Origin of the sequence: Candidatus Centipeda massiliensis, from assembly GCF_900290285.1 — a bacterium.
Lineage (GTDB): Bacteria > Bacillota > Negativicutes > Selenomonadales > Selenomonadaceae > Centipeda > Centipeda massiliensis.
Window position 1 is genome coordinate 1 of sequence record NZ_LT985755.1, and the last position, 115,343, is coordinate 115,343.

Consider the following 115,343-nt stretch of genomic DNA (forward strand, 5'->3'; position numbering starts at 1 on the left):
AATTTGTTCAACAAACGGTGGGCTTCCTCCGATGGTGAAGCGTCGACAGTTCTATGACTCCATTGCCGCGACTGCTTAAGCATTCGTTTCCTTGTGAGAAATTTGTCAACTGTTCTTGACAATATCAACATAGCTTTGGCTATGCGTCCGGTTTGCTGCCTCAATCGGACGAAAAAATCTGCGCCAATCTGAGGATCTATTTTATCAGTGATTCCTTAGAGAACATCCTGCTTCTTCGTAAGTGCAGAGATGAGGCGTGTCTCCTCCGCCATCAACACCTCTGCCGCACCCAGCTGCATTTCCGCCTGCTCGTACGAGGTTCCGCCGTATGAGTTTCGACACGCGACGCAGGTCTCGGGACGGATTGCCTCGTACACGTCTTCCGCAAAGAGCGCGGAGAGTTTCTGATAGTCCGCCAGCGGCAAATCGGAAAGCCATAGCCCGCGCTCGATACAGAGTGCGACCGCCTGTCCCGAGACGCTGTGTGCCTGACGGAACGGCATCCCCTTGCGCACCAGATAATCTGCGAGATCGGTCGCGTTCGAGAAGTCCGCTTCGACGGCGTGACGCATCACATCCGCACGAACCTTCATTCCACGAATGAGCTGTGCGTAGACGGCAAGGCTGAATTTCACCGTGTCAATGGTGTCAAACAGCCCCTCCTTATCCTCCTGTAAGTCCTTGTTGTAGGCAAGCGGGAGCCCTTTGACCGCCGTAAGCATTGCCATAAGATGACCGACCACGCGCCCCGTCTTGCCGCGCACGAGTTCGGAGACATCGGGATTTTTCTTCTGCGGCATCATGGACGACCCCGTGCAGTGCGCGTCGTCCAGTTCGACAAATGAGAATTCACGCGAGCACCAGAGTATGATTTCCTCCGAGAGCCGCGAGAGATGAACCATGAGAATGGACGCCGCTGAAAGGAATTCGAGAATATAGTCACGGTCACTGACCGCATCCAAACTGTTCGTATAGATGCGCTCAAAGTTCAGCCGCTTTGCGACAAATGCACGGTCAATCGGCAGTGTCGTACCCGCAAGTGCACCTGCGCCGAGCGGCATGATATCCGTCCGCGCATAGACCCCCTGAAAGCGCTCAAAATCACGCGATAGCATACCGAAGTACGCCATGAGATGATGGGCAAAAAGGATGGGCTGGGCACGCTGCAGATGCGTATATCCAGGCATAATGACCTTTTTGTGTGTGGCTGCGGATTCGACAAGTGCCGCCTGAAGTTCCCTGATACGATCCAGCACATCCACAACGGCATGCCGTACATATATATGCGTATCGAGTGCGACCTGATCGTTGCGGCTTCGTGCCGTATGGAGGCGGCTGCCCGCCTCGCCGATCGCCTCAGTGAGACGCTTCTCGATATTCATGTGAATATCTTCAAGTTCGACGCTGAACGTAAATTCTCCGCGCTCGATCTGCGCGAGGATGTCACGCAGCCCCTTCTCAATCGCCGCGCGATCCTCCTCCGAGAGAATCCCCACCTTCGCCAACATTTCGGCGTGTGCGAGCGATCCCGCAATATCCTCGCGGTACATTCGGCGGTCAAATCCAATGGACGCCTGAAACTCGTTGATCATCTCATCCGTCGTCTTGGAGAAGCGTCCCCCCCAGAGCTTCTCGCTCATTACTTCTGCCCCTCCTGCATGAGTGCACGCACCTTGAGCGGCAGTCCGAAGAGGTTGATAAAGCCCGTCGCATCCGCCTGGTTATAGACATCGTCATGCTCGAACGTGACGAATTCCTGACTGTAGAGGGAATACGGCGACGTTGCACCGGCAGAGATGATATTGCCCTTGTAGAGTTTGAGGCGCACCTCCCCCGTCACGGTCTCCTGCGTACTGTCCACGAACGCAGCAAGCGCCTCGCGCAGCTGGCAGAACCACATACCATCGTAGACGAGCTCGCCGTAGCGGATGGCAAGCCCCTCCTTGTAGTGATAGGTTGCGCGGTCAAGGCAGAGATACTCAAGCTCGCGATGTGCATAGTAGAGGATCGAACCGCCCGGGTTCTCATACACACCACGCGACTTCATGCCGACGAGACGGTTCTCGCAGATATCGACGATGCCGACACCGTTGCGCGCGCCGACCTCGTTCAGCTTTGTCAAGAGTTCGACTGCACCGAGTTTCTCGCCGTTGACAGCAACGGGAATGCCCTTCTCGAACGAGATGGAAACGTATTCCGGCGTATCCGGCGCATCCTCGGGTGCGCACGAGATGAGAAACATGGAGTTCTTCGGCTCGTTCGCGGGATCCTCAAGATCAGAACCCTCGTGGGAGAGGTGCCAGATGTTGCGATCCATGCTGTACGTCTTGTTCTCCGTCGCAACGGGGATGCCGTGCTTCTTTGCGTATGCGATCTCAGCCGTGCGGGAATCGAGATCCCACTCGCGCCACGGGGCGATGATCTGAAGGTTTGGCGCGAGTGCCTTCACCGTCAGTTCAAAGCGCACCTGATCGTTGCCCTTGCCCGTCGCGCCGTGTGCGATGGCATCCGCGCCCTCACGCTTGGCAATATCGACAAGGGCCTTTGCAATCACGGGACGTGCAAACGATGTGCCAAGCAGATACTTGCCCTCGTAGACGGCTCCCGCCTTGAGTGTCGGCCAGACATACTCCTCAAGGAACTCCTGCGTCAAATCGACAATATACACCTTCGATGCGCCGGAGGCAAGTGCCTTGTCATGCACGGGATCGAGTTCCTCCCCCTGCCCGACATCGGCACAGACAGCGATGACCTCGCAGTTGTCATAGTGCTCCTTCAGCCACGGGATGATGACCGACGTATCGAGACCGCCGGAATATGCCAGAACTACTTTTTTGATCTGCTTTGCCATGTTTGAAACATCTCCTTAGAAATATAAATCAGTCACCCATAACGAGTGTCATGATTGCCTTTTGGACGTGGAGGCGGTTCTCCGCCTCGTCGAAGATCACATCGGAAAACTCCTCAAAGACATCCTCCGTAATCTCCTCTCCCCGATAGGCAGGCAGACAGTGCATAACGATGCAGCGCGCATCGCCTGACTCGGCAACGAGTTCCCAATTCACCTGATAGGGACGGAAGACCGCCGTGCGTGTGTCGTGCTCCGCCTCCTGCCCCATGCTCGCCCACGTGTCCGTGACGATGACATCTGCGCCCGCAACCGCTTCCATCGGATTGTGCGTGATTGTGATCGTTGCTCCCGTTGCCGCTGCATCCGCCTTTGCGTTTGCAACAACCTCGGCATTTGGCTCGTAGCCCTCGGGAGTTGCCGCCGCGAAGTGCATTCCGACCTTTGCTGCCGCATACATGAGCGAGTGCGTCATATTGTTGCCGTCGCCGACGTATGCCATCTTGAGCCCCGCGAGATTCTTGCCCTTGTACTCACGAATCGTAAGCAGATCGGTCAGTGCCTGACATGGATGCAGGAGGTCGCTGAGCGCATTGATGACGGGGATATCCGCATAGCGCGCCAGCTCCTCAATGCGATCATGTCCGTAGGTACGGATCATGATGCCGTCGAGATAGCGCGAGAGCACGCGCGCCGTATCCTTGATCGGCTCGCCGCGCCCAAGCTGCAGGTCGCGGCTGCTGAGAAAGAGTGCCTGCCCGCCGAGCTGGTACATACCGACCTCAAAGGACACGCGCGTCCGCGTCGAGGACTTCTCAAAGATCATGCCGAGCGTCTTCCCCGCAAGCAGGGGGTGCGGAATGCCCGCCTTCTGTTTCGCCTTCAGATCAGCGGCAAGCGTCAGAATTTCCTCCACATCCCCCGCACTGAGTTCATGGATGGAGAGTAAGTCCATGCCCTTTTTCATCATAGTCCCCCTTGGTCATATATGTCAAGGACACAATCGTCCAATACGCAGACAAGTTCATCCACTTCATTCTTCGTAAAAATTAGCGGTGGGATAAAGCGCAGGACATTCCCCGCCGTACAGTTGATGATGACGCCCTGCTCCAGCATTCGCCGGGCGATTGCCGCCGCGACCTCGTTCTTCTGCATCTCCATGCCGAGAATCAGCCCCGTGCCGCGCACGTCGACGATATACGCCGGGTATTTTGTCCGAAAATCCTCCAACTTCTGTTTGAAGTGCGTGCCAACTGCTTTGACACGGCTCAAAAACGCGTCATCCGCAATCACATCCAGCACGACATTTGCCGCCGCACACGCGAGCGGGTTCCCACCGAACGTTGATCCATGATCGCCCGCATGAAATGCCGCAGCAACCTTCTCCGTGACGATAAATGCACCGATGGGAACGCCGCCCGCAAGCCCCTTTGCAAGCGTCACAATATCCGGCGTGACACCATACATTTCGTATGCGTAGAAAGTCCCCGTACGCCCCATCCCCGTCTGGATCTCATCAAAGATCAGGAGAGCATCGTACTGATCGCAGAGTGCCCGCACCTGCTGCAAATATCCATCCGCAGGCGTACGGACACCGCCCTCGCCCTGAATCGGCTCAAGCATCACGGCTGCCGTATTCTCGTTCATCCGCGCTTCGAGTGCCGCAATATCGTTGTACGGCACATAGTCAAAGCCCTGCGGCAGCGGCTCGAAGCCCTTGTGAAACTTCTCCTGCCCCGTTGCCGTCAGCGTGGCGAGCGTGCGTCCGTGAAAGCTGCCAAGTGCCGTGATGATCTGCGATTTTTCGGAGCGGATCGTATGCGCGTACTTGCGCGCAGCCTTGATTGCCCCCTCGTTTGCCTCAGCCCCCGAGTTCCCGAAGAAGACCTTGCCTCCTCCCGTCAGCTCGGACAGCTTTGCCGCCGCATCCGCCTGCGGCTCGGTGTAGTAGAGATTTGAAACGTGGATGAGCCGTCTTGCCTGATCGGCAATTGCATTCACAAGCGGCGCATAGTTATGCCCGAGCACATTCACAGCAATGCCGCCGAGTGCATCGAGATATTTTCGCCCATTCAAATCCCATACATACGAGCCGTCCCCGTGGTCGAGGACAATCGGATAACGCGAGAAAACAGGCAGATAATTCTCTGTGTCTCTTGCGATAATCTCACTTTCGTTCTTCATCATCGCTCCTGTCTACGGAAGCACCATTGTTCCGATACCGCGTGAGGTAAATATCTCCAAGATGATCGAATGTGCGAGACGCCCATCGATGATGTGAGCCTTGTTCGCACCCGCCTCAAGTGCGCGGAGACACGCCTCCACCTTTGGAATCATGCCGCCCTCAATCACGCCGCTGCGGATATACTCCTTTGCCTCGCTCATGCGCAGCTGGGAGATCAGGCTGTCCTTATCCGAAAAATCCTTGTAAACCCCTTCGACATCCGTAAGGAGCAGCATTTTCTCCGCCCGCAGTGCTCCCGCAATCTCGGCGGCAACATAATCCGCATTGATATTATAGCTCTCCGCATCCGCCCCCATACCGATGGGAGCGACAACGGGGACATAGCCCTGATCGAGGAGATCTGCGATAATGCCCGTGTCGATCTCCGTGACCTCGCCGACATAGCCAATGTCAACCTGACGAGCTTCATCATTTTCATACATGGTGGCGAGCTTCTTCCGCGCCTTGATCAGCCCCGCGTCCTTGCCGCTGAGTCCGACCGCGCGCACGCCGCGCAGATTGAGAAGCCCCACAATCTCAGAGTTCAGCTTGCCATCCAAGACCATCTCGGCAATCTCCACCGTTTCCTCATCCGTTACGCGAAGCCCTGAAACGAATGTAGATTCCTTGCCGACCTTTTTGAGAAAGCCCGTGATCTCAGGTCCCCCTCCATGCACGAGAATCGGGCGAATTCCAACGAACTTCATCAGTGCCACATCGCGCATGACATTTTCCTTGAGTTCGTCGTTAATCATGGCATTACCGCCGTATTTAATGACGACGGTCTTCCCGTAGAACTCCTGAATGTAGGGAAGTGCGTCTACGAGAATCTCCGCCTTGTCCTGATCGGAGTACATCGAATCCCTCCTTTCAGGTATGATACTCACCGTTGATCTTTACGTATTCGTAGGAGAAGTCACAGGTCCAGACCTTTGCCTCGGAATCTCCGTCTTTCAAATCGACCTCGACAACGATATCATGCGCCGTCATCACCGCACGCAGAGCATCTTCGTCATAGGACACCCCCACACCATCTGCATAGACGGGAATACCGCCAAACTGCACCGTCGTATGGTTCGGATCCATCGGTACGCCTGCATAGCCGACCGCACAGATCACGCGCCCCCAGTTCGGATCTTCACCGAAGAACGCCGTCTTGACGAGTGGACTGTTCGCAACACTCATTCCGACCGTCTTCGCATCGGTAAATGATTTTGCGCCCTTCACATGAACGGTGATGAACTTCGTTGCACCCTCACCGTCTGCCGCAATCTTCTCCGAAATCCCCTGACAGAGCGCGAGAAGCGTTTCCTTGAATGCTTCATAGTCGGCGTTCTTCTCCGTGATCTTCGGATTTCCTGCAGCGCCGTTGGCCAGTACGATCGCCATATCATTCGTACTCATATCACCGTCAATCGAAATCATATTGAGGCTGTGCTCTATGACCTCGGAAAGCGCCTCCTGCAGGAGCATGCCGTCGATATCCGCATCCGTCGTGATGAAGCAGAGCACCGTCGCCATATCGGGCCGTATCATACCGGAACCTTTGGCAATGATGCCGAAGCGGACTTCCTTGCCGCCGATCATGACCGAGGTCGCCCCCGCCTTTGAATAGGTATCCGTCGTGATGATCGCGTTGCCCGCATCCACACTTCCATCCACGGAAAGATTCTTCACTGCTGCATGGATTCCCTGCTCCACCTTATCCATCGGCAGGAGCTGACCGATGATGCCCGTCGAGCCGACAATGACATCCTGTGCGGAGCAGCCGAGCGCATCCGCTGCAATCCGCTGCATGGCTGCGGCATCCGCTTCGCCCTGCGCGCCCGTGCAGGCATTCGCACAGCCGGCATTTGCAACGATGGCATGTGCCGTATGCGTCGCAACGACTTCCTTGGAGACATGCACAGGCGCTGCCACGACAGCATTCTTCGTAAATGTTCCCGCAACGACGGCTTTCTTCTCCGTATAGATTACGGCTACATCGAGATTTCCGCTCTTTTTGATGCCCGCCTTGACACCGGCAGCCTGAAATCCTTTCGGGAACGTAACCCCTGCTTTTGCATTTGCTTCACTAAACATGATGTTCCTCCATTTTCTCACGGATACATGGGCACGAGATCAAGTCCCATGCGCTCACTCAACCCGAATGCAATATTCATATTTTGAATCGCCTGTCCTGCCGCTCCTTTGACGAGATTGTCAATCGCGGAGAAGACGATGACGCGGTGCGTGCGCGGGTCGATGTGCCATGCAATATCACAGTAGTTTGTACCGCGCACATACTTCGTTGCCGGATATGCACCGCGCCCACCCAGACGGATAAAGAACTCCCCCGCATACAGCTCCTCGAACGCAGCATCAACCTGCTCGGGAGCAACGTCTTCACGCAGATCTGCGTAGCAAGTCGCCAGAATGCCGCGTGAGATCGGTGCGAGGTGCGGCGTAAAGTTGATGGTGACAGGCGTACCTCCCATGTCACAAAGAGCCTGTTCGATCTCCGGTGTATGTCGGTGCGCTACTGCACCATACGCCGTAAAGCTGTCATAGAACTCGGGATAATGCGTACTCTCCTTCGGAGAACGTCCCGCTCCCGATACGCCGGACACCGCATCGACCAGAATGCTGTCCACTCGCACAAGATGCGTTTTCACAAGCGGCGCGAGGGCTAAAATACTTGCCGTTGTGTAGCAGCCCGCATTTCCTATGATACGCGCCTGTTTCACCTGTGCACGATAAAGCTCCGCAAGCCCGTAAGCGCGATCTGCATTCGGATCCGTATGCTTCACATGATACCATTCCTCATAGATGGCTGTATCTGTAAACCGATAGTCCGCCCCTAAATCAATGATGCGTACGGGAAGATCCGAAACCGTCTGTGCAATCTTCATTGCGTGACCATGCGGAAGTGCGATAAAGATGACATCGCTGTCCTCGGCAATATGGCGAACATTTTCCATGGATTCGAGTTTACTGTCATAAATATTTATCAAATGTGGATAAAGCGAAGATATGCTCTTTCCCGTATGACGCTCCGAGGTCATATATGTAATCTCGACCTGCGGATGTCCATGCAGCAAGCGAATCAGCTCTTCTCCCGCATAGCCGGACGCTCCGATAATACTTGCCTTCATTTCATCCCCTCCATTTCATCTCCGAAAAGATTTTATAAATATACACCTATATTGCATATTTTTCAAGCATTTTCTCAAAAAATTTACCGATTTCACAGCCATTTTTGAGATGAACTATGAAATCGGCAAAAATCATCGTTTGGAAGCTGGGCGCTCCCTCCGGCGCAGAACGCGCGCCCCCTTCGTATCGAAGCGCAAATGCAGCGGACGTGCCTCAACCTCATGTGCGCGGAACGCCGCCTGCATGGCAGCAGCCACATCCTCCGTACACTTTCGATGCTCCGGAACAAAGGCGATGAGGCATGGTCCCGCACCGCTGAGCGCAGCACCATAAGCCCCTGCCTTCTTTGCTGCGGCAAACACATCGAACATCCCCGGAATCAGCGGGGCGCGATAGTTTTGATGGAGCGCATCTGCAAAGGCATTTTCAAGATGCTGCTCCGAACCGCGCGCAAGCGCAGCAACCATCATCGCTGCATGACTGATGTTGTATACGGCATCCTTCATCGGCACCTCGACGGGCAGCACCTCTCTGGCAGACTTTGTCGAGAGGTAGAAGTCCGGTACCATGACGACGAAGCGCATAAAAATACGCGGCAAAAACGAAAAACATTCCACATGACCGTTTGTCACCGTATTCACCGTAAATCCACCGTAGATCGCAGGTGCAACGTTATCTGGGTGCCCCTCAATATCCGTCGCAAGCTGCAGGAGATCATCGCGGCTGAACGGATTGTCCAGAAGGGCATTTGCCGCCGTCAGTCCCGCAACAATCGCCGTCGCACTGCTGCCAAGCCCGCGCGAAAGCGGAATTCGATTACTCATGCGGATCTTTGCGCCTCGAAATTCATCCGTGCGCTCCGCACGCTGCAAAAGGTACTGAATGGATTTCCACACAATGTTGCGCTCATCCGATGGAATGTACGCCGCCCCCTCGCCGCGCGCAGAGATATGAAGCCCCGGCTCATGCGTAAGGACGAGTGTCATCTCATTGTAGAGTGTACAGGCAATCCCGAGGGCATCAAAACCGGGACCGAGATTCGCGCTGGTCGCAGGAACCCGAACCCGTACCGATCGCTCATTCATAGCCAATCCTCCTGCCCGTCTGCAACGCGGATCAGGCTGCGCACCTCGCGTACGACAGGCAGTGCACGCAGAGCCTCCGCGGCAGCGGAGGCGGCCGCATGCGTCACGACATGGGTCACAGCGACGATCTCCGCATCGCCCTCCTCCGTCCAACGCGCCTGAATCACAGACTTGAGACTGACCTCTGCCCGTCCGAACGTCATGGCAATCTCACCGAGTACGCCCGGCTCATCTGCAACAACAAGGCGCAGATAGTAGGAGGATCTTGTCTTTTCCACAGGGCAGAGCTTCTTCTTTTCCCCGATCCGGTACTTCATCCTGCCCGTCGTGCCGGACACAATGTCGCGTGCGATCTCGATGATATCCGCGACCACCGCAGATGCCGTCGGCAGAGAGCCCGCACCGCGTCCGTAGAACATCGCGTCACCGATCACATTGCCGCGCACAAAAATCGCATTGAACACACCGTTCACTGAGGCAAGTGGATGCGTTTTCGGGAGAAATACGGGATGAACACGGACATCAATGCCCTCCTCCGTATTACGTCCGACTGCAAGGAGTTTGATGACATAGCCGAGATTCAGACCGTATTCGATGTCATCCTCCGTAATGTGCGAGATGCCTTCGACGGAAACATCTTCGAATCCGATTACCGTATCGAAGGCAATTGATGCAAGAATCGCCGCCTTGCGTGCTGCATCGAGACCATCCACATCTGCCGATGGGTTTGCTTCCGCGTAGCCCTTTTCCTGCGCACGGCGCAGAACGGCATCGTAGCTAACGTGTTTCTCTGTCATCTTCGTCAGCATATAGTTCGTCGTTCCGTTGACAACTCCCATGATCTCCGAAATGCTGTTCGCCGTCAAGCATTCCTTCAGCGGCTTGATGATGGGAATACCGCCGCCCACACTTGCCTCATAGAGGAAATCAACATTGTTTTGATCCGCAGCGGCATAGAGTTCGGCGAGATGTTCCGCAATCACATCTTTATTCGCTGTAACAACGTGCTTGCCCGCCGCCATCGCACGCAGCATATAGTCCTTTGCGGGGGAAATCCCGCCCATCACCTCGACGACAACGGAGATTTCTTCGTCATTCAGAATTTCATCGAAATTATCCGTTAAGGCAATCCCCTCGGCTTCTGGACGATGCTTTTTCGCATCACGCACAAGAATCTTCTTGATCTCAATATGTGCCCCGCTGCGCCCCGTGATTGTATGCGCATTCATCGCAAGCGTACGTACAACGCCCGAGCCGACCGTTCCCGCCCCGAGAAGTGCTATCTGAATCGTATTCACCGAATTTTATCCCCCATTTCAAGCCTGCCCGATCACTTCAAGTTTCTGCACGCCATCGACCACATCCACCCTCTCAAGGAGAGTCTGCAGGTCATTGTGCAGGTTTGCCGTCTCAAGCGAGATGTGCACTGATATTGTCAAGAACAGTTGACAAATTTCTCACAAGGAAACGAATGCTTAAGCAGTCGCGGCAATGGAGTCATAGAACTGTCGACGCTTCACCATCGGAGGAAGCCCACCGTTTGTTGAACAAATTAGGCGGTNNCTGATATTGTCAAGAACAGTTGACAAATTTCTCACAAGGAAACGAATGCTTAAGCAGTCGCGGCAATGGAGTCATAGAACTGTCGACGCTTCACCATCGGAGGAAGCCCACCGTTTGTTGAACAAATTCGGCGGTTGTTCCAATAGCTCATGAAGTATCGCCAAACCAGAACCTTCAACTCTTCCGTTGTCATTTTCTTTGTGTCATAGCGTCCATAGAGAAGCTCCGATTTCATGCGTGCCCACATGCTCTCACAACGCGCGTTATCATGACAGCGTCCACCGGCACTGTTCATACTTTGACGGATTCCATAGTGTTGGATTGCCTCCCGATACAGCTGACTCGTGTACTGGCTGCCGCGATCCGAGTGCAGGATTGCTCCCCTGAGCATCGGGTAGGAAATCATGGCGTTATCAAGCATCTGCACACACAGAGAAGCCCTCATATTCGTATCCACAGAAAGTCCGAGCACGCCGGCGTCATAGCAGTCAAAGAGTGCTGAAATATAGAGTTTTCCGTCACACGCTGGAATCTCTGTCAGGTCAGTGACACACTTGGAAAGCGGTGTGTCGGCATGAAAATCACGGTGCAGGAGATCCTCCGACATCTGTGCCTGCCGATCTACTTTTGTGATACCGTTCGGCTTATGATTGGGACGATGACTCAAGCCGATCTCTTCCATAATGCGGTAAACGGTGCGTTCACTCGGAACATGGATGCCTTCTGGCTGCTTGATCTTGAGTGCCTGATACATGCGGATTCTTCCGTAGGTATCGTTGCATTCATCCTCTGCATGGATCTGCATCATGGCATCGGCAAGCTCCTGATATTTCCATGGGCGGTCTTTGCTTACCAGATACTGATAAAATCCCTGTCTTGTGACATGGAGCAGTCTGCAATAAAAACTGATATTCCCTTTGTGTGTGCCGTCTGCTGTCTTGAACGCAATAAACTTCATACGTTCGTTTTTGTTGACTTCAGACGGCTCGCGGCGAAAAAAGCGCTTGCTTCTTCCAGAAAGTCATTCTCTTTCTTCAAACGTCGAATTTCCTTATCCTGCGCCTTGAGCTGGGCGCGAAGCTGCACGAGCTCCTCGTGCAAGCTCAGGGCACTCTGCGGTGTTTGCGTGCCACACCCAAGATCCAAATATCCAAGACGTTGTGCGCGTGTCCATGTATACATCGTATTCTTGGAAATTCCTAGCTCTTTGGCGGCTTTCGCTTGACCGATTTCCTGCGCCAGCTTGATTGCCTGCACCTTAAATTCGTCATCGTATTGCCTGTTTGCTGCCATTTTGACCTCTCCTTCTCCTCTTTGACCTTATCTAAAATCCTTGCGAAGAAGTTGTCAACTTTATTTATACAACATCACACCGTTGCCGCCCCGCGCGCGGGAAGCCCCTGATTGATCGTCATGACGTTGCCGCCCTCCTCGGCAATGACCTTGAGAACTGCCTGCAAGGTGCCGCTCCGATGGCTGATCAAAAGTGCAAGCGTAACAATCTTATCGCGCGTCGCCTCAAAGAACGAATACACGTAATCCTTATACTTGTAATATGCACTGCGGCTGAGATTCGCCTTGGCAACCGCCTCATTGACGGTACGGACTTCGCCGCGGTTGATCATTTCCTTGGCAAGAATCGTCTTCTTGATCGCTTTCGGAAGAATCTCCTCCCGCACGAGATAGACACCCGTCATGTCAATTTTCATAGATTATTCCCCCGATGGATAGAAAGATTGTTATAATAGACGGTCAAATTATACCATAGATGAAGGCACGCGCCAAATGAAAGCTAGATTTTATTCTCCGTCCCATTCATCAGACGCTTGATATTCTCGCGATGGCGAACAATGACAAGGACAGCGGCGATCGCAGTAAACAGGAGATACTCCATCGGGTAGCCAAAGAGTGCTGCAAGAATGGGGGCAAGTCCCCCCGCCACCACAGAGCCGAGTGAAACATAGCGTGTCACATACACAATCGTAAACCAAAGGACAAAGAGCATGAAGGTCACGTCACCCATCAGCATACTCAGAACACCAAGCGATGTGGCAACCCCTTTTCCACCGTGAAAACGGAGAAAAAGCGAAAAACTGTGCCCAATGATGGCTAGGAGCCCACCGACAACAGCAGCAAGCGGAGTGCCGACAAGGGAAAGCCCGAGCATGACACCCGCCTGCCCTTTGAGACTGTCCGCAATAAAGACAGCAATGCCGGCACCCTTCCCGAGCGTACGCCACGCATTTGTCGCGCCGATGTTATGACTCCCGTGCTCCCGCAGATCCGTGTGCCAAAAGAGTTTTCCAAGAATCAGCCCACTCGGGATGGAACCGATCAAATAGGCTGCAGCCGCCGTGATAATATATTCCACGCTCATTCCTCCTCCTTGCGCGCACGCACGACAAGACGAAGCGGCGTCCCTTCGAAGCCAAAGCTTTCGCGCAGACGGTTCTCGATGAAGCGCAGATAGGAGAAGTGCATGAGCTCCGGATCATTGACAAAGATGATAAACGTCGGCGGTACGATTCCCACCTGTGTAACAAAGAGAATCTTGAGCTGTTTGCCCTTCTTTGTCGGCGGTGGATTGACCGAGACCGCGTCACGGATCAGCTCGTTGAGTACGCTCGTCTTGATGCGCATGGACTGCTGTTCCGCGACATATTTGACCAGCTCCGTTACACGCTCGACGCGTTGCCCCGTAAGTGCAGACGTATAGAGTACAGGCGCGTATTGGAGAAAGCCAAGTTTATCCCGCAGCTCATCCGTGAACCGCAGCGTCGACTTATCGTTCTTTTCGGGAAAAATATCCCATTTGTTGACGACAATGATAACACCCTTGCCGGATTCGTGGACGTAGCCCGCGATCTTCGTATCCTGTTCCAGAATGCCTTCTGCGGCATTGATGACCATGAGGACGACGCCCGCACGGTCGATGGCACGCAGCGAACGCATGACACTGTAACGCTCAACAGGAAGGGTAATCTTCCCTTTACGGCGCATCCCCGCCGTATCGATGAGGAGATATTTCGCGCCGTCCCGCGTGAAGTGTGTATCAATCGCATCCCGGGTCGTTCCAGGTACATCGCTGACAATGACACGCTCCTCCCCCAGAAGACGATTTACGAGCGAGGATTTTCCGACATTCGGACGCCCGACAACGGCAATCGCAATCTCATCGGACTCGATGCCATCCCCCAGATCCTCCGGAAATGCCGCCACAACCGCATCCAGCAGATCACCGAGATTCATCGCATTCGAAGCGGAAATCGGGATCGGATCTCCGAGGCCGAGTGCATAGAAATCATAGATCAGTGCCTCGCGCTCAAAGCTGTCGATCTTGTTAACGGCAAGAACCACAGGCTTTTTCGTGCGCCGCAGAATACGTCCCACCTCCTCATCGGAGGTGGTCAGCCCCGCGCGCCCATCGACAAGGAAGAGAATGACATCCGCTTCCTCCATCGCAAGTTCAGCCTGACTGCGCATGGAGCGAAGGATATGATCACTCTCGTCGAACTCAATCCCCCCCGTGTCAATGATGGTAAACTCATGGTTCAGCCACTCCGCATCCATATAGATGCGGTCACGTGTCACACCTGGCATATCATCGACAATGGAAACGCGCTTCTTGCCAATCTGATTGAACAGCGTCGACTTTCCGACATTGGGTCGCCCGACGACTGCTACGATGGGCTTGCTCATCGCTTCTCTCCTCTCCTTCTACCTGTTCAGTGCTGCGACAGACTGCGTATAGCCCGCATTGCTCTGCCATGTATATCCGCCGTTTGGGCGTTCACGGTGGTACCCGCTCCACGCAGCGAGTGCCTCCCGATAGTCGCGCCCCGTTGCTACCGGCTCAATCCGGATGGTGGGAAACGATGTCCGCATATCTTCAAGAGAGACATCATCCAAAAATACATCCTCCCCCTCACGCAGTGCAGAGGCAGGAATCAGCACGCCCTCTACGGGGGCATCAAGCGTACGCAGCGCCTCGGTTATATCATGCCCCGTAAGAAGCCCCGAAACATTGACGGTTTCTCCAAAATGCTCATTGACAACGGGCAGCACATGGATCCGCCGACCATCGGGATCAATCTCACGTGCGAGCTGCTCCATCACGGGGGCAACAGCCGTCCCACTGACAACAGCAAGCTGCGTATCGTCGTTTTCGTCCTCGATGGAATCACCAACCGACATCCAATCCTCGATAAAATTGCGCGTTAGTCCGATCCCATTGTCCAACTGAGGGAATCCATCGTACATCTCTGCGGGCGGAACTTCACGTCCCGCAAGGAAGTAAAACTCATCAGCCAAATAGATGAAGGTGCGTCCTTCCTCCGCACGGATCTGCTGCTGCCACGCTTCCACCTGATCGATCACACGCATGGCACCCGCACGGTCAAACTGCACAAGAGGAAAGGGATCCGTACGGTGTTTTGTAAGCCCTACAGGGACAATCGCGAGCGAGAGTGCATGGGGACGCCGCGCCGTAACATCACGGATCGTGCGCTCAAGCTCCTCGCCGTCGTTCAGGCCGTAGCAGAGGACAACCTGCGTATGGTAGTCTGCACCTGCGTTTTCAAGCTTTTCCAGCTGTCCAAGAATGTCCGCAGCCCCCTTATAGCGCAAAATCTCAGCACGAAGTGCAGGATTTGTGCACTGGACAGAAACATAGAGCGGCGAAAGATGAAAGCGCGCGATGCGCGAGAAGTCCGCTGCGCCCATATTCGTGAGCGTCACAAAATTGCCATAGAGAAAGGAAAGGCGGTAGTCATCATCCTTGATGGAAAGGCTGTGGCGCATATCCGGCGCAATCATATCGACAAAGCAGAAATAGCAGTGGTTGGCGCACGAACGAATCCCGTCAAAGACGGCATGCTCGAACTCCACGCCAAAGTCCTCGTCATAGTCCTTGTCGAATGCAATGAGTTCCTGCTCGCCGTTCGCATGTTCCACAAGGAGTTCGATCTCCTCATCCGCCATTGCAAAGCTGAAATCGATGATGTCGCGCAGAGGCATATCGTTGACCCGGAGAATCTTATCCCCCGGCACAAGCTCCAGTTCTTCGGCAATACTGCCCTCCAAGACACGCAGAATAATGCCCGGATACGTTTTTGTCATAGCCCCTCCTTCCTCAAGGAATCGTCAAGATAAGCGATTATAACATATTCCCACAGCGCTTACAATGATGAGGAGGCACAAGATGCGCTTGCGCCACACAGCGGAATACATCTTTACAAAACATAGTATTTCATGTAAACTGAAAATAAAGGAATCGCTGATAAAATGAAGTCCGTCAGATTGGCGTAGATTTTTTCGTCCGAACAAGGAGGCAAACCGGACGCATAGCAAGGGCTATGTGGAGGATTTGTCGACGAAGTGCGGGCAAAAAAGATACGCTAAGATGGCGTGGCTGAATTTATCAGTGCTTCCTAAATTTGGGAATCTGTTGCTTTTAAGGAAATGCAGCAATACTGAGCACATGGGAAACGAGGGGAAAAATGCTACGACTACCTGTCTCAAAATTACAGGACGGCATGGTGCTGGGACAGAGTTTGTTCAACACAGCAGGAGGAAGTTATCTCGTCAAGGGGCAGCCGGTTACGATTGATTACATTCGCCGCATGCACCAGCTCGGTATCCAGTCGGTTACAGTGACCTCCATGGATCCAAACCACAAGCTTCCTCCGCCGCCGGATGTAATTGAAGAGAAGACACGCGTCAATGCGATCGGTGCCGTGTATAATACATTTCAGTCCATTGAGGAAAATGGAACGCTGGATATACCTGCACTGCAAAAGGTGACCGACTCTATCGTCTTTGATCTTTTTGATCATCACGAGAATCTCGTCCAACTGACGGATATTCGTACGCACGACGCCTATACATTTGCACACAGTGTCAATGTTGCCGTACTCTCCGCCATGATGGGCATGCTCTGTCATCTGTCCAAGGAGGATCTCTCGCTCATCACCCTTGGAGGACTGCTGCACGATCTTGGGAAAATCGACGTACACACGGACATCCTCAACAAAAATCGCAGCCTGAGCAACAGCGAATTCGACATTATGAAGAAACATCCGGCGGATGGAGCACGGCGGATCTTGAAGATCCCAGGCCTGCCAAAGGCAAGCATTCTTGCAGCGATCGCGGGACAGCATCATGAGCACATTGATGGAACAGGGTATCCGCGCGGGCTCAAGGGCAATGAGATGCACCGCTTTGCAAAGATTGCAGCGATTGCCGATGTCTATGATGCGCTGACGAGTGAACGCCCCTACAAGAAGGCGTATATGCCAAACATCGCCTACAATATTATGCACAACATCAATAAGGGGCAATTCGATCCCGATCTTCTAAAGCTATTCTTCAACAACGTTTCACTCTATCCGGAGGGAGCGGTGCTCAAGACCACATTTGGCTTTGCCGTCGTCAAGGAAAGCAAATTTGGACGCACGACAACGCCCATTATCATCCTATTTGCCGATGTAAACGGAAAACTGCTGAATGAACGCACTGAGATCGATCTCTCCGAGGAAAAAAACGGTGCAGCATCCATACAGGTAGTACCAACGGGCAACGATCTCTACCACTTCATCCATGAACTCGGTGTAGATCCCTCCTACTATCTACAGGAAGCACGCGAAAAAGAAAAAGCAGCAGAAAAGGAAAAGGCTGCTGCAGACAATCCAGCAGCGCGGCGCAAGCGCAGGTGAACAGACCGCTCTGCATAAAAAAACCGGACAGACTGTCCGGTTTTTTTATTGTATCGCCAATATTTTTTCTGCCATTTCTTCGACCGACATACAGTCTCCCACCGGATACCCGGCAGCCTCCAATTTTTTTCCAAGCGTGAGCAAATGCGGTGCTGCGAGGGCGGCCTGCATGAGAAGATCATCTCGCTGAAAGAGTATGCGCGGCGCCCCCTCACCAATAACGTGTCCATTCGCTAGGATGACCAAGTGTTCCGCCACGCGCAGGATATCCTCCATGCTGTGCGAGACAAGAATAATGCTGACGTTTCGCTCCTGATGCAGCATCGTGAGCATGGAGAGCAGTGCCTCTCGTCCGCGCGGGTCAAGTCCTGCCGCCGGTTCATCGAGTACGAGATAGCGCGGTGCAAGAGCAAGGACACCGGCAATAGCAACCCGCCTGCGCTCCCCACCTGAAAGTGCAAAGGGGGATCGACTGCGATAGGTATGCGGCAGATGAACAAGTTCCATCGCCTCCCGCACACGGGTCTCGACCTCGGAATCCGTTCGCCCCTGATTGCGTGGACCAAAGGCAATATCCTCATAAACCGTTTCTTCAAAGAGCTGATGTTCGGGATATTGAAAGACCATTCCAACGCGGAAGCGCGCCGCCCGTGCCGCCTCTTTTTCCTTCCTGTTTTTGCCATGAAGGCTGACCCCATCCACGAGAACCCGTCCAGCTGTCGGCGTGAGAAGACCGCCGATCAGCTGCATGAGCGTCGATTTGCCCGCCCCCGTCTCGCCTGCAATCGCCGTAAAGGCTCCCTCTGCAATCGTCAACGAAACATCGTGCAGCGCCGTGTGTGAGAGAGGCGTATTCTCCATGTATGTGTAAGAAAGAGATTCTATCTGGATAGACACTGCAGCAGCTCCTCATCTGTCAAAATATCCTGTGGGAGATCGCGGCCGCGACTGCGGAGACGCTCCGCAAGATCGGCGGCAAGCGGTACATCCAGCCCCAGTGCACGTACGCGTTCCGGTTGGGCGAAGATCTCATGTGGCGTGCCGTCCATGACAATTTTCCCTGCGTCCATCAGCACGATACGGTCTGCTGCAATCGCCTCTTCCATGAAATGTGTGATATAGACAATCGTCATGCCCTGATCCTCATGCAGCATTTTGACAGCACTCAGAACATCCGCTCTGCCGCGCGGATCGAGCATTGCTGTCGGCTCGTCAAGGACAAGACAACGCGTCTGCATGGCAATCGCACCCGCAATGGCAATGCGTTGTTTTTGCCCTCCCGAGAGAAGATGGGGCGCTGCCTGTGCATACGATTTCATACCGACAAGTGCGAGTGCATCCTGCACGCGTTTGCGGATCTCCGCAGGCGGCACACCGAGATTTTCCGGCCCAAAGGCAACATCATCTGCCACAACCGCCGCGATGATCTGATTGTCTGGATTTTGGAACACCATGCTAACATCCTGCCGAATGTCGAATTGTCGCGCCTCATCCCTCGTATCCCACCCGTGCACAAGACAAGTGCCCTCCGTCGGGAGCAGGAGGGCATTCAAGTGGCGTGCGAGAGTCGATTTCCCCGAGCCATTCGCACCAAGTATCGCCACGAACTCCCCTGCGGCGATGGAGAGACTGACACCACACAGAGCCTCGTGCCCCTCTCCTTCCCCAGTCTGATAGACATGTGTGACGTTTTCGAGTGCAAAGAAAATATCCGCCTGTTTCATTTCAATCATCTCACTAACTTTTCACGCGTGCCTTGAGCTGCACACGGAATGTCGTCCCCTTGCCCGTTTCACTCTCCACCGAAATCGTTCCTCCATGTGCTTCTACAAACTCACGTGCAATGGCAAGCCCCAGCCCATTCCCACCCATGCGGCGAGAACGCACCTTGTCCACACGGTAAAAGCGATCAAAAATACGCTCCTGATGTTCCGGTGCAATGCCAATGCCGGTATCAGAAACAGAGAGCTGTACGGCTCCCTTGTCCTCTTGAATGCGAACGGTGACCTTCCCCTTGTCCTGTGTGTATTTGACGGCATTATCGACCAGGATGAGGATCAACTGGCGTATTTTTTGCTCGTCGGCGTAGATCTCTGCACGCTTTGGCAGATCTTCTGCGATGACAATTCCCTTTTTTTCTGCAAAGGGTCGCATGATACGCACCGTCTGCTGTGCAGCAGCAACGAGATCCATACGTACGGGTTTCAGCTGGTTTGCCTTTCCATCGGTACGCGCCACGGTAAGAAGGTCGCTGACGAGCTTTGTCATCTTCTTTACCTCATCGCGCACATCCTCGATGACCTGTTTCAAAAAGGGAGACGTAATCGACGGGTCACTGCGCAGGAGATCGGCGGAGGCGAGAACAACGGCAAGCGGAGTGCGCAGCTCATGGGAAGCATCTGCGGCAAACTGACGCTGCTTTTCATAAGCCTCGCGCACGGGCTTCATCGCACCGCCGGAGAGTACATAGCCGACAGCGGCGGCAAAGATAAGCGCCATCCCTCCAAGAATAGCAAGCGCCCATGTCGCCTTTTCCATGCCGTTATACATTGCGGTGACATCCTTGCCGACGTAGACGGTCTGCGTCGGCAGCGGAGGACTGAAAACCGGCTGCGCGGTCATCATCACCTTCGTCGGCATACCACGCTCATTCGTCTTCGTAAAGACGCGCACCTCTCCATCGGGGGCATCCCAGCCCCCCACAAGATCGAGCACAAAGGACTCGATGCGGAAAGATGCGCGTGAAAAACTGACGAGGCGCCCCTGCGCGTCAAAGACATAGTAAAAAAGGCGATCATTCGTACTGCGGTACAACTGGTTCTCATCCACATCCATTCCTGCATGGAGAATTGCATAAACCTGCGACTCTGCCACACTGTCCGCCGTATCCAGTAGTTCACGTGCCTGCTCCGATGTAATCGCCCACTCCATCGTCTTGTGCATGGCAAACAGGAGGACAATGACAAGTCCTCCCATCACAAGCGCATAACGAAGCATGAGGCGCAGACGACTGCGCCCAAATACATTTTGCTCGTTCAACGCGATGTCTCCAGTTTGTATCCGACGCCGCGTATTGTCTTAATGGCATCGCCCTCCCCTGCTGCATCCAGCTTCTTGCGCAGCATCTTCATATAGGAGTCAATATTGTTGGAGCTGACCTCCGCTTCAAGCCCCCATATACGATCGAGGATGATATCACGCGGTACAACGATGCCGATGTTCTGCGCAAGGAGATCAAAAAGCTGGAACTCGCGCGGGGAGAGCTGGATCATTTTGCCATTCTTCTCAAGGATATTTGCCGTTCGGTTCAGCTTGAACCCACCGATTTCGTCCACCTCATGTTGAATGCGCTGCGTTGCCCGCCGGCCAAGTGCGCGCAGACGCGCAAGCAGTTCCGAGAACTCAAACGGTTTGATGAGATAATCGTCCGCCCCCGCATCGAGCCCCGTGACACGATCCTCCACCGAGTCCCGCGCCGTCAGCATGAGGATCGCGCGGTCATAGCCATTGCGGCGTAGACGCGCACATGCTTCGACTCCCGTCTCCCCCGGCATCATCCAGTCGAGTATCAGAATATCGTATTCCGTATATGTGGCATACTCGTAGATATCACTGCCGTCCGTGACCCATTCAACCGTGATGTCATTCTGTTCCAACATATATTGGATGAGTTTTCCAAGGCGCAGATCATCTTCTGCCAGAAGCACGCGCATACTACCATCTCCCACAGATTGTATCCGATCTTTTCTGGAGAAGTATACAAAAACGAGGTGAAAGATAGCTGAAAGCTGGTCGAATCCCCTACGGACATCTCCCCTCTGCATGGAGTTTTCTGCAGAGCATCAGCGCATGGTGTGATGCTCTGCGGCGATCATCCCATAGAAAACAGCAGTGCCAAGACCATAGCAGGACAGCATAACAATCCCCATAGGAAGTGCCGTATGATCCCCCGCAATTCCGACCACGGGCATCATGCACGCGCCGAGCAGCATGGAGAAGCAGCCAATGAGTGCGGATGCGCTGCCCGCATTCTTGCCCTGCCGCGAGAGCGCGAGCGAAAAACTCGCCGCCCCCATGACCGAGAGCGGGACAATCGTAAGAAAGAGTACAACGAGAATCACGGCAAGTGGAGCAGAGAGGCAGAAGCCAGCCAGAAGCAGGATGCTCCCGAACAGCGGTACAAGTACGGCGTATTTCAGCATGACGACATCGGGCACGCGCCCTGCAAGTCGCGCCGGCAGGACGCCTGCGAGCAGCAGTCCTGCTCCGATGACGGCAAAAATCATGCTGTAAACCTGTGGTGAAACGGCATAGACATTTTGAAAGACAAACGACGAGCCGGACAGATAGGAGAAAAAAGCGCCGAACACAAAACACTGCAGGAGGCAGTGCCCGAGGAAGTACCGATCCCGCAGGAGCATCGGGAATATCTTCAGCGAATCCGTCATATTGGCGCTGCGCGCCTCCTGTGGAAGCGTCTCCTGATAGATGAGTGCTGCCCCTGCGAGAAAGACACCGACGAGTGTCAGTAGGACAAAGGTCGCACGCCAACTCGCAAAGAGCAGAATCTGTCCGCCGATGACGGGCGCAATGATCGGTGCAAATCCATTCACCATCATAAGCACGGCAAAGAAGCGCGTCAGCTCCGCCCCCTCGCAGACATCACGCGCAATCGCACGCGCAATGACGATGCCGCTCGCTCCTGCAAAGCCCGCACAGAAGCGAAAGAAGAGGAAGAGATAGATGTCCTCCGCGAGGACGCAGCCAAGGGTCGCTCCGATAAAGACCAGCATGCCGACAAAGAGCGGTCTGCGCCGACCGACAAGATCACTCAAAGGGCCCGCGAGAATCTGCCCAAGTGCCATGCCGAGCGTCGTCATCGTCAGCGTCAGCTGCACGAGTGAGGTCGATACACCGAAATCCGCCTGTACCTCAGGAAGAGCCGGCAGATACATATCCGTCGAGAGCGGTGCAATCGCCGTCATGACACCGAGAAAAATTGTCAGCCACAGGCGGCTGCGTGGATCTGTCGCCATAAGATTCCCCCTTATCTCTCAGGTGTATTGCAGCACGCCGTTTCAGACGGTGAAATGTCTTTTTTCGTCCGCGCCATCAGCCATGCTTTTACCGTCTCCCAAATTGCCGTTGCAATGACAATCCCTGCCGCAATCGAAACGGCATAGAGGAAGGTCTTGATCCCCTGCGTTCCAAATTTTTCCCAGTCGGCTGCAACGGCGTAGAACATCGTACGGTAGAGCGATCCACCGGGCACCATCGCAATGACACCGATGATGAGAAAGATCGTCGCAGGGCATTTATAAAAACGTGCCAGAATCTCCGCTGCAATCGTGGCAAATACCGCTCCTGCAAAATACCCCGCGAACTCGTTCCAGTCAAGTGCCAGAAACAGAATGGTAAATCCCCATGCGACCATACAGACCACCGCCCCCATGACAGCATCCTTAAAGTGCCCGTGCCAGAGTAGATGGAAGCAAAATCCACCGACAAACGAGGTCAGGAGATAGACAAAGGTCGATGTCTGAAAGGCGATCAGCGTCCCCGTTGCACTGAACGCAAAGCCCGTCGCAATCAGCAGGCTCAGGATAAACGCCTCTGCGCTCTTGATGAGTCCCGATATGGTCTCCTGACTGAACATATCACGGATGGAGTTCATCAGTGCAAGCCCCGGAATCACGGGCATGATATTCCCCATATTGATCGCGGCAGGGTGAATATCCATTCCCGCCCACATAAACGAATTGGCAAGGATACCGCCGACGAAGCTGAGAAGGACGAGCGCAAAATATGGATTCAGCTTCGTCTGTCCAAGAAGGTACTGCAAAAGCCTCAGGAATACACCCACAACCCCCGCACAGACTGCATCCTCCAACCGCCCGCCAAAGAATGCGGAGAAGCTTGCAGCGATCAATGCCCAGTAGAACAGAGAAGCCTTGAGCGAAATTGTCTCCATCGTATCAATCGCATGAATGCGCGCCTTGATTTCATCGGACGGAATGGGATTGGCACAGATCTCGCGGGAGAGTTGATTGAGTGCCTTGAGCCGCTGAAAGTCAAAGTTCTGCCCCGGCACGCGCCGCATCTGCGTGATGACCCCGATATCGTTTCCGCGCAGCGTTACGATAATGCTGGTCGTAATAACCATTACATCCACATGGCGGACTCCATAGGCGCGGCATATAAAGGTGATCGTGCGCTCCACACGGGTCACCTCAGCACCGGTCACAAGCATACGCTGCCCAATATCAATAGCGCGTTCAAGAATGTTGTTGATGTTGATTCTTGCTGTTTCATTTACCATAATGAACATAGTTATAGCAAACTATGCGGTCTTTGTCCACGCCTTTTCCAAAGAAAAAGAGCAAAGCCCGATCATTGGACTCTGCTCTCCCTATTTTCGGAAGCACTGATGAATTCAGCGCCGCCATCTTGACGCATCTTTTTCGCCCGTACTTCGCCCTCGATCCTCCACATAGCTATTGCTATGCGTCCGGTTTGCCTCCTTGTTCGGATCAAAAATCTACGCCAATCTGGCAGACTTCATTTTATCAGTGATTCCTTTCTTATTTATTCGACGGTAACGGACTTCGCAAGATTGCGCGGCTTGTCCACATCGCAGCCGCGCGTGATCGCGGCATAGTAGGCAAGCAGCTGAAGCGGAATGACGGAGAGGATCGGCATGATGAACTCATCCGACGCCGGCACGTGCATGACGTGATCGACATATTTCTCAAGCTCCGTATCTCCCGCTGCCGCAATACCGATGACAACGGCATCGCGTGCCTTAACCTCCTTGATATTGGAGAGTGTCTTCTCGTAGACATTGCGCTGCGTTGCAAGCGCGATCACGGGCACGCCCTCAACGATCAGCGCGAGTGTTCCGTGCTTGAGTTCGCCCGCCGCATACGCCTCGGCATGGATGTAGGAGATCTCCTTGAGTTTCAGTGCGCCCTCAAGCGAAACGGCGTAATCCAGCCCACGACCAATGTAGAAGACATCCTCGTTGAAGCCGTACTGCTTCGCAAAGGTCTTGATCGGGTCGACGTCCGACAAAATCTCCGAGACCTGCGACGGTATTTCCTGCAGCATCGTTACAAGCTCTGCTGTGCGCTCTGCAGCAATCGTCCCCTTGATCTCCGCCATATAGAGTGCAAGCATGAAAAAGAGAACCAACTGCGTCGTATATGCCTTGGTCGATGCGACTGCGATCTCAGGCCCCGCCCACGTATAGACAACCTGATCCGCCTCGCGCGCGATGGACGAGCCGACGACATTCGTGATCGCTAGTGTCTTTGCCCCACGACGCTTGGACTCCTTAAGTGCGGCAAGGGTGTCGCTTGTCTCACCGGACTGGGAAACGACAATCAGAAGCGTGTGCTCGTCGACAATCGGGTCGCGGTAACGGAACTCGGAGGCGACATCCACCTCGACGAGAACGCGCGCCAGCTTCTCAATGTAGTACTTGCCGACGAGACCCGCATGATATGCTGTTCCGCAGGCGACAATGTAGATTTTATTGAAGGTGCCAAGATACTCCGCATCCCATGCGAGTTCTTCAAAGGAAATCGCCTTCTTATCCGCCGTGATGCGCTGACTCATCGTATCGCGCACTGCCTTCGGCTGCTCGTTGATCTCCTTGAGCATGAAATGCTCATAGCCGCCCTTCTCTGCCGCCTCGGCATTCCATGTGACCTCGAATACCTTCTTCGGGACAGTTTCCCCCAGATGATTCGTCACCTCAACGGAATCCTTGCGCACAATGGCAAGCTCCCCATCGCCGAGGATATAGGTACGGCGGGTGCGTGAAATAATCGCCGGAATGTCGGAGGCAATGAAATTTTCCCCCTCACCTAGCCCAATGATGAGTGGGTTGTCCTGCTTCGTGCAGAGAAGCATATCTGGATGCTTGCGGCTCATAAAGGCAAGCGCGTACGAGCCTTCGATACGCTTTAGAACGGCACGCACTGCCGCGATGAAATCTCCGCTGTAAACCTCCTCCAAGAGGTGCACAACAACTTCTGTATCCGTTTCCGACTTGAAGACGTGCCCCTTTGCCGTAAGTTCTTCCTTGAGTGAAAGATAGTTCTCAATAATGCCGTTGTGCACGATGGCAAAGTCACCGTGGCAGTCCGTATGCGGGTGGGAGTTGACATCCGACGGACGCCCATGTGTCGCCCAGCGCGTATGTCCGATGCCGAGGCTGCCCACAGGGACATTCCCCTTGATCTTTTCACGCAGTGCCGCAAGACGTCCGACGCACTTCTCCACGCGAATGTTTTCGCCGTCATAGACAGCTATGCCCGCCGAATCATACCCACGGTACTCCAGCTTTGAAAGCCCATCCAGCAGAAACTCCGCCGCCTGACGATCCCCAACGTAACCAACAATTCCACACATAAAAATACCTCCTGACCGATAATAAATAATCGCTCAGGGATTTCGCTCCGTCTGCAGCTTTGTCCGCAGGGTCACCCCTGCGCTTTGACCACAGACTCTCGACAGAGCATGCCGGAAGGCATCCGCTGACGGCTCGACAACCTTCTCCTCGTCCTCTGGAAACCAAGTACATTCCAGAGCCAGCGCTAAGAATATAGGAAGCACTGATAAATTCAGCCGTGCCATCTTGACGCATCTTTTTTGTCCGTACTGTGCCCGCGATCCTCCACATAGCATTGGCTATGCGTCCGGTTTGCCTCCTTGTTCGGACGAAAAATCTACGCCAATCTGAGGGTCTATTTTATCAGCGATTCCTATATCTTTTTCGTAATATGAAATCCCCATGCACCGCCGCATCCGACGATGTACAGGGACATTCTATCCGAAATCACACGAGAAGTCAATCCATTTGCACGGAGTCGCCTTGCCCAAACAAAAAACTCAGCCGATCATATTGCATCGACTGAGCTTTCTTTTTGTATTTGGTGGCGGCACAGAGATTTGAACTCCGGACACTGCGGGTATGAACCGCATGCTCTAGCCAACTGAGCTATGCCGCCAAGGTGGTGGGCAGGGATGGATTCGAACCATCGTAATCCGAAGATGACAGATTTACAGTCTGTTGCCTTTAACCACTCGGCCACCTACCCATGAGCCTTGACAAGTATATGCGATAACACACTGTTTTGTCAAGGCGTTTCTCAAATTATTCGTGCGTCATTCTGCGAGCGGCTTCATCGTCGGGAAGAGCAGCACGTCGCGGATGGAGGGACTGTCCGTCAGCAGCATGACGAGTCGGTCGACACCGATGCCAAGGCCGCCCGTCGGGGGAAGTCCATATTCGAGTGCCGTGACGAAGTCACGATCCATGACATGCGCCTCCGCATCGCCTGCGGCACGCTGCTGCAGCTGCTCCAAGAAGCGCTGCTCCTGATCAATGGGATCGTTCAGCTCCGTAAAGCCATTGGCAAGCTCGCGTCCGTAGACAAAGAACTCAAAGCGATCCGTAATGCGCGGATCGTCCGGATTGCGCTTTGCAAGCGGCGAGATCTCGGTCGGATGCCCCGTGATGAAGGTCGGCTGCATCAGCGACTCCTCCACCTTCTCCTCAAACGCAGCATTGAGAATACCGCCAATGCCGTGACGCTCCTCGAATGGGACGCCGATCTCACGTGCCATCGCACGCGCCTCATCAACGGACTGACAGGAGAGAAAGTCCTTCCCCGTCGCCTCACGCACGGCATCATTCATGCTGATCGTACGGACATTATTCAGGTCAATTTCAATGCCCTGATACGTAATCTTCGTCGTACCGAGGACATCCTCGGCAGCCTGACGGACGATTCCTTCCGTAATCGCCATGAGATCGCGATGATCGGCAAATGCCTGATAAATCTCAATGGACGTGAACTCCGGATTATGCCGCACGTCCATACCCTCATTGCGGAAGATGCGCCCCATCTCGTAGACACGATCAAGCCCCCCGACGATGAGTCTCTTGAGGCTTAGCTCAGTGGCGATACGCAGGTAAAGGTCGATGTCCAGTGCATTGTGATGGGTGATAAAGGGACGCGCCGCAGCTCCTCCCGCAAGCGTTGAGAGCACAGGTGTCTCCACCTCAAGAAAGTCGCGCTCGTCCAGATAGCGCCGAATGGACTGAATGATCTTCGTCCGCTTACGGAACGTCTCCCGTACCTCATGGTTGACCATAAGATCGAGATAGCGCTGACGATAGCGCGTATCCACATCCTTCAGCCCGTGGAACTTCTCAGGCAGAGGACGCAGGGACTTCGAGAGCAGATCAAAGTCCTCGACACGCACAGTGACCTCCCCGCGCCGCGTCTTGAATACAACGCCGCGGATCCCGATGATGTCGCCGATGTCAAGGCGCTTGAACTCCTCCTTGTACTTCTGTTCGCCGAGAACGTCCTGCTTGAAGTATACCTGTATATTCCCCGTTCGGTCGTTCAGTGTAGAGAAGGAGGCTTTCCCATGACCGCGGATTGCCATCAGACGCCCCGCAATGCGAACTTCTCCGCCTTCTTCGTCCTCTGCCAGGTGATCGTATTTCTCTTTGAGCGGAACGGCATAATCCGTCACCTCGAAGCGATGTCCAAATGGTGCGACACCCATCGCCCGAAATGCGTCCATTTTCTCGCGGCGGACACGCATCATCTCGTTTAGATCCTGCTCCGGCACCTGCAATGCGTTTTCTCTTTCTTCAGCCATCCCTGCTCCTTACTTCTTTATATCCATAATCTTGTACTGAATAATACCCGCTGGTGCATTGACATTGACGACATGATCTATATTCTGTCCGAGCAGCGCCATGCCGAGCGGAGACTCATTCGAGATCTTTCCCTCGTCCGGATCCGCCTCCGTGGAGCCAACGATGAGAAAGGTCTCCTCCTCGTCGAACTCCAGATCCTTGACCGTTACGCGACTTCCCATCGTGACGGTCTTGCCGTCCCCTGCCTTGATGATGTCGGAGTTGCGAATCTTCGTCTCGAGTTCCTGAATCTCACCCTCAAGAAACGCCTGCTCATTCTTCGCATCATCGTATTCGGAGTTCTCCGAGAGATCGCCGAGTGCGATCGCCGCTTTGAGGCGTTCGGCAACCTCGATGCGCCGCACACTCTTGAGATAGTTGAGTTTTTCGACAAGCTTGTTATAGCCGTCTTCGGTCAGCATGACCTTCTTCTCTGTCATGAAATACTCCCCTTTATCGTAGTCCTCTTGTATTGACATCTTCTAGCAATGCAGATATTTCTGCATCGTTCTGTCCGAGACGAATCAGTTCGAGCCGCTTCTCCCTGCGGAGCTTTTTGATCGCGCACTCACGTTTCTGCGCCTCCTCTTTCGTCGCAAAGGACTCCGCATAGACAAGGCGGACGGGTCCGCGCCCACGCGTGTACTTCGCTCCTGTTCCCTCATTGTGTGCATGAAGACGCCGCCTGAGATCATTTGTCCAGCCGGCATAGAGACTCCCATCGGCACACAACAGGAGGTACGCGTAATTCATTCCGCAGCATCTTTGATGGTAATTTTCTCAATCACAACATCGTGCACGGGACGATCACCGTATCCTGTCTTCGTGTGACCGATATCGCGCACCACATCCATCCCATCAATCACCTTTCCGAAGACAGCATGTTTGTTATCGAGCCACGGGGTTGCGGCGAGCGTAATGAAGAACTGACTGCCGCCCGTATTGGGGCCCGCATTTGCCATCGAAAGAATCCCCTCATCATCGTGCTTCAGTGAGGGATCAAATTCATCGGGAATCTTATAGCCCGGACCGCCTGTACCGTTGCCATTCGGGTCACCGCCCTGAATCATGAACCCATCGATGACGCGATGGAAGATCAGACCGTCATAGAACCCCTTTTCCACGAGGTCGATGAAGTTCTTCGTCGTAATGGGGGCTTTATCCTCGAAGAGTTCGACCTCGAACGTCCCCTTGTTGGTTGTAAATACTGCAATGCGATTTGCCACAGTTCTCTGCGCTCCTTTGTTCTGATCCAACAGCATATTAAATGACATCCCCGCACTCCCGCTGTGCGCCATGAACAATACGGCAACGACGACAACAGCGATACCGAGTGACAGGAGATAAAATTTCTTCCTCATTCTACCGAAAGCCCTCCCATAATTCAATACATATTTCAAAAAGAATGTCGCTGCCCCGCTTGCGTCGGTGACCATACGGGAATCTCACGCCCCACCGCAAAAAATCCCTCCGACGGTTTCCATGCGGGATAGCCGACGGAGTGCATGGAAACAAGTGCCTGTGGATACGTCTCTGCACAGAACACCTTAGCCCCGCGCTCCATCGAAGGACCGAGCCGTCCGTCCACGGGAAAAAAGGCAAGGTCGAAGGAGAGTCCCGCAAGGCGTTTCATCTGTTTGCGAAAAGCATTCTCCGCAAGCTTCCGATTCTCTGCTGTATCCCCCGTCCAGTCCCACCAGTTAAAATCCCCTGCATGAAAGATACGCTTCCCATTTACTTCCACCAAAAAGGACGTCCCCTCATCCGTCGATGCAAACGACTTGACTGCGATACAGTCATCTTGCCACGCATCATAAAGCCCGATCCAACTCGTCCGGTCTGTCGGCATATATGCAGCCCCCGCATTTGATCGTATATCCTCGCTCAAAAGATAGCGCTGTGTCTTGGCGGCATAGCGTGCTATCATGGGATTAAAGTGATCGAAATGCGCATGGGAAGCAAAGAAGTACAGACACGCATAGTTCTCCTTCTCCACAGCCGCAGGAAGAACACCTGCTGGATCATCAAACGCATCAAAGACGAGCAGAACATCATCCGTACGGACGAGAAAGCCGCTGTTCAGCAAATACGTTGCTTCCATAGAATCTCATCTTCTTTCTTTTTCATCGTCATCATCGTCCGATGCCGAGGCATCGTTCTGGTTGATCCGTCCAAATCCACGTCCCATGACCTCATTCGCGGACATGATGATGACAAAGGCATGGGGATCGACATTGTGTACGATGAACTTCAGCTTGCCCACCTGCGTGGTACCGACCGCGACGAAGACAACATTTCGTTCACGACGCGTGTATGCTCCCTGTCCATGCAAAAACGTAACACCGCGGTGCATTTCATCGATGATATTATCGGCAATTTCCTTGTGTTTGCCCGAAATGATGAGAACTGCCTTGCGGTGATTGAAGCCCGCAACGATCTTATCCACGACGGTCGCATTGATGAACATATAGATGAGTGTGAACATCGCAGGTGCCATGCCAAAGAGAAAGGCTGCGATGAGCATAATGAGGCAGTTCATCGAGAAGAGAACGCCGCCCATGTGCAAATCGTAATATTTCCGAACAATGGCGGCGAGGATGTCAAACCCACCCGTGCTGCCATTCATGCGAAAGACAAGCCCGTAGCCAAGCCCTGCAAACACGCCGCCATAAACGGTAGTCAGCATCATATCGCTCACAGGTGCATAAGCGTTAAGCGGACGCGTTAGATCGAGGAAAAAAGAAAAAATCGCCGTTCCGATGATGATGTCAATGGTGTACGCCTTCCCCATCAGTTTCCACGCCATAAAGAGCAATGGAATATTATAGAGAAACGTCTGTAGACCAATGGGCAGTCCGAAAAGATAGTAGACAATCATCGCAATGCCCGTTGCACCGCCCGTCAGGAGATGTGCCGGAATCAAAAAAAGATTGATCGCGCTGCTTGCAATAAGACAGCCGATGGTGATTCCGACATAGCGCATAACGCGATGCCCGAATACGCGGATGTGCAGGTCATGTGTCATTTAACATATCCTCCAAGCCGCACCTGTTCATTTTTCGGAAGATCGGACACATCAATTTCCTTAGATGCGATGAATCCGCGCCTCAGATCGAGTTCGACAAAGGACTCGTCATCGGATAGTGCCATCTCATCCGCTTCCTCATCGGTCAATGGGAGCATCGTGATCCGCGCCGACTGCAGCGCACCATTCTCCGCATTCAGATTCAGGATCAGACGCGTGCGCGGATGTTCCGGGTGGGCATACACATAGCAAGTATTGCCGTCCAAAAACTGACGCTCGGCTTTCCCATATATCTTCGTAAGATAGCTGCTTGTTGAGCCATAGTGGACATCCTTGCGCAGCCGATACTTCTCTCCAATCAGATTGATGTCGACAATTTTCCCTGTTGCAGAGGAGGCAGAGACGACAATATCCCCGTAAGTATAGGTCTTGAGATGAATCCCCCAAATCACCTGATCGTTCTGAACGTCCGGCTCTCCCCATTTCGCGCGGAGCGTCTCCTCTGACTCCCCCAAAGCAATGTTCTGATAGGAAAAGTCTTCGGCGTGTATCTTACCTGCCGCTTCTCCACGCACAAAGAGCGAAAGGGAAAGAAGGCATAGGAGCATCAATGTGCCGTAGCGAAAATATCTCTGCATATACGCCACCTCACTTAAAATGTAAAGTTCCCATTTTCCATGATCGTAACCGCTTCGCCGGACGGGGTGCGTCCGACGACCATAAGATCAGCCGTTCCGATCATAAAGTCCTCATGAACAATCGAATGATTTACACCGTGATGGCGGAGTTCGTCTTCTGTCATGTCTTCACCACTCTCGATACAGGTTGGATATGCTTTTCCAAAGGCAAGATGACAGGAAGCATTCTCATCGAAAAGCGTATTGTAAAAAAGAATACCACTCTGCGAGATTGGCGAATCATGCGGCACAAGTGCGACCTCACCGAGGAAGGAAGCCCCCTCATCCGTGTGGAGGAGTTCCTTCAGATATGCTTCGCCCTGCTCCGCCTTATAATCCACAACCCTCCCCGCACGGAATTCAAGTGTGAAGCCACTGATTAAATTCCCGTTGTAATGAAGCGGCTTCGAGGCGACGACCGTACCGTTCACGCCATCTCTCTTAGGAAGCGTATAGACCTCCTCTGTCGGGAGATTCGCGGCAAATACCGTTCCCGCAGCAGACTTCTCTGCTCCTCCCATCCAGATATGTCCTTTGGGAAGCTCGATGCGAAGGTCGGTTCCCAGTGCATTCCGATAATGCAGCTCGGTGAATGCGTGAGCATTGAGAAATGCCGTAATCTTTTGCAGGCGCTGGATATGCGTCTGCCATACCGCAATCGGATCCTCATCCATGGAAACGCACACGGCGCTCAGAATCTGTCCCCAGAGACGATCCACTGCCTCCGTCGCCGAACAGTTCGGGAACACCTTACGAGCCCATGCTGTTGTCGGGACAGAAACAACACACCATGTATTCTTATTGCTCATTAACCGCGCACGATAGTCCATGAGTGCTTTTCCGGCTGCTTGACTCGCCTCTGTGAGACGTTTTGGATCGATGTCCGAATAGAGATCCGGATCCGATGCCGCAATCGAAATGAATGCGGCTCCCCGCGCGGCATGGTCATCATAAAAGAGTTTTCGCCATGCGGGAAACTCGCGGAAACGCTCCGCATGCGCCTTCTGAAAGCGAATATGGGCAAACGCCTCATCGTTCCAGTTGACAGCGACATCATAGGCGCCGACATCATACGCCTCCGAGGCAAGGGCATGTACGAAGTCCGCACAGGCAATCGGCGCATGGATAACGAGCGGCTGATCCTGCTGCAAGTTGACGCCCACACGAATCACAAGAGCGGCATATTTCTTGAGTAAGTCCGTATTCATTTCATACCTCGGTCGTATCAAAGAGCAGGGTTACAGGACCATCGTTGATGGAGGATACCTGCATATCTGCCCCAAATTCTCCGTGCTCAACGTGCACATCACGCATTTCCAGCTCCTTCATAAAGGTCTCATAGAGAGGAATCGCGTGATCCGGTTTTGCAGCCTTGGAGAATCCGGGACGACGCTTTTTGAGGTCAGCAAACAGCGTGAACTGTGAAATCACGAGCACCGCTCCATTGACCTCAGCAAGGGCGCGGTTCATCTTCCCCGCCTCATCGGAGAATACACGCAAATGCACGATTTTCTCTGCGAGATGCGCAGCATCCTCCGCAGTATCCTCCGGTGCAATTCCCAACAGGACAAGATAGCCCGCTTTAATTTGACCGCAAACGTGACCTTCGATCTCTACAGATGCTTCTTTCACTCGTGTGACTACGGCGCGCAAGGAATCCCCTCTTTCTCTATTCAATGTGCCCTATTATAGCATGCTTCTGCGCAGATGTCTTTCAGGAATCACTGATAAATTCAGCACCATCATCTTGACGCATCTTTTTTGCCCGCACTTTGGCGGAAAATCCTCCACAGAGCACCACTCTGCGTCCGGTTTTCCGCCTTGTTCGGACGAAAAAATCTACACCAATCTGCAGGACTTCATTTTATCAGTGATTCCTTCAAGCAGAGAAAAAAGATGTGAGCAGCTGCGTCAGTGCGAGCTGATCGCGTGTGCCCATTGTCTCGCGCGCAGAGTGCATCCCAAGAAGAGGCGCACCAATGTCCATCGTTCGCATCGGCACCTGTGTGGAGAGAATCGACCCGAGTGTTGCGCCGCCTGCCGCATCAGAGTTATTTGTAAAAACCTGATATGGGATTTTTTCCCGCTCACAAATGTCGGCTACAGTAGCATAAGCCTTCGGATCTCCGGCATAGGACTGATTTGCGGCGACCTTGAGGACGGGGCCGCCCCCCAGCACAGGCTGATTCGTCGGATCCGCCTTTTCAGGCGCATTCGGGTGCAGGGCATGCGCAACATCTACAGAAAGACAGAAGCCGTCAAGAATCTTTGCAAGGTATTCGTCCCGCGAAAAGCCCAATGTCAAATAGATGCGTTCAAGCAGTATGGCAAGCGCCGTCGACCCTGCCCCCTGCTTCGTGCGGCTTCCCACCTCCTCGTTGTCAAAGAGTGCGACAACGCGGATACCATCTTCACCGTCCCAGTCATAGATCGCATCGACACATGCCTTGACCGAGGAGAGATTATCAAGACGCGGTGCGGAAAGGAAGGCTTCATCACATCCCAAAAGACAACCGCGCTCATAGGGGTAGGCATTCAAATCATAGGACAGGATGTCTTGGGCGGGAACATCGAGTTCATAGGAAAGGAGTTCATGCAGTTTTTTCAGATCATCTGCATCGCCCTCATTGCTTTGAAAGAACATCGGCAGGAGATCCTTTTGCGGCTTCAGCTCGACCCCTTCATTTACCTTGCGGTTCATGTGAATCGCAAGGTTTGGTACAATCATAAGCGGACGACGAAAATCCACGAGCCGCAGGTGCGGCGCAAAGGGATCCTCGGTACGCAAAGCAACCGCTCCCGCGAGAGAAAGCGGCCGATCCATCCACGTATTGCGGATCATGCCTCCATATACCTCTGCATTCAGCTTGCCGTAGCCATGCTCTCTCAGCACCGGATTCGGCTTGATGCGCAGACAGGGAAAATCCGTATGCGCACATGCAATGCGGAGCGATCCGTGAGGGTTTTCCCCAATCGAAACAAGGACTGCCCCCGTGTGAAAGAGCGAAAAAGAATAGCATCGTCCCGTACGTATTCCCTCTGCCCCAAGCGCGTGATCCCCACAGGCAGCTTCTTGGCAGCTCTGCTGCACCACATGATATGGCGATGCTGCCGCATCTATAAAATCGATCAAATTCTTTGCACAGCGTCTTTCTGCGGATGTCATATCTGCCTCACAATCGTTCATAACAGAAAAAGACCCGCCCATGGGCTGGTCTTTTTGCGTCGAGTAAAATGGTCGGGATGACAGGATTCGAACCTGCGGCCTCATCGTCCCGAACGATGCGCGCTACCAAACTGTGCCACATCCCGACAACGATATGTATTCTATCAACTTTTCACATAAAAAGCAAGCATTTATTTTCCGATCCGTGCCATGAGGAGCGCACGAAGCTCCCCCTCCGACACCACTTCGGCACACGGCTGAATCTTCGCCGTCGCCGGCACTTGACGGTGTCGATGATTGAACCAGACAGCCTGCCAGCCCGCAGCCTCTGCCCCGACGATATCCAGATCAAAAGCATCTCCTACGTAGATCAGGTTTTTCGGCGCAAGGTTCAAACGGTGTTCCATCTCGCGAAAGATGCGTACATCCGGCTTTCGGAAGGGGTGATCCCCCGAAACGATGATTTGATCCTCCGGAATCCACGGAGCAACATGGAGAGAACGCAATTTATTCCTCTGATGACGGGAATCTCCGTTTGTAATAATCCCAATGGTGACATGCGCACGGAGTTCATCCAGCAGCCCCTTCATCGTATCTGACAGCCGGATCTGATACTGAAGCTCCATATAGCGGTGCTGAAACGCCAGCGCCTCCTCATCCGTCACCTCAATATCATAGGCGCGCAAAGTCATGCGCAACCGGTAGATGTAGAGTTCCTCCATCGTCATCCTGCCGGTTTGGGAATCCGCAAAGCGCTCGTCGCTGTAATGACGGAAGGAGAGAAACAATTTCTGCAAGGGCAGATCGTACTGCGTCCCATAGAAACTCTGATATGCACCGAAAAAGGGCTGTGCCATATCATAGAGGGTGTCATCGACATCAAATACTACGCCGCGAATATCCATAAGTTCCTCATTCCATATTGATTACCATTTCTATTATAAGGGAAAGCATGGTACTCCGCAATTACTCCCCCAAAAAATTCTCTGCGCCAAAGGTGCGAACCGACAGATGCTCCCCATCTGTGTGAAAGATGATCGCTCCATCCCTATCCGTCCGTAGCGTCTGTGCTCCCACACGCTCATATCGTGCTACGACATCGGGGCGCGGATGGCCAAAGGAGTTGTCTGCGCCAACACAGTAGATGGCATAGAGAGGATTTGTCGCCTGAACAAAATGCTCAGAACTGGATGTATCCGAGCCGTGGTGCGGCACCTTCAGCACGGTCGTATGAAGGTCGATTCCGCGCGCAATCATCTTTTCCTCGTGCTCCTGCACGAGATCACCCGTAAAAAGAAAGCTCGCATTCCCATAGCGGACGCGATAGACATTGGAAACTTCATTGCCGGTCGTATGTTCCACGTCGCTATAGGAGGGCGCATACAAAACATCGACGGTCACACCGTCCAACGAGATCGACTGCCCCTCCTGTGCTCTGCCGAGCTTCATGAGAAGTGGATTCCCGTCACCAAGGCGCATACTTCGCGCATACGCCGCTGCTCCCTCATCGGCGGTATAGACGTACCTTACCGGCATACGTGCGAGAATGGCGCCCGCACCTGCCGCGTGGTCTTCATGTGCGTGCGACAGAAATATATAGTCCACTTCACGAATGCCGTAATGCAGGAGGTACGGCACATCGACGCGCGCACCGACATCAAAAGTATCGCGCGTTCCTCCCGTATCAAAAAGCATCGCATGACCGTGGGGCGTTACAACAAGAGCGGCATCCCCCTGCCCAACATCAATAAAATGCACCTCCATTTCATTGGGACGTGTGATCTGCCATGAGAAAAGAAAAACAACGATAAAAGAAGAAACAATTATAAATTTATATCTAAAACGATAAATAAATTCAGCCGTTATTTCACGATATTCCTGCGGGACAAACAGTATGGACAGGACAGCATAGTAACAGAGTCCCGCAGACACGCCCATCGACGGCAGCCAAACAGAGGAAAACGGGAGTGCAGCCATGACCCGAGTCATCTCAAACGAAATCCCAAGGAGCATACTGTCAAACGCAAAGACAACTGCTCCAAGCATGGGAATAAAAAATGCTGCAATCCCACCGACAAGACCTAAAACAATAATAATATCGACGAGAGGAACGACAACGAGATTCGATAGGAGCGCAGAGATGGAAATTTGGTTGAAATGCCATGCGAGGACAGGAAGTGTTGCCAGCTGCGCCCCCATCGTGATGGAGATGCCTGCCGCGACGAATCGTGGAAGTTTCCCCAGCCATGTACGAAATACGGGTGCAAGGAAGAGCAGCCCCGCCGTCGCCAAAAACGACAGCTGGAAGCTGATGTGAAAAAGGAGAAGCGGTGAGACGAGAAGCATGAGAAGCCCCGTCAGTACGAGCAGGTACTGCCCATCGCGCTCCCGCCCGAGAATCAGCCCCAGAAAGGCGACCGCCCCCATGATGCCGGAACGGACAGCGGGCGGAACGAGTCCCGCAAGAATCACATAGCTGATGATGGAAAGAACGACGGCCGACGCGGAAAGCCATCGCGGCAGACGCAGGAACAATGCCAGCCACGCGATCACGGCAGCAAGAAGGCTGATATGCGAGCCGGAAACGGAGAGGATGTGCACAATGCCGGTGATGGTAAACGCCTCCAGCAATTCTGGGCGTATCCCCTCGTATCCGCCGAAGAGCATGGCAAAGATCGCCGCCGCATCACTGCGCGGCATGACCTCTGTCATACGGTCAAAATAGTGCGCGCGTATCTGTGCCGCAAGGCGCAGAAACATTTGCACGTATGTCGGCTCTTCATTGGGGATAATTTTTATGCCACTTTCCCGAGCCGACATTCCCGCAGTAATCCCCTCACAGCGCAGGAGAAATCGTGTATTGATCTGCCCCGGATTTTGATAGAACACGGGGCGGCGAACCTTCCCTTCTGCCGTGATTGCATCACCGATCTGACCGACAGGGGAATCCTCCTCAGCGCCCCGTCGCGTGTAGACGAGGATTTTACCGGATCCCGCCTGTTCCTCACGTCCCTGTACGATTCTGTGAACAGAAACTGTATAGCGTATATGCTGAATTCCATCCACATCTGTTCGGAGGCGCGGCGGCTCCGCAATGATACCGCTCAGTGTGATATTTTGTCCGACCATGCGCGAAACATCATGGGTGGGAAGTTCGTAGACGGCAGCAAAGCGAAAGATGCCCAACATGAAAAAAAGCCCCACAAAGGCGATCCACGTTCGTTCACTCTGTTTCAGAACAAGGATGCTGGAGGCAAATGCAGCGAGGAGCAGGAGTGTGATCAGATAGGGCAGATATTCCGCAAAGGGAATATGCAGCCATGCACAGCACAGAATACCAAGCCCGAATGCAGCAAGAAGACCGCTGAGGAACGAAAGCTGGTACTGCCCCATCTTCATACGGTCACCTTATCTTTCAACTTTTCAAATTTGGCGTTGCCGATACCGCGTACCTTTTTGATGTCCTCAATCGTTTGAAAAGCCCCGTTTGTCTCGCGATACTCAATGATACGCGCCGACATGGCAGGACCGATGCCGGGCAGCTCCTGCAGCTCCTTTTCGGTCGCCGTATTGAGATTGATCTGCCCCTCTGCATTTTTTCCGGACGGCGCATTTTTCGGAGATTCGGCATCTCGGCCAATGCGCATGGGCACACGGATCTGCATGCCGTCCTCGACCGGTGCCGCCATATTGATATGGTCAATATCCGCCGTTTCGATCACGCCGCCCACGGCATTGACCGCGTCGGCAACGCGCTGCCCTTCGGTCAGTGTAACCAGCCCCGGTTTTTTTACCTCCCCCGTCACATAGACGACGATATTGCGCTTTGCTGCGCCCCTTTCAGCCGTTCCCTCATCCAGAGTGAGCGTCTGCTGTTCCGTATAGTAGCCGTACATGGTTCCGCCGAGCACCGCAAGAGCAAAAACAAGAAGTATTAGGAGGGACTTTTTGAACATGGGCATGGCATATCTCCCGATGGAAACACGAGTGCATGCCAACCGCAGTATGCACTCGTGTTTCTAATATACATTCCTTCCGCTGAAAATCTCAATCATCTCGCGCCGGAGACTCGTACTGATAAGGAGGCGGGTTTTCGGTGGGATCTCATCAACATCCGTATTGAAGAGATAGTTTTGCAGCTGCGGCTCCTTGATGAGCATACGCGTATGATAGAGGCTCGCCTGATAGAGATTGATGTCAACGGCGTCGTACTCGTCCAGTGTTTCCTGCTTGATGAACTCCTGAATGGATGTCATCTTGCTGTCTACAAAGAGCTTGCGCCCCTGCAGGTCACGCGTAAACCCACGCACCCGGTAATCCATTGTAATAATGTCCGAATCAAACTGACTGATGAGATAGTCCAGTGTCTGCAGCGGCGTGATCTCACCGCAGGTAGCGACATCAATATCCACGCGAAACGTCGCAATACTCGTATCGGGATGATACTCTGGATAGGTATGTACGGTGACGTGACTCTTGTCAAGATGTGCGAGGATCGTCTCAGGCACAGGTGTTTTTGCGTTCACGGGCTTCTTGCTGCCGGAGACGACTGCCGCCTCCTCTGCAATCAGCATCGTAACACTCGCGCCCTGTGGGTCATAGTCCTGCTTGGCAATGTTGAGAATCCGTGCGCCGATCATATCCGTTACCTGTGATAAAATCTTCGTGAGTCGATCAGAATTGTATTGTTCGTCGATGTATTGAATATAATCCCGTTGTTCTCGCGCCGATTTCGCATAACAAATATCATAGATATTGAAGCTCAACGCCTTCGTGAGGTTGTTAAACCCATATAATTTCAGCTTCCCATCCAACGCCGGAGTTCCTTCCTTTCTCTTTGTGACGAAAAAACATTCGCCAGATACGTTATTTATTATTATTTATAGCATGTTTTTCGTTATTTTTATTTATTTATTCTATTTGTTTTTTGGATGGTTCCTTTTCCATTCCTTGATCCAATCCAAACGCTCCCGAAAGCGACCTTCCATCCCCTGCTCCGTTGGATGATAATAGGTTCTTCCGACGAGAGAATCCGGCAAGCACTGCATATTCGTGATATGCTCCGCCGCGTCATGTGCATACTGATAGCCCTTGCCATAGTCCAGATCCTTCATGAGTCTCGTCGGCGCATTGCGGATCACGAGCGGCACAGGCTCTGCAAGCATCCTGCGGGCGTCTGCCGCTGCTGCAAGATACGCCGTCTCCATCGCGTTTGACTTCGGTGCAAGGGAGAGATAAACAACCGCCTCCGTCAGGTGCACATTACACTCTGGAACCCCGATGTAATGGCACGCCTGATAGGCAGCGACAGCAATCTCAAGTGCCCTCGGGTCGGCAAGTCCCACATCCTCCGCAGCGAACCGCGTCACTCTCCGCGCGACATAGAGAGGGTCCTCCCCTGCTTCGAGCATCCGTGCAAGCCAGTAGACCGCCGCATCCGGATCGGAGTTGCGCATCGACTTGTGCAGTGCCGAGATGAGATTGTAATGCTCCTCCCCGCTCTTATCGTAGAGGAGTGACTTGCGCGAGATACACTGCGCCAGATTCTCCTCCGTCACATAGATCTCACCATCGCACTCGTCCGCATTGAGGACGAGCATTTCGAGTGTGGAGAGTGCGCTGCGTGCATCTCCGTTCGCAAAGGCAGCGACCGCCATCAGCCCCTCGTCGGAGAGATGAATATGCTGACCGCCCAACCCGCGCTCGGACGAAATGGCATGGCGGAGCAGCCGTCCAATATCGTCCGTATTCAGCCCTTGCAGGACAAAGACACGACAGCGCGACAGGAGCGCACTGTTGATCTCAAACGAAGGGTTCTCCGTCGTTGCCCCGATCAGGACGATGCTGCCCTTCTCGACGAACGGGAGAAACGCATCCTGCTGTGCCTTGTTGAAGCGGTGGATCTCATCGACAAAGACGATGATGCGCTCCCCGTACATACGACGGCGATCCGCCTCCTGCATCACCGTCCGTATATCCTTGATGCCGCTCGTCACCGCAGAGAAGTTGATAAACTTTGCCTGCGTACGCGCTGCGATGATCTGGGCAAGTGTCGTCTTGCCGACACCGGGCGGTCCCCAGAAGATCATGGAGGTGATATGGTCGCTTTCGATGAGGCGGCGCAGCACCTTCCCCTTGCCGAGGAGGTGTTCCTGCCCGACGAACTCCTCAAGTGACCGTGGACGAAGACGCTCTGCAAGCGGCTGATATGCAGCACGTTCAAAGAGTCCGCCCTGTTCATCCATGTCCACGTCCCTCCTTATACGCATATTCTCTCATAATGGATTATCGCATAAAAAAGAGACTTAGGCAATTTCTTTTTTCATCGACAAAAGAAAAACGGGATTGGCGCACGAAAGTTTTGTGCGTCAATCCCGTTTCGTCAAGTGGACTTCATGTGATCAGTGATTCCTGTTACAGGATAAAGCGTGAGACATCGTGATCGCCCGCAATATCCGCAAGGCAGCGATCCACGTATGCAGTATCAATGACGATATCCTTCTCCTCAAGATCAGGTGCCTCGAAGGACAGATCCTCAAGAAGTTTTTCAAGGAGGGTGTAGAGGCGGCGTGCGCCAATGTCCTCGGTATGCTCGTTGACCGTTTCCGCAAGCTCGGCAAGCCGCCCAATGGCATCGTCAGTGAAGCGGAGAGAAACACCCTCGACGCCGAGGAGCGCGCTGTACTGCTTGATGAGGGCGTTCTTTGGCTCGGTGAGGATGCGCTCGAAGTCCGCCTTGATGAGCGACTTCAGTTCCACGCGAATCGGGAACCGTCCCTGCAGTTCGGGGATAAGATCGGACGGTTTTGCCGTATGGAATGCACCGGCAGCAATGAAGAGAATATGATCGGTCTTCACCGGACCATACTTTGTCATGACGGTTGAGCCCTCCACGATGGGCAGGATGTCGCGCTGAACGCCCTCCCGCGAGATGTCCGCACCCGCGCTGCGCCCATTGCTGACTGCCACCTTGTCAATCTCATCGAGGAATACGATGCCGCTGTACTCAGCGGCGTGTACCGCCTCATCGGCGACCACATCCATATCGACGAGCTTGTCCGCCTCCTCAGCGGTGAAGATCTTGCGCGCCTGCTCGACCGTAACCTTGCGCTTACGGCGATTTTTCGGCACGAGTTTTCCAATCATGGATTGGAGATTGTCGCTCATGCTCTCAAGAGAGGAACCCGCGAACATATTGCCGGCAGGGCGTGCGGACTCCTCCACCTCAATCTCAATGACATCGCTCTCCAACTCTCCCTTGTGCAGCCGCTTGCGTACCCACTCGCGCCCTGCCTGGTACTTCGGCGGCTCCTCCGCCTCCTGCTTCTCCTCTGTATCCGAAGAAAAAATACTGCTGAGCGGATTGGCGGACTTCTTAGGCGGTGGAACAAAGACATCGAGAAGCCGTTCTTCTGCATTCTCCTTCGCCTTTTCCTGTACGTCCTCAATCTTCTGCTGACGCACCATGCGTACGGAGGTCTCCACGAGGTCGCGCACGATGGACTCGACATCGCGCCCAACGTAGCCAACCTCCGTGAACTTCGTTGCCTCGACCTTGAGGAACGGCGCACGGACGAGACGTGCAAGACGGCGTGCGATCTCCGTCTTGCCGACACCGGTCGAGCCGATCATCAGAATGTTCTTCGGAATGACATCCTCGCGCATCTCATCATCCAGCTGACGGCTGCGCCAGCGGTTGCGGAGTGCGATGGCGACAGAGCGCTTTGCCTCATGCTGCCCTACGATGTATTTGTCAAGTTCGGCAACAATCTCGCGCGGCGTCTGTTCGTTGACTCCGATCTGACTCATGATTCCAGTACCTCCACCGTAATATTATGATTGGTATAGACGCAGATATCCGCTGCAATCGAGAGGGATTCCCTTGCAATCTCCGGGGCATCCATTTCGCTGTGTGCAACGAGGGCACGCGCTGCGGCAAGGGCGAAGAAGCCGCCCGAGCCGATCGCGGTGCAGTCCCCGTCCGGCTCGATGACCTCGCCGTTGCCGGAGATCATGAGGATGCCGTCCTTGTCCGCGACGAGCAGCAGCGCCTCAAGCTTTCGCAGCACCTTATCCGTGCGCCAATCCTTGGCAAGCTCGACGGCAGCACGCTGCAGATTCCCACTGTAGGATTCGAGCTTCATTTCAAACTTCTCGAACAGCGTGAACGCATCCGCGACAGATCCCGCGAAGCCCGCGAGAATCTTTCCGTGATAAAGTCTGCGTACCTTGCGCGCATTTGCCTTCATAATTGCGCGCTCACCGAAGGTGACCTGCCCATCTCCGGCAATCGCAACTTTATTCCCCTTTTTGACAGCAACAATGGTTGTTGCATGAAATGTCATACTCTATGCACTCCATTCATATACGCTGCGCAGAAACGAGCAAGTTCATCCAATGCACGCTCTGCCAGCATCCTTTTTTTCTCGGGCTTGCGCGTACGACGCGGAAGGTTCTCCATGGGAGGAAGCAGTCCAAAGTTGATGTTCATGGGCTGAAAATGCGCAGGGTCGCACGAGGTGATGTAATGCGCCAGTGCCCCATGACAGGTATTTGACGGGAACATAAGAGGCTCGTCGTCTGCCGCAACGCGCACGGCGTTTACGCCCGCCATCAGTCCGGACGCCGCCGACTCGACATAGCCCTCGACCCCCGTCATCTGTCCGGCAAAGAAGAGCCGGTCATTCGTCTGCAACTGAAACGTCGGACGCAGATGACGCGGCGCATTCATGAACGTGTTCCGGTGCATCACGCCGTAACGCAGAAATTCTGCGTGCGTGAGTCCCGGAATCATCTGAAAAACACGCCGCTGCTCCGGCCATTTGAGCCGCGTCTGAAAGCCGACAATGTTGTAGATCGTCCCCTCTGCGTTGTCCTGCCGCAGCTGGACAACGGCATGGGGACGAATCCCTGTCTCGGGGTGCTCGAGTCCCATGGGCTTGAGCGGTCCATAAAGCAGGGTGTCCTTTCCGCGCGATGCCATGACCTCGACGGGCATACAGCCTTCAAAGAAGATCTCTTTCTCGAAATCGTGTGCCTCTGCTGTCTCCGCCGTTGTCAGCGCCGTCCAGAACGCCTCATACTGTGCCTCATCCATCGGGCAGTTGATGTACGCCGCCTCGCCCTTCCCATAGCGGGAGGCACGGTATGCGGCGCTCATATCGATGCTCGCAAAGCTCACCAGAGGGGCGGCGGCATCGTAGAAATAGAGGGAGTCATTGCCGAGCAGATGCGAGATCGCATCGGAGAGAGCGCCGTCGGTCAGCGGCCCCGAGGCGATGATGACAATGGTCTCGTCCGTGGAGGGAATCTCCGTGATCTCCGCATGATGTACCGTGATGTTCGGATGCTGCTCAATGAGCGTCGTAACATAATCGCTGAATTTTGTGCGGTCAACCGCAAGCGCGCCGCCCGCAGGCACAGCAGTCGCATCTGCCGCCCGCATGATGAGCGAGCCAAGGCGCCGCATTTCCTCCTTGAGGACGCCGACGGCATTCTCAAGTGCCGCACCGCGCAGAGAGTTGCTGCACACGAGTTCGGCAAAGCCGTCCGTCTTATGTGCCGGAGATCTGCGCAGGGGGCGCATTTCATAGAGTTCCACAATGGCACCAGCTTCGGCAGCCTGCCATGCCGCCTCACTTCCCGCAAGCCCCGCACCGATGACGGTGATCTTCTTCATGAGCGCGTCTCCTTACGACGCGTATTTTTCTTCTTTGCGGCAGCCCCCTTCTCCTCTGCCGGAGTATCGGCTCCCGCCTCTTTCGCCGCCTGCGCACGTTCTTTCTGCCGTGCCAGCTCCTTTTCGATGGGGCTGCCAATGCGTGAGGAACACGCCTCATTGCTGCAGTAGAGAATACTGCGCCCCGTGCGATAACGATGCTTCTGCATAAACGAATTACAGACCTTGCACTTTTCCTGCTGTGGTTCGTCCCACGTTGTATAGTCACAGTCTGGATAGCGATCACAGCCAAAGAAGGCTCGTCCACGCCGGCTCTTGCGCTCGACAATCTTGCCGCCGCATTTCGGACAGGCAACCCCCGTATCGCGCAGCAGGGGCTTAGCGTTGCGGCAGTCCGGGAAGCCGGGACACGCAAGGAATTTGCCGAAACGGCCCTGCTTGACCACCATCATGCGCCCGCATTTATCACAGGGAATGTCTGTGACCTCGTCGGGGAGATCCACCTCACCGATGACATCCTCCGCCTTTTTGAGCGTCTCATCAAATGGATCATAGAATTTTCGGAGGAGCACATTCTTGTCCAGAGAGCCATCCGCAACCTCGTCCAATTCCCCTTCCAGATTTGCCGTGAACTTCACGTCCACAATATCCTTGAAATACTCCTCCAGCATATTGGTGACAATAAAGCCGAGTTCGGTCGGGCGAAATTGTTTTTCACGCCGCTCCACGTAGCCGCGCTTCTGTATTGTCTCGATGATGGGCGCGTATGTACTCGGACGACCGATTCCCATCTCCTCCAGCGTCTTGACAATGGAGGCATCGTTATAGCGCGGCGGCGGTTCCGTAAAGTGCTGCTCCGGCTTCAGATCGGAGAGCGCGAGCGCGTCTCCTGCTTCGAGATCCGGCAAAAGCGTATCCTTCTCCTTTTTGGAGATCTCCGCGCCCACATAGACGGCGGTATACCCTTTGAACTTGAGCTTGGAGCCATGCGCGCGCAGCTGATAATCCCCGGCTGCGATCTGTGCCGCAATCGTATCGTAGACGGCAGCGGACATCTGACTTGCCGCAAAGCGCTGCCAGATCAGCGTATAGAGGCGCAGCTGATCGCGGTTTAGATACTGTTCCACGTCACTCGGTGTCCGCAGAATGCTCGTCGGACGGATCGCCTCGTGTGCGTCCTGTGCCTTCTTGCCCATCGCATAGATATTGGGACGCGTCGGGATATAGTCCTTGCCGTACTCCTCGCTGAGATATCCGCGTGCCTCATCTATGGCGAGATTCGAGATACGCGTTGAGTCGGTTCGCATATAGGTGATAAGACCAGTCGCCCCATGCCGTCCGAGGACAACGCCCTCATAGAGCTGCTGTGCAATCATCATCGTACGGCCAGAGGTAAAGCCAAGCTTACGCGCAGCATCCTGCTGCAGCGAACTCGTGGTAAACGGCGGCGCTGCCTTCTTGCGGCGCTCGCTGCGCTTGACCTCCTTGACCGTGAAATCCTGACGCGCAAGATCGTCGGTCAGCTTCTTTGTCTCGGCCTCACTGTGCAGTGCCAATTTTTTCCCATGTGCATGGGTGACATCTGCCGTGAATGCGTTCTTCCCTTTTTTCAGCTTTGCCTCAACCGACCAGTACTCCTCGGACTGGAACGCATCGATCTCGCGCTCCCGATCACAGATCAGACGCACCGTCACGGACTGGACGCGTCCGGCGGACAGCCCCTTGCGCACCTTGCGCCAAAGGAGCGGCGACAGCTTGTAGCCCACGATGCGGTCAAGCATACGCCGCGCCTGCTGGGCGTCCACCTGCTCCATGTGAATCGGGCGCGGGTGCTGCACCGCCTCCTCAATCGCAGGCTTTGTGATCTCATGAAAGACGATCCGGCAGTCCTCCTCCGGATTGACGCCGAGAATGTGCGCCAAATGCCATGCGATCGCCTCCCCCTCACGGTCAGGATCGCTTGCGAGATAGATCTTATCCGCATTCTTCGCTTCTTTTTTGAGGGCGCGGATGAGTTCCCCCTTACCGCGCACATTGATGTACTTCGGCAAAAAGTCATTTTCGACATCAATGCCGAACTGACTCTTCGGCAGATCGCGCAGATGCCCCATGGAGGCTCGTACAATGTAGTTCTTTCCGAGATGACGTTCGATGGTCTTCGCCTTCGCCGGAGATTCCACAATCACCAGAATCTTTTTGGATGATTTCTTGCTCGATGTTTTGGCACTTTTTTTTGTTTTTGCTTTGGATGTTTTCAATGCAGATGTCAACGTAGCCAATCCGTCAGTTCCTTTCAACGCGCCGATAGGCGTGCATTTCATTCTCTGTAACAATTCCCTTCAGCTGCATTTGGAGCAGGAGCAGCGGGATACTTGCCGTAATGTGCTCGGGCAGACTGTCCACGATCTCATCCATGCTGAGTGGATGGTCAAAGGACAGCACCCGATAGATATGTGCCTCCTCCGGTGTCAGCAGCTCACGCACCGAGCGTTTCGGCGGTTCGACCAGACGCATCTCCTCAAGGATCTCCTGCGGCGTCTCCACGAGCCGCGCACCCGTGCGGATGAGATTGTGACAGCCGCTGCTCTGCGGCGAGTAGATACTCCCCGGGATCGCGTATACGTCCCGCCCCTCGCTGAGCGCCATCTCCGCCGTAATCAGAGAGCCGCTGCGCTTTGCCGCCTCAACGACAATAGTCCCCTCAGAGAGTCCGCTGATGATGCGGTTGCGTGCGGGGAAAAATGCCGGCAACGGCTGTGTGCCCGGTGCATACTCCGAGATCACGGCGCCCCCCGTCTCGACAATCTGCGCAAGCAGACGGCGATTCTCGGGCGGGTAGACAATATCAACGCCGCAGCCAAGGACGGCAACCGTCCTGCCGCCGCGCAGTGCACCACGGTGCGCTCGCGTATCAATGCCGCGCGCCGCACCGCTGACAATGGTGACACCTGCCGCTGCAATCCGCTCCGCGAACTCCATCGCCGCAGCCTCACCGTATGCCGTAAACTTGCGTGCCCCCACCATACCGATCCGGCGTGCATCCGGAACGAGCGTGCCTCGATAGTAGAGAACGAGCGGCGGATCGAAGATCTCACGCAGGATCACCGGATAGCGTACATCGTCGATCGTGATGAGTTCAACGTTCTGCCGCGCACAATCCGCCGCGATCCGCTCCGGCAGATCACCATGCGCATGGATATGGGAAGCAAGCGCCTCCGCACGTGTGTCGGAAAGAAGACCGAGCGACCTGAGCTGCCCAAGATCCATCGACCAGATATCGCGTACGGAGGAAACAGCTTCACACAGACGTCGCATGCGCACGCTTCCAATCTGTCGACATTGCAGGAGTGCAGCAAGATAATATCGATCCCCCATGACGGTACGCTCCCCATATTACATAAAATCATAACATAATGCAACTGGCAGGAATAATTTTGTATTTAATGAAGGAACATCAGCGTGGAAATAATTTATCACCGAATACATAGTATAGCATGAGGAAAACAAGAAGGCAAAGAAACAGATCAGCCATGACATACTCCTATAAAAAAAGAGGGGCAGTGCCCCTCTCCAGATTCTGTATCATCACATAATGCGGCGTGCTCCGATGTAGCACGCCCCCCAGTAGCCGCCGTACAGATTGTCAATCGCGACACCACGGCTCGACGAAGCATTGATGAAGTTGCCGTTTCCAAGATAGATGCCCACATGAGACGGACCGTACTCATACGTCGAGAAGAATACGAGATCGCCGGGTACCATCTCAGAGGATGAAACCGGATAGCCCACATCGTACTGTGCATCTGCTGTGCGTGGGAGATAGATGCCCGCATTCGCAAAGACATAGCGCACGAAGCCCGAGCAGTCGAATCCGGCGGGCGTTGTGCCGCCGAAGGAATACGGAACTCCGATGTACTGCATGGAGTCCGAGATCACACGTCGGACAATATAATTGGATCCGCGGCTGACCTGCGGCATCGATTTTCCGAGAAGTGCCTCATACGTCGAGGGACCTACCATCCCATCCACTGCAAGTCCATGCGTCGCTTGGAAATCCTTCACTGCCTCTGCCGTTGCCGGTCCAAAATCTCCGTCCGCAGCAACATCATAACCAAAGCTGGAAAGCTGTCCTTGGATCTCGGCTACATCCGTACCCTGATCGCCAAGCTGGAACGACTCTGCACTCGCAATGGACGCGGAGCAGAGAAGCATTGCTGATAATACAAGAATCTTGATTTTCTTTCGCAAGCAGACACTTCCTTCCACCAGTACTCAGGGAGAGCCCGAGTAAGATAAAATGCTTCTTTACATAGCATTGGCTGTGAGAAACCAATAAGCCGAGTTCTGTTCCGCCCAAAGGGCGGCGACAATCATTTATCTGGGACGCCCGTTGCCGAACGCCTCTAGCGACACTACCCGGAAGGTCGACGGGCCGTCTTAGCCCTTCCCTATTTGGTCTTGCTCCGTGTGGGGTTTACCCAAGCCGGCCGGTCACCCGACCGCTGGTGCGCTCTTACCGCACCTTTCCACCCTTACCGATCTGATCGGCGGTTTAAATTTCTATGGCACTGTCCCTAAGGTTGCCCTCGCCGGACGTTATCCGGCACACTGCCCTGTGGAGCTCGGACTTTCCTCGCCCAAATGGACGCGATTGTCTCGGTTTCTCATACCAACGGGGAGATTATACCACATCTGGGGGGCAGGTGTCAAAAGTTACCCAAGCCCTTGTGATATATGGGATGAGCGCAGTACTTACGAACAAAAAATCCCTTTTACGGAAAATTTTTTCATAAAATTTATGTATTTTCCCATGCCTTTCCAATGATCTCCTCTATACCGCAGAATTGATGCGCATGCAAATAACGCCCCAACCCGTCACAGATCTTCATCGTTACCGCAGGGTCAATAAAGTTTGCCGTCCCGACCGCAACGGCGGACGCCCCTGCAAGGAAGAACTCAACGGCGTCCTGCCATGAGGAAATGCCGCCCATGCCAATCACGGGAACGTGAACAACATGAGCCACATCCCAGACCATGCGCACGGCAACGGGTTTGACGGCGGGACCCGAGAGTCCCCCCGTACGATTGCCGAGCACAGGACGCTTCCGCTCGATATCAATCTGCATGCCGATGAGCGTATTGATGAGCGAGATCACATCTGCTCCCGCTTCTTCAACGGAAAGCGCCATCTCCGTGATGCTCGTGACATTCGGAGAAAGCTTTGCGATGACAGGCTTCTCGGACACCGCTGCAACCGCACGCACGACATCAGCTGCCGCACGTGGGTCTGTCCCAAAGACAATGCCCCCCTCCTTGACATTCGGGCAGGAAATATTGATCTCAAGCGCGGCGATGCCGTCGACATTGAGCCGCTGTGCAAGTTCCGCATAGTCGTCCACCGAGCTGCCGGAGATGTTGACGATCACATTCATACCATACGGTCGGATGCGCGGCAGAATCTCTGTCAGGAAGTGCTCCACGCCGGGGTTTTCGAGACCGATGCAGTTGAGCATCCCCTGCGGCGTCTCCGCAATGCGTATGCCGTCGTTGCCGCGCCGCGGCGCGAGTGTCGTCCCCTTGACCATCACGCCGCCTAGGCGCGCGAGATCGACAAAGTCCGCAAACTCCTCGCCAAAACCAAATGTACCAGATGCCGTGAGGACGGGCGTCCGCATCTCGATGCCAGCGATATTCGTGCGCAGGAGATCATCATACGGATATTTCTCTGTATTAGGAGGCATAGTACACCTCCCCCGCTGGGAATACGGGGCCGTCCTTGCAGACCTTGCGCCGCCCGCTCTTCGTGTCCACGGCGCAGGAGAGACACGCACCGAGTCCGCATGCCATACGCTTTTCCAGCGAAACTTCGCAGGGAATCCCATATTCATTTGCGATCATAGCCACGCGCTCCATCATGATGGAAGGGCCGCAGACCGCCACACCGTCATAGGCGCCGTCTTTCAGCAGTTCCGGCAGGAGCGTCGTCACAAAGCCCTGCGTGCCATACGAACCGTCGTCCGTTGTAACGAAGCACGCACGCACATGAGGACGGTAGATCTCCTCCCAGAAGACCTCCTCCCGCGTGCGTCCGCCCATCAGTACGGAGGCATTCGGATGCTCTGCCGCAAAGAAGAGCAGCGGCGTGAGTCCCATGCCGCCCCCGACGAGCAGCGGATGTTTCAGCCCAGTATGAAAGCCGCGTCCAAGGGGGCCGAGAACGGAGACGGTCGTTCCCGTCTCAGCCGATGCCAGCCCCTGCGTACCACGTCCTACCTGACGATAGATCAGACGAATCCATCCCTCCGTGCGTGAAACCTCCGCAATCCCGAGTGGGCGGCGCAGAAATCCGGCATCTGCGGGCACAGAGATCTGCACAAACTGTCCCGGCAGAGCAGAACGCGCAGTCAGCGGAGCGGCAAGCGTCAGGATATCGACCCCCGCAATCGGTGCGTCGTGCGAAAGGATCCGTGCCTCCTCGATTACCTTAGGCAAGGTCATCCCCTCCGCCAACATAGTCTTGAATTGCAAGTGTATAGACAAGGCGGCGATTGCGCATAAACTCAAGCACGCGCAGTACCTCCCACGCCGTGTCCAGCGAGGTGAGACAGGCGATGCCGTGCTCCACAGTCGCGCGCCGGATCTTGAAGCCGTCGCGTGCGGAGTGCTTGCCCTGCGTCAGCGTGTTGATAACCATGTTGATCTTGCCGCTCTTGATCATCTCGATAATGTCCGAGCTGCGCTCGTGAACTTTTCCGACCACTTCCACATCGATGCCGAGGGAGGCAATCGCCTTCGCCGTCCCCTCCGTCGCCACAATGTCAAAGTTGAACTCGGAGAACGCCTTAGCAAGCTGCTTCAGTTCCTCCTTGTCCTTGTTCGCAACCGTAAAGAGGAGGCAGCCTTTCGTCGGGATGTTCAGCCCCGAGCCGACGATTGCCTTGTAGAGCGCACGTGCATAGTGATAGTCCACGCCCATGACCTCGCCCGTCGACTTCATCTCAGGGCCAAGAGAGATGTCCACATCCGTCATCTTTGCAAACGAGAAGACAGGTGCCTTGACTGCAACATAGGGACGCGGCGGAATCAGCCCGGAGTGGAAGCCAAGTTCCTTGAGCATCGCCCCCATTGCGACCCGTGTAGCAATGCCGACCATATTGACATTCGTGATCTTGGACAGGAACGGCACCGTGCGGCTCGAGCGCGGATTGACCTCGATGATGAAGACCTCGTCACGCGCAACGACGAACTGAATGTTGAGCAGCCCCTTGACATGGAGTGCAACGGCAAGACGCTTCGTATAGTCGATGATCGTGTAAATCACGCGCGCGGGCAGCGTCTGCGGAGGATAGACCGCAATGCTGTCGCCTGAGTGAATGCCGGCGCGTTCGATGTGCTCCATGATGCCCGGGATGACGACATCCACACCATCGGAGATGGCATCGACCTCGACCTCCGTCCCCTGCATATAGCGGTCAACGAGGACGGGATGATCCGGTGTCACCTTGACCGCGCGGCTCATGTAGTCGCGCAGTTCCTCCTCGTTGTAGACGATCTCCATCGCACGCCCCCCGAGGACGTATGAGGGGCGCACCATGACGGGATAGCCGATGCGGGCTGCCCCTGCCACAGCATCAGCGAGATTTGTCACACTGATGCCCTCGGGGCGTGAAATACCCGTCTGCGTCAGTACCTCATCGAAGCGCTCACGATCCTCGGAACGGTCGATGTCATTGACAGAGGTGCCGTAGACGCGAAGCCCCGCACGCTCGAGTTCCGCCGCGAGATTGATCGCGGTCTGGCCGCCAAACTGGACAATGACTCCGTCCGGCTTTTCCTTATCGACAATGTTGAGCACATCCTCGACGGTCAGCGGCTCGAAGTAGAGACGGTCGGAGATGTCAAAGTCCGTGCTGACCGTCTCCGGATTATTGTTGATGATGATGGCCTCGATGCCCATCTCACGCAGTGCCCAGACCGAATGCACCGAGCAGTAGTCGAATTCGACACCCTGCCCGATGCGGATGGGACCGGAGCCGAGCACGATCACCTTTTTCCGATTGGAGACGGCAACCTCATCCTCCGTGCCGCGGAACGTGGAGTAATAGTACGGCGTCATTGCCTCAAACTCAGCGGCGCAGGTATCTACCATCTTATAGCAGGGGAGAATGTTATGACTGCGGCGCATGGTGCGGATCTCATCGCGCGTCTTCTTCGTGAGCTCGGCGATGGAGACATCGGCAAGACCGACCCATTTCGCCGCCGCGAGCAGCTTCGGCGTGAGCGGAGCGGAGGCAAGCTGATTCTCCACATCTGTGATGTGCTTCAGCTTGTGGATGAACCACTTGTCCACCTTCGTAATATCCGAAATCGCATCGACCGTCAGCTTGCCGCGTCGCAGAGCCTCTGCAATGACGAAGATGCGCTCGTCGTTCACCGCAGAAAGCTGCTTCTCTACGCGCTCATCGTCCCACTCCGCAAAGCGGTCGATAGAGAGGCGGTTCACACCGATCTCAAGCGAACGCACCGCCTTGAGGATTGCTCCTTCAAAGCTGCGATCAATGGACATAACCTCGCCTGTAGCTTTCATCTGTGTACCAAGCGTATGGTCTGCGTAGATGAATTTATCGAAAGGCCAGCGAGGAAACTTCACCACGCAGTAATCAATCGTCGGCTCGAAGCACGCCTTTGTCTTCTTCGTCACGGAGTTGACAATCTCATCGAGCGTGTATCCGATCGCTATCTTTGAGGACACCTTTGCAATCGGATAGCCTGTCGCCTTCGAGGCGAGCGCCGAGGAACGGCTGACACGCGGGTTGACCTCAATAACATAGTACTTATTGCTCTTCGTGTCGAGCGCGTACTGTGCATTGCAGCCGCCCTCGATACCCAGTTCACGGATGATGCGAAGGCTCGCGCTGCGCAGCATCTGATATTCATAATCTGTCAGCGTCTGTGCAGGAGCAACAACAATGCTGTCGCCTGTATGAACACCAACAGGGTCAAAATTCTCCATGCTGCAAACGGTGATGCAGTTGTCATTCCCGTCACGAATGACCTCGAACTCGATTTCCTTCCATCCGGCAACGCTGCGCTCGATGAGCACCTGCCCGATCATCGAGTAGTTCAGCCCCTTGATCACCGTGGCGATCAGTTCTTCCTCATTTTCTGCGATGCCGCCTCCTGTGCCTCCCATTGTATACGCAGGGCGTACAATGACAGGGTAACCGATGCTTTCTGCAAATGCAACTGCTGCATGCACATCCTCGACAATCGTGCTCTCTGGAATCGGCTCGCCGAGCTTCTCCATCGTCTCCTTGAAGCGCTCGCGATCCTCCGCCTTCTCGATTGCTTCGAGCGAAGTACCGAGCAGTTCCACACCGTGTGCTTCCAGAATCCCCTTCTCGGCAAGCTGAACCGCAAGGTTCAGCCCTGCCTGTCCGCCGAGTGTCGCCAAGAGTCCGTCCGGCTTCTCCTTGGAGATGATCTCCTCAAGAAACTCCACGGTCAGCGGTTCGATGTAAACACGATCTGCAATGTGCGTATCCGTCATGATGGTCGCGGGGTTGCTGTTGACGAGCACGACCTCAAGACCATCCTCTTTCAGTGCACGGCACGCCTGTGAGCCCGCATAGTCGAACTCCGCCGCCTGTCCGATGATGATGGGGCCGGAGCCGATGACCATAACCTTTTTCAGATTTTCCTTGCGCGGCATACGTCACTCCCCCTTCATCAAATCCCAGAACTCATCAAAGAGATACATATTGTCGTCCGGCCCCGGCGCAGCCTCCGGATGGTACTGCACGGAAAAAATTGGCAGAGATGTATGACGCAATCCTTCAACCGTATCATCATTGACATTCACATGGGTAACGACAAGCGGTGTTCCTTCAAGAGAAACAGGGTCTACAGCATAGCCGTGGTTCTGCGCAGAGATATGTACCTTGCCCATCTTGAGATTCTTGACCGGCTGATTGCCGCCGCGGTGTCCGAACTTCATCTTGTAGGTCTTTGCACCAAAGGCAAGTGCGAGAAGCTGATGCCCAAGGCATATACCGAAGATTGGCTTCTTCCCCGCGAGCTTACGGACTTCCTCCACAATCTCCGGCACATCCGTCGGATCACCGGGACCATTCGAGAGAAATATGCCGTCCGGATCCAGCGCAAGCACCTCATCCGCACTGGTCTGTGCAGGCACAACCGTAACTTTTGCCCCGATTCGATTGATGTTGTGCAGAATACTGCGCTTCACACCGAAATCCATTGCCACAATATGTGGTGCATCAGGTACTTCCGTCTCAAGCGTATACACCTCGGGTGTTGTAACAATCTCCACGACATTGCGCGGGAGTTCCTCCGCCTGCAATGCTGCGATCTCGCGCTCCCCCAGATCTGCGGGCACAATCACGCCCTTCATCGCCCCCGCAGAGCGGATATGTCGCGTAATAGCTCTCGTATCCACATTATAAAGACAGGGAATATTGTTCTCTGTCAAAAAATCCGTCAGTGTTTCTTCGGACTGCCAGTTGTTCGGCGCATCGCAGAGTTCCCCGATGACAAATCCGCGCACAAAGGACTTCCGTGACTGCATGAATTTTTCCGCCGTACCATAGTTCCCGATCAATGGATATGTCATCGTGAGAATCTGCCCGCAGAACGAAGGATCGGTCAGGCATTCCTGATATCCCGTCATCGTCGTGGTAAACACGACCTCACCCACGGCTTTTGTGTCACCGTGAAGCAGTTCGCCCATGTAGACCGAACCGTCCTCCAGTATCAGTTTTCCTTTCATACTACTATGACCCCATCCTTCATAACAACTTTTCCATCGACCACGGTGAGCACTGCTTTTCCTTTGAGCTGCCGTCCATTGAACGGTGAATGCCTGCCCTTCGTATAGAACTTGTTCACGTTGACCGTCCAGACGAGATTCGGATCGATCACCGTGACATCGGCAGGTGCGCCCTCGCCAAGCGTCCCCGCATTCAGCTTGAAGATGCGCGCAGGCGCATAGGTCATGCGCTCGATCAATGTCGCGAGCGGAATTTTTCCCGTGTGGACAAGGTCGGTCAGCAGCACGCCAAGTGCCGTCTCAAGCCCCGGAAAGCCGCTCGGTGCGTAGATGTACTCCCGATCCTTCTCCTCGGGCGCGTGCGGCGAGTGGTCGGTGACGATCATATCAATCGTGCCGTCGAGCAGACCCGCAACCATCGCGTCGACATCCCTTGCCGTGCGCAGCGGGGGGTTCACCTTTGTCGAGCTGTCGCGCGGATCGACACATTCGTCCGTCAGTGTCAGATGATGCGGTGTGACCTCCGTTGTCGCGCGTACACCGCGTGCCTTTGCCTCACGTACAAGCTGTACCGCACGTCCAGAGCTGATGTGTGCGACGTGCACATGCGCACCCGCATACTCTGCGAGCATAACATCTCGTGCAACGGCAATGTCCTCCGCCACAATCGGACGCCCCTTGATACCAAGCATCGTGCTTCGATGCCCCTCGTTCATCGCGCCGTCCTCGACGAGTGATGTTTCTTCCTCGTGATTGATGATTGCCTTGTCGAACGGGACGAGATAATCGTATGCGTTGAGCAGCACCTTCGCCGAGGGATCAAAATGGCCGTCATCTGAGAACGCAACCGCCCCCGCCTCGACCATGTCGCCGAGTTCGGCGAGTTCCTTGCCCTCCTGATTCTTCGTCACGGCGCCGATGATGCGGATATGGATGACGCCAACGTCCTCCGCGCGCTTGATGAGGCTCGTGACAAGCGCAGCATCATCCACAACGGGACGTGTATTCGGCATTGTCGCAACCGTGGTATAGCCGCCCGCCGCACCCGCGCGTGAGCCTGAGGCAAAATCCTCTTTCGCCTCCTGCCCCGGCTCGCGAAGATGTGTGTGCATATCGATGAATCCGGGGGTGACGATTTTCCCGGCAGCATCATAGACCTCGGCACCGTCCGTGCTCAGATCTTTTCCAACCTGCCGGATCACCCCGTCCTCAATGAGAACATCACAGATCTCATCACGCTGTGCGGCGGGGTCGATCACACGTCCGCCCTTCAAAAGCAATGCGCTCATCAAGCTTTCCCTCCCATCAGAACCAATGTAAAGAGTGCCATGCGGATGGCAACCCCGTTTTTCACTTCCTCCTGAATCCGCGACTGCACACCGTACGCGACGGATTCCGAGATCTCCCACCCCTTGTTCATGGGACCCGGGTGCAGCACGAGAGCATCGTTTGCCAGTGCCAGACGCTCCTCATTCAGCCCGTAGATACGTGCATACTCACGCGTCGACGGGAACAGCCCGCCCTTCATCCGCTCAAGCTGAATGCGCAGCACCTCGATCACATCTGCGCCTTCCACGGCATCCTCGATGCGGTCATGGATGGTGATGCCCTCCTCCTCATGCAGGAAGCGCGGCAGAAGTGGACGCGGACCTGCGATATGCACGTCCATTCCCATCTTGCGCATGCCCTGAATATCCGAGCGTGCCACGCGGCTGTGCAGCACATCCCCGAGGATGGCGACCTTCAGCCCAGCGAGTTTCCCCTTGTTCTCCTCAATGGTATAGAGGTTGAGAAGCCCCTGCGACGGATGTGCATGCGCACCGTCTCCCGCATTGATGATGACCGGTGAAACCGCATTGGCAGCGTACGCAGCAGCTCCCTCCGCCTTGTGCCGCATGACAATCGCATCCGTCCCCATCGCCTCAATTGTATAGAGTGTGTCGCGCAGGCTCTCCCCCTTGACGATACTGGACGCACTCGCCGTGATGTTCACGACATCTGCGCCGAGATACTTCCCCGCCAGCTCGAACGATGTGCGCGTGCGCGTGCTCGGCTCGTAGAACAGGGTAACAATCGCCTTTCCTCGGAGCGCCGGCACCTTCTTGATGTCACGCCCGATGATGTTCTTCATCTCACGCGCCGTGCTGAGAACGAGACGAATCTCCTCTGCCGAAAAATCTTCGAGCGCAAGAATATCCCGTCCCTTGAGTGATAACTCCTGACTCATGTGCATCCCCTTTCAATAAAAAAGCTTTCCCATGCCCAAAGAAAGACATAAGAAAGCTTTGCATTCTAAAATTGGATAGACTGACTGCACAGTATATTTCATTGAAAACTCCCTTAAGGCCTCACAGGACCTCTTAAAAGGTGATATGTGAAGAGCCGAAGCCCTCCCTTTGTTTTTCCCATTATACCGTTTTCGACTGTAAAAATCAACAGGCAACGATCAGCTTATATGAGAAATATTCGACAACACAAAGGGGCGGATGCACGAAGCTAGAAAACTTCGTGCATCCGCCTCCTAAAATATCGTATCTATTAGAACGCCCAGTTCACATGAGCGCCGCCGGAGTAGCCCTGGCGCTTGCCCTGCCAGCCCGCAAACCGCAGGTCATACGAGAAGCGGCTGTCCTTCGGTGCGAAGCGGTAGCCCACTTCGAGCATTCCGCTCCCGCCGCGCAGTGACGGACTCGGGGTCTCATACCCCATGTAGCTTGCCGTCGCCTTTCCGCTCAGCTCATACTCCCACGCAAGTCCTGCGAAGATCTCACTCTTGTCGCTGTCCTTATGCGTATAGCGGAAACCCAGACGCACGCGGTTCGAGTTTACTGCGCCGAAGCTATATTCATCAACGCTTGCACTTCGTCCGCTTGTGGAGATTTTCGCCTGCATACCCGACTGATACGACCAGAAGTAGCGCAGGTAGGTGTTTACTTTATCCTTCTCGCTCGTCTTCATCTCCTTGCCAATGCCAAGATGCGCTGCATAGTACGCATTCGAGCTGTCATAGCGCGAGTTCGTATCTGCATAGATCGAACCGCTGTAATCGCTGCGCGTCTTGCCGCCGTGCAGTGCCACCTCTGCCCAGAGTCCCTGTGCATTCTCTACACGTCCCATGATGCCAAGACCAAGGTAGCTGACGTTACCGCTGCCGTGCGTGCCGTCATCCAGATAGGAGTCGTACTTGCCCTTGCCGTATTCGACGAAGGGGCTGAAGAGGAGAGTGCTGCCCGTCTGCCCGAGTTCCCGCGTCCAGCCGACGGCAAGCCCGTAGCCCTGCGTATCCGCATAGGAGCCGGTCTTTGCTGTCATGCCGCTCTGCTCCATCGCTGCCCAGATATGGTAGCCGCGTGCATCCTTGTCCTTGTCGCCGCTTCCCTCTTTCTTGGCGGAGGTCATGCCTGCACCTGCAAGAAGGTCTGCGCCGCCGTTGATGAAGCTGGTCGCTGCCGCGCGGGTTTCGACGAAGGATTTTGCCTGCTCGTTGATCGCCGCCTTGGTGACGGTTGCGATCAGCTCGTTGCTGCTGCGCTTCATGATGTCAAATCCGTAGAGGAGGGAGACGCCCTGCATGGTCTCTACGTGGTTGACGAGGGTTGTGGGTGCGGGCGGCACTGCACTGTCCGCATCGGTGGTCAATGTGCCGCCGTTTACCTTCATCAGGCTGATCACGTCATTGACACGAAGGTTGACATTGCGTGCCGTCCCGTTGACGCCGACACCGACGTCGATGCCGCGGATGTCTTTGTTTGTAACACCGAGGTTCAGGATGGTCGGGTTCTCGTTGGTGATGCCTTCATTCAGGTAGAACTGGAGGTTCTTGATGCCCGTAAAGTCGCCGGCGTAGGACTGCTGCGTCAGGTCATGGTGGACGGCAAGGGTGTTGTTGCTGTCGGTTGCGCCGCCGTTGCCGCCCTTGATGGTGCCATTGACGCGCGATCCCGTGAGGTTGATGATGTTGTCGCTGTTGCTGCCGGTGGCGTTGCCCGCAGCGACATCTCCGGTGACGGTGGAGCCCTTGCCGATGTTCACAATGTTCCCCTCGGCGGTGATGCAGCTGCCGCCAAAGACGCTGCCCGTGACGGTGATGCCGTCCGCGATGTTCACGGTGTTGCGCAGAGATGCGTTATGTGCGTGTCCACCGTAGACGTTACCTGTGACGTTTGCGTTCACGTTGACGATGTTTTCAATGGCATCCAAGCCATTCGTGCTGTCTGTGGAACCGCCGACGATGTTGCCGGTGACGGCTGCGTTGACGTTGACCACGTTCTTAACGGCATTGCCGTGTGTGGAGTGTCCGCCGGTGATCGTGGTCGACGTGTTCGAGGTCGGCGCTCCTGAGATGGTTACCGTATTCTCTTCGGCGTCGTTCTTTGCCTCTGCGCCCATAACGCTTGCGCCGCTGATGTCGCCGCCCTTGATCTCTGCTGTGTTCTTTGTCGCCTTGCCCGCGCTCTGTGCACCCTTGAGGCTGCCCGTGACTGTGCCGGAGGAGATGATCGCTTTGTTATTTGCCGCGTCTCCTGCGGTCACTGTTTCCGCACCAATGGCGTTGGTGACACTGCCGCCCTTAATTTCTGTTGTGTTCTCTTCGGCTGCGCCGCTCTGGCTCTGTGCTCCGACGAGGTTCGTAACGGTGCCGCCCGCTGCGTATGCAGCGTTCTTCAGTGCTTTGCCGCCCACGGTCTTTGCGCCGTAGGCGTTTGTTGCACTGCCGTCTTCGACGGTGAGGGTGTTCTCCTCTGCTGTGCCGCTTGCGGTCTGTGTATCGCCGCCGATGGCATTGGTAACGGCTGCACCTGTCTTGAGGGTGAGTTTGTTATTCTTTGTGATGCCATCCGCACCGTAGACGGTCTTGCCGCCGAATACGTCGCTGCGTGCGTTGCTGTTGACGTCGACATTTGCGTTCTGCCACTTATAGGCGGAGAGGTTCAGGCTGCCGCCTGTGGTTTCCTGTTGGTTGTTGTCCGTGACAAGGCTGTACTCGACATCGCCTGTGCGCTCACTGCCCGTACTGCTGTAGCCGGTGAGGGTGAGTTTCTTGCCCGCTGCCATCTGGAAGAGGTGGACGTTCTTTTCCATGACGTTGCCAAGCCAGTTGGAAACGTCTGCGCCCGCCGGCTTTTCAATGGTGCTGTAGGTAAGAGTCGTATCCTGATTGAGTGTGAGGACGGTATCCCCATCGGCAAGATTCGAGCCAAGGCTCCATGTGATCTTGCCGAAGTTTTCAAGGCTGCCGACCTGTGCTCCCTTGCTCTTGAGGTTGAGGACGTTGCCCTCGGCAGACTTGTTGCCGCCGCTGAGTTTGCCCGTGACGGTGACGTTAGCATCATTCGTGCCGTCACCGATGGTGATGGTGTTGCCCGTGGTCTTGCCATTGCTGTTTGCAAAGCCGCCGTAAACATCGCCCGTGACACTTCCGCTGTAGAGGTTGACGTTGTTGCCCGTGGCACTGCCGCTGGCTGAGGCGTGTGTGAGAGCGCCGCCGTAGAGGCTGCCATTGACGGTCGCGCCCTTAAGGTCAATGATATTGCCCGTAGCATTTCCTGCCTCGGTGCGGACATCGGCACCATAGCCGTCCGCAATGGTTGCGCCGCTGTTCAGGATCAGCGTGTTCTCTGCCGCATCGCCCGTCTTCTTGTAGCCGTCCGTGCCGTCGCCCGCCTCAAGGTTCTGTGCGAGGCCCGCATAGACCGCGGTTGCAATGTTGCCACCCGTTACCGTGAGCGAGTTCTTTTCGACCTTGTTGCCGGCCTTAGAGCGTCCGCCCCATGCCTCGTTCGCATTGGCTGCGATGGCTGTATGGTTGTTCGCGAAGCGGTAACCTGTGACGTTGACTTTCTTGTCACTGGCTGTTTCGTTTTCCGTGTTGAGGACGTATTCGTAGTCGCCGTCCTTCTTCGTCTGACGCGCACGCGTCGCATCGTAGTGCGTAAAGTTTATGTCGTTTGCGCTGTCAAGGAGGGTCAGGATATGGTCGCTCGTCGGGCTTGCCGTGATGGCATCGAGGTTCTTCAGCTGCATCTTCGACCAGTCGATGCTGGTATTTGCTCCGTTTGTAAGCGTCAGCATGGTATCCCCGTGGCTGACGTTGTGCGCAACGTCGAAGTTGACGTTCTCGAAGTTCTTGACATCCGCCGCACCTGCATTCCGGCTGTTGACGTTCAGCGTGTTGCCCGTGACATCTGTCTGATTGCCACCATAAACGGTGCCGACGGAAGTCGCTGTGAATGCCGTTGTCTCCGTGCCAAGGTTGACGGTGTTGCCCGTGGTCTTGGCCGAGCCGTTTGCAAAGCCGCCGTAGACATCATGGAGTGTGCCGCCCGTGATGTTCACGGTATTGTCTTTGGAATCGCCCGTGCCGTTCGTATGGGCTGCGTAGATCGTACCATTGACTGTACCGCCCGTGAGGTTCAGTGTGCTGCCCGTAACGCTTCCCGTCGCTCCTGCATCGGTGATGCGTCCGCCGTAGACATCGCCTGTGACGCTAGCACCAGCGGAGATGTTGACCACGCTCTTTGTGATGCTGCCTGTTGCACCTGCAGCGGTAAGGGCTGCACCGTGAACATCGCCTGTGACCGTACCGCCTGTAATCTCTGCGGTGTTCTCCGTCGCACGCCCCGCTTTTGTGCGCACCTCGGCACCATAGGCATTGGTGACCGTGCCGCCGGAGATGGCGATGGTATTCTTCTCGGCATCACCAGTCGTTACGCCGACCTTGTTGTTCTCGACAAGTCCGCCGTACGCCGCCGCGCCAAGCATGCCGCCTGTGACGGTCAGCTTATTGTTCTCCACCTTGTTGCCGACCTTTGTGCGTCCCGCCCATGCCTCGGCTTTTGTGCCGTCGGCTGCGGTGTAGGACGCTGCGTCATTGTCCTTAAACTGGTAGCCTTCGAGCGTGATGTACTGCGTCGCATTCGCTCCATGACTGTCAGTGTCAACGATATATTCAAGTTTATCCGTGGAATGATCCTTTGCGCCCGTATAGCCCGTTGTCGCAATCCCCGCCGCGTTGTCGATGAGGTTCAGCTTGTACGGCTCGTAGGTCTTGATGCCCGCACCCGTGAGGCTCGATGTATCTACCTCAAGCTTGTTCCAGTTAAGAGCTGTGGTCTGCGCGCCGTTATTGAGCGTCAGCAACGAGTTTGCCGGATTGATGGTACTGTTGAGGTCGAACTTGACTTTGTCAAAGTGCGCAATGTTCCCCGCCGTTGCGTTGGTCTTGACGTTCAGTGTGTTGTCCGTCACGGTCGTCTTGTTGCCGCCGTAGAGGACACCGTTGATGGTCGTACCGGAGGCAAGCGCATGACTGCCATCGCCGAGGTTGACGGTGTTGCCCGTGGTCTCACCCGTACCGCTTGTGTAGCCGGCGTAGACATCGCCCATCGTGCCGCCCGTGATGGTAACGGTGCCGCTCTTGGCATCGCCCGCTCCTGCATTGTAGCCTGCATAGATCGTTCCGCCAACGGTACCGCCCGAGATATTCACTTCACTGCCTGTTACGCTGCCCGTCGCCGCACTGTCTGCAATATGACCACCGTAGATGTTGCCCGTGACACTGCCGCCGGAGATATTCGCCTTGCTCTTGCTCACCGAGCCCGTTGCACCTGCCGCCGTGAGGGATGCACCGTAGAGATTGGCAGTCGTTCCGTCCGTGATTTCAGCGGTATTCTCAGCGGCACTGCCCGCCTTGGTCTTGACCTCGGCGCCATAGGCATTTGCCGCTGCTGCGCCCGTGTTCAGGATGAGTGTGTTCTTTTCGGCATCGCCCGCAGTGCCCGGGACGGTGGTATTTTCGACCATGCCGCCGCGCGCGTTCAGCGTCGCACTGCCGCCTGTGAGCGTCAGCTTGTTTTTCTGTACCTTGTTGCCGATGATGGAGCGTCCGCCCCAAGCATCCGTAGCCGTCGTGCCCGCATAGCTTGTATCATTGTTCTGGAAGCGGTAGCCCTTGAGGTAGACTTTCGTGGTTGTGGCACTGTTGCCGTCCGTCGTCATGTCCGCCTCGTAGTCGTTTGTGTGGATGCGTCCGCGCGTACCCGTATCGCTGTAGCTTGTGCCAAAGTTGATATGGTTGGCGTTCTCCATCAGCGTTAGGATACGATCCTCTGTGGCACTTGCGGTTGTGTTGTCGAGGTCGTCGACATGGAGTTTGTTCCAGTCAAGAGTTGTAGCATTGCCGCCATTCAGCGTCAGGAGGGTATCACCTGCCGTGATGTGGCTGCTCGTCGTCTTGAAGTTCACCTGGTCAAAGTTCGCAATGTTCCCCGCTGATACACTGTCATAGACGTTGAGCGTATTCCCTGTAACATCATTCGTCTTGTTCCCGCCGTAGATGGTGCCGGAAATATTCGTTGTGCCCGCAACGGCATCCGATGCCGTGCCAAGATTCACGATATTGCCCGTCGTCTTACCGGTACCGTTTGCAAAGCCGCCGTAGACATCGCTCATCGTGCCGCCTGTAATGTTCAGTGTCGCACCCGTGGCATCGCCCGCATTCGTGTGATTGCCGTAGATCGTGCCGCCAACATTGCCGCCCGAGATGCTGAGCGTGCCGCCGGTCACACTTCCCGTACCTTCGTTTTTGCCGCCGTAGACAGCGCCATTGACTGTGCCGCCCGAGATATTGACTTCGCTGTTTGTGATTGTGCCCGTTGCATTTGCCTGTGCAATATATCCGCCGTACACGTCGCCCGTGATGTTGGCACTGCCGGAGATATCGACCTTGCTCTTATCTGCCGTACCTGTAGCATTTGCAGCCGCAAGGGACGCACCGTAGACGGAGCCAACGTTTCCGCCCGTGATCTCTGCCGTGTTCTCCGTCGCATTCCCGTCTTTCGTACGCACCTCGGCACCGTAGGCATTGGCGGCTGTGCCGCCGGAGACGGCGACGGTGTTCTTCTCCGCATCGCCCGTCGGGAGCGGGTTGCCATGCGTGTCAAGCTTGTGATTCTCCACGAGTCCGCCGTACGCCGCCGCACTGATCGTGCCGCCCGTAACGGTCAACTTATTGTTCTCTACCTTGTTGCCGACCTTTGTGCGCCCCGCCCATGCAGCAGTATGCGTGCCGTCAGCAGCAGCATACGTTGCAGCCGTGTTGTCCTTGAACTGGTAGCCTTCGAGCGTGATGTAGCGCGTCGCATTCGCTCCATGACTGTCGGTATCGATGATGTATTCGAGTTTGTCGGTGGAACTGTCCCTTGCGCCCGCATACCCCGTCGTCGCAATGCCTGCCGCGTTGTCGATGAGGTTCAGCTTGTACGGTTCGTAGGTCTTGATGCCCGCACCCGTGAGGCTTGATGTATCCACTTCAAGCTTATCCCATTTGAGCCCCGTAGTCTGGCTGCTGTTGTTCAGTGTGAGCAACGAGTTCGCAGGATTGATGGTGCTGTTCAGATGGAACTTGACTTTGTCAAAGTGCGCAATGTTCCCCGCCGTTGCGTTTGTTTTAACGTTCAGCGTGTTGTCCGTCACGGTCGTCTGATTGCCGCCGTAGAGGACACCGTTGATGGTCGCAGTGATTGCACTCTGCCCGTCACCAAGGTTGACGGTGTTGCCCGTAGTTGCCCCCGTACCGCTTGTGAAGCCGCCGTAAGCATCACCCATCGAGCCGCCCGTGATGGTAACGGTGCCGCTCTTGGCATCGCCCGCTCCTGCATTGTAGCCTGCATAGATCGTACCGCCGACGGTACCGCCCGAGATATTCACTTCACTGCCTGTGACGCTGCCCGTCGCCGCACTGTCTGCAATATGACCACCGTAGACGTTGCCCGTGACGGAGCCGCCGGAGATATTCGCCTTGCTCTTGGTCGCCGAGCCCGTTGCACCTGCCGCCGTGAGGGATGCACCGTAGAGATTGGCAGTCGTTCCGTCCGTGATTTCAGCAGTATTCTCAGCGGCACTGCCCGCCTTGGTCTTGACCTCGGCACCATAGGCATTTGCCGCTGCTGCGCCCGTGTTCAGGATGAGTTTGTTCTCTGCCGCATCACCCGTGGTGCCCGGAACAGTGGTATTCTCGACCATGCCGCCGCGCGCGTCGAGCGTCGCACTGCCGCCCGTAAGCGTCAGCTTGTTTTTCTGTACTTTGTTGCCGATGATGGAGCGTCCGCCCCACGCGTCTGTGGCCGTCGTGCCCGCATAGCTTGTATCATTGTTCTGGAAGCGGTAGCCCTTGAGGTAGACTTTCGTGGTTGTGGCACTGTTGCCGTCCGTTGTCATGTCCGCCTCGTAGTCATCCGTATGGATGCGCCCGCGTGTGCCCGTGTCGCTGTAGCTCGTACCAAAGTTGATATTGCTGCTGTTCTCCATGAGTGTCAGGATTCGGTCGCTTGTCGGGTCTGCCGTGAGACTGTCGAGGTCATCGACGTGGAGCTTGTTCCAGTCGAGCGTTGTGGCATTGCCGTCATTCAGCGTCAGGAGGGTATCTCCCGCTGCGATATGGCTGCTCGTCGCCTTGAAGTTCACATTGTCAAAGTTGGCGATGTTGCCCGCCGTGACACTGTCGTAGACATTCAGCGTGTTGTTCGTCGCAGTCGCATTGCTGCCGCCGTAGAGCTTTCCGATGGTGGTGCCCGAAGCAACGGCATTGGTCTCGCTGCCAAGGTTCACGGTGTTGCCCGTGGTCGCACCCGTGCCCGCCGTCCAGCCGCCGTAGACATCACTCATGGTGCCGCCCGTGATGGTGACAATGTTGCCCGTGGCATCGCCTGTTGCTGAGGCATGGGAAAGATAGCCGCCGTGCACGGTGCCGCTGACACTGCCGCCGGAGATGTTGACCTTGTTGCCCGTTGCGTTCCCGCCCGCTGCGGCAGTAAAGCCGCCATAGATGTTGCGTACGGTGCTGTTGACGAGATTTACGGTATTGTCCGTGCTGCTATCCTTCGCCGCAGCCGTCGTACCCGTGCCTGCCGTCCAGCCGCCGTAGGCGTCCTGATGGGTGGTGCTGCCGTTCAAGGTGAGCGTATTCTCCGTCGTTGTATTGCCGATAACGGAGCGTCCTGCCCAGACATCCTCAGTCGCGCTTCCCGTGGTCGGTGTCACATTAGCACTCTTAAACTGATAGCTGCCGAGATAAATCTGCTGTGCCGTTCCCGTTCCGGTGTTCGTATCGATAATGCGCTCATGGGTATCGGTCAAGGAAAGAAGTTTGGCTCCCCTATACGTCGTCCCAAGGTTGATATTGCTCATATTCTGCATGAGTATGGAGCGTCCGACCGGTGCCGTTCCCGCGTAGGCAATGGCATCCCAATTCAAATCCGTTGCAGCCCCGCCCACAACGTTCAGCATGGGATTTGCCTGATTGAACGTACTGTTGAAGTTGAAGCTTACCTTGCCGAAGTTCGCGATGTTGCGCACGGAGGCATTCGTATTGACGTTGAGCGTGTTATCCGTTACAACATCGCTTGCGGACCCAGTCGATCCACCACCATAGAGCATAGCATTCGAGAGCGTGGGCGCATTCAGCGTGCCGTCACTCTTGCCAATGTTGATGGTATTGCCCGTCGCCTTGCCCGTGCCCTGCGTGTAGCCGCCGTAGATCGCAGTACCCGTACCGAAGGTGCCGCTCTCAATGTTGACAATATTGCCCGTGGCATCACCTGCCGACACGTTGTTCGGCGCCGTGAGCGACGGATTGGTTGCGATAAGGGCGCCATAAAGTGCACCGTTCGCGTTCAGCGTCCCGCCCTTGACGTTGATAACATTGTTCGTCGCCTCGGCGTTCTTGGTCGTATCGACTAACTCAGGATGATCCGCATCATTGGGATTGGCGAGAGTGTGAATGCCCCTCGTGAAGCCAGCCGCGCCATATGTAACAGCACCACCCGCGAGGAGATTTAATGTATTGTGCTCGGAGCCGCCGTTCTGCCCAGCCGTAAAACCCGCAAACGCCTGTAGATGACTGTCGCCCGTGAGATTCAGTTCGTTATGATTCGTCGTGTTACCGAAGAAGGATATTCCCGAATATGTCCCGTTCGCCCCTCCCATGACCGTTGTCACATTGACGCCGTGTCCTGCATTCTGGAAGCGACTGGCTTCGACAAAGATAGTATGAATATTATTGACCGTTCCTGTACCGGTAGTATCCGCTCGTTTCCGAACCTCGTAATCACCGCGGTTGAAAAACGTTGGTGCATAGTTGGTGAGCGTCAGCACCCCTCCTCCTGTAGCAAATGGCGCAATCGCTATTGAATTGATATTATTGGCGGCAAGAGCCGTTAGCCAAGCATCCAATTCGGTGATTTTGATGTTGCTCCACTCGAAGGCTGGGCCATCCTCCCTCAGACTAAGCTGCCAATCCCCGGTAAGCAACAAACCTGTCAAATCAAACTCTATCTTTTCAAAGTTGCTAATGGAATACGCACCATTTAGTTTTCCCTGCACCCGTAACGTATTGCCCGTCGTATGGTCTGCACTTGGATTGTTGCCGCCGCCGCCATAGACTAACCCATGTCTGCGCATACCAGTGTATCCGCCGTAGTAATTGTTCCCGCCGAGAATAACCGTATTGCCCGTCGCATTCCCCTGAGCCGAGAATCCGCCATATACATACGCATCTCCCCAGATAGCGGCCGCGTTCTTTACGACAACCGTATTGCCTGTCACGTTTCCCGCACCTGCGGTGAAGCCGCCGCACAGACTCTGTCCGGCAAAGTGCGGTCCGTCTACTGTCAGCTTATTATTATACACATTGCCATTATCGGCAGGATCCGTAATTGCCCCACCCGAAGGCGGAGGCACGGTCGGCAGCGGATGCGCAGGTGTGAAATCCACAAGCACATCATTGCCACTTACATCGGCAGCATAAGCGTACTGAAAATCTGAGAAGAGTGCCCCCCCCCCGCGGACAAAGCAAGTGCCACAAAAAGCGACAATCGGCGTTTGCTTTTCAAATCCTTTAGCATGACAATCCCCTCCGTGTCATTCCACTCCACCTATAAGTGTCTCATAGTACTATAATCCCAAATATACTCCCCTTCTCATCTGTTGTCAATCCCATTTTAGAAATACAAACTCTGCCGCAAAAAGCCGCCCGGTCACGAGCGGCTTATCATCTTCGATTACATATCGATCACAACGAAATCTCACCCCCATGCTCCTCCGCCATCTGCTCAATCCCCTCTGCTCGCTCATCCTTCCACGATTCCTCCATATCACTCACTATCCTTGTATGCTGAGCCCATGATCTTTTGCCAGTTTTAATATCGCCGATTCTGGCATTTCCGTCATCTTTTTAATAACGGCAATGGGCGTTTGCGCGCGTAGCATATTCAAGGCAACGTGCATAACGCCGTCCTTCCACGATCCCTCCATATCGCTCACATAGTCATGCTCATACTTCTCACGCTGTTCATATTTACGCCGCTGTCCTGCATCGCGCATGAACGCCTCGATCTTGTCCCATGCCGTGTTGATTGCCGCCTCGCTCATCGCAATCGCCTCCATTTCCTCATCACTGAGTTTGTTGCTGATAAAAGCCATCCACTTGTCCAGTGTCCGCATACTGCGGATATCCTTCCGCGTTACTTTTGGCAGCTCCAAAAAGTGTATCTCAAGATCCTCGGTCAGCCGATGCACGCCTGTCTCGTCATAGAGTCCATACATATGGTGGAATCCCGATAGCGGCAGATATTCATAGCCGAGCAAATTGATCGCGACCGTTCGCCGCAAATTCTCGTAGTTCTCGCCCCGTCCCAGCGTACTCTGATACAGTTTTGCCCAGTAGTACAGACTACGTTGTCCCATATTCTGACGTTTCTGCACCTGTACTTCGATATTGACCTGTGTTTCATCATTCGTCATACACAAGATATCAAGCGCAGATACCTTTCCGTTCTCCTCCTCCGGATCGAGTTCTCGATCCGCAAAACGCAGATCAACAAATGCCTTTTCTCCCTCTAATTCGAGTACTGCATTGATAAACGAGAGCGTGATTTCCTTATTTTCTTTATGTCCAAAGAGGAACTTAAACAGCAGATCGTTCAGTGCGTTAAAATCTCTCGTTCGCATAACGGAATCCTTTCTCTATCAGCGCTTCCTTTGTCCTTATTATAAAGTTTTCAGGCAGTTCCGTCAAACAAAAAGCCGCCCGATCACGAGCGGCTTATCTTCTTCGATTACATATCGATTACGACGAAACCTCAACCCCATGCTCCTCCGCCATCTTCCGAATGACTGCCTCCGGCAGTTCTGCCATCTGAGCCACCGTCGCAATCGCCTCCGTTTCTTCATCACTTTATTTTATTATAGATATTTAAACATTTGTATCAAGTAGCTGCCAGACAGAACATCGCTTTCATCACGGTCAAGAACCCGTTCACCAAAAGCAAAGAACCCATTTCGTTCATAGAACTCTTTTAATGCCACCTTATCCTCACATTCCAGATAGACGATCTTCCCACTTGATATTCGCTGTATTTGTTCCACTTTATCGCATGCAATCCGGAGAAGATCGTCTCCACGAATCAGATTATCATATCCATGTGTATAATTTTTTCCGAGTTGCCCGATGAGAATGGCTGACACTACATATCTACGCAAATCATTATCATAGGTCGCAAACTTATTGACTCTCTTACGCAGGGTTCTGCTTAACTTCTCTATATTTTTTGCATCAATGTGAAAATATTTTTGTGCAATTGAAAAATAGCCGACAACAACATCTTCTCCTTTGTATTGTTTGAATACAAGATATGTCGCGGCTATTCTTTGTTTTGCAAATTCCACAGCTTTCTCTTTAAGAAAAATCTCTACATCTCCATTATGGGGACAGGAAAATTCTTTAGTAATATTCTCTATTGCTTCATTTTCTTCGAGCTCTATTAAATCAAGTAGATTAACGATCGGCGTACCTATCATAATAGAACCTACGCTTTACGATATTTCGACAACAATCCACCTAACTGCTCAGTCGAAACTTCATACGCCGTCGGATTCTTTTCTTTTCTTACATCATGACTTTGCTCAGCCTTCTCCAGTGCAGTCATAAAACGATGAATCTGCTTATCGCCTCTGATGTTCACGCTCTTCAAAAAGCTTTTTGTCGCCATAAGCTCACCGTCCATTCCATAAGAAATTATAGTATATGTAATTATACATTGTCCATCATAATTCTTCAATCCCTTTATATGATTGTTCCCACGTTTCCTTAGATTTTCTCCGCCAATCTCTCTGCAAGCAGTGTATAACGCCGCCGCGTGCGGTCATTGCTTACGGCTGTGAACAGTGCGGTACGGTCACCTACGAGGATGACGCCCTTTTTCGCACGCGTCACGCCCGTATAGAGGAGATTGCGCTGCAGCATGATGTGATGTGCGCGCACAAGCGGCAGGATGATGATGTCGTACTCGCTGCCCTGGCTCTTGTGAACACTCATCGCATAGGCGAGGGTGAGCGCGCCGAATTCGTCGCGCGTATAGGAGACCTCCATATCCTCCGCAAACGCGACGACGAGATGCTCTGCGTCGATCCAGCGGATGCGGCCGATGTCACCGTTGAACACATTCTTCGTGTAGTCGTTCCGTGTCTGCATGACCTTGTCGCCGAGGCGAAAGCCGACCGCCTCGGGTTTATCTGACGCAGGCGGATTCAGCACCGCCTGTAGGCTTCGGTTGAGCATATCCACACCGCACGCCTCACGCCGCATGGGTGAGAGCACCTGCATATCCATGAGATCTGTTCCCGCGCGCAGGAGCCGTGTGCATATTGAGACGATCTGTGCGGCGGCATCCTCGCTGGATACGGCTATGACAAAGGAAAAGTCCGCCTCCGTAAAGGAGGGCACGCGCCCCGCATTGATGGCGTGTGCATTGAGGACAATCGTGCCCGTATTGTTCTGACGAAAGATCTCGGTCAGACGAACGCTCGGAATGACGCCGGAGCGCAGGATGTCCTTGAGCACAGAGCCGGGACCGACGGCGGGAAGCTGATCTACATCGCCGACAAGGATGAGATGCGCCCCCGGAAGAACGGCGCGAAGCAAGTGCTGCATGAGCACAATATCCATCATCGAAACCTCGTCCACGATGATGACATCTGCCTCAAGCTGCGTCTCCGCGTCGCGCCCGAAGCGCATCTCCCCCTCCTCCCTGCCCTGTGCTTCGAGCATGCGGTGCACCGTCGCAGCAGGGCATCCCGTTGCCTCCGCAAGGCGCTTTGCCGCGCGTCCCGTCGGCGCGGCAAGCAGGATCTCAAGTCCCTGCGCACCGAGGATGTCGATGATGCTGCGTACGACGGTGGTCTTGCCCGTCCCGGGGCCGCCTGTCAGAACGAGGACACCGTGCTCCAGCGAGGCAATGACCGCCTCCCGCTGCGCCGAGGCAAGGTTGACATGATGCTCCTTCTCCCATGAGGTGACAAGAGAGGATGTGTCATGCACATGAATGTGCTCTGCCCTCCGCTGCAGGGTGAGGAGAAGGCGTGCCGTCTCCTCCTCTGCCTTGTAAAGCTGCGGAGCATAGATGAGGCGTTCCCCCATCTCATCCACTGCATAGAGGCGGCTCATCTTCACCTCACGGCCGAGCACCTCCATGACCTGCCCCCGCGCAACGCCAAGGCGCTGCGCCGTGCGCTCTGCGAGCATCCCCTCGGGAATGCAGCAATGACCGCCCGAGGCAATCTGCGCGAGTTCATAGGAGAGACCTGCGGCGATGCGTGCAGAGGAGTTCTTCTCCCATCCCGCAGCAATGGCAATCGTATCCGCCGTGATGAAGCCGATGCCGTCGATCTCCTGTGCGAGACGATAGGGCGATTTCTCCATCACCTCTATCGCAAGCGAGCCATAAGCCTTGAAGATACGTGCAGCATACGTTCCCGTAACTCCATGCTCCTCAAGCCAGAGCATGATGTCCCGCAGCTCGGACTGACGCATATAGGAGGCAGTGATCTTCTCCACCGTCTTTGGTCCGATGCCCGCGACCTCTCTGAGACGGCTTGGCGCGCGTTCGATGATGAGGAGCGCCTCCGCGCCGAATTTCTCCACGATGCGCCGTGCCATCGCGGGGCCAACGCCGTCGATCGTACCGGAGGCGAGAAAGCGTTCGATGCCGCCCGCACTCGTGGGCGCACTGACGTGCATCCGCAGAGCCTTAAACTGCCGTCCGAAGCGCGGATGTGTGACCCAGCTGCCCGTCAGGCGCACCTCCTGCCCGACGAGCGGCGCAGCGCCCTTCGTCGTCGCCGTACACTTGCCCTTCTGCTCCAATCGCAGGCGAAAGACAGAAAACGCGCCGTCCGTGGAGGCAAATATGATGTGATCCACAACGCCCGCGAGTTCTTCCTCCTCGGAGTGAAAGCCGAGATTCTGCTGCAGCTCCATGTTACGCCTCCGTCAACTGTTCCCACTTCTCATAACGCTGCATGATCTCGATTTCCTTTGCCGCATACGCCTCGGCAATCGCATGGCTGCGCTCCGGATCCGCCTGCGTCTCCGGTCGGTTCATCTCATACTCAAGCCCCTTCAGCTCCGCCTCTGCCATTGCGATCTCCGCCTCCATGCGCTCAAGCATCTCCTGCCGCCGTGCGGCAGGTATGGCGCTGTGCACCGCCGTTTTGGGCGCAGCAGACTTCTCCGTGCGATCTTGTTCCGCTTGTTCGGACGGCACACGGCGCACGTGCTTCTCCGCAGTACGCGCTTCCTCCGCCGCCTCCTCCGCCTCGGCCTCCTTCTTCATCAGATAGTAGCCATAGTTGCCGAGATACTCCGCGATCCTGCCGTCCTTCAGTTCGAGCGTGCAGTTTGCCGTCTTGTCGAGAAAATAGCGGTCATGGGAGACGGCAATAAACGTCCCCGGAAACGCCATCAGCGCCTCCTCCACCGCCTCACGAGCGGGGATGTCCAGATGGTTCGTCGGCTCGTCCAGCACGAGGAAATTTGCGCCCGTCAGCATGAGCTTCAAGAACGCCACGCGCGCCTGTTCACCGCCCGAGAGAGCCCCGATGAGCCGCAGGACGTCGTCGCCGTGAAAGAGGAAGGCGCCGAGATAGCCGCGTGCCGTCTCCTCGTCAAGTCCAAACGTGTAGCAGATTTCATCGAGTATGGTCTTGCTGGGATCCAGTCCCTCATGCTGCTGGGAGAAGTAGCCGATCTTGACACGGCTGCCGATCTTGAGGCGCCCCGTGGCTTCAAGCTCCCCAACCAAAATCTGAAGGAGCGTCGTCTTGCCGACGCCGTTCTCACCAATGAGCGCCACACCGTCCCCCTTGCGGATGAGCAGGGAAATGTGGTCGAGTATGCGCTGCCCGCCCGGATAGGCGAAGCTGATGTCCTCAAGCTCTGCCACGCGCTGTGCACACTCCGTCGGCTTTGTAAACGCAAAGTACTTGAAGCGTGCCGCCTCGGGCGGCAGCACGATCCGCTCGAGGCGGTTCAGCTGACTCTGCCGTCCGCGCGCCTGCTTTGCCTTGATGCCCGCCTTGTAGCGGCTGATGTACTCCTCGGTTTTCTTGATATGCGCCTGCTGCTTCTCGTAGGCATTCTGCAGCGCCGCACGGCGCTCGTTCTTCACACGCATATAGTGCGTGTAGTTGCCCGTATACGCCGTGACCTCCGCGTGATCCAGCTCCAAAATACGGTTCGCCACGCGGTCGAGAAAATAGCGGTCGTGCGAGATCAGAAGCACGCCGCCGCGATAGGACTGCAGGAATTTTTCGAGCCATTCGATCATCCCGATGTCCAGATGGTTCGTCGGCTCATCCAGAAAGAGAAAGTCCGGCTCACGCAAGAGAGCCTTCGCAAGACAGATGCGCGTCGTCTGCCCGCCCGAGAAATGGCGGACATCCTTTTGGAGTTCCTCCTCGGAGAAGCCGAGTCCAAACGCCACGCGGCGGATGCGGCTCTCAAAGTCATAGCCGTCCATCGCCTCGAACCGCGTCACGAGATTCCCATACGCGGCAAGTTCCTCCGCGCCGGCATCCCCTGCCGCAATCGCGTGCTCCATCCGCTCCTTTTCCGCGCGGAGCATGATGAGGTCGGAGAACGCGCTTCGCAGCTCCTCGTAGAGCGTATCGTGGGAGAATGACGCCTGCTGCTCGACGTAGCCGACTGTGTCGGCGCGATCCATCACAACCTGCCCGCCGTCGCTCTCCTCGCGTCCAAGCAGAATCCGCATCAGCGTCGTCTTGCCCGTGCCGTTTGCGCCGACGAGCCCCACCTTGTCCCCGCGCATGACCTCAAAGTTCACATTGGAAAAAAGCGTACGTATGCCATACGCCTTTTCGAGTGCCATGACCTTCAGACTTCCCATATCGCTATTCTCCACCTCCATGCGCGGAATTAGGGCGATAGTCGCGCCCGACGATCACGATTGCCTGCTTCTCACCTGCGCCGTCCACCGGCATGATGACACAGGGAAACGGCATCCCGTAGAACATATTCACGTGCGCCTCCGTTGTCATCACAGCGGTTTTCGGTCGATCCGAGGCATTTCCCGTCTCCACGCCCCCGATGCGGAATCCCTTTGCGCGAAGGGTGTCGGCGATCTCCGCCCCTGCCCCATCAATACCGCTCGCGTTGATAATCATGACCGAGATATCCTCTGCCCGATCCTGTGTGCGTGCCTTGGCGTACTCTGCTGCCGTTCCCGCATCCTGTCCTTTTTGAGCTCTTTCCGCTCGATTCTTCTCTGGGGGCTCGTGTGCCGCATGCTGTGCCCCGATCACACGGTCGCCCTCTGCCAAGAGTTCCTCGGAGGACGGGAGAAGCTCCCGTTCATCCACCTCCGTCATCACGCGCAGACGCTCCGGCATATCCGCACGATAGGCAGAGGCGTCACGCTCTGCCGCCTCCTGCATGCGCTCCGGAAGCTCCTTCCCTACGCCCGCAAAAAGATTTTTGCGTGTTTCTATGATGTCCGGAATCCAATAGCTCACATCTCCAAGGTATGCCGGGGTACCTGCGACCATCTGCATGGACATTCCGTCCCCTCCAACGCCTTTGAGGCGTTTTGCCAAGGTCAGAAGCTGACGCGTCGTCAGGTCGGTCTCGACCGCATTCTTGACCTCATCGATGACAGCCGCGAGGCGCGGAAGCACCTGCGGGGACAGAAACTGTGCAAGGAGCGCCCGCATAAAATGCTGCTGCCGTGCAATGCGACCGATATCCCCCTCTCCGTCACGATAGCGGACATACTGGATCGCCTGTGCTCCATTGAGATGCTGCATGCCGGGCTGCAGATCGATGACGAGTCCGCCGTTATCGTCCCACGGATCCTCATAGTACATTCGCTTCTCAACGTCGATATCCACGCCGCCCACGGCATCCACAATCCGCTCAAATGCCGAGGTGTCGATCATAACGTAGTGCGTGATGGGAACGCCCACAAGAGTGCTGACGGCCGCGAGCGTCATCTCATGCCCACCGAACGCATAGGCATGATTGATCTTGTCATACCCGTAGCTGCCAACCTCAACGCGCGTGTCGCGCGGAATCGAGAGCAGGGTGACACCCCCATGAACCTCATCGACAGCAGCCAGCATCAGTGTATCGCTGCGGCCGGCATCGACCGCCCTGCGGTCAACCCCCATGAGGAGAACATAGCCCAGATCGGCCTCCGTGCCATGATCAAAAAAAGTTCCGGTACGAATGGAATCCGCCATAAAATAGCCTACGCCATAATAGACAGCGCATACCAATAGAAATGATACTGCAAAAACACTTCCCACATACTTGATCAACGCGCGATCCGCCTTCTTTCCACACACCGCTGCGGCGTGTCCTACTGTTCCTATCTTCCGCATGTAACAGGATACAGTATAACAAAAACAAAGGTTCTATGCAAATCGAAAGGCAGCGTGGGTCTATGGAAACTGTTACGGATTCTCGATGCGTACTCCACGCAGAACCCTCGTTACGCAAGCGGACGTGTGCTCGTCCGCCTAAACACCTGCGGATTCCAAACGCGCTGCGCTTGAACGATTAAAATCCGCAGGGGGCGGGTCGCACACTCTACGCCGCTTGCTCCACTAGGGTTTGCTAAGGAGTACTGCATCTTCTTTTGTTCGTAACATTTATCATAGTGCCGGCAGAGAGAACTACAAAAAGATCGCGCTTGCATTGCTACGAGAAGAACACAGACTTGCCGATGAACTCTCTTAAAATAGAATTGTTTGGAATATCGTCTACGTCATCAATTTCATCGACGTATTGTAAAAAACGGAGGATAAGGCGTGCCTCTGTATAGCCTTCTTCCCCTTGCGTGATCTCCGACAAAAGGGGCACCGCATACGCCTTCAATACGCCGATCTCATAGATCAGTGCCGAGTTGAACAGCACATCTGCCTCCTCTTGAAACGGGAAGATGTACTTCTCCTCTCCTGCCCTGACATCCGGCCACTGCCGTATACTCTTGAGTGCCTTTGCACCGCGGAATTGATAGTCCCGCACAAGCCGTCGCAGGAAGCGCACCTCCGTCGTTGGGATTCTGTTATGCGCATCGATATTCAGCTGTGTCAATGCACTGATGTAGATCTTGTACTTATTGATCCGTGGAATATCCTTGGTCAGATATTCGTTCAGCCCATGGATCCCCTCAATGATAATCGGCTGATCACTGTCTATGGAAAAAAACGCATCTTCCTTCCATTCCCTCATCCCTGTGATAAAGTTATAGCGTGGGATCTGAACCTCCTGCCCTGCAAGAAGTTGAATCATATTCTCATTAAAGAGCTTGGTATCCAACGCGTCAATAGACTCATAGTCATATTGCCCCTTTTCATTCAGTGGTGTATCTGCACGGTTGAGGAAATAGTCATCCAGCGAAATCATAACGGGGCGCAGACCATTGACCCGCAGCTGTATGCGCAGGCGTTGCGCAAACGAAGTCTTTCCGGAGGAGGATGGGCCTGCAATCAGAATCAGACGGATATTCTCCCGATGCGCAGCAATGTGATCCGCAATCTGTGCAATCCGCTTTTCCTGCAGCCCCTCCGAAATGCGGATCAGATCTCCCATTGCATGTTCTTTATTGATGCGGTTGAGATCCGAGATAAAGCGACAGTCCAGAATATCCGCCCATGCCTTCGACTCCGCGAGGATCGAGCCAAACTTCGGCTGATTGATGCGTTTCCTGACCTGCCCCTTCGTCATTTCGTCCGGCGTACGAATCAGCACGCCGTCACGTTCATAGTCCAGCTCAAAAAGGCCGAGATCCTTTGTTTCAGGAAGCATTGCGCCATAGAGATAGTCCGTGTACCCATCACATGTGTATATACTGATCGTGGGATTTGAAAGTGCCGAGAGCAGATTTACCTTGCCCTCACGCCCCAATTTTTGAAAGAGATTGATTGCCTCTTGACGGGGAATGCTGCGTTTCTCAATGGGAATGTTAGCGGCAATCATGTCGCCCATCCGATCCTCAATCTCCTTGATAAAGGAGGGATCAAGCTCCCCTGCTGGGATTTTTATTTCACAGTACAGCCCCTTGTTCACGGTGAACTTTGCAATGACTTCCGCATTGTTATCCAATTTGTGCACGGCAGCAATCAAAAGAAAAAGCACGGAGCGCCGATAGATGCTCCACCCCAATGCAGAATTTAATTCCACAAACGAAATCTCATCGGCGTCCGTGCAGGACGTTTGGATGTCGCGTATTTCACCGTTGATTTTTGCCGCAACGATCAGACTCCCCAAATGGGGTTGTGCTTCTTTTGCTAGTGTCAGCAAGTTTTTCTCCATAAAGACCTCCATCCCTTTCTCTCTATATAAAAATCCTGCTCATCATGCGAGCAGGATTTTTTACATATCATCAGCGATTCCTTAGATAAAGAACATGACAAATTTATACGTAAGCGCGCCCATCACCGCGGTACAGGGGATCGTCATGACCCACGCAACAACCATCTGCTGTGCCACGCCCCAGCGAACCGCATTGATGCGCTTCGCCGCACCAACGCCCATGATCGAGCCGGACACAACGTGCGTCGTACTGACAGGCAGATGCAGGAGTGTCGCACCAAATATGATGATGGAGGAGTTTAGATCTGCCGCAAATCCGGAAATCGGCTGAAGCTTGAATATCTTCCCCCCGATGGTTTTGATGATACGCCAGCCGCCGACCGCCGTGCCACAAGCCATGGCAGTCGCTGCGAGCACCTTGACGTAAGTCGGAACCTCGAATACGTCGATATAACCACCGGCAAGCAGCGCGAGCGTCATGATACCCATGGATTTCTGCGCGTCGTTCGACCCATGTGAGAACGCCATCGTCGCCGCTGTTAAAATCTGCATCTTCTTAAACTTGCCGTTGATTGAGGTCGGACGGAACCGACCAAAGAAGCGGAACAGCAGCAGCATGATGACGCAGCCCAACGCCATACCGACAAGCGGCGAGAGGATCAGGGAGAGAATGATCTTTCCGATGCCATAAAAGTTCAGACCATCCGCCCCTGAGGCAGACATCAGAACCGCACCGATCAGTCCGCCGATGAGTGCATGCGAACTGCTCGACGGCATACCGAACCTCCACGTGATGATATTCCATATAACAGAGCCAAAGAGTGCCGCAATCAAAATATGCTCATCTACATGGGAGGCTGATTTGACGATATCCGATCCAATCGTCTTTGCGACCCCGGTGCTGTACATGGCACCAAAGAAATTGAGAACCGCCGCCATGATAATTGCGTGCTGCGGACGAATCGCCCGCGTCGAGACCGAGGTGGCAATCGCATTTGCGGTATCGTGAAAGCCGTTGATGAAGTCAAATAGCAGTGCTAAAAATATGACTAAGAAGATCAAAAGCTGGAAATCAGGCATATTTCATTACCACTCCCCGCAGCATATCCGCAATGAGTTCACAATGATCCAGCGTATCTTCCAACTGCTCCAATACATCCTTCCATCGAATGAGCTCAATGGGATCCTTTTCATTATCGAAGAGATATGCCACCTCAGTCCGATAGATCAGATCTCCTTCACTCTCGAAGCGTTCGATCTTGTGTGAGGCATCCAATATCTGCACTTGATTTTTTCGTATGTTTTCAAGATACGAAACGGCTCGGACAACCTCCTCCGTAGAAGAAACGAGCAGCTTGGTCAGATTGATCGCCCCCGTCATGGGCTTGCCCATGCGGTACATTTCATAGCGCTGCAAAATCCCCTGTAGGAGATCAACGCCATCGTCGAGATTGTTCGCCAAGGCGTATATGTCCTCGCGGTCAATCGGTGTAATGAAGGTGAGGTTCAGCTTATCGATGATGCGGTCATTGATGGCATCCGCTTCGTGTTCGATCCGATTGATTTCCTCCACCTTTACATTTGCAGTCGTATAATCCTGCATGACCTCATCTAAGACTAACGCCCCCTGATGAAAGAACTTTGCGCTCTCAAGGAACAGGTCAAAGAATTCGATATCTTTCTGCTTAAAATTAAACATAAACCCAGATTCCTCCCTAAGTAATGTTAAAGTCGGAGGCGTATATCCAAAAACTCATAGTTCAATAATATCATTATTTCAGATTGACAGCAAGAAATAATTTGAAAAGCTTCATCGGTCGATTCAAGATGAAGGACGCAAGGATAAAAAAAGAGCAACGTTTCATCGCTGCTCTTTTGCAATACGCTGCTCTTTATCTTGCTGAAATACTGGCTATGCGGAGATTTCCACATCCGGGACAACAATGCGCGGCGCTTTCCCTTTCGGCAGAAGTGTGAATACGGACTTCAGGAGTTTCTGCGTATACGGATGTTTCGCATGCGCGAGATCCTTTCCATCCAGCTGCTCTACGACTTTACCAAAGTACATGACGACGACGCGGCTGCACAGGCGTGAAACCAGCGCGAGATCATGACAGATGAAGAGGATGGTCAGATTCCGCTCCCGCTGAATGCGCACGAGCAGCTGCACAATCGTTTCCTGAACGGAAACATCGAGGGCGCTCGTCGCCTCATCACAGACCAGAATCTCCGGCTCCAATGCCAATGCGCGTGCAATTCCTACACGCTGGCGCTGTCCCCCGCTCATATTGGTGGGATAGCGTTCGGCAAATTCCTCGGGCAGATCGACGAGACGCAGCAGCTCGGCTGCCTTGTCACGCGCACTTCCCTGAAGGAGTCCAAAGTTCCGAAGCGGTTCACATATAATATCCTTGATCTTCATCTTTGGATTAAACGATGTTGTCGGATCCTGAAACACCATCTGAATGCTGCGCCGCATATTGCGGGCATCTTCCCCCCGCAGCGATGTGATTTCCTTATCCTTGAAGAAAATCTGTCCATCAGACGGCTGATGCAGCTGCATAAGCGTACGCACAAGGGTGCTCTTGCCGCAGCCGCTCTCACCGACGATGCCGAGAATCTCGCCCCGATACACGGGAAAGGTCACATCATTGCACGCCGTAAGCACCTTGCCGTCCTCCAGAGGAAAGCGCTTGGTAATGTGCTCGATGCGCAGGATGGTCTCACGCTCCGATGCTGTCATAACGCGTCCCTCCAATCTGTGGTACGGCACGCAGAAGCTCCTTCGTATAGTCCTTCTGCGCATGCTCAATAATCTCTTCGGCACTGCCGTGTTCGACGACATTGCCGCTTTGCATGACCATGATCTGATCCGACATATAGGCGGCGACACCAAGATTGTGCGTCACCATGACAATGGATGTCCCATCTAGTTGACAGATATCCATCATCTCGTTGACGACCTGCGCCTGCGTTGTCACATCCAGCGCAGAGGTCGGCTCATCGGCAAGCAGGAGGGCGGGCTTGAAGAACATCGCCATAGCAACGCCGACACGCTGACGCATGCCGCCGGAAAGTTCGAATGGGAAGCTCTTCATCACATTTGCGGGGTTGGAAAGGTGCATGCGTGCAAGCATATCCTGTGCCTGCGCTGCAGCCTCCTTCGCGCTCATCGAATCATGGGTCTGAATGTACTCGACGAACTGCTCGCCAATCGTACGAATCGGATCCATCATACTGCCGCTGTCCTGAAAGATCATCGCAGCAGTCTTGCCGCTGACACGACGCCATTCCTCAGAGCTGCACTTCGTCATATCCTTCCCGTCATAGAGGATCTCGCCTGCCGTTACCCTGCCGACATGCGGCAGGCAGCCGAGCATTGCCCGAATGACGGTGGTCTTTCCGCTGCCGCTTTCGCCGACAATGGTCAGCACTTCTCCGTCCTTGAGAGTGAAGTCCACACCGTGCACCATTTCCGTGCCCTCGTATGCGATTTTAAGTCCTCGCACCTCGATCAACATTCGGGCTTCTCCTCCTTATCAGTTCGCGGGTTTGATCTTGTTTGTGATCCAGTAGTAATCCGCAGGGTGCATGATCGCGCCCGTGATCTTCGTCGAGCTGACGATGTTCGTCTCGGGGTAGCCGAGGAAGAGCCCCGCCGCATCGTTGAGCAGGATCTGCTGCATATCGATCATCAGCTGACGTCGCTTTGCGGGATCAAACTCAACGGCGAGCTGCGCACACAGCGCATCATACGCGGGGTTGCTGTAGCCCGAACCGTTCTGCGGGTTGTCCCCATTCACATTCGTGCGCCAGTACCAGTTGAGATAGATCTCAGGATCGCCTGTGTTGGCGGTTGTAATATTCGAGATCAGCAGGTCATATTCGCCGCTGATACCGATCTTATCGAGCAGGTTGTAGTCAACCGGCTTGATCTTGACATCAATGCCGACCTTTTTCGCATCTGCCTGAACTGCCTCTGCGTAGATCGGCAGCTCTGCGCGGCTGTTGTAGATGACAAAGTCAACGGAGAGCGGCTTGCCGTCCTTGTCACGAATACCGTCGCCATCCGTATCCTTCCAGCCTGCCTCATCGAGGAGCTTGTTGGCGCGGTCGACATTGTAGGCGTTCGGGTCGGTCAGCTGGTCAAAGCCATAGTCAAGGGACGGCGGAACAGGAGCCTTCCCCGGGACGAACGTGCCCTTCAGGATGACTTCGTTGTACGCCTTGCGATCCGTCATAGAGATGAAGGCAGCGCGTACCTTCGGGTCACCGAGAACGCCCTTCTGGTTGATGCGTGCAAGAACCGTACGCAGGGATGCAATGCGATCAATATGGAATTTCGCCGTGTCGTTGAAGAGACCGATGTCCCCCGCCGCAATGTTGACCGCCATATCGACCTCACCCGACTGAAGCGCCATCGCGCGCGTATTCGGGTCGTCGATCGACGGAATCTCAACCGTCTCATACGGCACTTCGCCATCCCAGTAGTACGGGTTCTTCTTCATGACGGCCTTTTCCTTCACGAAGGACTCGCATACATAGGGGCCGGTGCAGATGGGACCCTGCTTGGCAAAGTCACGCTCCCCCTCGCTCGATACATCGACGATGAGGAAGAGAGGATCGGCAAGGAAGCCCGGCATGCTCGGCGACGGCTTCTCCGTCTTGATCGTGAGCGTCTGACCGTCCGCCTTCATCTCCGTATACTTGAAGAAGGTCTCTGCGCGGTTGTTCTTCTTAAACGAGCGCTCGAGCGATGCCTTGACGGCCTCTGCCGTCAGCGGCTTGCCGTTCGAGAACTTGACGTTATCACGGATCTTAAACGTCCAGGTCAGCTTGTCGTCGCCGATCTTCCAGCTCTCGGCAAGCCACGGTGTCGCGTTCATCTTCTCGTCAAACTTGACGAGCGTCTCGCCCATGCCGTAGCGCATGACAACCCAGCTGAAATAGTTCTCCGTCGGCTCAAGCGTGTCCGCGAAGTTCGTCACACCGACCTTCAGCGTCGTCTTGTCCCCTGCGGACTGCCCTCCGCCGCAGCCGGTCAGGAGCGCTGCTGCCATACATCCGGTCAGTAGGACGCCCATCCATCGTTTGAGTTTACCCATCTGTTTTCCTCCTTTAATTTGCCTTGCGCGGGTCTAGGATATCCCGCAAACTATCTCCCCAAAGATTGAATACCGAAACGACGAGTGCAATCGCCAGTCCGGGGAAGATCATCAGCCATGGCGCTGTCTGGATCAGCTGCCGCCCTTCGTTCAGCATGAGTCCCCACTCCGGTGTCGGCGGCTGTGCGCCGAATCCGAGGAAGGAGAGTCCTGCCAGTTCCATCATCAGGGCGCCGATATCAAGCGCTGCCGTAATGATGATGATCGGTATGATATTCGGCAGAATATGCCGCTGAATCATTGCAATCGGGCGCGTCCCGCTCGTGATCGCGGCAGAGAGATAATCCTGCTGCTTTACCTTGAGCGTCAGACTGCGGGCAAGGCGCGCGTATTTCGTCCATCCGACAATGACGACGGCGAGAACCGCATTGACAGCACTGCCGCCAAGCACACCGGCAATCGCAATGGCAAGTACGATACCCGGAAATGCGAGAAACACATCCGTCAGACGCATGATGACATTGTCCACCTTACCGCCGACATAGGCAGAGACCACACCGATCAAGGTGCCAAGCCCACCGGAGATAATCACAACGATCAGAGCCATCGTAATGGAGATGCGCGCACCATAGAGGATACGCGTAAAGATATCTCGTCCAAGTTTATCCGTGCCGAAGTAATGTTCGGCAGAGGGCGGGAGAAGGGAGTTCTGAATCTGCGACTCGTACGGATCATACGGTGAGATCAGCGGCGCACAGACGGCGATAAGCACAATCAGCAGGATGATGCCTGTATAGATACGAAACAGCAGTTGATCCCGCGTCATGATTTCGCCCCCTTCCTGAGCCTCGGATCCAGATACGAGTATGATATATCAACGATGAGATTGACAATCATATAGAGCGTTGCAATCCAAAGAACAAACCCCTGAAGGAGCGGATAGTCGCGCATTTCGATTGCACGCACGGCGAGGCGCCCGATGCCTGGCCACGAGAATACAATCTCGATCACGGCAACGCCGCCAAGCAGCCACCCAATGGCAAGACCAAGGAGGGTGATAAGCGGCAGGAAAGCATTGGGCAGAACATGACGCCACAGGATACGTGACATCGACATACCGCGCGCTTTCAGCCCTATGACATAGTCCTGTCCAAGCTCCTCAAGCACAGCCGTGCGTACCTGCCGCGTATACTTTGACGAGAGCAGAATCGCAAGCGTAAATGCCGGCAGGATCATGCGGTCGAGACTAACCTCGCCGCCCGCAATCGGGAATAATCCAAGTTTTAGTCCGAACACATAGAGCAGGATGAGCCCCACCCAAAAACTCGGCATGGATACGCCCAGAAAGGTGAAAAACCGTATGATCTGATCCGGCCATCGATTTCGATACAGCGCCGAGGCAACCCCCGCCGGAATGGAGATCAGAAGCATCATCACCACCGCTGTGCCGGAAAGCAGGAGCGTTCCCGGAAGATTCTGCAGCAAGCGCTCCTGCACCGGCATCTTTGCAGAGTAGGAGCGCCCCATATCTCCATGGATCACGCCATTCAGCCATCTGAGATACTGTTCGTGGAACGGTCGATCCAGCCCCAATTCATGGCGTGTCTGCTCAATGGTCTCCTGCGAGACGATGGTGTCACCCGTTTCAAGAATTGCATCCACAGGATCGCCCGGTGCAATGAATGTCAGACTGAACGTCAGAAAACTGACCCCCAGCAGAGTGACGACCATCTGCCCCAGACGCATCAGGATTGCTTTTGCACTCAACTCCCCAACTCCTTTTACCCAAAAATAAAAACCGCCTGCCTCAAAAGAGGCGGACGGCAGAATGCGCACAAAAAGCATTGTTACAGCGCACAAGGCACTGTAAGCTGCAGCATCCATCTCCCCATCTCTCGTGAGTCTATCAATGAATCTTATTGCGAGCAGGCTTTCCGGCTCATAGATCAACGCATTCTTCCGCCTTCCCGGGGTTTATTTCCCCAGTGACTTTACAGGCACAGGCTTCTGCGCCTGTGGAAGAACACTCCCTATTTACGGCTGCGGGACAGCATGGGCATCGCACCCATTTTCCTCTCATCGCTCGACAGACAGAATCGAAAACAATATTCTGCTGCCGACACTCGCAACGTATTTATTTGGTTTTTCACATAACTTCTAACGTAGTATATCCATGTCAGATATACTTGTCAAGACATTCATTTCAGATTATTATATTTGAATAGTCAATAAGTCCTTATTAACATGGATTCAATGCGCTGCGGTAAGTTTTCTCCTGATATACGCCGCGCAGAAGCACAGCGGCACAGGCGGCACGCATACTCTGATCGATGGCCAGAGATATCCATGCGCCCTCAAGTCCCATATAAAATTCGTAGAGAAGTATGTATGTGATGATTGGTCGGAGGATTGTTATGCTGACAAAGGAATAGACCGCTACCTGCATTGTTTTTCCGCTGGCACGCAGAATCCCCGCGCAGACCATCTGGTACGCCTCCGGAAAGCTCACGACAGCGACATAGGCGATGATCAGGCTTCCGAGCGGTATGAGCGCAGCATCATGGGAGTAGATGCCAAAGATTTCCTCGCGCAGGAAAAATGTTATGAGGAATGCACCTGTGGAGAAAATCAAGCTCCAACGCATCCCTCGCCAGAAATAGCACTTCCACTCATCCTGTCTACGGATATCTCGGTTGTGCCCGGCGAGAACGGTACTTGCCTTGCCCATGCCGTTGCAGAAACTATAATAAAAATCGCAGAAGTTCATCGCGATCGCATGGACAGCATAAGGGATCGTACCGAGTTCGGCAACCATGCGCGTATAGATGACCATGCCGATGCGCTCAAAGCCCTGCTCGCTGAAAATCCCACCGAACACGCCGAGGAACTCGCGCAGATACGCCCGTGTCAGGCGACAATTCCCCTGCGCGAAGATCCCCCACCGATAGAGTACGCGCACGGTAAGAAAGAACGACCAAAGAGTCCCTCCGACCGTGCCGAGCGCCGCCCCCAGCACGCCCAGTGCCGGAAACGGTCCAAGACCGAAGATGAGAAGTGCATTCAAGATGACATTGACAACATTCCCCTGTATATTGATCGAAAGCACCGTCATGGATTCACCGCGTCCAAACATCACCGCCTGCATCAATGTCGTAACGGAGGTAATAAAGACGGCGGGCAGTACCCAGAGACCATAGACCATGGCATCCGACAAATAATCATGCTGTGCCCCCATCCAAAGCAGGATCGCATCCAGATGAACAAAGAACGCGATATGTGCAAGCCCCAAAACCAGCACAAGCAAAACCATGGTCTTTTTCAGCACATCGCCATACGAATCGTGCCGCTCCTGTCCGTACCGCTCGGCAATCAAGATCGTGACAGCAGCCGCCACAGAACGTGCGACCGTGAGGAGCATCATGCGTGGCTGTGTAAAGATGCTGACCGCCGCGATGGCACCTGTCCCGAGCATGCCAACCATAACGATGTCGGCATTGCTCAGGAAGATCATAAGAACCCCTTCGAGCGCCGCAGGAAGTCCGATGCGCAAATAATTTTTATCGTAGGATGTCAGCACCGTACCACCTCCTCCATAATTATTCAACAAGCTACCATAGAATGATAATGTTTGTCAACAATATATTGGTTCAAAAAAAGGGGCTGTTGCCCGAAGCTAAAAAACTTCGTACAACAGCCCCTTTTTTGAGGAATCGCTGATAAAATGAAGTCCGTCAGATTGGCGTAGATTTTTTCGTCCGAACAAGGAGGCAAACCGGACGCATAGCCAAAGCTATGTGGAGGATTTGCAGGCGTTGTGCGGGCAAAAAAGATGCGTCAAGATGGCTGTGCTGAATTTATCAGTGCTTCCTTGAATACATCAGCGCTTCAATGCACGATGAGCAATATCCTTGCGGTGATATGCGTCCTGAAAGGAAATCCGATCTACCGCATTGTATGCAGCCTTCACTGCAGATGCGATATCAGCCCCCATGCCGACCACACCGAGCACGCGCCCGCCGTTTGTGACGAGTGCATCGTCCTTCTTTGCCGTTCCCGCATGGAACACGAGCGCACCCATCGCCTCAGCGTCTGCGATCCCTGTGATTTCATGCCCCTTTTCGTATGACGCGGGATATCCGCCCGCTGCGAGAACAACACAGACCGCCGCCCCATCCTTCCAATGAATCGGAACATCGGCAAGCGTCCCATCGGCACAGGCACACATGATCTCTACAAGATCTCCATCGAGGAGCGGCAGCACAACCTGTGTCTCTGGATCACCAAAGCGTGCGTTGAACTCGACAACCTTAGGGCCTTCCGACGTAATCATCAGACCAAGATAGAGGCAGCCCGTATAGGGACGCCCCTCCTTTGCCATGGCGGCAATCGTGGGCTTTAGAATCTCCTCCACGGCACGCTCGGTCATCTCCGTCGTCATGACGGGTGCCGGAGCGTATGTGCCCATGCCTCCGGTATTGGGTCCCTTGTCGCCATCAAAGGCACGCTTATGATCCTGCGCACTAATCATGGGACGAATAACCTTACCATCGGTGAAGGCGAGAAGGGATGCCTCCTCTCCCTGCATAAACTCCTCAATGACAACACGCGCCCCCGCATCACCAAAGGAGTTTTCCTCCATGATGGCATCCACGGCATCAAGTGCCTCCTGCTCCGTCATGGCGACAATGACGCCCTTCCCTGCCGCAAGGCCGTCCGCCTTGACAACGATCGGCGCACCCTCACGGCGAATGTAGGCACGCGCAGGCTCCGCCTCGGTAAAAACCTCGTAACGTGCGGTTGGGATTCCATACTTCTTCATGAGATCCTTGGCAAACGACTTTGAGCCTTCGATCTCAGCCGCATTTGCGCGTGGTCCGAACGCACGAATCCCCGCCTTCTCAAGATCGTCGACCAGCCCGTTCATCAGGGGCACCTCGGGACCGACAACAACGAGTCCGATTTCCTTTTCCTTGGCAAAGCGCAGGATGGCATCATTGTCCATGACGGAGATATCGATCATCTCACCCATGCCGGGATTCCCGGGGATCGCGTAGATGTGACCCGTCTGCGGGCTTTCCGAAAGTTTCCAAAATAGGGCATGCTCACGCCCGCCCGATCCGATTACGAGAATGTTCACGTCATCTTCCTCATTTTTCTAGCTGCTGCGCAAGATATACGTTAATCGCATTGTCGTAGTCTGCCGTATGGGCAAACGCCTCATGGGCAAGCCGCATGCGTGTCATGCCGTCAACAGCACCGTCTTTCTCGATTTTCTCTGCGATCTCCGCATAGCGCGTCGGATTCGTGATCACGGTGACGAATTTGAAGTTCTTCGCCGCCGCACGAATCATCGCAGGACCGCCAATGTCAATCTGCTCGACAGCCTCGGCAAGTGTGACATTGGGATGTGCAACCGTCTCCTTGAATGGGTAGAGGTTGACGACAACGAGGTCGATCGGCGTGATCTTGAGCTCGCGCAGCGCCTTCTCATGCTCCGGATTCCCGCGTACGGCGAGAATTCCGCCATGCACAAAGGGATTCAACGTCTTGACGCGTCCGCCCATGATCTCCGGAAAGCCCGTCACGTCACTGACATAGATGACAGGGATGCCTGCCTCGCGCAGTGCCTTCATCGTCCCCCCTGTGGAGACGATCTCAACGCCGGCTTTGTGCAGAGTACGCGCGAACTCCACAACGCCATTTTTGTCGGATACACTGATCAGAGCACGTTTTATCTTCATGGTGATTCTCCTTCAGCGACGGGCAGGATATGCACCTTTCGCCCATCCGTACGCAGTCTTCCTTCGACATAGAGTTTGATCGCTTCGGGGAATATGCGATGTTCCTGTGCAAGCACACGTGCGGCAAGTGTCTCCTCCGTATCCCCTTCCTGAACAGGCACGGAAGCCTGCAGGATGATGGGGCCGGAGTCCATGCCTTCATCCACGAAATGCACGGTACATCCGCTGACCTTCACGCCATAGGCAAGGACATCACGATGTGCATGTGCGCCCGGAAAGCTCGGCAGAAGCGCCGGATGAATGTTCAGGATGCGCCCCGTATAGGCGTGCACGAAGACAGGGGACAGAATCCGCATAAATCCGGCAAGCACAACGAGGGTTACCCCATGCGCGTGCAGCTCTGTGAGCAGGGCACGCTCGAAGTCCGCACGCTCCGCATAGTCCCGATAGACGACAGCAACGGCAGGAATCCCCTTCACCCGTGCCCGTTCAAGCGCATAGGCATCCGCTTTGTCCGCAATGACAACGGCGATTTCGGCACGGATCTCACCGCGCTCTATCGCATCGATGATGGACGCGAGATTGGAGCCGCGCCCCGAGCAAAGAACGCCAATTTTCTCCTCACGCATCAAAGACACCGCCCTTGATGACAACCTCGTGCGCCCCCTCGGTCACATGACCGATCTGATAAACGCGTTCCCCCTGCTCCTCCAAGTGTGCGGCAATGCGCTTCGCTTCCTCATGCGAAACGATGAGCACCATCCCGATGCCCATATTGAACGTGCGGTACATCTCCGCCCAGTCCACATTCCCCCACTCCTGCAGCAGACGGAAGATATGCGGCATTTCCCACGCCGCAGCGTCCACCTCCGCGCCCATGTGCTCCGGCAGAGCACGGGGGATATTTTCATAGAAGCCGCCGCCCGTGATATGAACCATGCCGTGCAGATCAAAGTCCCGAATGAGCGGCAGACATACGCGCGGATAGAGCCGCGTCGGCGTAAGCAGCTCCTCTCCGATTGTTTTGCCAAGCTCCTCCATATACTCGCTGCCCTTGAAGCCCTTATGCTCGAAGACGATCTTGCGCACAAGAGAGTAACCGTTCGAGTGCACCCCCGAGGAAGGCAGTCCGAGCAGTACATCCCCCGCGTTCACGCGCGCAGCTGTAATGAGTTTGGAGCGCTCTGCCACACCGACCGAGAACCCCGCAATATCGTACTCGCCAACCGGATAAAAGCCGGCCATCTCCGCCGTCTCACCGCCGACCAGGGCGCAGCCGGACTCCTTGCAGGCACGGGCAACCCCCGTGACCACCTCAGCGACCTGATCCGGATCAAGTTTTCCCACGGCAAGGTAGTCGAGGAAGAAGAGCGGCTCTGCGCCCTGTACGAGGATGTCGTTGACGCACATGGCAACGACATCCTGTCCGATCGTATCGTGTTTGTTGAGCAGGAAAGCAAGGCGGAGCTTCGTGCCGACGCCGTCCGTTCCCGATACAAGCACTGGTTCTTTGTAGTTCCTTGTGTTGAGTGCAAACAGTCCGCCAAAACCGCCGAGATCGCCCATCACCTCTGAGCGATAGGTCGCACGTACAGCATCTTTGATCATGGACACAGACTTGTTGCCCGCATCGATATCAACGCCCGCATCACGGTAGGTCATTTTCTCCATCGGCTCTCAAAGCCCCCTTTCACGCTGCGCAATCCGCCGTCGTTCGAGAATGATCTTGTCATCCTCATCCAGTGTGGCATCCTCCTCCGGGACAGGATAGTTATTGTTAAAGCAGGCATAGCACATGTGATTTGGATTGAGCATCGGTACACAGTGCCGCAGTCCCTCAATCGAGATAAAGTGCAGCGAATCCGCTCCGATAAAGTCACGAATCTCCTCGACGCTCTTCGTCGCCGAGATCAGTTCCTTGCGGATGGATGTATCAATGCCATAGTAGCAGGGATCGGTGATCGGCGGGCTGCTGATGCAGACGTGAATCTCCCGCGCTCCCGCATTTCGAAGGAGACGTACGATCTTGCCGCTCGTCGTTCCGCGCACAATCGAGTCATCCACCATGATGACAGACTTGCCTGCAACAACGGAGCGCACGGGACTCAGCTTGAGTTTTACCGCTGCATCGCGCTGCTTCTGCGTTGGCTGAATGAACGTTCGCCCGATGTAGCGGTTCTTGATGAGCCCCTCTGCAAACGGAATCCCAGCCTCGTATGCAAAGCCCGTCGCCGCCGTGGTGCCGGAGTCCGGCACGGAGATGACAACATCGCCGCGAAAGCCCGACTCGCGTGCCAGCACCCGTCCCATCTCAAAGCGCGCCGCATGGACACTCTGCCCGTCAATGATGGAGTCCGGGCGCGCAAAATAGATGTATTCAAAGATACAGGAAGCAATGTCCTTCCCATTGGAAAAACGATAGGATTTGAGTCCATTGCTGTCAATCACGACCATCTCACCCGGCAGGACATCGCGCACAAATTCAGCACCATTGACATCAAGGGCGCAGGTCTCCGAAGACAGTACCCAGCCGCCGTCCATCGTGCGTCCGATACACAGGGGGCGGAACCCCTGCGGGTCGCGTACGCCGATGAGCTTGTCCTCCGTCATAATCGAAAGACAGAATGCACCGCGCACGACACTGACCGCCTCAAGGATGCGCTCCTCAACGGAGGTCTTCTGCGAGCGTGCAATGAGATGAACGAACACCTCCGAGTCAATCGTCGTCTGAAAGACCGTCCCCTTGCTCTCAAGGTCACGGCGAATGAGCGCCGCATTCGTGAGGTCGCCATTGTGCGCAAGCGCAAGAGCCCCGCCCGCATAGTTGACGCGGAGGGGCTGGGCGTTCGCCGCGAGACTGAAGCCTGTTGTCGCATAACGGACATGACCAATGGCAATCTTTGCATTGTCGAGATGAGGGAGCTGCTCGCGAAACACTTCGCTGACCAGCCCCATCCCCTTTTTCACATCGATCCAATAGCCATCCGTGAGTGCAATACCAGCGCTCTCCTGTCCGCGGTGCTGGAGCGCAAAGAGACCAAGATACGTCATCTCGGAAACGTCCTCCGCATGGGAGTATACACCGTAGATGCCGCATTCTTCCTTCCACTTGGGCACTTTCTCGTACATTGTACTTATGCTTCTCCCGTCAGCCTGTGGAGCATTTCCTTATAGGCATCCTCTACATTGCCAAGATCACGGCGGAAACGATCCTTATCCAGTTTTTCCTTCGTATCGCTGTCCCAGAAACGGCAGTTATCCGGCGAGATCTCATCTGCAAGAATGATCTTGCCGGAAGCGTCTTTGCCGAACTCCAGCTTGAAGTCAATGAGATCGACACGCTTCGTCTTGAGGAACTTCGTCAGCACATCGTTGATCTTGAGCGACATCCGTTCGATCTCATCCAGCTCGGCATCGGTCGCGATCTTCATCGCTCTGATATGATAGCGGTTGAGCATGGGGTCACCAAGGTCATCATTCTTGTAACAGTACTCAATGACCGGGAACGGCATGGGAACACCTTCCTCAAGTCCGAGACGCTGCGCCAAGGAGCCGGCGGCAACATTGCGGATGATGACCTCGAGCGGAATGATCGTGAGTTTTTTGACGACCATCTCACGCTCACTCGGCATGGAGATATAGTGATGCGCGATCCCCTCCTTTGCCAAAAGGTCGAAAAAGAACGCCGTCATCTTATTGTTCATGATGCCCTTGTCCGCAATCGTTCCTTTCTTTGCACCATTTCCCGCTGTCGCATCGTCCTTATAGTACACGAGATACTCATCCGGATGATCCGTTGCATAGATAATTTTTGCCTTACCTTCGTAAAGAGCTTCTTTCCGCTCCATAACAGGCCTGCCTTTCCATTGTTCCTCAATACACAGGATATCTACCCAATATCGCTCTTACAGCTGTGCGGCAACGCGATCAGCTTTCGCCTCGACCTCAAGCACCATCTTTTCCCGATAGTCCATCAAGGCCTCCGCAATCGAAGAGTCATAGACCGCGAGGATCTCTGCCGCAAAGATCGCGGCGTTCTTTGCCCCGTTGATCGCCATGGAGGCAACGGGGACACCGGACGGCATCTGCACGGTACTGAGCAGAGCATCCATGCCGTTGAGCGGCGTGGCATTGACCGGAATGCCAATGACGGGCTTGATCGTATAGCTTGCTACAACGCCCGCAAGGTGCGCCGCGGCACCCGCTGCAACGATGAATGCGGCAAACTCTTTGTTGTGATCGGCTTCCATGACAAAGTCACGTACGTTTGACGGCGTGCGATGTGCCGATGCGACGTTGACGACCGGCTCAATGCCAAATTGTTTTAGAAGCTCCACCGCCGGCTTTAAAATCGGCCAGTCGGAGTCACTTCCCATGAGGACTGCTACCTTCATTTTACCATCTCCTTGACCTCTATGATAACGAGATTTTAGGGTCATGTCAATAGAACGAACAAAGGACCGCTATACTTCGTATAGCGATCCTTAGCATACCTGTCTCAGTTTTCCTCGGCAATGTCGTGAAGCGGCTCACCAAATATAAGCGTATCCAACAGATCGATAAGCTGGTTGATCTCCGGCTTCGACACCTGTCCGGATGCGCCGAGGCTTTCGCCCTTGCGCTTCATTTCCTCACTGATGAGGGAGGAGAAGAGAACGAGCGGAACCTCGCCCAGACGGTCATCCTCGCGTACGAGCTTGAGCAGACGATGTCCATCCATTTTTGGCATCTCGACATCGGAGATAATGATGCGCACATGGTTTTCGATCGGACCATTCTTGCGTGCAAGATCCTGCAAGTAATCCCATGCATCCTGCCCATTGCCGAAGTCGCGGATGAACTTGTATCCCGACTCGTGTAATGTGTTCACAAGGAGGTCACGCAGCATCTTGGAGTCCTCTGCGACCACGATATGCGCTGTTCCGCGGCGAGTCTTGGCATCCTGTGTTGCCTCCGTGACCGTTGTGAGTTTCTGGTTGATCTCCGGGTTGATCTCAGCAATGATGGTTTCAAAGTCAAGCAGGAGAACAATGCGATCCTCCATCTTGATGATACCGACGACACGCGACCCCTCACCGACATTCGGTGCCGGCTCCATGTTTTTCCACGAGATGCGGTGAATGCGGTAGACGCTGCCAACGAGGAAGCCGATGTCGTAGTTGTTGATCTCGGTGACAATGATGTTCTGAAGCTCGTCTGTGGTTTGGAGGTTGAGACAGCGCGCCATATTGACGAGCGGGATCGCCTTTCCGCGCAGCGTAAAGAGCCCATCGACGTATGGATGTGCCTCGGGCATTGCCGTCACTGGTGTACGCGTAATGACCTCACGGACCTTTGCGACGTTGATGCCGTAGTTCACCTTCCCAATGCTGAACTCAACAATCTCAAATTCGTTCGTTCCTGTCTCAAGCAGGATGCCTTTTCTCTCTTCTGCAACCGTATCTGCCATTTATCTCTCTCCCCCATGCTCGTAAACATTGTTTGCTATGCACTGTATTCGCCCTTCGGAGAAAAAATCCTGCCTCTCCTGATAAAAAACTAGTCCTTTTTGTTTTCGTCTGATAAATACGTCCACCCATCACGCTGCTCGACAAGCCCCTCCTTCATCAATCGTCCGAGCGCGCGTTTGAACGCAGCCTTGCTGATGTGGAAGCGATCCTGAATGACCGCAGGGGAGGTGGCATCGGTATAGGGCATCTTGCCGTCGTGTTCCTCTAGAAGTGCAAGGAGCCGATCCGCATCCTCTAACCGAGCCTCCTCCTTCGGAGGGCGCAGTGAGCCATTCAGCCGCCCATCCTCGCGCAAATACGTCACACGCATTTCAACCGTTTCCCCGACGCGCGGCCGCTTGGGGATCTCCTGATGATCGATGAAGGCGATGTAGCGCTCCTCCGTAAAGAGAAAGGCGCCGCGCTCGGTGATATTGTAGACGGAGCCTTTGAGGCGATCCCCCACGTGTACGCCTTCCGCAGGACGCGAGGCGCGGCGCAGCTCATCCTCAACCTCCATTGTCACAGCAAGACGCCCGGACTTATCCGTGTAGAGTTTTGCCCAGACGGTCTCACCGACCTGCGGGCGCCCGCGCATTCCTGCGTATGGAAGAAAGATGCCGCGCTCTGCGCCGACATCAAGGAATGCGCCTTCCTTCGTGACATTGATGACACGCAGACGGGCAACCTGCCCCTCCTTCATGCGCGGTGTACGCATGCTGGCGGTGAGGCGGCGTTTCGGGTCGAGATAGAGAAAGACACGGACACGATCCCCGACCTTGACGGGCGCCGTCTGTTGAACCGTGTGCAGCAATATATCATCGCTCGTGTTGCCGGTCTCCGCGTCCAGGAACACCCCCAGTTCACTCTCGCGTACGGCAGTGAGTTCGGCAACCTGACTTGGCCCGTACTTGCGCGTACGCGCCTCTTTGCGCTCCAGCTTTCGCACTCGTTCCTGCATGAATCCTATTCCTCGTACGGGGTCAGCTTTGCATCGCCCCACAGGCGTTCCAAGGCGTAGTATTCGCGTGCCTCCTGCTGGAAGATATGCGCGACGGTATCGCCGTAGTCAAGCAGGATCCACTCCCCCTCACGGTATCCCTCCTTGTGGAGAAACGAAATACCCGCTTCTTCCATCTTTTCCTCGATGTTGTCTGCAATCGCACGTACCTGCGTCGCGGTATTTGCCGAACAAATCACGAAGTAATCGTTTGTCGACATCAGACCGATCATATCCATCTGCACAATATCGCGTGCCTTTTTCTCATCTGCTGCCGCACAAATCACACGGCACTTTTCCTGCTCTGTCAAGCTCGTTCCTCCTATTGCTCTGCACCCGCCTCCTCCGGCGGGAAAAGTTCGTGAATAATTTCATCCGTTGCCGCACGATCCATGATCCATACGGTGTCATCGCCGCGTGCAAAATCACCGGGCAGCATAATCGTTCGCGGGGGTTCCACATTCAGTTTCCGAATGACATTGCCGATGTGGACGGAGTCAAACAGTTCCGCACTCGTTGTGACATCCTGTTTGAGAATATCCGCAATCGCTGGAATCTTTGGCAGGGTATCGACGCGCAGCAGCTTGGCATAGAACGCCTTGACAAATTTTTGTTGGCGCTGCGTACGCCCAAGATCGCCGAGATCGTCGCTTCGATAGCGCAGATAGTGCTCTGCCCCCACGCCGTCCAGATGGCGATACCCTTGCCGTATATGAATGGAAAGCCCCGCTTCAGGATCGTCATAATCCATGTTCTGCTCAACATAGAGATCAATACCACCGACGGCATCTACCAGCCGCCCAAAGGTCACAAGATCAAAGATGACATATTGATGAATAGAGATATCAAACATCTGATTGATTGTCCGCACCATCAGAGGAGCTCCGCCAACGGCATAGACGTGAGTAAGCCTGGTCTCGCCTTTGTCCTGTGCCATTGTCACCCATGTATCACGCGGAATGTTGAGGATACGCACCTTACCGGTCGCATTCTCCATACTGATCAGCAGAATGGCATCAGCGCGTTTCTCCTCGGCATTGTCCGTATTGGCGGAGTCATCCAGCCCGAGCACGAGGACATTCGTGTAGCCGTCAAAGCGAACATCAACTTCGCCGCGATTCTCCTCCTGCCGAATCAGATACGCCTCATACATATCACGCACATCGCGGTATGCCTGCAGCCCCCACCCGACGATATAGTACCCCGCAACACTGATTGCCGCAAGGAGAAAAAATGTACAGATCAGACGAAAGATCCCGCGCAGAAAGGCAATGCGGCGCTTGCGTCTGCGCTCACTGCGGCGCTTCTGTATGTTTTCACGCGAGTTTTCGCTTTGCAGCTGCGCCACAAGTTCATCGGCATCGTATTCCGACATCGCTCCCCCCTCTCCTCTTGATCAAACAGTTTCAGCGGCGTTCCAAAAGAATTTCATTGCGTGCCGTGATGGTATCAGGATGAATGAGTCCGCCCTTCTGGGCAACAAAGAGAATGGACTCCGTCAGTCCGACCAGAACCATCTCATCCAATGATGCCGTACGTGCGAGTTCACGCAGATGCTCGACCTCGGGATAGGCGCGCGACGGCTCGATCATATCTGCGTAATAGATGATCTTGTCGAGTGCGGTCATATTGGCACCGCCGACGGTATGGCGCCAAATCGCCTGTGCAATCACGGCATCGTTTACGCCGTAGACCTCATAGATCAGATATGCCCCGATGTATGCGTGGAGCAAAAGAGGCATGGCAGACTCAATTTTCCCGATGGGAATTCCACGGCGGCGTGCCTCCAATGGCAGATCAGACGTTTCGTATACACGTCCGCAGTCATGCAGAAGCCCCGCAATGCGTGCACGTTCCTCGTTCATTCCAAACCGACGCGCAAGCATCGCAGCCGTATCCGCCACGCCGAGGGAGTGACGATAGCGGCTTGGGGTGAGCTGCTGCTCCAGAATGGCGCGCATCTCCTCATAGCTCTTTGTCATGCTCACGATACAACCCCCGTTTCTCAATATACTCCTCTACGGCACGCGGCACAAGATGCCGCACAGAAAGCCCCGCACGAATCCGTGCGCGGATTACGCTCGATGAGATCTCCAAATGCGGCGTCGGCAGCACCTGTATGTGACTCCGTTCCTCCGCCGTGAATTGTTCTGCAAGCAGGAGTTCATCCAGTGGTGCTCCCTGCCGTGTTGCAACGATGAACTTACAGGAGCACAGCAGACGCTTCGGTTCGTGCCAGCGATAGAGATCGTTCATCGCATCCGCTCCGGTGATAAAGAAAAGCTCCGCATCATCCAAGTGCGCACGTAGCTCCGCAATCGTGTCCACCGTATAGGAAGGACCCTCTCTTTTAAGCTCCATATCCGATACGGAGAAATATGGATTATCCTGCACGGCGCACTCCGTCATGATGAGACGATCTTCTGCAGACGCCGCGCGTGCGCCATCCTTGTGCGGCGGCCGCGCAGACGGGATGAATACCACCTCATCCAGCGAAGCAGACGAGCGCACCATCTCCGCTGTAATGAGATGGCCTACATGTATGGGGTCAAAAGTACCGCCCATAATTCCGATTCGTCGTCCCACGGCGGCTCACCTCACGATCCATAGAAGTATCCAGATCAGCGCGCTCACAAGGAGCATTGTGCCGCCTGCATACAGATAGTCGCGTATATCATGCCGCCCCTTTGGCGTTGCGGCATACTGGCGCAGAGTGCGCAGACAGCCGATCAGCCTGCACATTTTATTTCGTGGCTTTTGCAGGCGCATTTTCCCGTATCTGCCCCTCGCCGTAGACAAGATATTTCGTGCTGGTCAAGGCGTCAAGCCCCATCGGTCCGCGTACGTGGAGTTTCTGCGTGCTGATGCCAATCTCTGCTCCGAAGCCGAACTCAAAGCCGTCCGTAAAGCGCGTCGAGGCGTTGACATAGACCGTCGAGGCATCCACCCTCTGCTGAAAGTCATGCGCCGCCCGAATGTCATTGGTGACAATCGTCTCGGAATGCCCCGTATTGTAGCGATTGATATGGGAGATTGCCGCATCCATATCCTGCACGACACGGATCGAAAGGACGAGATCGCCGTACTCCGTCGACCAGTCCTCCTCTGTCGCCGTCCCAATGTCTGAAAGAATGGCGCACGTCTTGGTGCAGCCGCGCAGCTCCACGCCATCCGCACGGAGAATCTCTGCCATCGGCGGAAGAAAATCCGCCGCAATTTCCTCGTGGACAAGCAGTGTCTCCACCGCGTTGCAGACAGAGGGGCGGGACACCTTCGCATTTTCCACAATGCGAAGCGCCATTCCCACCTCTGCCGCGCGATCCACATAGATATGGCAGACACCTGCCCCCGTCTCGATGACGGGTACACTACTGTTCTCCACAATACGGCGGATCAGTCCGGCACCGCCGCGCGGGATGATGACATCAAGAAGTCCACTGAGATGCGTCATGACATCGACAGCAGCGCGATCCTTCATCGCAAGCAGCTGTATTGCCCCCGTCGGAATCCCGGCACCGTATGCAGCGCGCGCAAGAACATTGGCAATGGCGCAGTTGGAGCGGAGCGCATCGGAACCGCCGCGCAGGAGGACGGCGTTGCCGGATTTCAGGCAAAGGCCGACGGCATCTGCCGTCACATTCGGACGCGCCTCATAGATCATCCCGACCACGCCGAGCGGCACGCGCATGCGCCGTATTTCAAGACCGTTCGGCCGACGCACGGAATAATCCTCCCTGCCCAGCGGATCGGGCAGAGCAGCGGTCAGGCGCAGCCCCTCCGCCATCGCGGCAATGCGGCTCTCATCGAGGCGCAGACGATCCAGATAGGACGCGCGCATGCCTGCCTTCTGTGCTTCCTTTACATCTGCCGCATTTTCACGAAGAATCGTATCCGCGTGCATGGTCAGCGCCTCTGCCATGGCGTCGAGTGCTGTGTTGCGCACATTCGTCTGAAGTGCGGCGAGCGTGTAGGAGGCCGCCTTTGCCTCCTCCGCCTGTCTGCGAATCTCCTGCTCCATCATCGTCGCCCCTCCTTATACCATCAGCACCATGTTGTCCCGATGGATGATCTCCTCATGTGATACCTCTGGAATGATTCCTTGGAAATCGGCAGTCTGGTGTCCCATGAGCCGCGCGACATCCGCCGCATTGTATGCCGCAATGCCGCGCGCGATCTCCTGCCCTTCGGGGCTTAGAACACGCACCGTATCACCCGCCGAGAAATCACCGTCAACCGCCGTTACTCCGACCGCCAGAAGGCTCGCTCCGCGCCGCATGGCAGCGATGCAGCCTGCGTCGACAGAGATTTCGCCCATCAGCCGCTGTCCAAAGGCAAGCCAGCTCTTGCGCGCCCGGAGATGTGCCTCACGCGCCGGGAAGAGGGTTCCGATCTCCTCACCACGCAGAATGGAGCGGATCGTGCCATCCTCATCACCGCGTGCAATTACCATCGTCACACCGGCGTTCTGAGCGATTTTCGCCGCCTCGATCTTGGTCTGCATCCCACCCGTTCCTTGTGCAGATCCTGCACCGCCCGCCATCCGCTCAATCGCAGGTGTGATCTCTGGAATCTCGGAGATCAGCGTTGCCGACGCATCCGTACGCGGATTCGCCGTATAGACTCCGTCAATGTCCGACAGGATGATGAGTGCGTCCGCATCGACGAGCGCCGCAACAACGGCGGATAGATTGTCATTATCCCCGATCTTGATCTCATCGACTGCAACCGCATCATTCTCGTTGATGACGGGGATGACGTTCATTCCGAGAAGTGCGAGGAGCGCGTTGCGAGAGTTCATGTACTGGTGATGGCGCGCCGCATTTTCCTTTGTGAGGAGCACCTGCGCCATGGTGCGCCCGTACTCATGGAAAAACTTCTCATAGATGTGCAGCAGTGCCCCCTGCCCAATCGCCGCCAGCGCCTGCCGTGCAGGGATCCCTGCGGGACGCTCTTTCAGCCCAAGCGCATTCATCCCTGCCGCAATCGCACCGGAGGAGACCAGCAGAATCTCCTTCCCTTGGTTCGCCTCATCGATCAGCTCGCGCACGAGATGCTCGATCCGATGGAGACTCATGCCCCCAGACGGGTGCGTGAGCGTGCTCGTCCCCACCTTCACAACGATGCGCTTTGCCTCGCGCAGACGCTCTCTTGCACTCATAGCTCGATCCTTGGCTTCTCGAAGTTCCGTCGGAAAAGCAGTCCGTTTCTGCCGATTACCTGAACGAGATTCGCATCCGCCCGCTCAGCAAGGACGGTGATCGCATCCTCTGGCTCATCCGGCGCATTTTGAAGGACGCGCACCTTGATGAGCTCGCGTTTCTTGATCGCCTCACGCGCAGAGGCAACAACGGTCGGCGTTACGCCCTCTTTGCCGATCATGACGATGGCCTCCTCCGTCATGCCGAGGGAGCGCAGTTTTCGAATCTGTTTGCTTGTCAGCGAATTTCGCAGCAAAGTTCTTCCTCCGTTAGTCCTGATAGTCGAATGCCATATCCCCAATGTGAACGGTCATCCCCTCTTTGATGCCGCGCGCACGGAGCTTTTCATCCAGTCCCTTGAGGCGCCATATATATTGGAATCGGCGTACCGCCTCATCGTTGTTGAAATTCGTCATCGCGACGAGCTTCTCAATCGCCTTGCCGGAAACGATGAAATCGCCCGCATCATTGCGCGAGATTGTCACCTTCTCATCATCCTCGGCATTCTGGTCGTAGACAGCAACATCATCTTCCTCCGCCTCGGGTTCCGGGACATACGCCTCCAGCCATGCGCCAACGTGATCGATCAGCTCCTGTACCCCGGCACGTGTCGCCGCCGAAATGGCAAAGAACTCCATCCCCTCCTGTTGGGCGAGTTCCTGCAGACGAGGCAGATGCTCCTCTGCGGACGGAAGATCGATCTTATTCGCCACGAGGATCTGTGTGCGCTTTGCGATTTTCTCACTATAACGCGCCAGCTCGGCATTGATCTTGTAATAATCCTCGACGGGATCGCGTCCCTCGATGCCGGAGGCATCCACAATGTGCAGAATGAGGCGCGTGCGCTCGACGTGGCGAAGGAAATCATGTCCAAGCCCCACGCCGTCGGCAGCCCCCTCGATGAGTCCGGGAATATCCGCCATGACGAAACTCTTCTCGTAATCCGTCTGAACCACACCGAGGACGGGCGTCAATGTCGTAAAGTGATAATCCGCAATCTCAGGGCGTGCCGCAGAGCAGGAGGCGACAAGACTCGACTTGCCGACACTCGGATAGCCGACGAGTCCGACATCCGCGAGCAGCTTCAGCTCCAAGCGGAGCTTCCGACTCTCGCCCGGCTCGCCAAACTCTGCGAAGGACGGCGCACGATTCGCCGCATTTGCGAATTTCGCGTTGCCGCGCCCGCCGCGCCCGCCGCGTGCGATCACCGTCTCCATACCGACCTCCGTGAGATCGGCAAGCACCTCACCCGTCGCCTCATCGGTCACAAGCGTGCCCGGCGGAACATCTACATAGAGAGGCTGTGCATTCCTGCCGTACTGATTCTTGTGCTCGCCGTTCTCACCATTTTTCGCGATGAATTTGCGATGAAAACGAAACGAGAGGAGCGTATTCAGATTGCGGTCAGCGCGGAAGATCACATCTCCGCCGCGTCCACCGTCCCCGCCCGACGGACCGCCCTTCGGCATAAATTTTTCATGACGGAATGCGGATTTCCCATGTCCGCCGTCTCCGGCCTTCACCGTGATCTGTGCGCGGTCTATGAACTGCATACGTCCCCCTATAGAAAAGAGCCTGCACCACCAAGGTACAGGCATCCGCATAGAACAAAGTTATACAGCGGCCTCCGCAAGCGGATACACACTGATCTGGCGCTGATGACGCCCCTTGCGCTCAAAGGCAACCTTGCCGTCGATCTTCGCAAAGATCGTATCATCCTTGCCGATCCCGACATTGTGCCCCGGATGGAAATGCGTGCCGCGCTGACGCACGATGATGCTGCCAGCCGTCACATGCGTGCCGGCCTGCTCCTTCACGCCAAGGCGCTTGGAGTGGCTGTCGCGGCCATTGCGCGTCGAGCTGACGCCCTTCTTATGTGCAAAAAGCTGCAAATCAAACGAGAACAATTTGTTCACCCCTTTACTTCCTGAATTCGAATGCCCTTTGGGCTGATCTTCTCTATTTCCGCGAGTCCCATATACATACTGCGCAGAATTGCTTCGCTGCAATCATCCGGCGGCTCCATGAGCCGCATATCGAGATTCCCGCTCGCAATGTCATAGTCGACGGTGCGATGCAGATGCTCCATGATGCCAAGAAGCGCAGACTGGGTCAGAGCCGATACGCCTGCACAGACAATATCCTGCCCGCGCTTTGCCGTACCGCTGTGTCCTGTAACACGATACCCCGCAATCATCCCGTCCGCATTTGTGAAGATCTCAACCAAAATCACGGATTACGCCTCGATCTTCTCGATAACGACCTTCGTGAATGGCTGACGATGACCCTGACGCTTACGGTAGTTGGACTTCGCCTTGTACTTGAAGACAAGGATCTTCTTGCCCTTGCCGTGCGCCATGACTTTCGCTGTCACCTTCGCGCCGTCGACCATCGGACGACCGACCTTGACACTGCCGTCATTCACGACAGTCAGAACCTGATCAAAAACGACGGTCTCACCCTCACCTGCTTCGAGCTTCTCCACAAAAAGGGTATCGCCCTCGGCAACCTTGTACTGCTTGCCGCCTGTCTTTACGATTGCATACATGAAAACACCTCCCTATATGTTACTCGCCGGCTACGGTTCGACAATGCCGATTGTAATGACCTCGCCGTGCGGTTGGGGATGGGCGCTTTTCCTATTCGGCTGCACACCCACATTAGCGAATACTAGCATATTTATTGGCTGCTGTCAACCCCACGGATCCACGCCGTCCCCCTGTTCAATGCCCCGTCACATAGTGACTGAAGCTGCCAATGACCAGCTGCGGAAACTCCGCATGAAGTGCTTCCATAAACGCGCGTGTCCCAAGGGGCGCACTCTGTGCCTCCGGCATTGTTTGCAGAAAGAGCGTTGGGTCGATGTTCAGATTTCGCATCTGTATCATCTGCACGGGCAGCGCACGGAAAAATTCCTGCCACGCACGAAGTTCCTCTGCCCGATCCGTAAACCCTGGGAAGTGGAGGAGATTCAACGACACGTAGACACCGTGGTCGAGCGCATAACGCAGGGATTCTTTGACATTGTCCAGCGGATAGTTGGCGCGGTAGTAGGCATGATAACTCGCATCGTGCGCACTGATGATGGAAACGCGCAGGGAATCCAGCCCTGCGTCCACGATTTTCTTCATCCCATCGGGAAATCCCGCATTCGAGTTCATGTTGATCTGACCGCGCGCAGTTACGGAGCGAATCCTACGGATCCCCTCGGCAATACGGTCAGCGGCGAGTGACGGTTCGCCCTCGCAGCCCTGCCCAAAGCTGATGATGCCGTCGGGCGCAAGCGAAAGATGATAGATGCCGACCTCGGCGATCTCCTCTGCCGTTGGAGAAAACGTAATGCGCGCCTGCGGTGAGGGACAGCACTCCGAACTCTGAAGGGAGATACAGCCGAGGCAGTTCGCGTTACATACAGGTGATGTGGGTACGCCGCACTCCCAACGGCGATAAAAGAGATTCTGCGCCGTCAGACAGTGATAGTTCAGCGAGCAGTTCCCAACCTGCTCCACAATGCGATTGTTCGGCAGATCCTTCATCGTGCGCCGCACGAGTTTCTTAAGTTCCTTTCCATTATAGTTGGCAGGATCCCATTTCTCGTTCTCGTCCGTATATAGGGCGGCAGCACACAGCTGACCGCGATGGGACACCACAGCGGTATACCCGTAGAGCGGCAGAGGTGCAGCGCCATCCGAGCGAAAAAACGCAGGGAGATGCGTCCGCGTATAGCCCTGCGGCAGAATCGCGGCAACCGCCGTCCCCGGAATGCGCTCCTCCTGTCCCTCTCCTCCCTGCCCTACGGCAGAGTGCTCCGGCATAAACATCAGGTCAGCGCTCTCGGGCAGCGGAATCAGATCCTCCGGTGCAAGCAGAACATTCTTTGCACCGACACGCCCGAGTCCGCGCAGCCCCTCCGCCTCACAAATATTGCCACGACGGTCGGCATAGACGGCCGTGATCTCATCGCTATGTCTGTGCGGACGCGCCGCTTTCTTCTTGGGCTTCATGACTCCCCTCTTGCTTCTTTGTCTTTTTCTTGTGCGGATTATACCGATTCATCGCAAAATCACCCCCATCCGTCACGATGGACTCCACCGCAGGAAGAAGATAGTCGATTGCCGCGCGAATCTTAGGTGCGTCCTCTGTTGAAAATGGTGCGAGAACGTGATGGATGACCGTCCAGCCCGCAGGGGGACGTCCGATGCCGATGCGGACGCGCGCAAAATCCTCGCTGCCCACATGGGCAATGATGGACTTAATGCCGTTGTGTCCGCCAGAACTCCCCTTTCTGCGAATGCGCACCATACCAGCAGGGATATCCATATCATCGTGCACGACGACGAGGTCATCCACATCCAGCTTATAGTAGGAGAGCATCGGACCGAGAGCCTCACCGCTGTTATTCATATAGGTCAGAGGTTTTACGAGAAAGACCTTTTCCCCGCCGATGCGAACCTCTGTAAGCGCAGAGAAGAAATCTTCCTTCCATGACGCAGCACCGAGTTTTTCCGCCAACACATCGACAAGCATAAATCCGACGTTATGCTTCGTATGAGCATATTCTGCACCAGGATTGCCAAGCCCTGCGATAATTTTCATAGATTACTCCTTCGTCGGGTCGCCGACGAGGAAGAGATAGGCGAGCACAACGATGCCGAGGGCGATGCGGTACCAGCCAAATGCTGTGAAATCGTTGCGCTTGATGTAGCGCAGGAGGAACTGGATCGAGAGGATGGACACGACGAATGCCGTCACCATGCCGACCGCGAGGATCATGACTTCCGTCCCCGTATAGTTCCAACCGAATTTTACAAGCTTCAGGAAAGATGCGCCAAACATAACGGGAATCGCAAGGAAGAAGGTGAACTCCGTTGCAACGTAACGGCTTGCACCGAAGATAATGCCGCCGAGGATCGTTGCACCCGAACGGCTCGTCCCTGGCACGAGCGACAGCACTTGGAACATGCCGATGATGAATGCCGTGCGGTAGTCCAGTTTCGCAAGGTTCTCCACACGCGGCGTACGGCGCTTGTTCCAGCGTTCCACCACGATAAAGAGTACACCGTAGAGAATCAGCATTGCAGCGACGACGGGCGCATTCATAAAATGCTCTTCCATATATTTATTAAAGGCGAGACCGATCACAGCGGCGGGCAGACAGGCAACGATGACCTTGCCCCAGAGATCGAGAGTCTCACGACGCTCCGCCTCAGACTTGCTCTTTAAGAACGGATTGAGTTTGGCAGCGTTCAGCACAACGACGGCGAGAATCGCTCCAAGCTGGATCACGACCAGGAACATATCCATGAACGCCGTCGATACATCGAGCCGGATGAACTCATCGACGAGAATCATGTGCCCCGTACTCGATACGGGCAGCCACTCCGTCAGTCCCTCCACAATGCCCAGAATGACAACCTTCACCAGTTCCATCAATGAAATATCCACAGTAAGTATACTCCTCCTCTGTCAAGGCTCCCTAAAATCCCGCCTATTATAGCACAGTTCCCGCGTTTCTGCACGGATCCTCAACGAAAAAAGGCTGCCGAAGCAGCCCTTGTTCAAATAATAATTCGCTTACACCAGACCGTGTGCGAGCATCACATCCGCAACCTTCGCAAATGCGGTGATGTTCGCGCCCGCAACGAGATCGTCGGGATCGGCATACAGTTCCGCATTCTTCTTCGCATCGCGGTAGATATGGCTCATGATCTTGCGGAGACGCTTGTCCACCTTCTCAAACGTCCACTGACGACGCTCGGAGTTCTGCGACATCTCAAGCGCAGAGGTCGCGACACCGCCCGCATTCGCCGCCTTTGCCGGTGCAAAGAGAACCTTGTGACTCTGGAAATATGCAATCGCATCGAGGGTCGACGGCATATTTGCGCCCTCGCCGACCGCCTGCACACCGTTCGCAACGAGCAGCTTTGCCGACTCCAGGTCAATCTCTCCCTGCGTTGCGCACGGGAGCGCGATATCGCACTTGACCGACCAGACACCCTTGCAGCCTTCGTGATACTCTGCATTCGGGTGCGTCGCCACATACTCCTTGATGCGCGCGCGGCGAACTTCCTTGATGTCCTTGACTGCCGCGAGATCAATGCCGTTCGGATCGTAGATGTAGCCATTCGAGTCGGAGCAGGTCACGACCTTTGCGCCAAACTCCTGTGCCTTCTCGATGGCATAGATTGCAACGTTGCCCGCGCCGGAGACAACAATCGTCTTACCCGCGAGATCAATGCCCTTCGCCTCAAGCATATCCTGTACGAAGTAGAGAAGTCCGTAGCCCGTTGCCTCCGTACGTGCAAGGCTGCCCCAGTAGTCCGTGCGCTTGCCCGTCAGGACACCCGCATCATAGGAGTCACGGATGCGCTTGTACTGACCAAAGAGATAGCCGATCTCGCGGCCGCCAACGCCGATATCGCCCGCCGGAACATCCACGTTCGGACCGATGTGGCGATAGAGCTCCGTCATAAAGCTCTGGCAGAAATTCATGACTTCGTTGTCGCTCCGACCATGCGGGTCGAAGTCCGAGCCGCCCTTGCCGCCGCCGATCGGCAGACCCGTCAAGGCGTTCTTGTAGACCTGCTCGAACGCGAGGAACTTCAAAATGTCGAGCGTGACGCTCGGATGGAAGCGGAGACCGCCTTTGTAGGGACCAAGCGTGTTGGACATCTGCACACGGAATCCGCGGTTGACCTGAATCTCGCCCTTATCATCAACCCACGGTACGCGGAACGTGATGATGCGGTCTGCCTCGACCATACGCTCAAGGATCTTGTGCTTCTTATACTCAGGATGTTTCTCCAACAGAGGAACGACCGAGGTCAGAACCTCAGAGACCGTATTCTTAAAATGCGTTTGATCGGGATCGCGCTTCGATACCAGATCGAGAATATCATCTACATACTGTTTCATGTCAGACATTATAATTCCTCCCTCTTGCTTACCCGATGACTGTTCCAACGAACGTGACTGAGTATAGCACAAGGCACAAAGCTTTGTATAGAGATTACGGGCATGAATACAATATGCACTTGAAATACAAAAAAGGGCTGTTGCACGAAGCTAGAAAACTTCGTGCAACAGCCCCTTGTTCTACAGGTGATATGGCTCTCCCCGACTGATCTTGAAAGCCCGATAGATTTGCTCCATCAGAAAGAGTCGGATCAGCTGATGCGGGAGTGTGAAGTGCGAGAAGGAGAGCCGAAGCCCAGCAGCACGCCGCACCTCATCCGACAGCCCGAAGGGACCGCCGATGAGAAAGGCAATGTGGCTCTGCCCCGCGAGTGCAAGCCCGTCCAGCTTTGCCGCAAGCTCCTCCGAGGAATACGCGGCACCGCTGACATCCAAGACGATGAGATACGCATCCTGCGGCACGCGGGCGCAAAGGCGCTCTCCTTCACGGCGCAGGATCTCTGCCTTCTCTGCTGCGGATGAATGATCCTTCATGCGCTCCTCGGCAATCTCGATTGTGCGCAGATCGGCATAGGGACGCAGTCGTTTCTCATACTCCGCAATCCCGTCACGCAGATATCTTTCCTTCAGCTTTCCCGCACAGACAATGGTGATCTTCACCGATCCTCCTGCGGCATTTCTTCGAGCGTAACCTCCGTCTTGCGCTTTGTATCGTTGCGGTCGTATGTCACCGTCACCTTGTCGCCGACCTTGTATGAGGCGATCTTCGCGCGCAGTTCTGCCACACTGTTGACCTCCTCACCGTCGATCTCGAGGATGATATCGCCGCGCTGGAAGCCCGCCTTGCCGCAGGGTCCATCGAGCGTCAGGCGGAAGATGTAAACGCCCTTGTCGATGTTGAGCTGATAGCCGTAGCGCGCTGCTGTCATCGGGTCGAACACGGAGACGCCGAGGTACGGACGCGCCACATAGCCCTTTTCGATCAGCTCATTCACAATGGTCTGCACCGTATTGATCGGGATGGAAAAGCCCATACCCTCGACAGCGGCTGCCGCCACCTTCGCACTGTTGATGCCGATGACCTCGCCGTCGGCATTTACGAGCGCCCCGCCCGAGTTGCCGGGGCTGATTGCTGCATCGGTCTGCAGCAGCTTCACGCGCTTGTCGCTGACATCAAGCGTGCGGTTCAACGCACTGATAACACCGACGGTGACGCTGCCCTGAAACTCGAGTCCGAGCGGGTTGCCGATGGCGATAGCAGGTTCACCGACCACAACGGAATCCGAGTTGCCAAAGACCGCCGTTGGCAGGTTCGTTTCATCCACCTTCACAACGGCGAGATCGGTGAACTCATCCTGTCCGATGAGCTTACCCTTGAGGCTGCGCCCGTCGGAGAGCGAGACAATGATCTCCTTCGCTCCGTCGACCACATGGTTATTCGTCACAATGTAGCCGTCGCTGCGGAAGATCACGCCGGAGCCGACGCCCTCCGTCTCGACCGGATTGTTGAACCAGTCGCGTGCGACTGCCTTGTTCGTGATGCCGACAACAGCAGGTCCCACCGCCTTTGCCGCACGGACGACGGGCGTATTGCGCGCCTCCGAAAGACCCGAAACATCGACTGCCTGTGCCGGCTTCATTCCACCAACCGAGTTGTCCGCAGCCGTTCCCATCGAGCAGCCGCCGAAGATGACAAAGGAAGCCAGAACAGCCGCAGCGGTCAGGGCAAGCCCCTTGCGCTTTTGGGATCGGATGTTCATAAAAACATCTCCTTCTTTACACAATAATTTCTGCCCCGCCCTCTGGAAGGCAGGACTCTATATCCATCACCACACCGCGTGAGGCGAGAATGTCCTGCACCGTATCACAGGCGAGCGCGGGGCGATTGTTCTCCTCTGAGAGGTGGGCAAGATAGACCTTGCGTGGGTGCTTCTTCATGCGCGTGAGTGCCCATGCCGCATCTGCGTTCGCAAGGTGTCCGCGATGCGAGAGAATGCGACGCTTGAGCGGCCAAGGATAGCTGCCCTGCCGCAGGAGATCCGCATCGTGATTCGCCTCAAGAACGAGGACATCCGCCCCCTCCATTGCCTCCTGCACCGTATCGGTGACAACGCCGAGGTCTGTCGCAAGTGTGCAGCAGCGCGAACCTTCAATGCGGAAGCCGCACGGCTCCGCCGCATCGTGCGAGATGGAAAACGGACGCACGGTCACACCTCCGATCATAAACGCATCTGTGATCCCACGCATATCGTCCTCGAACGCTGCACCGCCGTCAATGCCCGCGAGCGTGCCCCGTGTTGCAAGAATCGGCAGATGATACCGCTTCGCGAGTGTTTTCAGCCCGCGCACATGGTCGACATGCTCATGCGTGATGAGTACGGCATCCAGCTCCTGCGGCTCGATACCGCACGCCCGCAGCCCCTTCGTAATGCGCGCCGCACTAATGCCCGCATCGATGAGAAGCCGCGTGCCGTCCAGCTCCACATAGACCGAATTTCCCTTGCTTCCGCTCGCCAGTATGGATACTTGCAACGAACACCCCCCTCTCTTGGGAATCGCTGATAAAATGAAGTCCGTCAGATTGGCGTAGATTTTTTCGTCCGATTGAGGCAGCAAACCGGACGCATAGCCAAAGCTATGTGGAGGATTTGCTAACGAAAAGCGGACAAAAAAGATGCGCTAAGATGGCGTGGCTGAATTTATCAGTGCTTCCCATGCTCTCATCATATTCCGCTTGTCTGTAAATTTCCTGCATATTTTCTATGTGGAAGATTATGGAATCGGTAATCTCTTATATTTCCAGCAGCATAACTTCCTGCTCCAACCACTTTCCCTCGTGCAGCAGTGTGCGAATGAGCTCATGCCATGCGGAAAACTCTGTGCGTTCGAGCAGCGTCATGAGCCGTTTCCGCTGCATATCGGTGAGCGTATGGGCAAACGAAAGGTACGCATAAAAATCCTCCGCCCCCATGCGATATGGGATGAGCGCAGGAAAGAAATGCGCACGCAGATATTCAAAGATACGGATTCCGCCGTAGTCGAGATCTCCCCAGTGCCGCATCTCCACGGATGTATGCAGCGCGGCGATTTTTTGGAGGAATGTCTGCACCGTTCGATTGGGAAAGCCCGCCGTATAGATGAGCAGTTGATCCGCTCCGCCGTCCCGCGCCAAGACCTCCGCATTAGTCAGATTCTCAACCGTCAGGACGGAGCGCGGCAGGGCATCGATCTCCATCGAAGCAATCGTATCATACGTCAATCCGATCCCCCCCGGAAAATCGGCGAGGGAATATGCGCTGCCATGGAGGGAAAACGCCATTTTTCCCGCAATCCACAGTTTTCCCTGATGAACGGAAATGCCCGCCATATCCAGATACTCTGCGTCCGACTCGCACGGTTCCTCGGCAAAACGGCGCAGAAGGCGGAGCAGCGGCGCCTCCACAAACTGTTCAAAATACTTGCTGTCGCCAAAGATGTGCTGACTGAATACGCGCTTCGGTATGGAGTTTTCCGCCGCCGACGGCAGCGCAAGGATCGCACGGATCAAATTCTCCCGAACATCCGTCTCCTTGGGCAGAAAAGCGGGGAGCTTGTTCCGTGCGAGAAGTTCTCCCGCCTCGCTGCAGAGTGCCCGCACCCATGTCAGCGGGCACGCATCCAAAACCGAAAGCGACGCACGGTACTCCTCCACGCGCACAAGCGGCATCGTGCGCCCCATACGCGCATAGAGCTGCGGTGCATCTGCGGCAAGCAGGATGCGCTCGATATGTCCCGTGCCATGCCGCTCCCATACAATATGAATCAGTCCCTGCTGCGCAAGTTCCTGCGCTGCAGCATGGATCACCTCACGCTGATCCAGATCCATCTCATCCGTATAGGCGGCGGCAAGCTTGGACTTCAGCAGACGAAACTGCGGGCGTCGCCCCGCCCCGCCGACAGCGGCTAAGCTGTGCTCATATTTTTCCAGCAGGATCGTCAGAATTTCCTGCTCGTAGTGTTTCCTGCGCTCCGCTGGGTACATCCTTCATTCCCTTCTCCCATGTCGCCACATTCCCAAGCTCATCCGTAAAGCAGTGATTCCCCGCATTGGTGACAATGATGGATTGATCCATCAGCGGCGCAATCGCCGCCAACTTCTCGTCGGGAACTGCAACGACAAGCTGCATCCCCATGCGCTGGATGAGTCTGATGCAGGACTTGATGCGCTCCTCGTCCATCTTGTTGAATGCCTCATCAAAAACGGTAAGCCGTATCGTCTTGTCATTGTAAATCTGCTGAAACGCAGTGAGTATTGCAATGTAAAACGGCGTCTGTGTTTCTCCACCCGAGGTCTGCTTTAGGACGCGCGAATACATATAGCTCTGTCCCGCCGTATCGGTGATGCGGATATCGTAGTCCAGATAGCGCCGGTAATCCGAAAACTCTTCCTGCTCCTCGGGCGTACCTTTGACCAGCTTGTCAAACAGCTCCATCGCCTGCTCGTTTGCCGCCGTATCCGTCTCTGCAAAGAGTCCGCCCGCCGTTTCCCAATCCGCCGCCATCACCGCATCGTAAAACGGCTTATACTTTGCACTGGGCGTGATGATAAAGCTGTATTTGTCCTTGTGGAACTGAAACTGATCCAAGGAATGATTCAACTCACGGAATTCATAGCGTGCGTTTTCGATCGCCTCGCGCATACTGAAGATGAAATGCGCCTTGAACTCCATCTCCGACTGTGCAAGCGCCTCCCTTGCCTTCTCCTCGAAGGAAGGAATATCTGTAGCAGCAAGCCGCTCAAGAATCTGTTCATAATAGGCATGATCGGCGTCGTAAACATGCCCCGTATCCCCATGCTCGATGCCATAGTGTTCACGTGCGATCAGGAGCTGCTGCCACATATTGTCCCGCCGCGTCTCATTGCCCCGCTTGCTGATCTCGTAGTTCTGCAGACGCTCCTCTATGCCGCGCGCATCGTGCGCCTCCTGCAAAAGTGCATCAAGGCGTGTTTTTGCCCCTTCCGCAAGTTCCGGATAGGTCTCCTGCCATGCCCGAACCGCTTCCGCAGCTTCCTCTGCCGCACGCTCCATGAGCGGCAGCGCACGTTCCGCCTGATCCAATGCAGCCTCCGCATGTGCCTGTTCCTTCGTCGTTGCCCTGCAGGCACGGGCCGCCTCGTCGGCGCGCCGTCCTGCCTCCTCGTAGGCCTGTTTCAGGCGGTCGATCTCACTGAGATCCATCGCCGCAAGCTCATCCGCAATCCGCTTTAGCTCTTCCGCACAGGCTTCGATGTCGGACAAGACGGACAGTTTCTCCGCAAGATCTGCATATCGGTGCAGAGGTTCATTGAGAATTCCTGCAATCTCCTGCATCCGCTGCGCTTCCTCCACGAGCGCAGAGAGACGCTGCCGTACCTCCTCCAATTCCCTCTGACGGATCGTGAGCTGACGTTCAATCGCGCCGGCACCGATGTACGGAATCTCGTAGAAACGGCGCGGAATCTGACGCGCAACGAGACCTTTATAGGACATGCAGGACTTTGTCGCAGCACTCTTGTACGACAGCATCTCCTGTTCGTCGGCCGCCTGCATGACTGTCCCAAGCAGGTGGTTGATGCGCGCCTGTACGAGCGGATTTTTCGCCTGTAGAAGTGAGGCGAGTGAGCCGCTTTCCTGTGCGTCCAGATACTTTTTCTCCGCCTCTGTATTGACAAGCCCCACTCCGTCGAAATGGCGCTCTCTCTTCTCCGTTTCATAGATATGCAGTGCCTCACGAAAGACATCCTGCTCCACAAGGAGATCAAACCGCTGCGTATTGAGATAGCCTTCGATTGTATCGCGCCACTCCTCGTCCAGAATCTCAAGTTCCTCACACAGAACATGCACCTTGGAACGTCCCGCAAGTCGTTCCTGAAGGAGCGCCCTCAGCCGCGTCATCTCGGGGCGGTACTTGCGCTGCCGCCGTTTCAGTCCCTCGATCTCCACCTGCAGTTCCTCCTGCCGACGGGCAGCTGCTGTCTGTTCCTGTTCCAGGAGAAGTGCGCCGCGCTGCAGCACAGCGCCAATCTCTGCAAGCGACATCCCCCCCGCACGCATCCGTTCCTGCAGTACGCCAAGTTTCTCCGTCGAAACAGAGTCCCCCGCCGCATACGTAAGAGTACCCGCAAGTTCCCGCAAGACCTCCTCCATGCCGACGGGCAGGGCAAAGAACTCTCCTGCGCGATATGCACTGAGAGCCGCAAGTCCTTCGCTTTCTTGCAGCAGCGCTTTCTGCATGCGTTGACGGGAGGCGACGAGGGCACGCTCTTTCTCCGCACACTCCCGCTGTGCCTCAAGCAGGGTGTCACGTCTGCGCTTTCCCTCATGTCCCTGCCATGCGGCATACGCCTCCTGCCGTTCCAGATTCCTGCGCTCGGACAAACGCTCCTGCTCACGCAGCCGGATACGCAGTTCATCCAGTCGCTCGCGGCATTTCTGCTGCTGCCGCCGCCCCGTTTCCAGCTTCTCCTCATCGCGCATGCAGCGGAAGGAAAGCAGCACAAACTCCTGCTCACACACCGTATCCCGCCATTTGCAGTAAGCGATATAGTTATCCTGCAGAGTTTCCAGCTGCGTTTTCTGCGCGCGCATCCCCTGCAGATCGCGTTCAAATTTCTGGTAGGAATAGAACACCTCGCGCAGTACATCCAGTTTCAAATCACGGGGCAGCAGGATGTATTCGTAAATGAAATCGCGCACATGATCTATGGGGCGAAAGGCAAGGGCACGCGAAAATGCGGGCAGAAAGCGCGCGGAAAGCTGCCCCAGTCGGTTCATGAGACGCTTTTGCCACTGCTTCTTGCCCGTTTCAAAGACGCTGCCGGCGTGTGCATATCTCCGCCGAAACGCCTCGCGCGTATAGAGTGCCCCGTCTGCACTCCGAAATTCGACCTCTGCAAGGGTGCGCCGATCCAGCAGGAAAAACTCCTCCTGCAGCTCATCGTCACGAAAGACATCGACGACATAGCCCGCAAGGAATGAAATCTTCTTCACATCATCGTAGAATTCCAGAACAATATAGGAGGTGAATTCATTCGCACGCAGATACTGTACGTCCTCCGCCTTGATCTTGCCGCGCAGATAGTGCAGCAGTGTACGTCGCGCCTCCTGTGTCGCCGAGGCATTGAAGCGTGTCTGCGTCTGACTGCCGATAAAGATGTACTGCAGCGCATCGAGCAGGGTGGACTTGCCCGCCCCGCTGTGCCCGGACAGCATGGTGGCAGAACCAAAGGAGATTTCGTCCTCATCAAAATAATGCCAGTTAATGACCTTCATTTTCCGCAGTTTCTTCATCGCTCTCCTCCTTCCTCTGACGATAGAGTTCAAGTCTGTTATGCAGATCCGATACTTTCTCCCCATCTACAGCAAGGGCAAGCGTATGAAAGAGGCAGATCCGCGCTTCCTCGGAGAGATCCCGATCCAGCACATCCGCCAGACGGTACTGCCTGGCAAGCTGCGTCAGTCGCTGAATCGCCGTTTTCTTCAGATCGGGCAGGTGAAAAGCCAGATACTTGGCGCGGATCTCGGCGAGTGTCGTCATCGGGAACGAGCTCAGATTCAGCCCCGTGCGTTTTTCCTCGTA

The 115,343-nt window shown here is 55.0% G+C and carries 97 protein-coding genes, 3 tRNA genes, 1 other RNA gene, 2 pseudogenes and 1 riboswitch (1 of these 104 running past the window's edge); of the genes and pseudogenes, 2 read left to right on the plus strand and 101 right to left on the minus strand.

Annotated features, from left to right (window positions below; translation table 11 throughout):
• Positions 1 to 215: 215 nt before the first annotated feature.
• From argH to C8273_RS05925, 16 genes and pseudogenes are all read right to left on the minus strand, one after another.
• On the minus strand, positions 216 to 1,640 hold the full coding sequence (gene argH, locus C8273_RS05855) for an argininosuccinate lyase (protein WP_106626852.1): 1,425 nt from the start codon (positions 1,638 to 1,640) through the stop codon (positions 216 to 218).
• On the minus strand, positions 1,640 to 2,851 hold the full coding sequence (locus C8273_RS05860; RefSeq protein WP_106626853.1) for an argininosuccinate synthase: 1,212 nt from the start codon (positions 2,849 to 2,851) through the stop codon (positions 1,640 to 1,642). Before C8273_RS05860 ends, argH begins: the two co-directional genes overlap by 1 nt.
• Positions 2,852 to 2,879: 28 nt before the next feature.
• Complete coding sequence (gene argF, locus C8273_RS05865; protein WP_106626854.1) at positions 2,880 to 3,815, minus strand: ornithine carbamoyltransferase; 936 nt, start codon at positions 3,813 to 3,815, stop codon at positions 2,880 to 2,882.
• The gene (locus C8273_RS05870) at positions 3,815 to 5,032 is read right to left on the minus strand and encodes an acetylornithine transaminase (RefSeq protein WP_106626855.1); all 1,218 of its coding nucleotides are present in this window, start codon (positions 5,030 to 5,032) and stop codon (positions 3,815 to 3,817) included. The genes argF and C8273_RS05870 overlap by 1 nt, the downstream gene beginning before the upstream one ends.
• Positions 5,033 to 5,044: 12 nt before the next feature.
• Positions 5,045 to 5,929 carry an acetylglutamate kinase gene (gene argB, locus C8273_RS05875; RefSeq protein ID WP_106626856.1) on the minus strand — a complete coding sequence of 295 codons (885 nt, stop codon included), beginning with the start codon at positions 5,927 to 5,929 and terminating at the stop codon, positions 5,045 to 5,047.
• 13 nt (positions 5,930 to 5,942) lie between these two features.
• Positions 5,943 to 7,154 (minus strand): bifunctional glutamate N-acetyltransferase/amino-acid acetyltransferase ArgJ, encoded by a 1,212-nt coding sequence (gene argJ, locus C8273_RS05880; RefSeq protein ID WP_106626857.1) that lies wholly within the window; start codon positions 7,152 to 7,154, stop codon positions 5,943 to 5,945.
• Between the two features lie 17 nt (positions 7,155 to 7,171).
• Complete coding sequence (gene argC / locus C8273_RS05885) at positions 7,172 to 8,206, minus strand: N-acetyl-gamma-glutamyl-phosphate reductase (RefSeq protein WP_106626858.1); 1,035 nt, start codon at positions 8,204 to 8,206, stop codon at positions 7,172 to 7,174.
• A gap of 132 nt (positions 8,207 to 8,338) precedes the next feature.
• On the minus strand, positions 8,339 to 9,292 hold the full coding sequence (gene thrB / locus C8273_RS05890) for a homoserine kinase (protein ID WP_106626859.1): 954 nt from the start codon (positions 9,290 to 9,292) through the stop codon (positions 8,339 to 8,341).
• Complete coding sequence (locus tag C8273_RS05895; RefSeq protein ID WP_106626860.1) at positions 9,289 to 10,590, minus strand: homoserine dehydrogenase; 1,302 nt, start codon at positions 10,588 to 10,590, stop codon at positions 9,289 to 9,291. Before C8273_RS05895 ends, thrB begins: the two co-directional genes overlap by 4 nt.
• Positions 10,591 to 10,608: 18 nt before the next feature.
• Positions 10,609 to 10,731 (minus strand): hypothetical protein, encoded by a 123-nt coding sequence (locus C8273_RS13375; RefSeq protein WP_267895797.1) that lies wholly within the window; start codon positions 10,729 to 10,731, stop codon positions 10,609 to 10,611.
• A gap of 173 nt (positions 10,732 to 10,904) precedes the next feature.
• Positions 10,905 to 11,813 (minus strand): IS3 family transposase, encoded by a 909-nt coding sequence (locus tag C8273_RS05900; RefSeq protein ID WP_106626146.1) that lies wholly within the window; start codon positions 11,811 to 11,813, stop codon positions 10,905 to 10,907.
• On the minus strand, positions 11,810 to 12,148 hold the full coding sequence (locus tag C8273_RS05905) for a transposase (RefSeq protein WP_106626145.1): 339 nt from the start codon (positions 12,146 to 12,148) through the stop codon (positions 11,810 to 11,812). Before C8273_RS05905 ends, C8273_RS05900 begins: the two co-directional genes overlap by 4 nt.
• Before the next feature lie 80 nt (positions 12,149 to 12,228).
• Positions 12,229 to 12,564 (minus strand): annotated as a pseudogene (locus tag C8273_RS05910) (ACT domain-containing protein); the annotation flags it as partial.
• Between the two features lie 83 nt (positions 12,565 to 12,647).
• Complete coding sequence (gene plsY, locus C8273_RS05915; protein WP_407695405.1) at positions 12,648 to 13,226, minus strand: glycerol-3-phosphate 1-O-acyltransferase PlsY; 579 nt, start codon at positions 13,224 to 13,226, stop codon at positions 12,648 to 12,650.
• A 2-nt stretch (positions 13,227 to 13,228) separates the two neighbouring features.
• A complete protein-coding gene (gene der / locus C8273_RS05920; RefSeq protein ID WP_106626862.1) occupies positions 13,229 to 14,554 on the minus strand; it encodes a ribosome biogenesis GTPase Der in 1,326 nt (441 codons plus the stop codon).
• Between the two features lie 18 nt (positions 14,555 to 14,572).
• Positions 14,573 to 15,973: a DUF512 domain-containing protein gene (locus C8273_RS05925; protein ID WP_106626863.1), complete on the minus strand. Its 1,401-nt coding sequence runs from the start codon at positions 15,971 to 15,973 to the stop codon at positions 14,573 to 14,575.
• Positions 15,974 to 16,138: 165 nt separating this feature from the next.
• Between C8273_RS05925 and C8273_RS13130 the strand changes: the two are divergent.
• A pseudogene (locus C8273_RS13130) lies at positions 16,139 to 16,286 on the plus strand (secretion protein HlyD); the annotation flags it as partial.
• Positions 16,287 to 16,353: 67 nt separating this feature from the next.
• Complete coding sequence (locus C8273_RS05935; protein ID WP_106626864.1) at positions 16,354 to 17,568, plus strand: HD-GYP domain-containing protein; 1,215 nt, start codon at positions 16,354 to 16,356, stop codon at positions 17,566 to 17,568.
• Positions 17,569 to 17,613: 45 nt separating this feature from the next.
• Here the strand turns inward: C8273_RS05935 and C8273_RS05940 are convergent, their stop codons facing one another.
• The 85 genes from C8273_RS05940 to C8273_RS06385 form a co-directional block, all read right to left on the minus strand.
• Positions 17,614 to 18,465, minus strand: coding sequence for an energy-coupling factor transporter ATPase (locus C8273_RS05940; protein WP_106626865.1), 852 nt, complete (start codon positions 18,463 to 18,465; stop codon positions 17,614 to 17,616).
• Positions 18,450 to 19,301, minus strand: a complete 852-nt coding sequence (locus C8273_RS05945) for an energy-coupling factor transporter ATPase (protein WP_106626866.1) — start codon at positions 19,299 to 19,301, stop codon at positions 18,450 to 18,452. The genes C8273_RS05940 and C8273_RS05945 overlap by 16 nt, the downstream gene beginning before the upstream one ends.
• A 4-nt stretch (positions 19,302 to 19,305) precedes the next feature.
• Positions 19,306 to 20,607 carry a sensor histidine kinase gene (locus C8273_RS05950; protein WP_106626867.1) on the minus strand — a complete coding sequence of 434 codons (1,302 nt, stop codon included), beginning with the start codon at positions 20,605 to 20,607 and terminating at the stop codon, positions 19,306 to 19,308.
• Positions 20,604 to 21,281 (minus strand): response regulator transcription factor, encoded by a 678-nt coding sequence (locus C8273_RS05955; protein ID WP_106626868.1) that lies wholly within the window; start codon positions 21,279 to 21,281, stop codon positions 20,604 to 20,606. The genes C8273_RS05950 and C8273_RS05955 overlap by 4 nt, the downstream gene beginning before the upstream one ends.
• A 129-nt stretch (positions 21,282 to 21,410) precedes the next feature.
• A complete protein-coding gene (locus C8273_RS05960; protein WP_106626869.1) occupies positions 21,411 to 22,604 on the minus strand; it encodes a multidrug effflux MFS transporter in 1,194 nt (397 codons plus the stop codon).
• Between the two features lie 11 nt (positions 22,605 to 22,615).
• A complete protein-coding gene (locus C8273_RS05965) occupies positions 22,616 to 23,896 on the minus strand; it encodes a threonine/serine exporter family protein (protein ID WP_106626870.1) in 1,281 nt (426 codons plus the stop codon).
• A gap of 257 nt (positions 23,897 to 24,153) precedes the next feature.
• Positions 24,154 to 25,983: a glutamine--fructose-6-phosphate transaminase (isomerizing) gene (glmS, locus tag C8273_RS05980; protein WP_106626871.1), complete on the minus strand. Its 1,830-nt coding sequence runs from the start codon at positions 25,981 to 25,983 to the stop codon at positions 24,154 to 24,156.
• Between the two features lie 522 nt (positions 25,984 to 26,505).
• Positions 26,506 to 26,582, minus strand: a tRNA-Met gene (locus C8273_RS05990).
• Between the two features lie 4 nt (positions 26,583 to 26,586).
• Positions 26,587 to 26,672 (minus strand) — tRNA-Tyr (locus tag C8273_RS05995).
• A 67-nt stretch (positions 26,673 to 26,739) separates the two neighbouring features.
• The gene (gene lysS / locus C8273_RS06000) at positions 26,740 to 28,251 is read right to left on the minus strand and encodes a lysine--tRNA ligase (RefSeq protein WP_106626872.1); all 1,512 of its coding nucleotides are present in this window, start codon (positions 28,249 to 28,251) and stop codon (positions 26,740 to 26,742) included.
• A 9-nt stretch (positions 28,252 to 28,260) separates the two neighbouring features.
• The gene (gene greA / locus C8273_RS06005) at positions 28,261 to 28,731 is read right to left on the minus strand and encodes a transcription elongation factor GreA (RefSeq protein ID WP_106626873.1); all 471 of its coding nucleotides are present in this window, start codon (positions 28,729 to 28,731) and stop codon (positions 28,261 to 28,263) included.
• A 13-nt stretch (positions 28,732 to 28,744) separates the two neighbouring features.
• Positions 28,745 to 29,044 (minus strand): GIY-YIG nuclease family protein, encoded by a 300-nt coding sequence (locus C8273_RS06010; RefSeq protein ID WP_106626874.1) that lies wholly within the window; start codon positions 29,042 to 29,044, stop codon positions 28,745 to 28,747.
• Positions 29,041 to 29,652, minus strand: a complete 612-nt coding sequence (locus C8273_RS06015; RefSeq protein WP_106626875.1) for a peptidylprolyl isomerase — start codon at positions 29,650 to 29,652, stop codon at positions 29,041 to 29,043. The genes C8273_RS06010 and C8273_RS06015 overlap by 4 nt, the downstream gene beginning before the upstream one ends.
• Positions 29,653 to 29,687: 35 nt before the next feature.
• Entirely contained in the window at positions 29,688 to 30,392 is a 705-nt protein-coding gene (locus C8273_RS06020; RefSeq protein WP_106626876.1) for an MBL fold metallo-hydrolase, read from the minus strand.
• Positions 30,393 to 30,398: 6 nt separating this feature from the next.
• Positions 30,399 to 31,316, minus strand: a complete 918-nt coding sequence (locus C8273_RS06025) for a YitT family protein (RefSeq protein ID WP_106626877.1) — start codon at positions 31,314 to 31,316, stop codon at positions 30,399 to 30,401.
• Entirely contained in the window at positions 31,313 to 31,954 is a 642-nt protein-coding gene (locus tag C8273_RS06030; RefSeq protein WP_106626878.1) for a hypothetical protein, read from the minus strand. The genes C8273_RS06025 and C8273_RS06030 overlap by 4 nt, the downstream gene beginning before the upstream one ends.
• 14 nt (positions 31,955 to 31,968) lie before the next feature.
• Entirely contained in the window at positions 31,969 to 33,201 is a 1,233-nt protein-coding gene (locus C8273_RS06035; protein WP_106626879.1) for an aminopeptidase, read from the minus strand.
• A 1-nt stretch (position 33,202) separates the two neighbouring features.
• Positions 33,203 to 33,646: a D-aminoacyl-tRNA deacylase gene (gene dtd, locus C8273_RS06040; protein WP_106626880.1), complete on the minus strand. Its 444-nt coding sequence runs from the start codon at positions 33,644 to 33,646 to the stop codon at positions 33,203 to 33,205.
• A gap of 226 nt (positions 33,647 to 33,872) precedes the next feature.
• On the minus strand, positions 33,873 to 35,159 hold the full coding sequence (locus C8273_RS06050; RefSeq protein ID WP_106627297.1) for a M18 family aminopeptidase: 1,287 nt from the start codon (positions 35,157 to 35,159) through the stop codon (positions 33,873 to 33,875).
• 69 nt (positions 35,160 to 35,228) lie between these two features.
• Positions 35,229 to 35,305, minus strand: a tRNA-Pro gene (locus C8273_RS06055).
• Positions 35,306 to 35,350: 45 nt separating this feature from the next.
• Positions 35,351 to 36,064, minus strand: coding sequence for an HAD family hydrolase (locus C8273_RS06060; protein ID WP_106626881.1), 714 nt, complete (start codon positions 36,062 to 36,064; stop codon positions 35,351 to 35,353).
• A 61-nt stretch (positions 36,065 to 36,125) separates the two neighbouring features.
• Positions 36,126 to 38,558 (minus strand): DNA internalization-related competence protein ComEC/Rec2, encoded by a 2,433-nt coding sequence (locus C8273_RS06065; protein ID WP_106626882.1) that lies wholly within the window; start codon positions 38,556 to 38,558, stop codon positions 36,126 to 36,128.
• On the minus strand, positions 38,555 to 39,121 hold the full coding sequence (locus C8273_RS06070; RefSeq protein ID WP_106626883.1) for a helix-hairpin-helix domain-containing protein: 567 nt from the start codon (positions 39,119 to 39,121) through the stop codon (positions 38,555 to 38,557). Before C8273_RS06070 ends, C8273_RS06065 begins: the two co-directional genes overlap by 4 nt.
• A 57-nt stretch (positions 39,122 to 39,178) precedes the next feature.
• Positions 39,179 to 39,973 carry an adenosylmethionine decarboxylase gene (gene speD / locus C8273_RS06075; protein ID WP_106626884.1) on the minus strand — a complete coding sequence of 265 codons (795 nt, stop codon included), beginning with the start codon at positions 39,971 to 39,973 and terminating at the stop codon, positions 39,179 to 39,181.
• Between the two features lie 102 nt (positions 39,974 to 40,075).
• Positions 40,076 to 41,404, minus strand: a complete 1,329-nt coding sequence (locus tag C8273_RS06080; RefSeq protein WP_106626885.1) for a replication-associated recombination protein A — start codon at positions 41,402 to 41,404, stop codon at positions 40,076 to 40,078.
• A 169-nt stretch (positions 41,405 to 41,573) separates the two neighbouring features.
• Positions 41,574 to 42,968 carry an ATP-dependent protease ATPase subunit HslU gene (gene hslU, locus C8273_RS06085; protein WP_106626886.1) on the minus strand — a complete coding sequence of 465 codons (1,395 nt, stop codon included), beginning with the start codon at positions 42,966 to 42,968 and terminating at the stop codon, positions 41,574 to 41,576.
• Positions 42,965 to 43,504 (minus strand): ATP-dependent protease subunit HslV, encoded by a 540-nt coding sequence (gene hslV, locus C8273_RS06090; protein WP_106626887.1) that lies wholly within the window; start codon positions 43,502 to 43,504, stop codon positions 42,965 to 42,967. Before hslV ends, hslU begins: the two co-directional genes overlap by 4 nt.
• A complete protein-coding gene (gene trmFO / locus C8273_RS06095; RefSeq protein ID WP_106626888.1) occupies positions 43,501 to 44,838 on the minus strand; it encodes a methylenetetrahydrofolate--tRNA-(uracil(54)-C(5))-methyltransferase (FADH(2)-oxidizing) TrmFO in 1,338 nt (445 codons plus the stop codon). Before trmFO ends, hslV begins: the two co-directional genes overlap by 4 nt.
• Positions 44,835 to 47,159, minus strand: a complete 2,325-nt coding sequence (topA, locus tag C8273_RS06100) for a type I DNA topoisomerase (RefSeq protein WP_199821012.1) — start codon at positions 47,157 to 47,159, stop codon at positions 44,835 to 44,837. Before topA ends, trmFO begins: the two co-directional genes overlap by 4 nt.
• The gene (dprA, locus tag C8273_RS06105) at positions 47,122 to 48,213 is read right to left on the minus strand and encodes a DNA-processing protein DprA (protein ID WP_106626890.1); all 1,092 of its coding nucleotides are present in this window, start codon (positions 48,211 to 48,213) and stop codon (positions 47,122 to 47,124) included. The genes topA and dprA overlap by 38 nt, the downstream gene beginning before the upstream one ends.
• 210 nt (positions 48,214 to 48,423) lie before the next feature.
• A complete protein-coding gene (locus C8273_RS06110) occupies positions 48,424 to 49,086 on the minus strand; it encodes a C40 family peptidase (protein WP_106626891.1) in 663 nt (220 codons plus the stop codon).
• A 70-nt stretch (positions 49,087 to 49,156) separates the two neighbouring features.
• An RNA gene (rnpB, locus tag C8273_RS06115) (RNase P RNA component class A) lies at positions 49,157 to 49,505 on the minus strand.
• Positions 49,506 to 49,634: 129 nt separating this feature from the next.
• Positions 49,635 to 50,579: a dihydroorotate dehydrogenase gene (locus C8273_RS06120; RefSeq protein WP_106626892.1), complete on the minus strand. Its 945-nt coding sequence runs from the start codon at positions 50,577 to 50,579 to the stop codon at positions 49,635 to 49,637.
• Positions 50,569 to 51,351, minus strand: coding sequence for a dihydroorotate dehydrogenase electron transfer subunit (locus tag C8273_RS06125; RefSeq protein ID WP_106626893.1), 783 nt, complete (start codon positions 51,349 to 51,351; stop codon positions 50,569 to 50,571). The genes C8273_RS06120 and C8273_RS06125 overlap by 11 nt, the downstream gene beginning before the upstream one ends.
• A complete protein-coding gene (gene carB, locus C8273_RS06130) occupies positions 51,323 to 54,550 on the minus strand; it encodes a carbamoyl-phosphate synthase large subunit (protein WP_106626894.1) in 3,228 nt (1,075 codons plus the stop codon). The genes C8273_RS06125 and carB overlap by 29 nt, the downstream gene beginning before the upstream one ends.
• Before the next feature lie 3 nt (positions 54,551 to 54,553).
• A complete protein-coding gene (carA, locus tag C8273_RS06135; protein WP_106626895.1) occupies positions 54,554 to 55,627 on the minus strand; it encodes a glutamine-hydrolyzing carbamoyl-phosphate synthase small subunit in 1,074 nt (357 codons plus the stop codon).
• The gene (locus C8273_RS06140) at positions 55,624 to 56,916 is read right to left on the minus strand and encodes a dihydroorotase (RefSeq protein ID WP_106626896.1); all 1,293 of its coding nucleotides are present in this window, start codon (positions 56,914 to 56,916) and stop codon (positions 55,624 to 55,626) included. The genes carA and C8273_RS06140 overlap by 4 nt, the downstream gene beginning before the upstream one ends.
• Positions 56,916 to 57,860 (minus strand): aspartate carbamoyltransferase catalytic subunit, encoded by a 945-nt coding sequence (locus tag C8273_RS06145; RefSeq protein WP_106626897.1) that lies wholly within the window; start codon positions 57,858 to 57,860, stop codon positions 56,916 to 56,918. Before C8273_RS06145 ends, C8273_RS06140 begins: the two co-directional genes overlap by 1 nt.
• 305 nt (positions 57,861 to 58,165) lie before the next feature.
• Positions 58,166 to 68,404: an autotransporter outer membrane beta-barrel domain-containing protein gene (locus C8273_RS06150; protein WP_159060741.1), complete on the minus strand. Its 10,239-nt coding sequence runs from the start codon at positions 68,402 to 68,404 to the stop codon at positions 58,166 to 58,168.
• 381 nt (positions 68,405 to 68,785) lie between these two features.
• On the minus strand, positions 68,786 to 69,634 hold the full coding sequence (locus tag C8273_RS06155; RefSeq protein ID WP_106626899.1) for an Rpn family recombination-promoting nuclease/putative transposase: 849 nt from the start codon (positions 69,632 to 69,634) through the stop codon (positions 68,786 to 68,788).
• 234 nt (positions 69,635 to 69,868) lie between these two features.
• The gene (locus C8273_RS06160; RefSeq protein WP_106626900.1) at positions 69,869 to 70,483 is read right to left on the minus strand and encodes an N-acetyltransferase; all 615 of its coding nucleotides are present in this window, start codon (positions 70,481 to 70,483) and stop codon (positions 69,869 to 69,871) included.
• A gap of 8 nt (positions 70,484 to 70,491) precedes the next feature.
• Positions 70,492 to 70,743 carry a hypothetical protein gene (locus C8273_RS06165; RefSeq protein ID WP_106626901.1) on the minus strand — a complete coding sequence of 84 codons (252 nt, stop codon included), beginning with the start codon at positions 70,741 to 70,743 and terminating at the stop codon, positions 70,492 to 70,494.
• A 29-nt stretch (positions 70,744 to 70,772) separates the two neighbouring features.
• Positions 70,773 to 72,941, minus strand: coding sequence for an SF1B family DNA helicase RecD2 (gene recD2 / locus C8273_RS06170; RefSeq protein WP_106626902.1), 2,169 nt, complete (start codon positions 72,939 to 72,941; stop codon positions 70,773 to 70,775).
• 1 nt (position 72,942) lies between these two features.
• On the minus strand, positions 72,943 to 74,868 hold the full coding sequence (locus tag C8273_RS06175) for an ABC-F family ATP-binding cassette domain-containing protein (protein ID WP_106626903.1): 1,926 nt from the start codon (positions 74,866 to 74,868) through the stop codon (positions 72,943 to 72,945).
• Positions 74,869 to 74,872: 4 nt separating this feature from the next.
• Positions 74,873 to 76,360, minus strand: coding sequence for an LCP family protein (locus tag C8273_RS06180; RefSeq protein ID WP_106626904.1), 1,488 nt, complete (start codon positions 76,358 to 76,360; stop codon positions 74,873 to 74,875).
• 319 nt (positions 76,361 to 76,679) lie between these two features.
• A complete protein-coding gene (locus C8273_RS06185; RefSeq protein ID WP_106626905.1) occupies positions 76,680 to 78,296 on the minus strand; it encodes a nucleoside kinase in 1,617 nt (538 codons plus the stop codon).
• 81 nt (positions 78,297 to 78,377) lie between these two features.
• Positions 78,378 to 79,376: an inorganic phosphate transporter gene (locus C8273_RS06190; RefSeq protein WP_106626906.1), complete on the minus strand. Its 999-nt coding sequence runs from the start codon at positions 79,374 to 79,376 to the stop codon at positions 78,378 to 78,380.
• Complete coding sequence (locus C8273_RS06195; protein WP_106626907.1) at positions 79,369 to 79,995, minus strand: DUF47 domain-containing protein; 627 nt, start codon at positions 79,993 to 79,995, stop codon at positions 79,369 to 79,371. Before C8273_RS06195 ends, C8273_RS06190 begins: the two co-directional genes overlap by 8 nt.
• Before the next feature lie 213 nt (positions 79,996 to 80,208).
• Positions 80,209 to 81,039 (minus strand): ABC transporter ATP-binding protein, encoded by an 831-nt coding sequence (locus C8273_RS06200; RefSeq protein ID WP_106626908.1) that lies wholly within the window; start codon positions 81,037 to 81,039, stop codon positions 80,209 to 80,211.
• Positions 81,020 to 81,817, minus strand: coding sequence for an ABC transporter ATP-binding protein (locus C8273_RS06205; RefSeq protein WP_106626909.1), 798 nt, complete (start codon positions 81,815 to 81,817; stop codon positions 81,020 to 81,022). The genes C8273_RS06200 and C8273_RS06205 overlap by 20 nt, the downstream gene beginning before the upstream one ends.
• 18 nt (positions 81,818 to 81,835) lie before the next feature.
• The gene (locus C8273_RS06210) at positions 81,836 to 83,401 is read right to left on the minus strand and encodes an ABC transporter substrate-binding protein (protein WP_106626910.1); all 1,566 of its coding nucleotides are present in this window, start codon (positions 83,399 to 83,401) and stop codon (positions 81,836 to 81,838) included.
• A 13-nt stretch (positions 83,402 to 83,414) separates the two neighbouring features.
• Entirely contained in the window at positions 83,415 to 84,227 is an 813-nt protein-coding gene (gene nikC, locus C8273_RS06215) for a nickel transporter permease (RefSeq protein WP_106626911.1), read from the minus strand.
• Positions 84,224 to 85,168, minus strand: coding sequence for a nickel ABC transporter permease (gene nikB / locus C8273_RS06220; protein ID WP_199821014.1), 945 nt, complete (start codon positions 85,166 to 85,168; stop codon positions 84,224 to 84,226). Before nikB ends, nikC begins: the two co-directional genes overlap by 4 nt.
• 140 nt (positions 85,169 to 85,308) lie before the next feature.
• Positions 85,309 to 85,537, minus strand: a riboswitch (cobalamin riboswitch).
• Between the two features lie 103 nt (positions 85,538 to 85,640).
• Positions 85,641 to 86,978 carry an MATE family efflux transporter gene (locus tag C8273_RS06225; protein ID WP_106626912.1) on the minus strand — a complete coding sequence of 446 codons (1,338 nt, stop codon included), beginning with the start codon at positions 86,976 to 86,978 and terminating at the stop codon, positions 85,641 to 85,643.
• 300 nt (positions 86,979 to 87,278) lie between these two features.
• Positions 87,279 to 88,538: a phosphoribosylamine--glycine ligase gene (gene purD, locus C8273_RS06235; protein WP_106626913.1), complete on the minus strand. Its 1,260-nt coding sequence runs from the start codon at positions 88,536 to 88,538 to the stop codon at positions 87,279 to 87,281.
• 10 nt (positions 88,539 to 88,548) lie between these two features.
• Positions 88,549 to 89,142 (minus strand): IMP cyclohydrolase, encoded by a 594-nt coding sequence (locus C8273_RS06240; RefSeq protein WP_106626914.1) that lies wholly within the window; start codon positions 89,140 to 89,142, stop codon positions 88,549 to 88,551.
• Positions 89,139 to 89,771: a phosphoribosylglycinamide formyltransferase gene (gene purN, locus C8273_RS06245; protein ID WP_106626915.1), complete on the minus strand. Its 633-nt coding sequence runs from the start codon at positions 89,769 to 89,771 to the stop codon at positions 89,139 to 89,141. Before purN ends, C8273_RS06240 begins: the two co-directional genes overlap by 4 nt.
• Positions 89,764 to 90,813: a phosphoribosylformylglycinamidine cyclo-ligase gene (purM, locus tag C8273_RS06250; protein WP_106626916.1), complete on the minus strand. Its 1,050-nt coding sequence runs from the start codon at positions 90,811 to 90,813 to the stop codon at positions 89,764 to 89,766. Before purM ends, purN begins: the two co-directional genes overlap by 8 nt.
• Positions 90,814 to 90,819: 6 nt before the next feature.
• On the minus strand, positions 90,820 to 92,271 hold the full coding sequence (purF, locus tag C8273_RS06255; protein WP_106626917.1) for an amidophosphoribosyltransferase: 1,452 nt from the start codon (positions 92,269 to 92,271) through the stop codon (positions 90,820 to 90,822).
• 5 nt (positions 92,272 to 92,276) lie between these two features.
• The gene (gene purC / locus C8273_RS06260; RefSeq protein ID WP_106626918.1) at positions 92,277 to 92,990 is read right to left on the minus strand and encodes a phosphoribosylaminoimidazolesuccinocarboxamide synthase; all 714 of its coding nucleotides are present in this window, start codon (positions 92,988 to 92,990) and stop codon (positions 92,277 to 92,279) included.
• A gap of 57 nt (positions 92,991 to 93,047) precedes the next feature.
• Positions 93,048 to 93,536 carry a 5-(carboxyamino)imidazole ribonucleotide mutase gene (gene purE, locus C8273_RS06265; protein ID WP_106626919.1) on the minus strand — a complete coding sequence of 163 codons (489 nt, stop codon included), beginning with the start codon at positions 93,534 to 93,536 and terminating at the stop codon, positions 93,048 to 93,050.
• A 104-nt stretch (positions 93,537 to 93,640) separates the two neighbouring features.
• Positions 93,641 to 94,591, minus strand: a complete 951-nt coding sequence (locus tag C8273_RS06270) for a chemotaxis protein (RefSeq protein WP_106626920.1) — start codon at positions 94,589 to 94,591, stop codon at positions 93,641 to 93,643.
• An 89-nt stretch (positions 94,592 to 94,680) separates the two neighbouring features.
• On the minus strand, positions 94,681 to 95,592 hold the full coding sequence (locus C8273_RS06275) for a CvfB family protein (protein WP_106626921.1): 912 nt from the start codon (positions 95,590 to 95,592) through the stop codon (positions 94,681 to 94,683).
• Positions 95,593 to 95,597: 5 nt separating this feature from the next.
• Positions 95,598 to 95,942, minus strand: a complete 345-nt coding sequence (rsfS, locus tag C8273_RS06280) for a ribosome silencing factor (protein WP_106626922.1) — start codon at positions 95,940 to 95,942, stop codon at positions 95,598 to 95,600.
• An 11-nt stretch (positions 95,943 to 95,953) separates the two neighbouring features.
• Positions 95,954 to 97,006, minus strand: coding sequence for an LCP family protein (locus C8273_RS06285; protein ID WP_106626923.1), 1,053 nt, complete (start codon positions 97,004 to 97,006; stop codon positions 95,954 to 95,956).
• A 31-nt stretch (positions 97,007 to 97,037) separates the two neighbouring features.
• On the minus strand, positions 97,038 to 97,613 hold the full coding sequence (gene yqeK, locus C8273_RS06290; RefSeq protein ID WP_106626924.1) for a bis(5'-nucleosyl)-tetraphosphatase (symmetrical) YqeK: 576 nt from the start codon (positions 97,611 to 97,613) through the stop codon (positions 97,038 to 97,040).
• Entirely contained in the window at positions 97,597 to 98,217 is a 621-nt protein-coding gene (gene nadD, locus C8273_RS06295) for a nicotinate-nucleotide adenylyltransferase (protein ID WP_106626925.1), read from the minus strand. The genes yqeK and nadD overlap by 17 nt, the downstream gene beginning before the upstream one ends.
• Before the next feature lie 6 nt (positions 98,218 to 98,223).
• The gene (locus C8273_RS12725) at positions 98,224 to 98,373 is read right to left on the minus strand and encodes a hypothetical protein (protein ID WP_199821016.1); all 150 of its coding nucleotides are present in this window, start codon (positions 98,371 to 98,373) and stop codon (positions 98,224 to 98,226) included.
• A 1-nt stretch (position 98,374) separates the two neighbouring features.
• On the minus strand, positions 98,375 to 99,652 hold the full coding sequence (locus C8273_RS06300; protein ID WP_106626926.1) for a glutamate-5-semialdehyde dehydrogenase: 1,278 nt from the start codon (positions 99,650 to 99,652) through the stop codon (positions 98,375 to 98,377).
• 12 nt (positions 99,653 to 99,664) lie between these two features.
• Positions 99,665 to 100,789, minus strand: coding sequence for a glutamate 5-kinase (gene proB / locus C8273_RS06305; RefSeq protein ID WP_106626927.1), 1,125 nt, complete (start codon positions 100,787 to 100,789; stop codon positions 99,665 to 99,667).
• Entirely contained in the window at positions 100,786 to 101,085 is a 300-nt protein-coding gene (locus C8273_RS06310; protein ID WP_106626928.1) for a YhbY family RNA-binding protein, read from the minus strand. The genes proB and C8273_RS06310 overlap by 4 nt, the downstream gene beginning before the upstream one ends.
• Positions 101,086 to 101,098: 13 nt before the next feature.
• Positions 101,099 to 102,382 carry a GTPase ObgE gene (gene obgE / locus C8273_RS06315; protein ID WP_106626929.1) on the minus strand — a complete coding sequence of 428 codons (1,284 nt, stop codon included), beginning with the start codon at positions 102,380 to 102,382 and terminating at the stop codon, positions 101,099 to 101,101.
• 60 nt (positions 102,383 to 102,442) lie between these two features.
• A complete protein-coding gene (gene rpmA, locus C8273_RS06320) occupies positions 102,443 to 102,745 on the minus strand; it encodes a 50S ribosomal protein L27 (protein ID WP_106626930.1) in 303 nt (100 codons plus the stop codon).
• The gene (locus C8273_RS06325; protein WP_106626931.1) at positions 102,742 to 103,062 is read right to left on the minus strand and encodes a ribosomal-processing cysteine protease Prp; all 321 of its coding nucleotides are present in this window, start codon (positions 103,060 to 103,062) and stop codon (positions 102,742 to 102,744) included. The genes rpmA and C8273_RS06325 overlap by 4 nt, the downstream gene beginning before the upstream one ends.
• A gap of 3 nt (positions 103,063 to 103,065) precedes the next feature.
• Positions 103,066 to 103,377 (minus strand): 50S ribosomal protein L21, encoded by a 312-nt coding sequence (gene rplU, locus C8273_RS06330; RefSeq protein WP_106626932.1) that lies wholly within the window; start codon positions 103,375 to 103,377, stop codon positions 103,066 to 103,068.
• A gap of 175 nt (positions 103,378 to 103,552) precedes the next feature.
• The gene (locus tag C8273_RS06335; RefSeq protein WP_106626933.1) at positions 103,553 to 104,833 is read right to left on the minus strand and encodes a radical SAM protein; all 1,281 of its coding nucleotides are present in this window, start codon (positions 104,831 to 104,833) and stop codon (positions 103,553 to 103,555) included.
• Positions 104,793 to 105,425, minus strand: coding sequence for an aminoacyl-tRNA hydrolase (pth, locus tag C8273_RS06340; protein WP_106626934.1), 633 nt, complete (start codon positions 105,423 to 105,425; stop codon positions 104,793 to 104,795). Before pth ends, C8273_RS06335 begins: the two co-directional genes overlap by 41 nt.
• Before the next feature lie 3 nt (positions 105,426 to 105,428).
• Positions 105,429 to 106,259: an undecaprenyl-diphosphate phosphatase gene (locus tag C8273_RS06345; protein WP_106626935.1), complete on the minus strand. Its 831-nt coding sequence runs from the start codon at positions 106,257 to 106,259 to the stop codon at positions 105,429 to 105,431.
• A 144-nt stretch (positions 106,260 to 106,403) separates the two neighbouring features.
• On the minus strand, positions 106,404 to 107,753 hold the full coding sequence (gene gdhA / locus C8273_RS06350; RefSeq protein WP_106626936.1) for an NADP-specific glutamate dehydrogenase: 1,350 nt from the start codon (positions 107,751 to 107,753) through the stop codon (positions 106,404 to 106,406).
• A gap of 171 nt (positions 107,754 to 107,924) precedes the next feature.
• Entirely contained in the window at positions 107,925 to 108,404 is a 480-nt protein-coding gene (gene rlmH / locus C8273_RS06355; protein WP_106626937.1) for a 23S rRNA (pseudouridine(1915)-N(3))-methyltransferase RlmH, read from the minus strand.
• Complete coding sequence (locus tag C8273_RS06360) at positions 108,401 to 109,504, minus strand: S1C family serine protease (RefSeq protein WP_106626938.1); 1,104 nt, start codon at positions 109,502 to 109,504, stop codon at positions 108,401 to 108,403. The genes rlmH and C8273_RS06360 overlap by 4 nt, the downstream gene beginning before the upstream one ends.
• 16 nt (positions 109,505 to 109,520) lie before the next feature.
• A complete protein-coding gene (locus C8273_RS06365) occupies positions 109,521 to 110,276 on the minus strand; it encodes an MBL fold metallo-hydrolase (RefSeq protein WP_106626939.1) in 756 nt (251 codons plus the stop codon).
• Positions 110,277 to 110,535: 259 nt separating this feature from the next.
• The gene (locus C8273_RS06375) at positions 110,536 to 111,765 is read right to left on the minus strand and encodes a Wadjet anti-phage system protein JetD domain-containing protein (protein ID WP_106626941.1); all 1,230 of its coding nucleotides are present in this window, start codon (positions 111,763 to 111,765) and stop codon (positions 110,536 to 110,538) included.
• Positions 111,698 to 115,054, minus strand: a complete 3,357-nt coding sequence (locus tag C8273_RS06380) for an ATP-binding protein (RefSeq protein WP_106626942.1) — start codon at positions 115,052 to 115,054, stop codon at positions 111,698 to 111,700. Before C8273_RS06380 ends, C8273_RS06375 begins: the two co-directional genes overlap by 68 nt.
• A protein-coding gene (locus C8273_RS06385) for a DUF4194 domain-containing protein (RefSeq protein ID WP_106626943.1) crosses the window boundary here: on the minus strand, positions 115,023 to 115,343 show its 3' portion. 279 nt of this gene lie beyond the right edge of the window; only the last 321 of its 600 coding nucleotides appear in the window; its start codon lies beyond the right edge, outside the window; the stop codon is at positions 115,023 to 115,025. The genes C8273_RS06380 and C8273_RS06385 overlap by 32 nt, the downstream gene beginning before the upstream one ends.

Bases quoted from the DNA above. Each gene is read 5' to 3' on its own strand.
- rplU (WP_106626932.1), bottom strand. From the start codon at position 103,377: ATGTATGCAATCGTAAAGACAGGCGGCAAGCAGTACAAGGTTGCCGAG.
- lysS (WP_106626872.1), bottom strand. From the start codon at position 28,251: ATGGCTGAAGAAAGAGAAAACGCATTGCAGGTGCCGGAGCAGGATCTA.
- recD2 (WP_106626902.1), bottom strand. From the start codon at position 72,941: ATGGAGCTGCAGCAGAATCTCGGCTTTCACTCCGAGGAGGAAGAACTC.
- C8273_RS06205 (WP_106626909.1), bottom strand. From the start codon at position 81,817: ATGTTGATCGAGGTGCGAGGACTTAAAATCGCATACGAGGGCACGGAA.
- argF (WP_106626854.1), bottom strand. From the start codon at position 3,815: ATGAAAAAGGGCATGGACTTACTCTCCATCCATGAACTCAGTGCGGGG.
- glmS (WP_106626871.1), bottom strand. From the start codon at position 25,983: ATGTGTGGAATTGTTGGTTACGTTGGGGATCGTCAGGCGGCGGAGTTT.
- purC (WP_106626918.1), bottom strand. From the start codon at position 92,990: ATGGAGCGGAAAGAAGCTCTTTACGAAGGTAAGGCAAAAATTATCTAT.
- C8273_RS06120 (WP_106626892.1), bottom strand. From the start codon at position 50,579: ATGCCTCCTAATACAGAGAAATATCCGTATGATGATCTCCTGCGCACG.
- C8273_RS06025 (WP_106626877.1), bottom strand. From the start codon at position 31,316: ATGACACATGACCTGCACATCCGCGTATTCGGGCATCGCGTTATGCGC.
- C8273_RS06140 (WP_106626896.1), bottom strand. From the start codon at position 56,916: ATGAGCGCATTGCTTTTGAAGGGCGGACGTGTGATCGACCCCGCCGCA.
- pth (WP_106626934.1), bottom strand. From the start codon at position 105,425: ATGAAAATTATCGCAGGGCTTGGCAATCCTGGTGCAGAATATGCTCAT.
- C8273_RS06335 (WP_106626933.1), bottom strand. From the start codon at position 104,833: ATGAAGCCCAAGAAGAAAGCGGCGCGTCCGCACAGACATAGCGATGAG.
- der (WP_106626862.1), bottom strand. From the start codon at position 14,554: ATGAGCAAGCCCATCGTAGCAGTCGTCGGGCGACCCAATGTCGGAAAG.
- obgE (WP_106626929.1), bottom strand. From the start codon at position 102,382: ATGCAGTTCATAGACCGCGCACAGATCACGGTGAAGGCCGGAGACGGC.
- C8273_RS06060 (WP_106626881.1), bottom strand. From the start codon at position 36,064: ATGGATATTCGCGGCGTAGTATTTGATGTCGATGACACCCTCTATGAT.
- thrB (WP_106626859.1), bottom strand. From the start codon at position 9,292: ATGAATGAGCGATCGGTACGGGTTCGGGTTCCTGCGACCAGCGCGAAT.
- purE (WP_106626919.1), bottom strand. From the start codon at position 93,536: ATGAAGGTAGCAGTCCTCATGGGAAGTGACTCCGACTGGCCGATTTTA.
- argC (WP_106626858.1), bottom strand. From the start codon at position 8,206: ATGAAGGCAAGTATTATCGGAGCGTCCGGCTATGCGGGAGAAGAGCTG.
- C8273_RS06190 (WP_106626906.1), bottom strand. From the start codon at position 79,376: ATGCCTGATTTCCAGCTTTTGATCTTCTTAGTCATATTTTTAGCACTG.
- yqeK (WP_106626924.1), bottom strand. From the start codon at position 97,613: ATGACAAAGAGCTATGAGGAGATGCGCGCCATTCTGGAGCAGCAGCTC.
- C8273_RS06035 (WP_106626879.1), bottom strand. From the start codon at position 33,201: ATGAATACGGACTTACTCAAGAAATATGCCGCTCTTGTGATTCGTGTG.
- C8273_RS06020 (WP_106626876.1), bottom strand. From the start codon at position 30,392: ATGGAAGCAACGTATTTGCTGAACAGCGGCTTTCTCGTCCGTACGGAT.
- C8273_RS05965 (WP_106626870.1), bottom strand. From the start codon at position 23,896: ATGTTCATTATGGTAAATGAAACAGCAAGAATCAACATCAACAACATT.
- carB (WP_106626894.1), bottom strand. From the start codon at position 54,550: ATGCCGCGCAAGGAAAATCTGAAAAAGGTTATGGTCATCGGCTCCGGC.
- hslV (WP_106626887.1), bottom strand. From the start codon at position 43,504: ATGACATTTCATGCAACAACCATTGTTGCTGTCAAAAAGGGGAATAAA.
- C8273_RS06125 (WP_106626893.1), bottom strand. From the start codon at position 51,351: ATGTTGGCGGAGGGGATGACCTTGCCTAAGGTAATCGAGGAGGCACGG.
- C8273_RS06030 (WP_106626878.1), bottom strand. From the start codon at position 31,954: ATGCAGAGATATTTTCGCTACGGCACATTGATGCTCCTATGCCTTCTT.
- dprA (WP_106626890.1), bottom strand. From the start codon at position 48,213: ATGGGGGATCGATATTATCTTGCTGCACTCCTGCAATGTCGACAGATT.
- C8273_RS06065 (WP_106626882.1), bottom strand. From the start codon at position 38,558: ATGAAGATGGGGCAGTACCAGCTTTCGTTCCTCAGCGGTCTTCTTGCT.
- C8273_RS12725 (WP_199821016.1), bottom strand. From the start codon at position 98,373: ATGTGCAGGCTGATCGGCTGTCTGCGCACTCTGCGCCAGTATGCCGCA.
- C8273_RS06275 (WP_106626921.1), bottom strand. From the start codon at position 95,592: ATGCAGGAACGAGTGCGAAAGCTGGAGCGCAAAGAGGCGCGTACGCGC.
- C8273_RS05960 (WP_106626869.1), bottom strand. From the start codon at position 22,604: ATGGCGACAGATCCACGCAGCCGCCTGTGGCTGACAATTTTTCTCGGT.
- C8273_RS06270 (WP_106626920.1), bottom strand. From the start codon at position 94,591: ATGGCAGATACGGTTGCAGAAGAGAGAAAAGGCATCCTGCTTGAGACA.
- C8273_RS06070 (WP_106626883.1), bottom strand. From the start codon at position 39,121: ATGCCCATGTTCAAAAAGTCCCTCCTAATACTTCTTGTTTTTGCTCTT.
- purF (WP_106626917.1), bottom strand. From the start codon at position 92,271: ATGTACGAGAAAGTGCCCAAGTGGAAGGAAGAATGCGGCATCTACGGT.
- argJ (WP_106626857.1), bottom strand. From the start codon at position 7,154: ATGTTTAGTGAAGCAAATGCAAAAGCAGGGGTTACGTTCCCGAAAGGA.
- C8273_RS06145 (WP_106626897.1), bottom strand. From the start codon at position 57,860: ATGCACATGAGTCAGGAGTTATCACTCAAGGGACGGGATATTCTTGCG.
- carA (WP_106626895.1), bottom strand. From the start codon at position 55,627: ATGAAAGGAAAACTGATACTGGAGGACGGTTCGGTCTACATGGGCGAA.
- C8273_RS06285 (WP_106626923.1), bottom strand. From the start codon at position 97,006: ATGTCGGAATACGATGCCGATGAACTTGTGGCGCAGCTGCAAAGCGAA.
- hslU (WP_106626886.1), bottom strand. From the start codon at position 42,968: ATGAGTCAGATCGGAGTCAACGAACAGACGCCGCGCGAGATTGTTGCC.
- C8273_RS05900 (WP_106626146.1), bottom strand. From the start codon at position 11,813: ATGAAGTTTATTGCGTTCAAGACAGCAGACGGCACACACAAAGGGAAT.
- C8273_RS06155 (WP_106626899.1), bottom strand. From the start codon at position 69,634: ATGCGAACGAGAGATTTTAACGCACTGAACGATCTGCTGTTTAAGTTC.
- argH (WP_106626852.1), bottom strand. From the start codon at position 1,640: ATGAGCGAGAAGCTCTGGGGGGGACGCTTCTCCAAGACGACGGATGAG.
- gdhA (WP_106626936.1), bottom strand. From the start codon at position 107,753: ATGTCTGACATGAAACAGTATGTAGATGATATTCTCGATCTGGTATCG.
- C8273_RS06375 (WP_106626941.1), bottom strand. From the start codon at position 111,765: ATGTACCCAGCGGAGCGCAGGAAACACTACGAGCAGGAAATTCTGACG.
- C8273_RS05870 (WP_106626855.1), bottom strand. From the start codon at position 5,032: ATGAAGAACGAAAGTGAGATTATCGCAAGAGACACAGAGAATTATCTG.
- C8273_RS06300 (WP_106626926.1), bottom strand. From the start codon at position 99,652: ATGATGGAGCAGGAGATTCGCAGACAGGCGGAGGAGGCAAAGGCGGCC.
- nikC (WP_106626911.1), bottom strand. From the start codon at position 84,227: ATGACGCGGGATCAACTGCTGTTTCGTATCTATACAGGCATCATCCTG.
- C8273_RS05905 (WP_106626145.1), bottom strand. From the start codon at position 12,148: ATGGCAGCAAACAGGCAATACGATGACGAATTTAAGGTGCAGGCAATC.
- C8273_RS05945 (WP_106626866.1), bottom strand. From the start codon at position 19,301: ATGATTGAAATGAAACAGGCGGATATTTTCTTTGCACTCGAAAACGTC.
- C8273_RS06345 (WP_106626935.1), bottom strand. From the start codon at position 106,259: ATGGAACTGGTGAAGGTTGTCATTCTGGGCATTGTGGAGGGACTGACG.
- C8273_RS06015 (WP_106626875.1), bottom strand. From the start codon at position 29,652: ATGAGGAAGAAATTTTATCTCCTGTCACTCGGTATCGCTGTTGTCGTC.
- proB (WP_106626927.1), bottom strand. From the start codon at position 100,789: ATGAGTGCAAGAGAGCGTCTGCGCGAGGCAAAGCGCATCGTTGTGAAG.
- argB (WP_106626856.1), bottom strand. From the start codon at position 5,929: ATGTACTCCGATCAGGACAAGGCGGAGATTCTCGTAGACGCACTTCCC.
- greA (WP_106626873.1), bottom strand. From the start codon at position 28,731: ATGACAGAGAAGAAGGTCATGCTGACCGAAGACGGCTATAACAAGCTT.
- C8273_RS06010 (WP_106626874.1), bottom strand. From the start codon at position 29,044: ATGAATTACGCGTACCTCCTGTTGTGTGCCGATGGGAGTCTCTATGCC.
- topA (WP_199821012.1), bottom strand. From the start codon at position 47,159: ATGAAATGCACGCCTATCGGCGCGTTGAAAGGAACTGACGGATTGGCT.
- C8273_RS06200 (WP_106626908.1), bottom strand. From the start codon at position 81,039: ATGACAGCATCGGAGCGTGAGACCATCCTGCGCATCGAGCACATTACC.
- C8273_RS05935 (WP_106626864.1), top strand. From the start codon at position 16,354: ATGCTACGACTACCTGTCTCAAAATTACAGGACGGCATGGTGCTGGGA.
- C8273_RS06195 (WP_106626907.1), bottom strand. From the start codon at position 79,995: ATGTTTAATTTTAAGCAGAAAGATATCGAATTCTTTGACCTGTTCCTT.
- C8273_RS06240 (WP_106626914.1), bottom strand. From the start codon at position 89,142: ATGAAGATAAAACGTGCTCTGATCAGTGTATCCGACAAAAATGGCGTT.
- C8273_RS06180 (WP_106626904.1), bottom strand. From the start codon at position 76,360: ATGCGGAAGATAGGAACAGTAGGACACGCCGCAGCGGTGTGTGGAAAG.
- C8273_RS06080 (WP_106626885.1), bottom strand. From the start codon at position 41,404: ATGGATGAACAGGGCGGACTCTTTGAACGTGCTGCATATCAGCCGCTT.
- trmFO (WP_106626888.1), bottom strand. From the start codon at position 44,838: ATGAAGAAGATCACCGTCATCGGTGCGGGGCTTGCGGGAAGTGAGGCG.
- C8273_RS06050 (WP_106627297.1), bottom strand. From the start codon at position 35,159: ATGACATCCGCAGAAAGACGCTGTGCAAAGAATTTGATCGATTTTATA.
- C8273_RS06185 (WP_106626905.1), bottom strand. From the start codon at position 78,296: ATGGAGAAAAACTTGCTGACACTAGCAAAAGAAGCACAACCCCATTTG.
- C8273_RS05955 (WP_106626868.1), bottom strand. From the start codon at position 21,281: ATGCGCGTGCTTCTGGCAGAAGATGATCTGCGCCTTGGAAAACTCATC.
- purM (WP_106626916.1), bottom strand. From the start codon at position 90,813: ATGGAGAAAATGACCTACCGTGATGCGGGCGTTGATATCGATGCGGGC.
- C8273_RS06175 (WP_106626903.1), bottom strand. From the start codon at position 74,868: ATGGGAAGTCTGAAGGTCATGGCACTCGAAAAGGCGTATGGCATACGT.
- C8273_RS06210 (WP_106626910.1), bottom strand. From the start codon at position 83,401: ATGGGTAAACTCAAACGATGGATGGGCGTCCTACTGACCGGATGTATG.
- C8273_RS06380 (WP_106626942.1), bottom strand. From the start codon at position 115,054: ATGAAGAAACTGCGGAAAATGAAGGTCATTAACTGGCATTATTTTGAT.
- C8273_RS05860 (WP_106626853.1), bottom strand. From the start codon at position 2,851: ATGGCAAAGCAGATCAAAAAAGTAGTTCTGGCATATTCCGGCGGTCTC.
- C8273_RS05925 (WP_106626863.1), bottom strand. From the start codon at position 15,973: ATGACAAAAACGTATCCGGGCATTATTCTGCGTGTCTTGGAGGGCAGT.
- C8273_RS06160 (WP_106626900.1), bottom strand. From the start codon at position 70,483: ATGATAGGTACGCCGATCGTTAATCTACTTGATTTAATAGAGCTCGAA.
- C8273_RS06360 (WP_106626938.1), bottom strand. From the start codon at position 109,504: ATGAACATCCGATCCCAAAAGCGCAAGGGGCTTGCCCTGACCGCTGCG.
- purN (WP_106626915.1), bottom strand. From the start codon at position 89,771: ATGCGTGAGGAGAAAATTGGCGTTCTTTGCTCGGGGCGCGGCTCCAAT.